This window comes from Ruegeria sp. CRTD044, from assembly GCF_059613485.1.
In genome coordinates this window covers 611,652-723,341 of the sequence record NZ_JBXWSP010000004.1, presented here as the reverse complement: position 1 = coordinate 723,341, position 111,690 = coordinate 611,652, and the positions used below count along the sequence as shown (strand labels likewise).

Annotated in this window: 113 protein-coding genes and 1 tRNA gene (2 of these 114 running past the window's edge); 53 read left to right on the top strand and 61 right to left on the bottom strand. The window is 62.6% G+C overall.

Annotated features, from left to right (window positions below):
• From AC2FNL_RS06570 to AC2FNL_RS06560, 3 genes are all read left to right on the top strand, one after another.
• Positions 1–580 carry the final stretch of a peptide chain release factor 3 gene (locus AC2FNL_RS06570; RefSeq protein WP_496832884.1) on the top strand. The gene continues 1,028 nt to the left of window position 1, outside the view, so the window shows 580 of its 1,608 coding nt (coding positions 1,029–1,608); its start codon lies off the left edge, out of view; its stop codon occupies positions 578–580.
• Between the two features lie 43 nt (positions 581–623).
• Positions 624–1,565, top strand: coding sequence for a glycosyltransferase family 2 protein (locus AC2FNL_RS06565; RefSeq protein WP_496832883.1), 942 nt, complete (start codon positions 624–626; stop codon positions 1,563–1,565).
• 185 nt (positions 1,566–1,750) lie between these two features.
• Complete coding sequence (locus AC2FNL_RS06560) at positions 1,751–3,169, top strand: DEAD/DEAH box helicase (RefSeq protein ID WP_496832944.1); 1,419 nt, start codon at positions 1,751–1,753, stop codon at positions 3,167–3,169.
• A gap of 59 nt (positions 3,170–3,228) precedes the next feature.
• Here the strand turns inward: AC2FNL_RS06560 and AC2FNL_RS06555 are convergent, their stop codons facing one another.
• The 3 genes from AC2FNL_RS06555 to AC2FNL_RS06545 are packed head-to-tail and all read right to left on the bottom strand — an operon-like array spanning position 3,229 to position 5,251.
• Positions 3,229–4,131 carry an EamA family transporter gene (locus tag AC2FNL_RS06555; protein WP_496832882.1) on the bottom strand — a complete coding sequence of 301 codons (903 nt, stop codon included), beginning with the start codon at positions 4,129–4,131 and terminating at the stop codon, positions 3,229–3,231.
• A 21-nt stretch (positions 4,132–4,152) separates the two neighbouring features.
• Entirely contained in the window at positions 4,153–5,055 is a 903-nt protein-coding gene (locus AC2FNL_RS06550) for a fatty acid desaturase (protein ID WP_496832881.1), read from the bottom strand.
• Entirely contained in the window at positions 5,048–5,251 is a 204-nt protein-coding gene (locus AC2FNL_RS06545) for a DUF2061 domain-containing protein (protein WP_496832880.1), read from the bottom strand. Before AC2FNL_RS06545 ends, AC2FNL_RS06550 begins: the two co-directional genes overlap by 8 nt.
• Before the next feature lie 109 nt (positions 5,252–5,360).
• Here AC2FNL_RS06545 and AC2FNL_RS06540 point away from each other — a divergent pair, with 109 nt between their 5' ends.
• The gene (locus AC2FNL_RS06540; protein ID WP_496832879.1) at positions 5,361–6,227 is read left to right on the top strand and encodes a helix-turn-helix domain-containing protein; all 867 of its coding nucleotides are present in this window, start codon (positions 5,361–5,363) and stop codon (positions 6,225–6,227) included.
• Between the two features lie 90 nt (positions 6,228–6,317).
• Positions 6,318–6,500, top strand: a complete 183-nt coding sequence (locus tag AC2FNL_RS06535) for a hypothetical protein (RefSeq protein WP_093962276.1) — start codon at positions 6,318–6,320, stop codon at positions 6,498–6,500.
• Here the strand turns inward: AC2FNL_RS06535 and AC2FNL_RS06530 are convergent.
• From AC2FNL_RS06530 to bcoG, 3 genes are all read right to left on the bottom strand, one after another.
• On the bottom strand, positions 6,497–7,258 hold the full coding sequence (locus AC2FNL_RS06530; protein ID WP_496832878.1) for an SDR family oxidoreductase: 762 nt from the start codon (positions 7,256–7,258) through the stop codon (positions 6,497–6,499). The genes AC2FNL_RS06535 and AC2FNL_RS06530 overlap by 4 nt on opposite strands.
• Complete coding sequence (locus tag AC2FNL_RS06525) at positions 7,255–8,718, bottom strand: carnitine 3-dehydrogenase (protein ID WP_496832877.1); 1,464 nt, start codon at positions 8,716–8,718, stop codon at positions 7,255–7,257. The genes AC2FNL_RS06530 and AC2FNL_RS06525 overlap by 4 nt, the downstream gene beginning before the upstream one ends.
• A gap of 81 nt (positions 8,719–8,799) precedes the next feature.
• Positions 8,800–9,714: a 3-dehydrocarnitine:acetyl-CoA trimethylamine transferase BcoG gene (gene bcoG, locus AC2FNL_RS06520; protein ID WP_170368570.1), complete on the bottom strand. Its 915-nt coding sequence runs from the start codon at positions 9,712–9,714 to the stop codon at positions 8,800–8,802.
• Between the two features lie 133 nt (positions 9,715–9,847).
• Here bcoG and AC2FNL_RS06515 point away from each other — a divergent pair, with 133 nt between their 5' ends.
• Positions 9,848–10,834, top strand: a complete 987-nt coding sequence (locus tag AC2FNL_RS06515) for a GlxA family transcriptional regulator (RefSeq protein ID WP_496832876.1) — start codon at positions 9,848–9,850, stop codon at positions 10,832–10,834.
• A 71-nt stretch (positions 10,835–10,905) separates the two neighbouring features.
• Here the strand turns inward: AC2FNL_RS06515 and AC2FNL_RS06510 are convergent, their stop codons facing one another.
• The 3 genes from AC2FNL_RS06510 to AC2FNL_RS06500 are packed head-to-tail and all read right to left on the bottom strand — an operon-like array spanning position 10,906 to position 13,941.
• Complete coding sequence (locus AC2FNL_RS06510) at positions 10,906–11,952, bottom strand: aldo/keto reductase (protein WP_496832875.1); 1,047 nt, start codon at positions 11,950–11,952, stop codon at positions 10,906–10,908.
• A 56-nt stretch (positions 11,953–12,008) separates the two neighbouring features.
• Entirely contained in the window at positions 12,009–12,470 is a 462-nt protein-coding gene (locus AC2FNL_RS06505; RefSeq protein WP_170458854.1) for a DNA polymerase III subunit chi, read from the bottom strand.
• A 4-nt stretch (positions 12,471–12,474) separates the two neighbouring features.
• A complete protein-coding gene (locus AC2FNL_RS06500; protein ID WP_496832874.1) occupies positions 12,475–13,941 on the bottom strand; it encodes a leucyl aminopeptidase in 1,467 nt (488 codons plus the stop codon).
• 228 nt (positions 13,942–14,169) lie between these two features.
• Here AC2FNL_RS06500 and lptG point away from each other — a divergent pair, with 228 nt between their 5' ends.
• The 5 genes from lptG (at position 14,170) to rsmA (ending at position 20,571) form a co-directional block, all read left to right on the top strand.
• On the top strand, positions 14,170–15,270 hold the full coding sequence (lptG, locus tag AC2FNL_RS06495; protein ID WP_496832873.1) for an LPS export ABC transporter permease LptG: 1,101 nt from the start codon (positions 14,170–14,172) through the stop codon (positions 15,268–15,270).
• Positions 15,270–17,438 carry an LPS-assembly protein LptD gene (locus AC2FNL_RS06490; protein WP_496832872.1) on the top strand — a complete coding sequence of 723 codons (2,169 nt, stop codon included), beginning with the start codon at positions 15,270–15,272 and terminating at the stop codon, positions 17,436–17,438. Before lptG ends, AC2FNL_RS06490 begins: the two co-directional genes overlap by 1 nt.
• Positions 17,429–18,682: a peptidylprolyl isomerase gene (locus tag AC2FNL_RS06485; protein WP_496832871.1), complete on the top strand. Its 1,254-nt coding sequence runs from the start codon at positions 17,429–17,431 to the stop codon at positions 18,680–18,682. Before AC2FNL_RS06490 ends, AC2FNL_RS06485 begins: the two co-directional genes overlap by 10 nt.
• Positions 18,679–19,644, top strand: coding sequence for a 4-hydroxythreonine-4-phosphate dehydrogenase PdxA (gene pdxA, locus AC2FNL_RS06480; protein WP_496832870.1), 966 nt, complete (start codon positions 18,679–18,681; stop codon positions 19,642–19,644). The genes AC2FNL_RS06485 and pdxA overlap by 4 nt, the downstream gene beginning before the upstream one ends.
• 84 nt (positions 19,645–19,728) lie before the next feature.
• A complete protein-coding gene (rsmA, locus tag AC2FNL_RS06475; RefSeq protein ID WP_496832869.1) occupies positions 19,729–20,571 on the top strand; it encodes a 16S rRNA (adenine(1518)-N(6)/adenine(1519)-N(6))-dimethyltransferase RsmA in 843 nt (280 codons plus the stop codon).
• Between the two features lie 68 nt (positions 20,572–20,639).
• Here rsmA and AC2FNL_RS06470 read toward each other — a convergent pair whose 3' ends face one another.
• The 3 genes from AC2FNL_RS06470 to prfA all read right to left on the bottom strand — a co-directional run bounded on the left by AC2FNL_RS06470 (position 20,640) and on the right by prfA (position 23,349).
• Complete coding sequence (locus AC2FNL_RS06470; protein ID WP_170586991.1) at positions 20,640–21,212, bottom strand: DUF4167 domain-containing protein; 573 nt, start codon at positions 21,210–21,212, stop codon at positions 20,640–20,642.
• 239 nt (positions 21,213–21,451) lie between these two features.
• The gene (gene prmC, locus AC2FNL_RS06465; RefSeq protein WP_496832868.1) at positions 21,452–22,297 is read right to left on the bottom strand and encodes a peptide chain release factor N(5)-glutamine methyltransferase; all 846 of its coding nucleotides are present in this window, start codon (positions 22,295–22,297) and stop codon (positions 21,452–21,454) included.
• Positions 22,294–23,349, bottom strand: a complete 1,056-nt coding sequence (prfA, locus tag AC2FNL_RS06460; RefSeq protein ID WP_480753910.1) for a peptide chain release factor 1 — start codon at positions 23,347–23,349, stop codon at positions 22,294–22,296. Before prfA ends, prmC begins: the two co-directional genes overlap by 4 nt.
• Before the next feature lie 62 nt (positions 23,350–23,411).
• Here prfA and AC2FNL_RS06455 point away from each other — a divergent pair, with 62 nt between their 5' ends.
• Entirely contained in the window at positions 23,412–23,714 is a 303-nt protein-coding gene (locus tag AC2FNL_RS06455; RefSeq protein ID WP_170370601.1) for a hypothetical protein, read from the top strand.
• Here the strand turns inward: AC2FNL_RS06455 and AC2FNL_RS06450 are convergent.
• The 4 genes from AC2FNL_RS06450 to AC2FNL_RS06435 all read right to left on the bottom strand — a co-directional run bounded on the left by AC2FNL_RS06450 (position 23,640) and on the right by AC2FNL_RS06435 (position 27,307).
• Positions 23,640–24,047, bottom strand: coding sequence for a DUF1499 domain-containing protein (locus AC2FNL_RS06450; RefSeq protein ID WP_496832867.1), 408 nt, complete (start codon positions 24,045–24,047; stop codon positions 23,640–23,642). The genes AC2FNL_RS06455 and AC2FNL_RS06450 overlap by 75 nt on opposite strands.
• 66 nt (positions 24,048–24,113) lie before the next feature.
• Complete coding sequence (gene speB, locus AC2FNL_RS06445) at positions 24,114–25,061, bottom strand: agmatinase (protein WP_496832866.1); 948 nt, start codon at positions 25,059–25,061, stop codon at positions 24,114–24,116.
• Positions 25,062–25,130: 69 nt separating this feature from the next.
• Positions 25,131–26,108, bottom strand: coding sequence for an agmatinase (gene speB, locus AC2FNL_RS06440; RefSeq protein ID WP_480726236.1), 978 nt, complete (start codon positions 26,106–26,108; stop codon positions 25,131–25,133).
• A 35-nt stretch (positions 26,109–26,143) separates the two neighbouring features.
• Positions 26,144–27,307 carry a M20 aminoacylase family protein gene (locus tag AC2FNL_RS06435; RefSeq protein WP_496832865.1) on the bottom strand — a complete coding sequence of 388 codons (1,164 nt, stop codon included), beginning with the start codon at positions 27,305–27,307 and terminating at the stop codon, positions 26,144–26,146.
• A 66-nt stretch (positions 27,308–27,373) separates the two neighbouring features.
• Here AC2FNL_RS06435 and mazG point away from each other — a divergent pair, with 66 nt between their 5' ends.
• The 3 genes from mazG (at position 27,374) to AC2FNL_RS06420 (ending at position 29,680) form a co-directional block, all read left to right on the top strand.
• Positions 27,374–28,231 (top strand): nucleoside triphosphate pyrophosphohydrolase, encoded by an 858-nt coding sequence (gene mazG, locus AC2FNL_RS06430; RefSeq protein ID WP_496832864.1) that lies wholly within the window; start codon positions 27,374–27,376, stop codon positions 28,229–28,231.
• Between the two features lie 61 nt (positions 28,232–28,292).
• Positions 28,293–29,234: a nucleoside hydrolase gene (locus AC2FNL_RS06425; RefSeq protein ID WP_496832863.1), complete on the top strand. Its 942-nt coding sequence runs from the start codon at positions 28,293–28,295 to the stop codon at positions 29,232–29,234.
• A complete protein-coding gene (locus tag AC2FNL_RS06420) occupies positions 29,231–29,680 on the top strand; it encodes a GNAT family N-acetyltransferase (RefSeq protein ID WP_480694529.1) in 450 nt (149 codons plus the stop codon). Before AC2FNL_RS06425 ends, AC2FNL_RS06420 begins: the two co-directional genes overlap by 4 nt.
• Here AC2FNL_RS06420 and AC2FNL_RS06415 read toward each other — a convergent pair.
• The 7 genes from AC2FNL_RS06415 to AC2FNL_RS06385 all read right to left on the bottom strand — a co-directional run bounded on the left by AC2FNL_RS06415 (position 29,677) and on the right by AC2FNL_RS06385 (position 35,721).
• A complete protein-coding gene (locus AC2FNL_RS06415; RefSeq protein ID WP_496832862.1) occupies positions 29,677–29,847 on the bottom strand; it encodes a hypothetical protein in 171 nt (56 codons plus the stop codon). The two genes, AC2FNL_RS06420 and AC2FNL_RS06415, sit on opposite strands and share 4 nt — an antisense overlap.
• Positions 29,848–29,981: 134 nt before the next feature.
• Complete coding sequence (locus AC2FNL_RS06410) at positions 29,982–30,524, bottom strand: GNAT family N-acetyltransferase (protein ID WP_496832861.1); 543 nt, start codon at positions 30,522–30,524, stop codon at positions 29,982–29,984.
• 46 nt (positions 30,525–30,570) lie between these two features.
• Positions 30,571–31,848 carry a phosphopyruvate hydratase gene (eno, locus tag AC2FNL_RS06405; RefSeq protein ID WP_170338256.1) on the bottom strand — a complete coding sequence of 426 codons (1,278 nt, stop codon included), beginning with the start codon at positions 31,846–31,848 and terminating at the stop codon, positions 30,571–30,573.
• 135 nt (positions 31,849–31,983) lie between these two features.
• Positions 31,984–32,868, bottom strand: a complete 885-nt coding sequence (locus AC2FNL_RS06400; RefSeq protein WP_093962301.1) for a DMT family transporter — start codon at positions 32,866–32,868, stop codon at positions 31,984–31,986.
• A gap of 148 nt (positions 32,869–33,016) precedes the next feature.
• Positions 33,017–33,430, bottom strand: coding sequence for a Fur family transcriptional regulator (locus AC2FNL_RS06395; protein WP_093962302.1), 414 nt, complete (start codon positions 33,428–33,430; stop codon positions 33,017–33,019).
• A gap of 81 nt (positions 33,431–33,511) precedes the next feature.
• Positions 33,512–34,216 carry an endonuclease/exonuclease/phosphatase family protein gene (locus AC2FNL_RS06390; protein WP_093962303.1) on the bottom strand — a complete coding sequence of 235 codons (705 nt, stop codon included), beginning with the start codon at positions 34,214–34,216 and terminating at the stop codon, positions 33,512–33,514.
• Between the two features lie 86 nt (positions 34,217–34,302).
• Positions 34,303–35,721: a protein adenylyltransferase SelO gene (locus tag AC2FNL_RS06385; protein ID WP_496832860.1), complete on the bottom strand. Its 1,419-nt coding sequence runs from the start codon at positions 35,719–35,721 to the stop codon at positions 34,303–34,305.
• A gap of 66 nt (positions 35,722–35,787) precedes the next feature.
• Here AC2FNL_RS06385 and AC2FNL_RS06380 point away from each other — a divergent pair, with 66 nt between their 5' ends.
• Both AC2FNL_RS06380 and AC2FNL_RS06375 read left to right on the top strand, forming a co-directional pair.
• Positions 35,788–36,207, top strand: coding sequence for a cupin domain-containing protein (locus AC2FNL_RS06380; RefSeq protein WP_496832859.1), 420 nt, complete (start codon positions 35,788–35,790; stop codon positions 36,205–36,207).
• Positions 36,208–36,297: 90 nt separating this feature from the next.
• Positions 36,298–37,839 carry a phospholipase D family protein gene (locus AC2FNL_RS06375; RefSeq protein WP_496832858.1) on the top strand — a complete coding sequence of 514 codons (1,542 nt, stop codon included), beginning with the start codon at positions 36,298–36,300 and terminating at the stop codon, positions 37,837–37,839.
• Between the two features lie 12 nt (positions 37,840–37,851).
• Here the strand turns inward: AC2FNL_RS06375 and AC2FNL_RS06370 are convergent, their stop codons facing one another.
• The 3 genes from AC2FNL_RS06370 to AC2FNL_RS06360 all read right to left on the bottom strand — a co-directional run bounded on the left by AC2FNL_RS06370 (position 37,852) and on the right by AC2FNL_RS06360 (position 40,044).
• On the bottom strand, positions 37,852–38,304 hold the full coding sequence (locus tag AC2FNL_RS06370) for a TspO/MBR family protein (protein ID WP_170338245.1): 453 nt from the start codon (positions 38,302–38,304) through the stop codon (positions 37,852–37,854).
• A gap of 29 nt (positions 38,305–38,333) precedes the next feature.
• Positions 38,334–38,798: an aggregation factor core gene (locus tag AC2FNL_RS06365; protein ID WP_496832857.1), complete on the bottom strand. Its 465-nt coding sequence runs from the start codon at positions 38,796–38,798 to the stop codon at positions 38,334–38,336.
• A gap of 124 nt (positions 38,799–38,922) precedes the next feature.
• On the bottom strand, positions 38,923–40,044 hold the full coding sequence (locus tag AC2FNL_RS06360; protein ID WP_496832856.1) for an anhydro-N-acetylmuramic acid kinase: 1,122 nt from the start codon (positions 40,042–40,044) through the stop codon (positions 38,923–38,925).
• Between the two features lie 63 nt (positions 40,045–40,107).
• Between AC2FNL_RS06360 and tyrS the strand changes: the two genes are divergently transcribed.
• Positions 40,108–41,358: a tyrosine--tRNA ligase gene (gene tyrS, locus AC2FNL_RS06355; protein ID WP_496832855.1), complete on the top strand. Its 1,251-nt coding sequence runs from the start codon at positions 40,108–40,110 to the stop codon at positions 41,356–41,358.
• A gap of 46 nt (positions 41,359–41,404) precedes the next feature.
• Here the strand turns inward: tyrS and AC2FNL_RS06350 are convergent, their stop codons facing one another.
• Positions 41,405–42,106 carry a GntR family transcriptional regulator gene (locus AC2FNL_RS06350; RefSeq protein WP_496832854.1) on the bottom strand — a complete coding sequence of 234 codons (702 nt, stop codon included), beginning with the start codon at positions 42,104–42,106 and terminating at the stop codon, positions 41,405–41,407.
• A 112-nt stretch (positions 42,107–42,218) separates the two neighbouring features.
• Here AC2FNL_RS06350 and AC2FNL_RS06345 point away from each other — a divergent pair, with 112 nt between their 5' ends.
• Together AC2FNL_RS06345 and AC2FNL_RS06340 are read left to right on the top strand one after the other, a co-directional pair.
• Positions 42,219–43,169 carry a GlxA family transcriptional regulator gene (locus tag AC2FNL_RS06345; RefSeq protein ID WP_496832853.1) on the top strand — a complete coding sequence of 317 codons (951 nt, stop codon included), beginning with the start codon at positions 42,219–42,221 and terminating at the stop codon, positions 43,167–43,169.
• A 76-nt stretch (positions 43,170–43,245) separates the two neighbouring features.
• Entirely contained in the window at positions 43,246–44,001 is a 756-nt protein-coding gene (locus AC2FNL_RS06340; protein ID WP_496832852.1) for a 3-hydroxyacyl-CoA dehydrogenase, read from the top strand.
• Between the two features lie 111 nt (positions 44,002–44,112).
• Here AC2FNL_RS06340 and AC2FNL_RS06335 read toward each other — a convergent pair whose 3' ends face one another.
• The 3 genes from AC2FNL_RS06335 to AC2FNL_RS06325 all read right to left on the bottom strand — a co-directional run bounded on the left by AC2FNL_RS06335 (position 44,113) and on the right by AC2FNL_RS06325 (position 47,303).
• The gene (locus tag AC2FNL_RS06335; RefSeq protein ID WP_496832851.1) at positions 44,113–45,921 is read right to left on the bottom strand and encodes an ABC-F family ATP-binding cassette domain-containing protein; all 1,809 of its coding nucleotides are present in this window, start codon (positions 45,919–45,921) and stop codon (positions 44,113–44,115) included.
• Positions 45,922–45,990: 69 nt separating this feature from the next.
• Positions 45,991–46,731, bottom strand: a complete 741-nt coding sequence (locus tag AC2FNL_RS06330) for a GNAT family N-acetyltransferase (RefSeq protein WP_170437787.1) — start codon at positions 46,729–46,731, stop codon at positions 45,991–45,993.
• Between the two features lie 98 nt (positions 46,732–46,829).
• Positions 46,830–47,303 (bottom strand): outer membrane protein assembly factor BamE, encoded by a 474-nt coding sequence (locus AC2FNL_RS06325; protein ID WP_093962985.1) that lies wholly within the window; start codon positions 47,301–47,303, stop codon positions 46,830–46,832.
• 83 nt (positions 47,304–47,386) lie between these two features.
• On the opposite strand from AC2FNL_RS06325, the gene AC2FNL_RS06320 reads away from it, so the two are divergent.
• The 8 genes from AC2FNL_RS06320 to AC2FNL_RS06285 all read left to right on the top strand — a co-directional run bounded on the left by AC2FNL_RS06320 (position 47,387) and on the right by AC2FNL_RS06285 (position 52,751).
• Positions 47,387–47,923 carry a YceD family protein gene (locus tag AC2FNL_RS06320; RefSeq protein WP_093962312.1) on the top strand — a complete coding sequence of 179 codons (537 nt, stop codon included), beginning with the start codon at positions 47,387–47,389 and terminating at the stop codon, positions 47,921–47,923.
• A gap of 205 nt (positions 47,924–48,128) precedes the next feature.
• Positions 48,129–48,335, top strand: a complete 207-nt coding sequence (rpmF, locus tag AC2FNL_RS06315) for a 50S ribosomal protein L32 (RefSeq protein ID WP_093962313.1) — start codon at positions 48,129–48,131, stop codon at positions 48,333–48,335.
• 24 nt (positions 48,336–48,359) lie between these two features.
• Entirely contained in the window at positions 48,360–49,445 is a 1,086-nt protein-coding gene (gene plsX, locus AC2FNL_RS06310) for a phosphate acyltransferase PlsX (RefSeq protein ID WP_093962314.1), read from the top strand.
• Between the two features lie 23 nt (positions 49,446–49,468).
• Positions 49,469–50,440, top strand: a complete 972-nt coding sequence (locus AC2FNL_RS06305) for a beta-ketoacyl-ACP synthase III (RefSeq protein ID WP_496832850.1) — start codon at positions 49,469–49,471, stop codon at positions 50,438–50,440.
• A gap of 96 nt (positions 50,441–50,536) precedes the next feature.
• Positions 50,537–50,839: an integration host factor subunit alpha gene (ihfA, locus tag AC2FNL_RS06300; protein ID WP_093962316.1), complete on the top strand. Its 303-nt coding sequence runs from the start codon at positions 50,537–50,539 to the stop codon at positions 50,837–50,839.
• Positions 50,840–50,857: 18 nt separating this feature from the next.
• A complete protein-coding gene (locus tag AC2FNL_RS06295; RefSeq protein ID WP_496832849.1) occupies positions 50,858–51,472 on the top strand; it encodes a MerR family transcriptional regulator in 615 nt (204 codons plus the stop codon).
• Between the two features lie 61 nt (positions 51,473–51,533).
• A tRNA-Pro gene (locus tag AC2FNL_RS06290) sits at positions 51,534–51,610 on the top strand.
• A 61-nt stretch (positions 51,611–51,671) separates the two neighbouring features.
• The gene (locus AC2FNL_RS06285; RefSeq protein ID WP_496832848.1) at positions 51,672–52,751 is read left to right on the top strand and encodes a 2'-deoxycytidine 5'-triphosphate deaminase; all 1,080 of its coding nucleotides are present in this window, start codon (positions 51,672–51,674) and stop codon (positions 52,749–52,751) included.
• Between the two features lie 3 nt (positions 52,752–52,754).
• Here the strand turns inward: AC2FNL_RS06285 and AC2FNL_RS06280 are convergent, their stop codons facing one another.
• The 7 genes from AC2FNL_RS06280 to AC2FNL_RS06250 form a co-directional block, all read right to left on the bottom strand.
• Positions 52,755–52,994, bottom strand: a complete 240-nt coding sequence (locus AC2FNL_RS06280) for a hypothetical protein (protein WP_093962319.1) — start codon at positions 52,992–52,994, stop codon at positions 52,755–52,757.
• 63 nt (positions 52,995–53,057) lie between these two features.
• Positions 53,058–53,717 carry an SMC-Scp complex subunit ScpB gene (gene scpB, locus AC2FNL_RS06275; RefSeq protein WP_170338220.1) on the bottom strand — a complete coding sequence of 220 codons (660 nt, stop codon included), beginning with the start codon at positions 53,715–53,717 and terminating at the stop codon, positions 53,058–53,060.
• Positions 53,710–54,504, bottom strand: coding sequence for a segregation and condensation protein A (locus tag AC2FNL_RS06270; RefSeq protein WP_170363290.1), 795 nt, complete (start codon positions 54,502–54,504; stop codon positions 53,710–53,712). Before AC2FNL_RS06270 ends, scpB begins: the two co-directional genes overlap by 8 nt.
• The gene (gene nagZ / locus AC2FNL_RS06265) at positions 54,494–55,501 is read right to left on the bottom strand and encodes a beta-N-acetylhexosaminidase (RefSeq protein WP_496832847.1); all 1,008 of its coding nucleotides are present in this window, start codon (positions 55,499–55,501) and stop codon (positions 54,494–54,496) included. The genes AC2FNL_RS06270 and nagZ overlap by 11 nt, the downstream gene beginning before the upstream one ends.
• Positions 55,498–56,559 carry an SPOR domain-containing protein gene (locus tag AC2FNL_RS06260; RefSeq protein ID WP_496832846.1) on the bottom strand — a complete coding sequence of 354 codons (1,062 nt, stop codon included), beginning with the start codon at positions 56,557–56,559 and terminating at the stop codon, positions 55,498–55,500. The genes nagZ and AC2FNL_RS06260 overlap by 4 nt, the downstream gene beginning before the upstream one ends.
• Before the next feature lie 88 nt (positions 56,560–56,647).
• Positions 56,648–58,393 (bottom strand): arginine--tRNA ligase, encoded by a 1,746-nt coding sequence (argS, locus tag AC2FNL_RS06255; RefSeq protein WP_496832845.1) that lies wholly within the window; start codon positions 58,391–58,393, stop codon positions 56,648–56,650.
• Positions 58,394–58,488: 95 nt separating this feature from the next.
• A complete protein-coding gene (locus AC2FNL_RS06250) occupies positions 58,489–59,646 on the bottom strand; it encodes a deoxyguanosinetriphosphate triphosphohydrolase (protein ID WP_496832844.1) in 1,158 nt (385 codons plus the stop codon).
• A gap of 76 nt (positions 59,647–59,722) precedes the next feature.
• Here AC2FNL_RS06250 and AC2FNL_RS06245 point away from each other — a divergent pair, with 76 nt between their 5' ends.
• A complete protein-coding gene (locus tag AC2FNL_RS06245) occupies positions 59,723–60,046 on the top strand; it encodes a HesB/IscA family protein (RefSeq protein WP_093962326.1) in 324 nt (107 codons plus the stop codon).
• 242 nt (positions 60,047–60,288) lie between these two features.
• On the top strand, positions 60,289–61,068 hold the full coding sequence (gene xth / locus AC2FNL_RS06240) for an exodeoxyribonuclease III (protein ID WP_170338208.1): 780 nt from the start codon (positions 60,289–60,291) through the stop codon (positions 61,066–61,068).
• A gap of 4 nt (positions 61,069–61,072) precedes the next feature.
• On the opposite strand, the gene AC2FNL_RS06235 is transcribed toward xth, so the two are convergent.
• A complete protein-coding gene (locus AC2FNL_RS06235; protein ID WP_496832843.1) occupies positions 61,073–62,224 on the bottom strand; it encodes an FAD-dependent monooxygenase in 1,152 nt (383 codons plus the stop codon).
• Between the two features lie 71 nt (positions 62,225–62,295).
• Complete coding sequence (gene dksA / locus AC2FNL_RS06230; protein ID WP_093962986.1) at positions 62,296–62,718, bottom strand: RNA polymerase-binding protein DksA; 423 nt, start codon at positions 62,716–62,718, stop codon at positions 62,296–62,298.
• A gap of 364 nt (positions 62,719–63,082) precedes the next feature.
• On the opposite strand from dksA, the gene AC2FNL_RS06225 reads away from it, so the two are divergent.
• From AC2FNL_RS06225 to AC2FNL_RS06205, 5 genes are all read left to right on the top strand, one after another.
• On the top strand, positions 63,083–63,928 hold the full coding sequence (locus tag AC2FNL_RS06225; RefSeq protein WP_093962329.1) for an AAA family ATPase: 846 nt from the start codon (positions 63,083–63,085) through the stop codon (positions 63,926–63,928).
• A gap of 124 nt (positions 63,929–64,052) precedes the next feature.
• Complete coding sequence (locus AC2FNL_RS06220; protein WP_093962330.1) at positions 64,053–64,502, top strand: GNAT family N-acetyltransferase; 450 nt, start codon at positions 64,053–64,055, stop codon at positions 64,500–64,502.
• Positions 64,499–65,848: a DUF2927 domain-containing protein gene (locus AC2FNL_RS06215; protein ID WP_496832842.1), complete on the top strand. Its 1,350-nt coding sequence runs from the start codon at positions 64,499–64,501 to the stop codon at positions 65,846–65,848. Before AC2FNL_RS06220 ends, AC2FNL_RS06215 begins: the two co-directional genes overlap by 4 nt.
• A 26-nt stretch (positions 65,849–65,874) precedes the next feature.
• Positions 65,875–66,045 (top strand): hypothetical protein, encoded by a 171-nt coding sequence (locus tag AC2FNL_RS06210; RefSeq protein ID WP_170338198.1) that lies wholly within the window; start codon positions 65,875–65,877, stop codon positions 66,043–66,045.
• Positions 66,046–66,049: 4 nt separating this feature from the next.
• Positions 66,050–67,234 carry a vWA domain-containing protein gene (locus AC2FNL_RS06205; RefSeq protein WP_496832841.1) on the top strand — a complete coding sequence of 395 codons (1,185 nt, stop codon included), beginning with the start codon at positions 66,050–66,052 and terminating at the stop codon, positions 67,232–67,234.
• A 19-nt stretch (positions 67,235–67,253) separates the two neighbouring features.
• Here the strand turns inward: AC2FNL_RS06205 and AC2FNL_RS06200 are convergent, their stop codons facing one another.
• On the bottom strand, positions 67,254–68,738 hold the full coding sequence (locus AC2FNL_RS06200; protein ID WP_170402557.1) for an inorganic phosphate transporter: 1,485 nt from the start codon (positions 68,736–68,738) through the stop codon (positions 67,254–67,256).
• 203 nt (positions 68,739–68,941) lie between these two features.
• Between AC2FNL_RS06200 and AC2FNL_RS06195 the strand changes: the two genes are divergently transcribed.
• A complete protein-coding gene (locus AC2FNL_RS06195) occupies positions 68,942–69,628 on the top strand; it encodes a M48 family metallopeptidase (RefSeq protein WP_496832840.1) in 687 nt (228 codons plus the stop codon).
• A gap of 54 nt (positions 69,629–69,682) precedes the next feature.
• Here the strand turns inward: AC2FNL_RS06195 and AC2FNL_RS06190 are convergent, their stop codons facing one another.
• From AC2FNL_RS06190 to AC2FNL_RS06170, 5 genes are read right to left on the bottom strand one after another with little or no spacing between them, the layout of a single operon-like run.
• A complete protein-coding gene (locus tag AC2FNL_RS06190; protein WP_093962335.1) occupies positions 69,683–70,225 on the bottom strand; it encodes an RSP_2648 family PIN domain-containing protein in 543 nt (180 codons plus the stop codon).
• The gene (locus AC2FNL_RS06185) at positions 70,222–71,430 is read right to left on the bottom strand and encodes an RSP_2647 family RNA methyltransferase (protein ID WP_496832839.1); all 1,209 of its coding nucleotides are present in this window, start codon (positions 71,428–71,430) and stop codon (positions 70,222–70,224) included. Before AC2FNL_RS06185 ends, AC2FNL_RS06190 begins: the two co-directional genes overlap by 4 nt.
• A gap of 52 nt (positions 71,431–71,482) precedes the next feature.
• Complete coding sequence (locus AC2FNL_RS06180) at positions 71,483–71,755, bottom strand: hypothetical protein (protein ID WP_496832838.1); 273 nt, start codon at positions 71,753–71,755, stop codon at positions 71,483–71,485.
• The gene (glnE, locus tag AC2FNL_RS06175) at positions 71,742–74,534 is read right to left on the bottom strand and encodes a bifunctional [glutamate--ammonia ligase]-adenylyl-L-tyrosine phosphorylase/[glutamate--ammonia-ligase] adenylyltransferase (RefSeq protein ID WP_496832837.1); all 2,793 of its coding nucleotides are present in this window, start codon (positions 74,532–74,534) and stop codon (positions 71,742–71,744) included. Before glnE ends, AC2FNL_RS06180 begins: the two co-directional genes overlap by 14 nt.
• 13 nt (positions 74,535–74,547) lie before the next feature.
• Complete coding sequence (locus AC2FNL_RS06170) at positions 74,548–74,937, bottom strand: DUF4440 domain-containing protein (protein WP_480726186.1); 390 nt, start codon at positions 74,935–74,937, stop codon at positions 74,548–74,550.
• A gap of 141 nt (positions 74,938–75,078) precedes the next feature.
• Here AC2FNL_RS06170 and AC2FNL_RS06165 point away from each other — a divergent pair, with 141 nt between their 5' ends.
• The 4 genes from AC2FNL_RS06165 to AC2FNL_RS06150 all read left to right on the top strand — a co-directional run bounded on the left by AC2FNL_RS06165 (position 75,079) and on the right by AC2FNL_RS06150 (position 77,292).
• On the top strand, positions 75,079–75,498 hold the full coding sequence (locus AC2FNL_RS06165) for a DUF2852 domain-containing protein (RefSeq protein ID WP_170338185.1): 420 nt from the start codon (positions 75,079–75,081) through the stop codon (positions 75,496–75,498).
• A 67-nt stretch (positions 75,499–75,565) separates the two neighbouring features.
• A complete protein-coding gene (locus AC2FNL_RS06160; RefSeq protein ID WP_093962341.1) occupies positions 75,566–75,997 on the top strand; it encodes an RDD family protein in 432 nt (143 codons plus the stop codon).
• A 74-nt stretch (positions 75,998–76,071) separates the two neighbouring features.
• Complete coding sequence (locus tag AC2FNL_RS06155) at positions 76,072–76,896, top strand: arginyltransferase (RefSeq protein ID WP_093962342.1); 825 nt, start codon at positions 76,072–76,074, stop codon at positions 76,894–76,896.
• A gap of 6 nt (positions 76,897–76,902) precedes the next feature.
• Positions 76,903–77,292 carry a VOC family protein gene (locus tag AC2FNL_RS06150; protein ID WP_496832836.1) on the top strand — a complete coding sequence of 130 codons (390 nt, stop codon included), beginning with the start codon at positions 76,903–76,905 and terminating at the stop codon, positions 77,290–77,292.
• A gap of 74 nt (positions 77,293–77,366) precedes the next feature.
• On the opposite strand, the gene AC2FNL_RS06145 is transcribed toward AC2FNL_RS06150, so the two are convergent.
• The 3 genes from AC2FNL_RS06145 to AC2FNL_RS06135 form a co-directional block, all read right to left on the bottom strand.
• A complete protein-coding gene (locus tag AC2FNL_RS06145) occupies positions 77,367–79,721 on the bottom strand; it encodes a TRAP transporter large permease subunit (RefSeq protein WP_170338179.1) in 2,355 nt (784 codons plus the stop codon).
• Between the two features lie 17 nt (positions 79,722–79,738).
• A complete protein-coding gene (locus AC2FNL_RS06140; protein WP_093962345.1) occupies positions 79,739–80,665 on the bottom strand; it encodes a TRAP transporter small permease subunit in 927 nt (308 codons plus the stop codon).
• A gap of 124 nt (positions 80,666–80,789) precedes the next feature.
• Positions 80,790–81,872, bottom strand: a complete 1,083-nt coding sequence (locus AC2FNL_RS06135) for a TRAP transporter substrate-binding protein (RefSeq protein ID WP_093962346.1) — start codon at positions 81,870–81,872, stop codon at positions 80,790–80,792.
• 247 nt (positions 81,873–82,119) lie between these two features.
• Between AC2FNL_RS06135 and AC2FNL_RS06130 the strand changes: the two genes are divergently transcribed.
• Positions 82,120–83,553, top strand: coding sequence for a cache domain-containing protein (locus AC2FNL_RS06130; RefSeq protein ID WP_480774927.1), 1,434 nt, complete (start codon positions 82,120–82,122; stop codon positions 83,551–83,553).
• Positions 83,553–84,197, top strand: coding sequence for a response regulator transcription factor (locus tag AC2FNL_RS06125; protein ID WP_170338171.1), 645 nt, complete (start codon positions 83,553–83,555; stop codon positions 84,195–84,197). Before AC2FNL_RS06130 ends, AC2FNL_RS06125 begins: the two co-directional genes overlap by 1 nt.
• Before the next feature lie 30 nt (positions 84,198–84,227).
• Here the strand turns inward: AC2FNL_RS06125 and AC2FNL_RS06120 are convergent, their stop codons facing one another.
• Together AC2FNL_RS06120 and AC2FNL_RS06115 are read right to left on the bottom strand one after the other, a co-directional pair.
• On the bottom strand, positions 84,228–84,602 hold the full coding sequence (locus tag AC2FNL_RS06120; RefSeq protein WP_170455588.1) for a bleomycin resistance protein: 375 nt from the start codon (positions 84,600–84,602) through the stop codon (positions 84,228–84,230).
• A gap of 44 nt (positions 84,603–84,646) precedes the next feature.
• Complete coding sequence (locus tag AC2FNL_RS06115; RefSeq protein WP_093962350.1) at positions 84,647–85,492, bottom strand: HalD/BesD family halogenase; 846 nt, start codon at positions 85,490–85,492, stop codon at positions 84,647–84,649.
• 418 nt (positions 85,493–85,910) lie between these two features.
• Here AC2FNL_RS06115 and AC2FNL_RS06110 point away from each other — a divergent pair, with 418 nt between their 5' ends.
• From AC2FNL_RS06110 to AC2FNL_RS06085, 6 genes are all read left to right on the top strand, one after another.
• Entirely contained in the window at positions 85,911–87,662 is a 1,752-nt protein-coding gene (locus AC2FNL_RS06110; protein ID WP_496832835.1) for an acetolactate synthase 3 large subunit, read from the top strand.
• 64 nt (positions 87,663–87,726) lie between these two features.
• Entirely contained in the window at positions 87,727–88,983 is a 1,257-nt protein-coding gene (locus AC2FNL_RS06105; RefSeq protein WP_170338164.1) for a glycosyltransferase family 87 protein, read from the top strand.
• Positions 88,980–89,540, top strand: a complete 561-nt coding sequence (gene ilvN / locus AC2FNL_RS06100) for an acetolactate synthase small subunit (RefSeq protein ID WP_093962354.1) — start codon at positions 88,980–88,982, stop codon at positions 89,538–89,540. Before AC2FNL_RS06105 ends, ilvN begins: the two co-directional genes overlap by 4 nt.
• 278 nt (positions 89,541–89,818) lie before the next feature.
• Complete coding sequence (locus tag AC2FNL_RS06095) at positions 89,819–90,535, top strand: helix-turn-helix domain-containing protein (RefSeq protein ID WP_496832834.1); 717 nt, start codon at positions 89,819–89,821, stop codon at positions 90,533–90,535.
• Between the two features lie 111 nt (positions 90,536–90,646).
• On the top strand, positions 90,647–91,804 hold the full coding sequence (locus AC2FNL_RS06090; RefSeq protein WP_496832833.1) for an aromatic ring-hydroxylating oxygenase subunit alpha: 1,158 nt from the start codon (positions 90,647–90,649) through the stop codon (positions 91,802–91,804).
• Positions 91,801–92,022, top strand: a complete 222-nt coding sequence (locus AC2FNL_RS06085; protein ID WP_496832832.1) for a hypothetical protein — start codon at positions 91,801–91,803, stop codon at positions 92,020–92,022. Before AC2FNL_RS06090 ends, AC2FNL_RS06085 begins: the two co-directional genes overlap by 4 nt.
• A gap of 10 nt (positions 92,023–92,032) precedes the next feature.
• Here the strand turns inward: AC2FNL_RS06085 and AC2FNL_RS06080 are convergent, their stop codons facing one another.
• From AC2FNL_RS06080 to prfB, 3 genes are all read right to left on the bottom strand, one after another.
• Positions 92,033–92,836 (bottom strand): DUF2189 domain-containing protein, encoded by an 804-nt coding sequence (locus tag AC2FNL_RS06080; protein ID WP_496832831.1) that lies wholly within the window; start codon positions 92,834–92,836, stop codon positions 92,033–92,035.
• Between the two features lie 24 nt (positions 92,837–92,860).
• On the bottom strand, positions 92,861–94,261 hold the full coding sequence (locus AC2FNL_RS06075) for an amidase (RefSeq protein WP_496832830.1): 1,401 nt from the start codon (positions 94,259–94,261) through the stop codon (positions 92,861–92,863).
• 105 nt (positions 94,262–94,366) lie between these two features.
• Complete coding sequence (gene prfB / locus AC2FNL_RS06070) at positions 94,367–95,494, bottom strand: peptide chain release factor 2 (RefSeq protein ID WP_093962359.1); 1,128 nt, start codon at positions 95,492–95,494, stop codon at positions 94,367–94,369.
• A 78-nt stretch (positions 95,495–95,572) separates the two neighbouring features.
• Between prfB and AC2FNL_RS06065 the strand changes: the two genes are divergently transcribed.
• Positions 95,573–96,406, top strand: coding sequence for an aminoglycoside phosphotransferase family protein (locus AC2FNL_RS06065; RefSeq protein WP_496832829.1), 834 nt, complete (start codon positions 95,573–95,575; stop codon positions 96,404–96,406).
• Here the strand turns inward: AC2FNL_RS06065 and AC2FNL_RS06060 are convergent.
• From AC2FNL_RS06060 to AC2FNL_RS06050, 3 genes are all read right to left on the bottom strand, one after another.
• Positions 96,400–98,889, bottom strand: coding sequence for a penicillin-binding protein 1A (locus tag AC2FNL_RS06060; RefSeq protein ID WP_496832828.1), 2,490 nt, complete (start codon positions 98,887–98,889; stop codon positions 96,400–96,402). The two genes, AC2FNL_RS06065 and AC2FNL_RS06060, sit on opposite strands and share 7 nt — an antisense overlap.
• Positions 98,890–98,984: 95 nt before the next feature.
• Positions 98,985–100,205, bottom strand: coding sequence for an N-acetylmuramoyl-L-alanine amidase (locus AC2FNL_RS06055; protein WP_496832827.1), 1,221 nt, complete (start codon positions 100,203–100,205; stop codon positions 98,985–98,987).
• Positions 100,206–100,270: 65 nt separating this feature from the next.
• Complete coding sequence (locus tag AC2FNL_RS06050; RefSeq protein ID WP_496832826.1) at positions 100,271–101,434, bottom strand: pyridoxal phosphate-dependent aminotransferase; 1,164 nt, start codon at positions 101,432–101,434, stop codon at positions 100,271–100,273.
• Between AC2FNL_RS06050 and AC2FNL_RS06045 the strand changes: the two genes are divergently transcribed.
• Together AC2FNL_RS06045 and AC2FNL_RS06040 are read left to right on the top strand one after the other, a co-directional pair.
• Positions 101,433–102,815 (top strand): M48 family metalloprotease, encoded by a 1,383-nt coding sequence (locus tag AC2FNL_RS06045; RefSeq protein ID WP_093962364.1) that lies wholly within the window; start codon positions 101,433–101,435, stop codon positions 102,813–102,815. The genes AC2FNL_RS06050 and AC2FNL_RS06045 overlap by 2 nt on opposite strands.
• Positions 102,812–103,570: a DsbA family protein gene (locus AC2FNL_RS06040; protein ID WP_496832825.1), complete on the top strand. Its 759-nt coding sequence runs from the start codon at positions 102,812–102,814 to the stop codon at positions 103,568–103,570. Before AC2FNL_RS06045 ends, AC2FNL_RS06040 begins: the two co-directional genes overlap by 4 nt.
• Positions 103,571–103,613: 43 nt before the next feature.
• Here the strand turns inward: AC2FNL_RS06040 and AC2FNL_RS06035 are convergent, their stop codons facing one another.
• From AC2FNL_RS06035 to hemA, 4 genes are all read right to left on the bottom strand, one after another.
• Positions 103,614–104,009 carry a hypothetical protein gene (locus tag AC2FNL_RS06035; RefSeq protein ID WP_496832824.1) on the bottom strand — a complete coding sequence of 132 codons (396 nt, stop codon included), beginning with the start codon at positions 104,007–104,009 and terminating at the stop codon, positions 103,614–103,616.
• Positions 104,010–104,288: 279 nt separating this feature from the next.
• On the bottom strand, positions 104,289–105,410 hold the full coding sequence (gene ispG / locus AC2FNL_RS06030; RefSeq protein WP_475144252.1) for a flavodoxin-dependent (E)-4-hydroxy-3-methylbut-2-enyl-diphosphate synthase: 1,122 nt from the start codon (positions 105,408–105,410) through the stop codon (positions 104,289–104,291).
• Positions 105,411–105,482: 72 nt separating this feature from the next.
• Positions 105,483–106,703 (bottom strand): helix-turn-helix domain-containing protein, encoded by a 1,221-nt coding sequence (locus AC2FNL_RS06025; protein ID WP_496832823.1) that lies wholly within the window; start codon positions 106,701–106,703, stop codon positions 105,483–105,485.
• Positions 106,704–106,832: 129 nt separating this feature from the next.
• Positions 106,833–108,056 (bottom strand): 5-aminolevulinate synthase, encoded by a 1,224-nt coding sequence (hemA, locus tag AC2FNL_RS06020; protein WP_496832822.1) that lies wholly within the window; start codon positions 108,054–108,056, stop codon positions 106,833–106,835.
• Between the two features lie 351 nt (positions 108,057–108,407).
• On the opposite strand from hemA, the gene AC2FNL_RS06015 reads away from it, so the two are divergent.
• Positions 108,408–109,793, top strand: coding sequence for a dipeptidase (locus tag AC2FNL_RS06015; protein WP_496832821.1), 1,386 nt, complete (start codon positions 108,408–108,410; stop codon positions 109,791–109,793).
• Positions 109,794–109,951: 158 nt separating this feature from the next.
• On the opposite strand, the gene lpdA is transcribed toward AC2FNL_RS06015, so the two are convergent.
• Positions 109,952–111,346: a dihydrolipoyl dehydrogenase gene (gene lpdA, locus AC2FNL_RS06010; protein ID WP_496832820.1), complete on the bottom strand. Its 1,395-nt coding sequence runs from the start codon at positions 111,344–111,346 to the stop codon at positions 109,952–109,954.
• Between the two features lie 211 nt (positions 111,347–111,557).
• Between lpdA and AC2FNL_RS06005 the strand changes: the two genes are divergently transcribed.
• On the top strand, positions 111,558–111,690 hold the 5' end (the start) of the coding sequence (locus tag AC2FNL_RS06005; protein ID WP_496832819.1) for a hypothetical protein. It continues 299 nt past the right edge of the window; only the first 133 of its 432 coding nucleotides appear in the window; its start codon is at positions 111,558–111,560; its stop codon lies beyond the right edge, outside the window.

The window sequence follows — 111,690 nt, the reverse complement described above, 5'->3', positions numbered from 1 at the left end:
GCCCATGGCGATCACGAACCCGGTGCTGTTCCTTGCGTCCGACCGGGAACTGGCCGACGAGGCCTGGGCCGGCGATATCATCGGCATCCCCAACCACGGGCAGCTGCGCATCGGCGACACCCTGACCGAGGGAGAGGCGATCCGCGTGACCGGCATCCCGTCCTTCGCGCCCGAACTGCTGCAGGGCGTGCGCGCGGGCGACCCGATGAAGGCCAAGCATCTGGAAAAGGCGCTGATGCAGTTTGCCGAGGAAGGTGCCGCCAAAGTGTTCAAACCCTCAATCGGCTCGGGTTTTATCGTCGGCGTGGTGGGTGCGCTGCAGTTCGAAGTGCTGGCCAGCCGGATCGAGTTGGAATACGGCCTGCCTGTGCGGTTCGAGGCCTCGCAATTCACCAGTGCGCGCTGGGTTTCGGGCGACAAGGCCGAGGTCGAGAAGTTCGTCAATGCGAACAAGCAGCACATTGCCCACGATCACGACGGCGACATCGTCTATCTGACCCGCCTGCAATGGGACATCGACCGCGTGGTGCGCGACTATCCCAAACTGACGCTTACCGCGACCAAGGAAATGATGACGTGATGCTGACCCTGCCCCCCGTCAAAGCATCAGAGGCCGTCATCGCATGACCGCAGCGGGGCCGAGCTGGGGCATCGTCTCGACGGTGCGTGGATCGGCCCGCGACATTCTGAGTTTTGCGGCCTACCACCTGGATCTGGGCGCGGATCACCTCTACCTCTACCTTGATGAGCCCAACCGGCGGGCTTTTCGCCCCCTGCGCCGCCACCCCAAGGTGACCGTCCGCATCTGCGACGATGCGTTCTGGGCGGCGCGCAAACGGGACAAGCCCGAGCGCCACCAGGTCCGCCAGACCGTTCATGCGACCTATACCTATCGCCACACCGATCTCGATTGGCTGGCGCATATAGATGTGGACGAGTTCCTGTGGCCCACGGCCCCTATCGCGGACTTGCTGGGCGAAGTGCCCGAAACGGTACACGCAGTTCGGATTCGTCCGATCGAGGCCCTGGCCTGCGGCGACGATCTCTACAAGGCGTTCATCCCCCAGGGCCCCGAACGAGAAGCGCTTGTCGAGACGATCTATCCAAACTACGGCGCCTTCGTTCTGGGCGGCTTTCTGAGCCACGTACAGGGCAAGCTGTTCGTGCGTACGGGGATGGAGAACCTCAATTATCGCATCCACAACCTGTTTCAGAACAAGGTCATCTTGCCCTGCAGGACCGAAATGCCGCAGATCGACCTGTGCCACCGCCATGCCCCGAATTGGGAGCATTGGTGGTCACACTATCGGTTTCGGCTGGAGCGCGGCTCGTACCAGCCCGGCATGGCTCCGAACGTACATCGCGATCGGGGTGGGCTGAACATGAACGAACTGCTCAGTTGGATCGAGGCCGAAGTAGGCGAGAAAGGTCTGCGCAAGTTCTTTGACGAACTCAGCGCCACCGACCCGCAGGTCCGCGCGCGCCTGCAGGAACGGGGTCTGATCAAGCACCGACCGCTTGATCTTGAGGAAAAGCTGCAGAAACACTTTCCCGGAAGCTTCTGAATTGTTGCACGAAATCGCCAGTGACGCGATGTAGCGGTACAGATGAAACTGTCTTCATTTGACCCTGCCACACCTTTTTGTTATGTCCGCATCCAAGCCGAAACGCGCATGGTGCGCATGGCCATCCGGGCCCGGCATTTTTCATACGCGCGGGCCAGGTCAGTGTCCGCATGAACCGGACATACATGACGAAATTCACCGATCTGAATCTGAACCCCAAGGTCCTCAAAGCTATTGAGGAAGCCGGCTACGAAACCCCGACCCCGATCCAGGAAGGCGCCATCCCGCCAGCCTTGGAGGGACGTGACGTTCTGGGCATCGCCCAGACCGGAACCGGCAAGACGGCCAGTTTCGTCTTGCCCATGATCACCCTGTTGGCGCGCGGTCGTGCGCGGGCGCGGATGCCGCGTTCGCTGGTGCTGTGCCCGACGCGGGAACTGGCGGCGCAGGTGGCCGAAAACTTCGACACCTATACCAAGCATCTAAAGCTGACCAAGGCGCTGCTGATCGGCGGCGTCAGCTTCAAGGAACAGGATGCCCTGATCGACCGCGGCGTGGACGTGCTGATCGCCACGCCTGGCCGGCTACTGGACCATTTCGAACGTGGCAAGCTGTTGCTGACCGGCGTGCAGATCATGGTCGTGGACGAGGCTGACCGGATGCTGGACATGGGGTTCATTCCCGATATCGAACGCATCTTCTCGCTGACGCCCTTTACCCGGCAGACGCTGTTTTTCTCGGCCACCATGGCGCCCGAAATCGAGCGGATCACCGACACGTTCCTGTCGGCCCCGGCCCGGATCGAAGTGGCCCGTCAGGCCACCGCGTCCGAGACCATCGAACAGGGTGTCGTAATGGTCAAAGGCGGCCGCCGTGACCGTGAGGGCAGCACCAAGCGCAAGGTCCTGCGCGCACTGATCGATGCCGAAGGTGACAAATGCACCAACGCCATCGTCTTCTGCAACCGCAAGACCGACGTGGATATCACCGCGAAATCGCTGAAGAAATACGGCTATGACGCGGCCGCGATCCACGGCGATCTGGACCAGTCCGTGCGCACCAGGACCCTTGAGGGCTTCCGCGAAGGAACGCTGCGTTTCCTGGTGGCGTCCGATGTCGCCGCGCGGGGACTGGACGTTCCGTCGGTCAGCCATGTGTTCAACTTCGATGTGCCCAGCCACCCCGAGGATTACGTGCACCGCATCGGCCGTACCGGCCGAGCCGGGCGCGAAGGCAAGGCCATCACTCTGTGCACGGCCCGCGATGAAAAGGCGCTGGACGCGATCCAGAAGCTGATCCAAAAGGAAATCCCACGTCTGGACAACCCGGTTCAGGCCGAACCGGCCGGGGACGAGGACAAGAAGCCCGAGAAGAGATCGCGCGCGTCGACCCGCAAGGGCGAGGGCAAATCCGAGGCCAAGGACAAGCCCGCCAAGGACGCTACGCCCAGGGAAACAGCCCCCAAGGACAAGCCGGCACGAGAAAAGGGCCAACGCGGCAAAAGCCGTGGACGCCGCGACGATGGCGGACCAGCCGTCGTCGGCATGGGCGATCACCTGCCCAGCTTTATCGCTCTCAGCTTTGACGAACGCCGCGCGGGCTGACCCGCCTGCATGGCAAAAAGATCAGAAGGCGCACGGACCTCCGCGCGCCTTTTTGCATCTCAGATCGCGGCGACCAGGATCAGGATCGAGAGACCCAGCAGGACCATCCCCATAACCTCGCGCCGCGTCACCGTCTCGCGGAAGACCAGGACCGAGGCCATGAGGCTGAAAATCAGCTCCACCTGCCCCAGCGCCTTGACGTAGGCCGCGTTCTGCAGGCTGAAGGCCCAGAACCAGCAGAACGACCCGCCCAGGCTGGTCAGCCCGACGAAGATGCCGGTGCGCCGCGTGTCCCATACCGCGCGCAGCTCGGCCCGGTCGCGCCAAACCAGCCACAGCGCCATCGACAGGAACTGGATCGAGACTACAACTGCCAGCGTCACCAGCGCCCGAAACCAGGCCTCGCCATCGCCCAGTTGCAGCGATGCGCCGCGATAACTGACCGCGGAAAAGGCAAACAAGACGCCCGATCCCAACCCCAGTTGCGACGCGCGGTTGGTCAGGTGACGCCACCACGCCCCACTGCCGCCCGGCGTTTTCGACAACAGCAGAACCGCCAGAAGCCCCAGCAGGATGGCCCCGAAGGCACCGGCCGAAACCCGGTCGCCCAGCACGACGAAACCGACGATTGCGGTTTGGATCACCTCGGTTTTCTTGAACGTGATGCCAACGGCAAAGTTGCGCTGTTTGAACAGCGCCACGACGCAGATCGTGGCGAGGATCTGGGACACCCCACCGATGGCGGCATAGAGCCAGTACAGAGGCGGCAGCGCAGGCAGCGGCAGACCGCTGAGACGCATCGCCACCACCAGACCCAGCAGAACCAGAGGCATCGAATAGGCAAAGCGCGCAAAGGTCGCGCCGGTCGCCGACAGCTTCACGCTGCTCAGCGATTTCTGCAGCATGAAGCGCACCGTCTGAAAGGTGGCGGCGGCCAAGGTTACGGGAATCCACAAACTCATGGCTTCCCTTCTGTCGTCAAATCAGGGTTTTGGCCAGAGCGGATGTTCTACAGGATCCTTGGCACGCCAGAAATGCTGCCGGAAAACATGCCCGTACGAGCGATAGACATAGGCCTCATTGCAGGCCAGATAGCGCCCTTTCCCACGGCGATAGAGCGCAGGCAGCCGATACCATGGCGCCGCCGGGTTCATGTGATGAACGACGTGCAGGTTGTTGTTCAGAAACAGAAAGGCAAGCGGTCCGCGGTCTTCGACGATCACCGTGCGGGCGCGCGATTTCTCGTGCGCGCGGTGTTCCAAAAAGGTGCGGATCTTGACCAGCGCCAGTCCCAGATAAGCCGAAAGGACAAAGGCCCAGACCGGCATCGCTGATTGCGCCACGATCCACAGAACCGTCGCCACGCCCGGCAGATGCAGGGCCCAGGCCAGCCAGATGTCGCGATCCCCGCGCACCGCGCCGCGCCAGTCGTCGCGCATAAAGGCCAACTGGCCGATGATCGGGCCCAGCACCATGCGCCCCAACAGCGTGTTGTTCGCCTGATAGACCCACCGCTGCCACTGCGGCAGCCTGACCCAGACCGCCGGGTCCAGATAGTTGGTTTCCGGATCGTCATAGGGGTCGGTCAGGTTGGCATCCTGATGGTGCGCCAGATGCAGATCGCGGAAACGGTTGTAGGGGATGAATAGGGTCAGCGGCAGCGCCATCAGCGCCTCGTTCAGCCACTTTGCGCGGAACGGGTGGCCGTGCAGCGCCTCATGCGTCAGCGAAGAATGCAGCGCCGCGACGACGCCCATCATCGGCACCGCCAGCCAGAGCGACCACGCCGCCACGCCGAAGATCGCGATCAGCCAAAGGGCATAGCAGGCAAAGATCAGGGCAAAGGTCGGCCATTCGGGGGACTTGGGAGTGGTCGCCTCAGCCATGCCGCCCCCAAGAAATACCGACCCAGATGCGCTCGTAAATCACGTAGAGCGTCAGGCCAATCGCCGTGTTCACCACCGCCAATGCGCCGCCAATAGCGGCCGAACCGGTAGCGAACAGCCCCACCACGGTCATGACCGCAAGGCCCATCGCATTCCAAATGATTGCCTTCACGACAGATCTTCGCCGCGTTTCCATTCCGGTCCCCAGTTTTTTTGCTTTTCACACAAGCGTTACCTGCCAGTGGCCCTGTCGAGAATTCCGAATATGATTAACAAATCTCAGCGACCGTGATATTTATCATCACATGCAGGAAAAATTCGACAAACGAGATCGCGCCGCGCAGTTCCGCCTGCGCCTGGCCCGCGCCATGGACCAGCGGAAGATGAGCCAAAGCGCGCTGGCGCGCACCATCGGGGTCGATCGCTCGACCGTTTCCCAATTGCTGACCGATACGGGCGCGCGCCTGCCCAACGCCCATGTGGTGGGCAGTTGCGCCTCGGCTCTGGGGGTGTCGGCGGATTGGCTGCTCAGCCTCTCGAACCGACCCGAGAGCGCGGCCGAGCTGCTGGCCAGTTCTCTGACCATGACCGAGGCACCCCGCGCGCTGGTCGACGAACGCATCTTTGAGTGGCATCAGGAGGCCGCGGGCTACAAAATCCGCTATGTTCCGGCCACCCTGCCCGACATGCTGAAAACCCGCGCCGTGCTGGAATGGGAATACGCGCCGCATCTGGGCCGAACCGCCGACCAGGCCATCGGTGCATCAGAAGACCGCCTGACCTGGATGCGCGGGGCCCAGTCCGACTATGAAATCGCCATGCCGCTGTATGAGATTCACAGCTTTGTTTATGGCACCGGCTATTATGATGGGCTGCCCCTGCAGGTGCGGCTGGACCAGATCGATCATATGCTGGAGCTGTGCGAACAGCTGTATCCGCGCATGCGCATCTATCTTTTCGATGCCAAGCGGCTCTATTCCGTGCCGGTCACCATCTTCGGTCCGCTGCTCTGCGTGTTCTATGCCGGCAGCCACTACATGGCCTTCCGCGACCGGGACCGGATCGAGATTTTTACGCGCCATTTCGATACCTTGGTCCGCGAAGCTGATCTGACTGCCCGGCATTTCCCGACCCACCTGCGCCAACTGCGCGCGGCCATAGCGGCAGGGTGACACAAGCCAACAGGTGCAATTTCCCACCCGATCCCCTATATTGAGGTGCGCGAAAATCCGAACGATCCGACCAAAAGGAGGATATCAGGAATGGACGCTCTCAAAACCGCTCAATACGCGCGCGCCCTCTACTCGGCGCATGGCGACAAGGCCGAGGCCGAAGCCGCCCAGAAAGCCCGCGAATTCGAAGCCGCCGGAAACGTGGAAGAGGCACAGAACTGGCAGGCCGTTCGCGCCTCGATCCGCCAGATGCGCGGCCCCAACCAGGGCTAGAGCTTGGGGTCGGGGTTCACGGTGTGCCCATCGACGGCGATGACCTGCCCCGACACCAGCCGTGCCGCATCCGAGGCCAAGAACACCGCCATGGCGGCAATGTCATGCGCTTCGACGAAGCGGCCCATCGAAGTACCCGCCGCATAGCCCCGATAGACCTGATCGCGGGTCATGCCCTTGGCGGTCGCTTCGCGCTGCAGTACGCCCTCCATCCGCGGGCCTTCCACCGCGCCGGGGCAGATGACGTTGCAGCGCACGCCGTGCGGCCCCAGCTCCATCGCCAAGGTCTTGCCCAGCCCGATCACCGCCCATTTCGCCGCCGCATAAGGCGCGCGGTTGGGATAGCCGTACTGCCCGGCGGTCGAGGATGTGATCAGCACCGCGCCGCGCCCCTGCCGTTTGAGCATCGGTGCTGCGTATTTCGCGCACAGAAACGCCCCATCCAGATTGACAGAAATACATTTTTGCCAATCGCTTAGCGCAACATCTTCGACCAATGCGGTCGGCCCCGCGATACCCGCATTCGCGCACAGAACGTCCAGACCGCCCCACTGCGCCGCGATCTTGCCGAACAGCGCTGCGACGGCGGCCTCATCCGACACATCGACCTGCGATCGCCCCCAGTGATCCGGGCAGGCCTGAAGCGCAGCCGCGTCCACATCGGCCACCCAAACCTGCGCGCCCGCGGCGTCGAACGCCTCGGCCATCGCGCGCCCCACGCCCGAGGCACCGGCGGTGATCAGAACCCGCCCTGTCATGCCGGTTTGCGGATCGCCGCCCCCGCGCCCTCGGGATAGGGCAACCCGGCTTGAGCTTCGGCGATGCGGGCCATCGCGGCCTCGATCCGCGGCGACGGCGCACAGGGTCGACGGGTTTCCAGGCTGACATGCAGCAGAAAGCTCTCGCCCGTGGCCAGCAATTTGTCGCCCTCGTACATGCTGTGGAACAGGTGCAGCTTCTTGCCCTGCCCCAACAGCATCTGCGTGCGCACCTCGATTTTCGCCCCGGCATGGGCCTCGTCCAGATACCGGATGTGGTTTTCAGCGGTGAAATAGCTTCCGCCTGAAGCGATGTAGTCGGCATCGCAGCCGATGATCTCCATGAAGCGGTCGGTCGCTGCGGCAAAGGCCTCGAGATACCGCGCCTCGTTCATGTGGCCGTTGTAGTCGGTCCAGTCCAGCGGCACCGCGCGGGCCAGTGTCAGGATCGGCTGGCTCAGATCCGCCTGATCCAGCGTCGGCAGGGCACCCGGCTTCAGCAGCGCGTCATGCTGGTTCAGCACTGCCCCCGCACCCCAGTCGCGCGCCTTCAAGGCCCGCATCATGCCCACCAGATTGTTGTCACGAATCCGCTCCAGCTCGCGGATCGAGTGCATCCCCGATTGCGCGTCCGACTGGTCGGCGATCATGTCGACCAGCGCGTCGGTGAACTCGGGCACATCCATCAACTTGGTCCAAGGCCATTTCAGCGCCGGGCCGAACTGGGCCATGAAATGCCGCATCCCGGCCTCGCCCCCGGCCACGCGATAGGTCTCGAACAGGCCCATCTGCGCCCAGCGGATGCCAAAGCCCATGCGGATTGCCTCGTCCACCTCCTCGGTCGTGGCCACGCCGTCTTTGACCAGCCACAGCGCCTCGCGCCAGACGGCCTCGAGGAACCGGTCGGCGATATGCGCGTCGATCTCCTTACGGACCTGCAGCGGGAAGAATCCGACCGAGCGCAACACGTTCTTGGCCTGCTCGAGCAGTTCGGGCGGGTTGGCGGCCGAGGGCACCAGTTCGACCAGCGGCAGCAGATAGACCGGGTTGAACGGGTGCGTCACCACGATCTGTTCGGGCCGCAGCGCGCCTTCCTGCAGCTCGGACGGTTTGAACCCGCTGGTCGAGGACCCGATGATCGCCCCGGGATCACAGGCCTCCTGCAGCCCCTGGTAAACCTTCAGCTTCAGATCCAGACGCTCGGGCACGCTCTCCTGTATCCACGTTGCCCCCTGCACCGCGTCGGCCATGTCGGCATGAAAGCTCAGCGCGCCTTCGGGCGGCAGCGGCACATCGCTCAGCCCGGGCAACGACCGCCGGGCGTTGTCCATGACCTCGCCGATCTTGCGCTCGGCCTCGGGGTCCGGATCAAACACCCGTACATCCCAGCCATTCAGCAGAAACCGCGCGGCCCATCCGCCGCCGATCACGCCACCACCGATGATCGCTGCCGTTTTCATCTTCTCTCCTTCGCCCCGAACGTCCAGGCCGCACCGGGGGCCATCGTTGTTCGACAGAAATTCCGAGGGTCGCCCCGCCCGTCAGGTCGCCACAGGCGCCCGTTTGACCAATCCCAACTTCTCGCGCACCTCAGCCGGGCCGATCACCCGCGCGCCCATGTTCTCGATGATAGTGCCTGCGCGCTCGACCAGTTGCCAGTTTTCGGCCAGCACCCCCTTGTCCAGCCACAGGTTGTCCTCGAGCCCCACGCGCACGTTGCCGCCGGCCAGAACCGAAGCCGCCACATAGGCCATCTGATGCCGCCCCAGCGAGAACGCGCTGAAGGTCCAGTCGTCGGGCACGTTGTTCACCATCGCCATGAAGGTGTTCAGATCATCCGGCGCGCCCCACGGCACGCCCATGCACAGCTGCACCAGCGCATTCGGGGCCAGAACGCCCTCTTTCACCAGTTGCTTGGCGAACCACAGATGACCGGTGTCAAAGGCCTCGATCTCGGGCTTCACGCCCAGATCCGTCATCATCTGCCCCATCGCCCGCAAGGCGCCGGGCGTGTTGGTCATGACATAGTCGGCCTCGGCAAAGTTCATGGTGCCGCAATCCAGCGTGCAGATCTCGGGCAGACACTCAGCCACATGGGCCACGCGTTCTGAAGCACCGATCATGTCGGTCCCCTCGGCCACGGGAAACGGGGCTTCAACCCCGCCGAACACGATGTCGCCACCCATGCCGGCGGTCAGGTTCAGAACCACGTCCACCTCGGCGTCGCGGATGCGGTCGGTCACCTCGCGATACAGGTCCAGACGGCGGCTGGGCGCGCCGGTTTCGGGGTCGCGCACATGGCAATGCACCACCGCCGCCCCGGCCTTGGCCGCAGCAATGGCGCTGTCGGCGATCTGCTTGGGAGAACGCGGTACATGTGGGCTGCGATCCTGCGTCCCGCCCGAGCCGGTCACAGCGCAGGTGATGAAGACTTCGCGGTTCATTTCCAAAGGCATGGTGTTATCCCCAGGTTATACCCGGCTTCGCCATGGGTTTTCCCCAGGCTTCTCCCCGGATTCCGATTTGCGTCTGGCCCCGACTCTGGCGCAGCCTTGGCCAGACAACTTGCCAGAATGCGAATCAGACTTGATGAAATCCGCAAAAAATATCCTCCAGCCCGAGCACCGCGCGCTGAAAACCGCCGTTCTGGTGCTGGACGAGTGCAACACGCTCAGCTTTGCCTCGGCGGTGGACCCGATGCGCGCCGCCAACCGGCTGGCCGACCGCCCGGCCTTCGACTGGGACTACGTGACCGCAACACCCGAGCCGGCGATGCTGACCAGCGCGTTGCAGGTGCCGGGCATCCCGCTGGCGCGTCTCGACCACTGTGACCTGATGATCGTGATCGCGGGGTTCAATCTGGTGCGCCACGCCACCCCGAGCCTGCTGGCCGGTCTGCGTCGCATCGCCAATAGCGGCGCCACGATGGCGGGCATCGACGGAGGGCCCTGGCTGCTGGCCGAAGCGGGGCTGCTTGACGGTCACGCCGCCACCACCCATTGGGAAGATCTCGAGACCTTCGCCACCCGTTTCCCCGAAGTCGACGTGCGCCCCGACCGGTTCACCGTGTCCGGCAACCGCCTGACCTCGGGCGGTGCGATCCCCGCGGTCGAGATGATGCTGCACATCATCGCGGCACGCCACGGCGCCGGGTTCGCGGCCCGTGTCTCAGGCCTGTTCCTCTACGAAGGCGCCCCCGAACCCGGCAGACCGCAGAGCCGCACTGGCGTGCCGCACCGCCACAGCGCTCTGACCGCCCGCGCCAACGCGATCATGCAGTCCGCGCTGGACGACCCGCTACCCCTGGCCGAGATCGCAAAGGCCCTGGGAACCAGCCCGCGCACCCTGCAGCAGCAATTCCGTCTGCGGCTGAACACCACGCCGCAGGACCACTACCTGCAACTGCGCCTGGCCGAGGCCCGCCGTCTGGTTACCGACACCGACATGCCGCTGATGGATGTGGCACTGGCCACGGGGTTCACGTCCCAATCCAGCTTTGCGCGCGCTTTCCGTACGGCGCATGGACTATCCGCCCGCGACCTCAGGCAGGACCGCACCCAGCCCACCCATCACTGACGGGCGAACTTCCTCTGGTCATAGATTTGGGGGGGAGTTGGCTACGGCGACGGGGGCAGCGCCCCCATCCCTCAATACGGCATCGGATGCGCGCGATGGGCCGCGTTGATCTCGGCCATAACCTCATCAGACAGCACGACATCCCGCCCCTCCAGGATCCGTTCCAGCTGCGCCTGCGTGGTCGCGCCGAAGATGACCGAGGTCATGAACGGCCGCGCCTGGCACCAGGCGAGCGCCATGTGCACCGGGTCCAGCCCGTGTTTCGCGGCAATCGCCAGATAGGCCGCGACCGCGCCGAACACCCGATCGCCCTTGCGCCCGCCCATCTGCGGCACGATCGACATGCGCGATCCCTCGGGCACCGCCCCGCCCTGATACTTGCCGGTCAGAAATCCGGCGGCCAGCGGCGAGAAAGCCAGAAGACCCACATCCTCATAGGCGCTCAGCTCGGCCATGTCGGTGTCATACAGGCGGCACAGCAGGGAATACTCGTTCTGGATCGACGCCACCCGTGGTGCCCCCATCTCGTCGGACAGGCGCAGCCACTGGGCGGTGCCCCAGGCGCTTTCGTTCGACAGGCCGAAGGCGCGAATATTGCCCTTGTCCACCTGCGCCTGCAGCGCCTCGAGGCATTCGCGCATGTTGTCCAGAACCGCCTGCCTGTCGCCGCCCGACGGGTCGTAGTCCCAATTCTGCCGGAACATGTAACTGCCGCGGTTGGGCCAGTGGAATTGGTACAGGTCGATGTAGTCGGTCTGCAGGCGCCGCAACGATCCCTCGATTGCCCCGGGGATCGTGCTGGCCGAGATCGGTGCTCCGTCCCGCGCATGGGTAAAGCCGGCGCCCGAATGCTTGGTCGCCAGAACATAGCTGCCGCGGCGGGCCGGATGTGCCGCATTCCAGTTGCCGATGATCTGCTCGGTCTTGCCCACGGTCTCCTTGGTGATCGGGTTGACCGGATACATCTCGGCGGCATCGAGGAAATTGATCCCGGCCGCCAGCGCCGTGTCGATCTGACGATGCGCATCCGCCTCAGGGGTCTGCGTGCCGAATGTCATGGTTCCGAGGCACAGGTCCGAGACTTGGATGCCCGTGCGGCCCAACGGTTTCATTTTCATCAATCAATCTCCTGTCGCGCGGATCGCCACGCCTGCAATCTGATTTCGGTCCCGAGTCAGCCGGATTCGGCCTTTTTCTCCCAACGGCCGGATTCCTCCGACCAATACTGCGCGGCGCAACCCGCCGCGGTGAGCGTCTTCCATTGACCACGCGCATGATCCACCGCGGTTGGGTCGTTGCCATCGAACAGGATGCAAACCCGCTCTGAGGCGGTCACCTCATCCGGCGTCACCTCGGCCCCGTCTACCGCCATCAGGCAAGACGGGTTGTTGGCAGCGTCCGGCTCGGTAGTCAGCAGGATCGGCTGAACCGCGTCATGCGGCCCACCTGCCTGCCCATGCGGCAGAAAGGCGTCCTCGGGGCCCAGCCAAAGCCTTTCGTCCAGCCAGTCCAGCCGCGCAGGGTCAGTGCCTCGCACCGCAATCCGCCACCCGGCCTGCCGTGCCTTGTCCAGCAACACCGGCAAGGTCTGCTCAAGTGGATGGCGGGTCAGGTGGTAGAAGTAGACGGCGCCCATCGACCTACTCGAAATTGTCCTGCACGAAACGGCTGAGCGCACGGACGCCCCAACCCGTGGCGCCCTTGGGCGCATAGGACGTCTCCGCCGCAACCGAGGCCACGCCCGCGATGTCCAGATGGATCCAGGGTGTTTCTTCCTTGACGAAACGCTGCAGAAACTGCGCTGCGGTGATCGAACCGGCCGGCCGGCCGCCCACGTTCTTCATGTCCGCGATGCGCGACTTCAGCAGATCGTCATAAGCTTGCCCCAGCGGCATACGCCACGCGCCTTCATCCTCGGCCCGGGCCGCCTTTAGGAACGCGTCGCAGAAGGTGTCGTTGTTGGAAAACACGCCTGCGTTTTCATGCCCCAGTCCGATGATGATCGCGCCGGTCAAGGTGGCCAGATCGATCATGCCGACCGGATTGAACCGCTCCTGCGCGTACCACATGACGTCACACAGCACCAAACGTCCCTCGGCATCGGTGTTGATGATCTCGACCGTATCGCCCTTCATCGACTTGACGACGTCGCCCGGCCGCGTGGCACTGCCCGAGGGCATGTTCTCGACGAGCCCGACCAGGCCCACGACATTGGCCTTGGCCTTACGCTTGGCCAATGCGCGCATGGTGCCCGCAACGACGCCTGCGCCGCCCATGTCCATGGTCATCTCTTCCATGCCCGCGGCCGGTTTGATCGAGATACCGCCAGTATCGAAAACGACCCCCTTGCCGACCAGAGCCAGCGGCGCGTCATCGGCATCGCCGCCATTCCACTGCATCACGACGACTTTCGAGGGGCTGTCCGAGCCTTGCCCGACGCTCAGCAGGGTCCGCATGCCCAACTCTGCCAGTTTGTCTTCGTCCAGCACCTCGACCTTCAGGCCCAACTCCTCCATCTCTTTCAAACGGTTGGCAAATTCGGTCGTCGTCAGGATGTTGGCCGGTTCGTTCGTCAGGTCGCGGGTCATGCGCACACCATCAGCAACCGCATAGAGCGGTGCGAAGGCGGCCTCGGCGTCTTCGGGCTTGGCGTGGCAGATGGTCACCGTGCCGTCTGCGTCATCGTCCTTGGTTTTGTGTGCGTCGAAATCATAGCTGCGCAAAGCAATGCCCAGGGCCAGTTCCTCGGTCCGGACCTGGTTGCCCGCCATGACCAGCAGGTCCTTGCCACCTGCCAGCTTGGCCAGCGCGGCACCGCCTTTGCGGGCTTCGTCCGGTTCCGGGCGGCGTGGCAGGACGAGAATGTCCAATGCCTCTGCCTCCATCCCGCCGGGCCAAGCCAACGAGATCACGTCGCCAGTCTTGACCTTGGCGAAACGGTCGCTTTCCACCAGCCGGGCCACGGCACCACGGGTCAGTCGGTTTGCGCGGCGCGCGGCGGGGTTCATCTTGCCATCGGTCGGTATGAGAATGGCCACCCGGCCTTGGGCCTGCGCCATCAGGTCCAGTTCGAAGGCTTGAAAACGGATCGGTACCAGACTGCTCATTTCTTGCTCCTGAAAAACTCTGCCCACAGACCTAGCCCGCGCCGCCGCCATTGACCAGATAGCAGTTTTCCCCGCCCGCCAATTGCATTAAGGTCGCGCCAAAATGACCGGCAGGCTCGGGGGAGAAAACTTGGCATCATTCGGCAGGCATAGGCCGTCGCGCATGTTTTTGTGCCTTGGCGATTCTGGCAACAGGCCTGCTGGGCGCCCCGTGCCGGGGATGCGGCCGTGATTCTGGACCGGTACTTCGCTCGCCGCTTTTTGCAGAGCTTTCTGGTGATTGGGGCAATCTTCCTGACACTGATGATCCTGATCGACCTGATCGAACAGGCCCGTCGGTTCAATGACGCCGACCTGTCCTTTGGCCAGGTTCTGCAGCTGACGCTGTTGAACACGCCCGCTGCGATCAGCGAGATGCTGCCGCTGTTGATGATCCTGTCGACCATTGCTTTGTTTGTCGGCCTCGCCCGAAGCTCGGAGTTGGTGGTGACCCGGGCGATCGGCCGCTCGGGTATCCGCGCGCTGGTGGCACCGGTCCTTCTGGCGCTGATAATCGGAACGCTGGCGGTGGCCCTGCTGAACCCGATTGCGGCGGCCACGTCCGAGCAGTACCGGCATTTCTCGGATCTATACAAAAACGGTGGCAGTTCCGCCCTCTCGATCAGCCGCGACGGGCTTTGGCTGCGTCAGGGCTCACCGCAGGGCCAATCGGTGATTCATGCCCGCGCATCGACCAACGACGCCGAGCTTGAATTGATCGACGTGACCATCATCACGTTTTCACCCGAAGGTCTTCCGACCCGTCAGATCATCGCCGACGGCGCTCGCCTCGACGACGGGGTCTGGATCCTGCGCAACACCAAGGAATGGACCCTGTCCAGCGACACCAACCCCGAGACCCACGCCGTCACGCATGAGACCCTGCGGTTGCCCACTTCGCTGACCCGTCAGCGCATCCTTGAAACCTTGGGCCAACAGGACAGCGTCTCGGTCTATGACCTGCCCCAGCTGATCCGCGACCTGCGCGAGGCGGGCTTTTCAACCAAGCAATACGAGGTTTGGCTGCAGGTGCAGCTGGCGCGCCCATTCTTCCTGATTTCGATGGTGTTGATCGGCGCGGCCTTCACCATGCGGCACGTGCGGTTCGGCGGCACCGGCGTCGCCGTGCTGACTGCTGTTTTGCTGGGGTTCGGCGTATACTTCGTGCGCAATTTCGCTCAGATTTTGGGAGAGAACGGCCAATTGCCGATTGTGATTGCGGCCTGGGCACCGCCGTTTGCGGCCATATTGCTGTCGCTCGGCCTTCTGCTGCACGCGGAGGATGGCTGATGCGGCGCCTTTTGCCCCTTCTTTTGTCCAGTGCCGTGTTCTTTTCCGGTCCAGGGCTGGCATTGGCCCAGACCACGGAGACCAGTGCGCCCGCGCCTGACACGGCACAACAACAGGATCAGCCTGCCCTGCTGGTGGCCGACAGGATCTTCATCACCCCGGATCGCAAACTGGTGGCCGAGGGCAACGTCGAAGCTTTTCAGGGCGACGTCAAACTGTCCGCACAGCGCGTGGTGTTCGACCGCGAGTCGGGCGAGCTGACGCTGGAAGGTCCGATCCGGATCGATCAGGGCGGACGCTCGACCGTCCTCGCGGACTCAGCGCAACTGGATGACGGCATCCAGAACGGGTTGCTGACCGGCGCACGGCTGGTGTTCGATCAGCAGGTACAGATCGCGTCGGTTCAGGCGACCCGCGCGGCAGGACGCTACACGCAGTTCAGCAAGGTCTCGGCCACGTCCTGCCATGTCTGCGCCGACGGTCGGCCGCCCCTCTGGCAGATCCGGGCGCGCAAGGTCACGCATGATCAGCTCGAACGGCAGTTGTATTTCGAGGGCGCCCAGTTCCGCATTCTGGATGTGCCGGTTTTCTACTTTCCAACCCTGCGACTGCCGGACCCGACACTGGATCGGGCAACCGGATTTCTTGTGCCGTCAATCCGCACGACCTCGCAGTTGGGTACTGGCGTCAAGACGCCATATTTCTTCAAACTGGGCGATCACAAGGATCTGACGCTGACCCCCTACCTGTCGTCCAAGACCACGACGCTTGGCTATCGCTACCGGCAGGCCTTCAAGAACGGCCGCATCCAGTTTGAAGGGGCCTATACCCGCGACGACGTCCAGCAGGAGCAGGATCGGGGCTATTTCTTCGCAAATGGCTGGTTCAATCTGCCGAACGATTTCCGGCTGACCTTTGACGTCCAGACCGCATCGGACGACTCATACCTGGCGGACTACGGGCTGCCTGACTATGACCGCCTGCGCAGCGAGATCGCGCTCGAGCGCATCAAACGCGACACGGCGTTCCGGACCAGCTTCATTCACTACAAGACCCTGCGCGACAGCGAGGAACAGGATGAGATCCCGTCGCAGGTCTTCGATCTGTTCTACCAGAAACGCTATTTTCCCGCCTCCGCTGTCGGCGGTGAGGTGCGGTTGGGCTTCGTCACCCACACCCACACCCGGACCAGCGACGAGGATATCATCGGGCGCGATGTGGCCCGCGCAACATTCGGCGCCCAGTGGCTGCGCAGCTGGACCTTTGCCTCCGGGCTTCGGGCGGATGCGGAACTGGGGGCTTCGGTCGACACGCTCGACATTCGCAACGACAGCGCCTACACCGACCAGATCACCCGGTCGACCCCGCGTGCGGCTTTGACACTGCGCTTTCCGATGACCCGGCGCGAAGCCTCTGGCGCGACCCAGTTTCTGGAGCCGATCGCGCAGTTTGGCTGGACCCATGTTTCGGACACCGATGTGCCCGATGACGAAAGCACCTTCCAGGAATTTGACCAGGGCAACCTGTTGTCCCTGTCACGCTTTCCGGCCGAGGACCGACGCGAAGACGGCACGACCGCGGTCGTGGGCGTGAACTGGGCTCGGTATGCCCCGGGCGGTTGGCGGGCATTGGCCACGGTCGGCCAGGTCTTCCGCTCGACCGCCGATCCGAACTTCACCGCTACGTCCGGCCTGCAGGGAACTTCGTCCGACCTGCTGCTGGCAGGGCAGATCAAGACGAACAATGGCCTTACACTGGCCGCACGCGGATTGATGGATGGAGATTTCAGCTTTACCAAGGCTGAATTGCGCGGAACCTGGGCCAACGAGGGGACCCAACTGGGCGGAAGCTATATCTGGCAGCAGCCGGACCCGGCCGAGAACCTTGACATGGAGACATCCGAGATACGGTTGACCGCACGTCAACGACTGGATGAAAACTGGAGAGCCAACGCCCTGGCCCGTTATGATCTGGCAGAATCCGAACCGCTGCGGCTGGGCTTGGGTGTGACGTATGAAAATGAATGTGTGCAGGTTAACATGTCCGTCAGCCGGCGATATACTTCGACATCAAGTATTGAGCCTTCGACGGAATTCGGCTTTACCGTTGCACTGACAGGATACGCCGTTGAAGGCGGGGGCAAGAAGTATAAAAGAAAATGCAGCTGATTTCAGGTTTTTCCAGGTTCTTTCGTTCCCGTTGGCTGACGGCATTTGCGCCCGGCCTCGCGGTCGCCATGCTGACAGTTGCACCTCAGCAAGCCCCCGCGCAAAGCTTGTTTTCACCGGCTATCCGCGTGAATCAGGATATCGTCACCTGGTACGAACTGGATCAGCGCCAGCGGTTCCTCGAAATTCTGGGTATCCCCGGAAGCTCTGAGGCCGAAGTCCGCAAGGCGCTGATCGACGAACGCCTGCGCAAACAGGCCATGCGCGAAGCCGGCATCCAGCCCACACCCGAAGACATTCAGGTTGCGATCGACGAATTCGCCTCGCGCGGTCAGCTGTCCCCGGATCAGTTCCTGAAGGCATTGGCCGACGCGGGCATCGACCGGGAAACCGTGAGGGACTACGTATCCAGCCAGCTGGCATGGCGCGACTATGTCAGCGCCCGCTTTATCTCTCAGGCCCGTCCGACGGACGACGAGATTGACCGTGCAATGGGTCAGACCGGCGGTGGCGGTCTTCAGGTTTTGCTGTCCGAAATCATCATTCCCGTGAATGCGCAGACCTTGGCACAGGCCGAGGCCCTGGCCGACGAGATCGCCCGTGTCGAAACCATCGATGCGTTTTCGGCCGCCGCCACGCAGTACTCGGCAGCTCCGACACGCGAGAACGGCGGGCGCCTTGACTGGTTGAACGTCACCAACCTGCCTCCGGCGCTGCAACCGGTTATCCTTGGCCTGAAGAATGGCGAGGTCACGGCGCCGCTGAGCCTGCCCAACGCCGTAGCCCTGTTCCAGATGCGCGGCCTGCGAGAAGTGGCCGCCAGCACGCCGCGGTTCTCCAAGATCGACTATGCGGCCTATTACCTGTCTGGCGGGCTCAGCCCCGATACGTTGCAAAGAGCCGCCGAACTGAAGGAAACGGTTGATACCTGCGACGACCTGTACGGCATAGCCAAGGGGCAACCGCCCGAGGTACTCGACCGGGTCTCGGCCAGTCCGTCCGAAATCCCGCGCGACATCGCGCTGGAACTCGCCAAGCTGGATCCCAACGAGGTGTCGACAACTCTGACCCGCAACAACGGCCAGACGCTGGTGTTCCTCATGCTGTGCAATCGGACGCGCGATCTGGGTGAGGACACGTCACGCGAGGACGTGGCCAACGCGTTGACGCAGCAACGCCTGCAGGCATTCGCCAACAGCCTCGTCGAACAGCTGCGCGCCGACGCCACCATCATCGAGCAATGACCGCGCCCATCGCGCTCAGCTGCGGCGAACCCTCGGGCATCGGTCCGGAAATCGCCGCCAAGGCCTGGGCTGCGATGCGCGGCAGCTGTCCGTTTTTCTACATCGGCGATCCCGGCCACCTGCCGGACGATATCCCCACGACCGAAATCGTAGACCCCGACCAGGTGGCTGACATCTGCGCAGAGGCGCTGCCCGTGCTGCCGCTGACCTTTCCGGCCCCCAACATGCCCGGCCACCCCGATCCGGCCAATGCACCTTCGGTGATCGACGCCATCGAAACCGGCGTGTCGCTGGTGCAATCGGGCGCGGCCTCCGCCCTCTGCACGGCACCGATCCACAAGAAGGCCCTGATCGACGGCGCCGATTTTGCCTATCCGGGCCATACCGAATTTCTGGCGGCGCTGGCAGGCCGCTCCCGCGTGGTGATGATGCTGGCCAGCGAGCAACTCCGCGTGGTGCCCGCCACGATCCACATCCCGCTGTCGCAAGTGCCCTCGCGGCTCACGCCCGACCTGCTGCGCGACACGATCGCGATCACCGCCGACGGCCTGCGCCGCCAATTCGGCATCCCGCGTCCTCGCATCGCGGTGGCCGGGCTCAACCCCCATGCCGGCGAAGGCGGCAAGATGGGCCGCGAGGAACTCGACTGGATCGCCCCCCTGCTGGCCGATCTCACCCCCGACGGTTACACCGTCACTGGCCCACACCCGGCCGACACGATGTTCCACGCCGCCGCACGCGCTCGCTACGATGCCGCCATCGCCATGTATCACGATCAGGCGCTGATCCCGATCAAGACGCTCGATTTCGACCATGGCGTGAACGTGACCCTGGGCCTGCCCTTCATCCGCACCTCGCCCGATCACGGCACCGCGCTCGACATCGCCGGGAAAGGCATCGCCAACCCCACCAGCCTGATCGAGGCGCTGAAACTCGCCCAACGCATGGCACAAAGCACTTGATCCTTCAACTGGCGCCAAATATCCCCGCCGAAGGCAAAAATTCTCTGGCGCGCCGCCTGCACCCTGCGCCACGGTAACCGGATCATGAGCGCAATCGACACCCTCCCCCCGCTGCGCGAGGTCATCGCCAAGCACCAGCTCTCGGCCCGCAAGTCGCTGGGCCAGAACTTCCTGCTCGATCTCAACCTGACGGCCAAGATCGCCCGGCAGGCCGGCGACCTGAGCCAATGCGACGTGCTGGAGATCGGTCCCGGCCCCGGAGGCCTGACCCGCGGTTTGCTGGCCGAAGGTGCGCGCAAGGTGGTGGCGGTGGAAAAAGACACCCGCTGCATCGCCGCACTTCAGGAAATCGCTACCGCCTATCCCGGGCGGCTCGAGGTCATCAATGGCGACGCTCTAGAAATCGATCCGCTTGAACATCTGACCCCGCCCATCCGCGTGGCGGCCAATCTTCCCTACAATGTCGGCACAGAACTGCTGGTGCGCTGGCTGACCCCGCCGGAATGGCCGCCCTTCTGGCAAAGCCTGACCCTGATGTTCCAGCGCGAGGTGGCCGAACGCATCGTGGCGCTGCCCGGCACCAAGGCTTATGGGCGGCTGGCGATCCTGGCCCAGTGGCGGGCCGAAGCGCGCATCGCCATGTCCCTGCCCCCCGGTGCATTTACGCCGCCGCCCAAGGTCAGCAGCGCCGTGGTCCACCTGACCGCCCTGCCCGAACCCCGCTTTCCGGCCGATGCCGGTATTCTGTCACGCGTCGTGGCCGCTGCGTTCAATCAGCGCCGCAAGATGCTGCGCGCCTCGCTCAAGGGGTTGGCCCCCGATATCGAGGACCGCCTGACGGCCGCCGGCATCAAGCCGACCGACCGTGCCGAGCAGATATCGCTCGAAGCGTTCTGCGCGCTGGCGCGCGAGATACAAAAAACCTGATCCCGGACGAAAACGGCCCCGGACATCTCTGACCGGGGCCTTTGAACTCTGTGTGCATCCGCTACGGCTTATTCGGCAGCCTCTGGTGCATCGCCGCCGCCTTGGGGGGCCTGCTCTTCTACGGCCTTGGGCTTGCGGGTGCGCGGTTTCCGGGCAGGTTTGTCCTTGCGCTCGGCCGCTTCGGCCTTGGCGCCCGTGCTTTCGGGCGTCTCGACAAGCCCCGATTCAGGAGTATCCGAATCGGCGTTCAGATCAACGATGTCCGGCTGCGGAGCCTCGGCCGGATCCGCCCGGCGTGCGGCTTCACGTTCCTGCCGTTCCGCCCGCTCTCGATCGCGCTCGGCCTGACGCTCGCGGTTCTGGCGTTCCTGCTCTTCCCGACGCGCTTCCATTTCGCGTTGCGCCTCGCTCAGTAGGCGCAGGTAATGCTCGGCATGTTGCTGAAAGTTTTCGGCAGCGACGCGGTCATTGGCCAGCTGTGCATCGCGCGCCAGCTGGTTGTACTTGTCAATGATCTGCTGCGGCGTGCCGCGCACCTTGCCCTCGGGCCCCGAGCTGTCGAAAACCCGGTTAACGACGTTTCCACCAGAGGGACGATTGCGGTTGTTCTTTGCCCGCGAGCGGGATTTGGAGGATCTCATCTTACTGTACGTCAGCCTTGTCTTGCACTGTCGATCCACCCGTATTCTGCGCTGCTCTGTGGCCTGTGCCGTCACGGGATGTCGACTTTTTTGGGCTTGGCGTCAGGGGTGCGCCGAAAGGGCGTCAACCGCGCTGACTACTCTGAGTAAGCATGTCCTGACGGCGCAGACAAGGGGTTAATACACCAAATGCCGGGTTTTTTACCCCGACCGGCGTAAATCGGCCTCAGAATCCGCGGCTAGCCCGGCATTCTAGCGCTCACCACCCGGTCCCGCCCGTCCAGATCAGGAACGACACGGATATCCGCCAGCCCCGCCGCGTCGAACAACGCGCTGACCGCCTGCGCCTGTGTCGGGCCGATTTCCACCAGAAGCCGTCCGCCGGGAACAAGGTGGTCCGGGGCGCCTGCCGCAATCCGACGATAGGCGTCCAGCCCGTCCGCTTCATCCGTCAAAGCCAGACGCGGCTCGTGCTCGCGTACTTCGGGCGACAGGCCATCCATCTCATCCAGCGCGATATAGGGCGGATTGGAAACGATCAGGTCGAAATACCCGCCAATGTTCTCAAACCAGTCCGAGCGCTGGATCTCTGCCCGATCCTGCACCCCATGGGCCACCGCATTGGCGCTGGCCTGCAGACAGGCGGCCTCGCTCAGATCGACGCCCAGCCCGGTTGCGCTGGCGCGTTCCGCCAGCAAGGTGATCAGGATGCAGCCCGAGCCGACGCCCAGGTCCAGCACGCGGTCAAACGGCTGGCTCAGGGCCGCTTCGATCAGCGCCTCGGTTTCGGGGCGCGGGTCCAGCACGTCGCGGCTGACGCGGAAGCGTCGGCCGTAAAACTCGCGCTCACCCAGCAGATGGGAAACCGGAACCCGGATCGCGCGCAGCGACACCAGTTGCTCATAGCGTTCGGCGATCTCGGGCGAGAGCTCTTCGGGAGCGATCAGGGTCACGCGGCTGGCCTCGATCCGGGCGGCATGGGCCAGCAGGACCCGAGCGTCCCGCGCCGGGTCGTCCACACCTGCGGCCCGCAGGCGCGCGGTGGCGGCCACCATGGCCTGTGCCGCTGTCAGCGCCGCGATCATTGCGCCATCTCCGCCAACAGGCGGGCCTGATCATCAGCGGTCAGCGCGTCGATCACCTCGTCCAGATCGCCCTGCATGATCTGATCGAGCTTGTAGAGCGTCAGGTTGATCCGGTGATCGGTCATCCGGCCCTGCGGGAAATTATAGGTACGGATGCGCTCGGAGCGGTCGCCCGACCCCACCTGGCTGGCCCGGTCGGCCGAGCGTTCGCTGTCGATCCGCTGACGTTCGAGGTCATAGAGACGCGTCTTGAGCACCTGCATCGCGATCTCGCGGTTGCGGTGCTGTGACTTCTCGGAACTGGTCACCACGATCCCTGTCGGCAGGTGCGTGATCCGCACGGCCGAGTCGGTGGTGTTCACGTGCTGCCCGCCTGCGCCCGAGCTTCGCATCGTGTCGATACGCAGGTCATTGGGGTCGATCTGGATGTCCACGTCCTCGGCCTCGGGCAGAACCGCCACGGTCGCCGCCGAGGTGTGGATGCGCCCACCGCTTTCGGTTTCGGGCACGCGTTGAACGCGGTGCACGCCGGATTCGTATTTCAGCCGGGCAAAAACGTTGTCGCCCTTGATATGGGCCACCACTTCCTTGATGCCACCCAGTTCGGTCTGCTGTTCTTCGATGATCTCTAGCTGCCAGCCGCGCGCCTCGGCATAGCGCTGATACATCCGCAACAGGTCGCCCGCGAACAAAGCCGCCTCGTCGCCGCCGGTGCCGGGGCGGATCTCCAGCATCGCCGGCCGCGCATCGGCCGCGTCCTTGGGCAGCAGCGCCAGTTGCAGCGCGTGTTCGGCCTCGGGGATGCGCGCCTTGAGCTGCGGGATCTCCTCCTCGGCCAGCTCTTTCATGTCGGGGTCGTCCAGCATCGCCTCGGCCTCGGCCAAATCGGCCCGCAGCTGGCGCCAGGCTGCGATCTGTTCGACCACCGGCTTGAGGTCGGAATATTCCTTGGCCAAAGCCGCGATATCCCCGCCCGAGGCGCCATCGGACATGGCCGCTTCGAGGTACTGGAATCGCTGGGTGATCTGTTCAAGACGTTCTTCGGGGATCATTGGGGCGGTGTCTATCATCCGACGGCTTTGGTCAAGGCCCCGGCTTGTGCTAAGCTATGCCCATGAAACGGATCATTGCCCTGCTGATCGTCTGCGCAACGCCCGGTCTGGCCGATGTCATCGGCCCCGGTGGCAAAGTGCAGGATTGCTATTGCACCGACACATCCGGCGCGCGGGTCGAACTGGGCGAGATGGTCTGCCTGCAGGTCGATGGCCGCATGTTCATGGCCCAGTGCCAGATGTCTCTGAACGTGCCGATGTGGCGCGAGGTGTCCGAGGGGTGCCTGTCTTCAGGACTGCAGAGCCGCCAGCCAACCGTCGACCCGGGTGCGGTTGACGTCGAAATCCCGTCGGCCAAATCGTAACCGCCCGAAGATGCGCAACTTGTCGCCGTCCTGCTGGGCGGTGGTGTAATCGGGAAAGCCAAACACCCGACTGCGGGTGACATAGGTGATCAGGCCCTCATCCACCGATCCGGCCAGCGCCGTCGTGCGCGGCGTCGCCCGCGCCACCTTGTCCAGACGCGCAAGGCCGTCCGGTCCGGTCTGAATCACGCGGATCACACCTCCGGGCAGGTCACGGTCGGCCTCGGCCACGACCGGGACATGCCAGCGCGAGGGATCGGACGGTGCCAGCCGCACATAGAGGCCAAGCCCGACAACCGCGGCGACAACCAACCAAAGAACCATGCGTTTCATTCCATTCAGACCTTCCGGCAGAACCCTAGCCGCCCGCCGGTACGGGGCAAGACCTGCCGGCCCTGCCTACCGTGACGTCACGCCGGGCAGGATGCACAGCAGCTCGAATAGCAGGTTTGCCGCCGTCAGCGCGGTATTGCCCGAGGGGTCATAGGGCGGAGAGACCTCGACCAGGTCGCAGCCCACCACGTTCATGCCCCCCAGCGCGTGGATCAGCTGCAGCGCCTGCGGCGTGGTCAGCCCGCCGATCTCGGGCGTGCCGGTGCCGGGGGCATAGGCCGGGTCCAGGCTGTCGATATCGTAGGTGACATAGACCGGATGTTCGCCGATTTCCTTGCGGATCAACGCCCCGATCTGGGTCAAGTTCTGTTGCCACAACTCCCACGCAGGAAACTGCCGGAACCCCCAACCCTTGGACTCGGTGAAATCGCTGGCCGCATAGCCCGAGCCGCGGATACCGATCTGAAAGGTCTTGGCGGGCACGATCAGCCCCTCTTCATACGCGCGGCGAAAGACGGTGCCGTGGGTTTCGCGCTCGCCGAACATTTCGTCATTGACGTCGGCATGGGCGTCCACATGCACCAGGGCAACGGGCCCGTGTTTCGCGGCAACGGCCCGCAGAATCGGCAGTGTGATCGAATGATCGCCCCCCATCGCCACCGGGATCACGCCCTGCGCAAGGATCGCGTCATAGCTTTCCTTGATGATCCGAAGGCTGTCGGCCAGCGAGAAGGTGTTGATCGCCAGATCTCCGATATCGGCGATCTGGAGGCTGTCGAAAGGCGCAGCGAAGGTGGCCATGTTGTAGGGCCGGATCATCGCGCTTTCGGCGCGGATCTGCTTGGGGCCGAACCGGGTGCCCGACCGCCACGAGGTTCCGATATCCATCGGCACGCCCAGCACCGCCACGTCCAGCCCCGCCAGCGTATCGGCCGCGGGCAACCGCATGAAGGTGTTCGGCCCCGAAAACCGCGCCAGATCATTGCCGCTGATGGGTTGGTTGAATTGGCTCATGGCGTCTGCGCCCCCTGTCCCGTTGGTTCACCTGATACCGGCCATAACAAAACCATGGCTAACCAATGGTTAAAGCCGCCCGTCTTTCGCCAGTTTGGTCCATCCCAGCAGGCAGATGATCTGGGTCGCCACATGCGCCCCTGCGATCGCCGTGGCCCCCGACGTGTCAAACGGCGGAGACACCTCGACCACGTCGCCGCCCTTGATGTTGATCCCGGCGATGTCGCGCAAGATGATTTGCGCCTGGATCGAGCTGAGCCCACCCCAGACCGGGGTTCCGGTGCCGGGGGCAAAGGCCGGGTCCAGCCCGTCGATGTCAAAGCTCAGATAGACCGGGCTGTCGCCCAGGATGCCCTTGATCTTCTGCGCCACGGCGGCGGGGCCGGATTCATAGACCTCGCGCGCGTCGATGATGTTGACGCCCAGCGTGTCCTCGTTGGTGGTGCGGATCCCGACCTGGACCGAGCGTTTCGGGTCCACGATTCCCGACTTCACCGCCTTGTAGAACATGGTGCCGTGGTCCACCCGGCTCATGTCGTCATCGGCCCAGGTGTCGGTATGGGCGTCGAACTGCAACAGCGACATCGGCCCGTATTTCTCGGCATAGGCCTTGAGGATCGGAAAGCTGATATAGTGGTCGCCCCCCAGCGTGACCGAGGCCACATCCGCCGCCAGAATGGTGCGGATATGGTTGGTCAGCGTGTCGGGAAAGGCGGGAATGTTGGCATAATCATAGGCCATGTCACCATAGTCGATGATCGCCAGCTCGCTGAGCGCATCGAAGGGCCAGCCATAGGGCGCATCGGGCGATTGCAGGGCGCTGGCCTCGCGGATCGCGCGCGGGCCCAGACGGGTGCCGGGGCGATTGGTCACCGCCTGATCAAACGGCACGCCGGTCACGGCGATATCCACGCCTTTCAGGTTCTTGGTGTAGAGCCGCCGTAGAAAGGATGTGGCCCCGCCAAAGGTGTTTTCATAACTCAACCCCTTCAGGTCGGGGTTGGTAAAGGCCTCATCGACCTGATTTTTTGCGTCTTCCAATGCCATTGTGGCCCGTTTCCTTCCTGATATTGACCGGACCGTCAGGTCAACGGCTGCGCCTTTTCGACGATGCGCGCAAAGAACGAGGCACCCACCGGTGCGATCTCGTCGTTGAAATTGTACTTGGGGTGATGCAGCCCCGGCCCGTCGCCCTGCCCCAGGAACAGATAGGCGCCCGGGCGTTCCTGCAGCATGTACGAGAAATCCTCGGCCCCCATCTCGCGGCCCGAATTTGCGATCACCCGATCGGCGCCTGCCACTTCGCGCGCCACCTCGGCGGCGAAACCGGTCTTGTCCGCATCGTTGACCGTGGCCGGATAGCCCACGACATAATCCAATGTCGCCGTGACCCCGTAGGATGCCGCCTGCCCCTGCACGATTTCCTCAAGTCGGGTCATCACCATCTTCTGAACCGCCGGATCGAAGGTGCGGACGGTGCCGTTCAGATAGGCGGTGTCGGGGATCACGTTGTTCACGGTCCCGGTGTGGATCTGGGTGACCGAGATCACCAGATCGTCCAGCGCATAGTGGTTGCGGCTGACGATGGTCTGGATCGCCTGCGCGATTCCGCAGGCAGCCATGACCGGGTCGCGCGTCTCGTGCGGCATGGCACCGTGGCCACCCACGCCCTGAATGTGGATGTCGAACGTGTCGACCGCCGCCATGATCGGCCCGGGCGTGGTATAGAACGCGCCCTCGGCAAAGCCCGGCGCATTGTGCAGCGCATAGACCTGAGCGATGTCGAACCGGTCCATCACACCCTCTTTGACCATGATATCGGCGCCGCCGCCCTCTTCCTCGGCGGGTTGGAACAGCAACGCCACGCGGCCCCGGAAATTCCGCGTCTCGGCCAGGTACCGCGCCGCGCCCAGCAGCATGGTGGTGTGCCCGTCATGCCCGCAGGCATGCATCTTGCCGGGATTCTTCGAGGCATATTCCACACCCGTTTCTTCAACGATCGGCAGCGCATCCATATCGGCGCGCAGCCCGATCGTGGGGCCATCGCCCTGCCCGTTGATGATCGCAACGATCCCGGTCTGGGCGATCCCTTCGTGCAGCTCGTCCACGCCGAATTCGCGCAGCCGTTCGGCTACGAAGGCGGCGGTCTGATGGCAGTCGAACTCCAGTTCCGGGATCGTGTGCAGGTGCTGGCGCCATTCGGCCATGTCGGCGGCGTAATCGGCAATTCGGTTGACGACGGGCATCGGGGGTGGACTCCTGATCCAAGCTGCGGGATGGATGCATCTGACACCGGAACAAGGGGCTTCGCAATGGCTGAAAATCCACTGATCCATGATACTGACGCCGGAATCGAGCGGCTGCTGGAAATCATGCGCCGCCTGCGTGACCCGGACACCGGCTGCCCGTGGGACATCGAACAGGATTTCGCCACCATCGCCCCCTACACGATCGAAGAGGCCTATGAGGTCGCCGACGCCATCGAACGGCAGGCCTGGGACGAGCTCAAGGGCGAGCTGGGCGACCTGCTGTTCCAGTCGGTCTTTCACGCGCAGATGGCCGAAGAGGCCGGGCATTTCACCTTTCAGGACGTGGTACGCACCATGTCCGACAAGATGGTGGTCCGCCATCCGCATGTCTTCGGCGACGAATCCCGCGACAAGTCCGCCGAACAGCAGACCCGCGACTGGGAGGCGATCAAGGCCGCCGAGCGCGCTGGCAAAAAGCAGAAAGGTGCGTTGGACGGCGTGGCCGCCAACCTGCCCGCCTTGCTGCGCGCCTACAAGCTGCAGAAACGCGCCGCGCGGGTGGGTTTCGACTGGCCCGATGTCAGCCATGTGCTGGCCAAAATCACAGAAGAGGCCGCCGAACTGGCAGAGGCGCGCGACCAGATGGACGCCGACGCGCTTGAGGATGAATTTGGCGACCTGCTGTTCGTGATCGTCAACCTCGGCCGCCATTTGGGCATCGAGCCCGAGGCCGCGCTGCGCCGCACCAACGCCAAGTTCACACGCCGGTTCGAACAGGTCGAATCCCGGTTGGCCACACGTGGCAAGTCACCGTCAGACAGCACGCTGGAAGAGATGGACGCCCTGTGGGACGCGGTAAAAACCGAAGAACACCGGGCAAATGGCAAACTCCCGCCGGTGGCCACCGGAACAGGGGCCTGAAACCGCTGGACAAGCGGCGCGCGGATTGACAGTCTCCGCCCTTCAAGACCCCGGAGGCCCCATGACCGCGCGCAAGATCATCATCGACACCGACCCCGGACAGGACGACGCCGTCGCCATCCTGCTGGCGCTGGCCAGCCCCGACGAAATCGAGGTGCTGGGCATCACCGCCGTCGCCGGCAACGTGCCGCTGGAGCTGACGGCCAAGAATGCGCGCATCGTTTGCGAACTGGCCGGGCGTACCGATACTCCGGTCCATGCGGGTTGCGATCGCCCGCTGAAACGCCCGCTGATCACCGCCGAGCACGTGCATGGCAAAACCGGGCTGGACGGCCCCGTACTGCCTGACCCGCAGATGCCGTTGGCCGAGGGGCATGGCGTCGATTTCATTATCGACACTCTGCGCGCGCAGGATCCCGGCACCGTAACACTCTGCCCGCTGGGGCCGCTGACAAACATCGCCACGGCCTTTCAGAAGGCGCCCGACATTGTTGAACGCATACAAGAAATCGTGCTGATGGGTGGCGCTTACTTCGAAGTCGGAAACATCACACCCACCGCTGAATTCAACATCCATGTCGACCCCGAGGCCGCTGATATCGTGTTCAAATCCGGCGTTCCGATCGTGGTGATGCCGCTGGACGTGACGCACAAGGCGCTGGTCACCAAACCGCGCAACGACGCGTTCCGGGCCCTTGGCACCAAGGTTGGCATCGCCGTCGCCGAAATGACCGATTTCTTTGAACGTTTCGACAAGGAAAAATACGGCAGCGAAGGCGCACCCCTGCACGATCCCTGCGTGACCGCTTATCTGATCCGGCCCGAGCTGTTCTCGGGCCGTCACGTCAACGTCGAGATCGAAACCCAGTCGGATCTCACCCTCGGCATGACCGTCGCTGATTGGTGGGGCGTCACCGACCGCACGCCCAACGCGCTGTTCATCGGCGACGTGGATGCCGACGGGTTCTTTGCCCTGCTGACCGAACGGCTGGCGCGGCTATGAGCGCCGCTCTGCGCCTTGCCCGCCCCGAGGACCTTGATCGCCTGATGGGCCTGGTCGCCGCCTTTCACGCTGAGGCCGGGATCCAGCAGGACCCCGACCAAAGGCGCGATGCGCTGATGCCTCTGCTGGAAGGCATCCCGCACGGCTGTATCTATCTGATCGGCCCGTCGCGCGCGCCGCTGGGCTATATCATACTGACCTTTGGTTGGTCGGTCGAGTTCGGGGGGATGGACGGGTTCGTGGACGAAATCTACATCCGGCCGGCCATTCGCGGCCGCGGAATTGCCACCGAGGTTCTATTGGACTTGCCCAAAGCACTGGCCGGGGCCGGCCTGACGGCCCTGCATCTGGAAGTGGATCGAACCAACGAGGCCGCGCAGAAACTCTACCTTCGGACCGGTTTCAAACCGCGCGACCGTTACATGTTGATGAGCAAAAAGCTCTAGCGTGCTTCACCGCGGAAGATCAGCCCGGGATTGTAGTACATTTCTTGCACCGGATCGTTCTGCGACACCGGCTCGCCGGTGATCGGGTAAGTGTCAGGACCTGCGCAGGCCGCCAGAACCCCGACGGAAAGCACGGAAATAATGAGAAGGATTCTTGAAGCGGACATCACGTTCTCCTTTTCTGCTGTACCGTCAAACTACGCCCGACAACGTCGCACTTGTAGGAACAAGTTCACACATAATTACATTTATGTTTGCATTTTTTCTCCCTGCCCGCCCCAAACTCCGGACTAAGGGAAGATTACCCTGCAATTCCATTGGGTTCAGCGGGGTCACCCGTCAGCGACATTTCGAAGAATAACAGCTGACCCTGGGCGACTTCGGGTATATCCGAATAGGCATCGCGCAGCTTGAACCCCAGAGACAGATACAGCCGAGTCGCCGCTTCCAGCGGTTTCCCGGTGTCCATCCGGATCAACTCAAACCCGTCCTTGCGGCACTGAGCGATCAGCGCCTGCATGATCGCACACCCCGCACCAGTGCCCCGAGCGTCATCGGTCACGAACACGCGCTTGATCTCGGCGATACCAGGACCGATCGTCTGGAACATCCCGCAGCCCACCGCCTGCCCGTCCAGCATCGCCAGCCGGGTCCCGCCCTTGGGCGGCATATGCTCGATCTCGATGGCGGACAGAACAGCCGCATATTTCTCGGGTGGATAGAACGTGTTCACGACCTGCCGCGACCGTTCATCCAGCGTCAGCAGATAGGCGTGATAATCCCAACACAAACGCCGGACAGCATCAAACTGGTCCGGCGTTTCTGGTTCAACGATACTCAGCATGACGGACCCCCGGCCAATGTCGGGGGGCAGCCTAGCAGCTTACGGCTTACTTGCGAAGGATCGAACGCCCCGCGTATTCCGCGACCTCGCCCAGCGATTCCTCGATGCGGATCAGCTGGTTGTACTTGGCCAACCGGTCCGACCGCGCCAGCGAACCGGTCTTGATCTGACCGCAGTTGGTCGCCACGGCCAGATCGGCGATGGTGGCGTCCTCGGTCTCGCCCGACCGGTGGGACATCACGTTGGTGTAGCCGGCCCGGTGCGCCATATCCACGGCGCGCAGCGTTTCGGTCAGCGAACCGATCTGGTTCACCTTGACCAGCATCGAGTTGGCGCAGCCTTTCTCGATCCCCTCGGCCAGGCGCGCCGGGTTGGTCACGAACAGGTCGTCACCCACCAGCTGCACCTTGCCGCCCAGCTCGTCGGTCAGCGCCTTCCAGCCGTCCCAGTCATCCTCGGACATGCCGTCCTCGATCGAAATGATCGGATAGTCGTTCACCAGGGCTGCCAGATAGGCCACGTTCTCGTCGCTGCTGAGCGTCTTGCCCTCGCCCGCCAGAACGTATTTGCCATCCTTGAAATATTCGGTCGCGGCGCAATCGAGCGCCAGATAAATCTCGTCACCCGGCTTGTAGCCCGCCTTCTCGATCGACTTGAGGATGAAATCCAGCGCCTCGCGGGTCGAGGCGATGTTGGGGGCAAACCCGCCCTCGTCGCCGACACCGGTGGCCAGCCCGGCGGCCGACAGTTCCTTTTTCAGGGTGTGGAACACTTCCGAACCCATGCGCACCGCCTCGCGGATGTTGCTGGCGGCCACGGGCATGATCATGAATTCCTGGATGTCGATCGGGTTGTCGGCATGTTCGCCGCCATTGATGATGTTCATCATCGGCACCGGCAGGACGCGCGCCGAGGTGCCACCCACGTAGCGATACAGCGGCTGGGTGGTGAAATCCGCCGCTGCCTTGGCCACGGCCAGCGAGACGCCCAGAATTGCGTTCGCACCCAGACGGGCCTTGTTGGGTGTGCCGTCCAGCTCGATCATCGCGGCGTCGATCGCCACCTGCTCGGTCGCATCAAATCCCACCAGCTCTTCGGCGATCTCACCATTTACGGCGGCCACGGCTTCGAGCACGCCCTTGCCCATGTAACGGGACTTGTCGCCATCGCGCTTTTCAACCGCCTCATAGGCGCCGGTCGATGCGCCCGAAGGCACGGCCGCCCGGCCCATGGTGCCGTCTTCCAGAACCACGTCCACCTCGACGGTGGGGTTGCCCCGGCTGTCCAGGATTTCGCGTGCGTGGATGTCGATGATGGTGCTCATGATACCGGTCCCTGAAAATGCGTTCGGTTGCATGCCTCATACCAGCACGCGGGGAAAAGTAAACCGGGTCCGTTATCGCTAACACGCATATTTTCCGGCCTTTAGCGCCAACAGCGGTGTGTTTGCGCCAACAGGTCAGCAGACCGCCGGGGCCATGGACCGCGCGATGCGCCGTTCGCGGATGAACGTGTACATGCCCGACCCGATGATCAGCGACGCGCCGATCATGGTCATCAGGTCCGGCCGTTCGCCGAACATCCACATCCCGGCCAGAATCGAGAACAGCAGCCGAGTATAGCGGAACGGCGTCAGGGCCGAGGCCTCGCCCACGCGCATTGCGGTCACGATCCCCAGATAGCCTAGAACACCGAAGCCAACGGCACCGACATAGGGTCCGATCTGCCCCATCTGTAGCGGCGCCAAAGGCTGCGCCGAGGTCAGCATCAGCACGCCGCCGGCAATCGCGACCGCCGCATAGGCCTGCAGCGCCACCACGGCCGAGGCCACCCGCGCGTCCAGCCGGCGGGTGATCAGATCCCGTGCGGCAATGGCGATGACGCTGGCCACCACAAACAGAGCCTCGGGCCGAAACCCGTCCAGACCGGGGCGGATGATCATCAGGACGCCGATGAATCCGACGCCGATTGCGCTCCAACGGCGCCAGCCGACTTGCTCGCGCAGGAAGAGTGCGGCCCCCATCGTGACCACCAGCGGCATCGCCTGAAACACGGCCGCAACGGTCGACAGGTCGACAAGGGACAATGCGGTGACAAAGCTCAGCGCCCCGACCGCCTCGGTGCACGCGCGGATCACGAACAGCGGTTGCCAGGCGGCCGAGTCAAAGATCGGTTTGCGCGTGACGATGGCCATGGCGGCAAATACAAGTGCGCAGAACAGCCCCAGCACGATCATGACCTGACCGGTCGGCACGGTGACCGACAGATGCTTGATGAACATGTCCTCAAGCGTGAAGGCGGCCATAGCGCCGATGACCAGCAGGATGCCGTTCGCGTTGTTCATGTCGTTGCCTATTGATTTCGGACGGCCTAATTGCCGCGTCGCAACGCAGAAGACCCGGATCGCGCCCCCGTGGCAAGCGCGAAGAGGGCTTCGAATCATGAATAGATTTTAGATGACCAATCGCTTTTGGTGATGTGTCCCGGCTGGGTCAGTCCTTGTCCAGCGGAACTCCGTACAATTCCAACCGATGACCTTTCAGACGATAGCCCAGCTTCGAGGCGATCTTTTCCTGCAGGGCTTCGATCTCGGGGTCCACGAATTCGATCACTTCGCCCGAGTTCATGTCGATCAGATGATCGTGGTGGTCGCGTTCGGCGTCCTCATAGCGCGCGCGCCCGTCGCCGAATTCCAGCCGTTCGAGGATGCCGGCCTCTTCGAAAAGCTTGACGGTGCGATAGACGGTTGCGATCGAAATGCCCGCATCCAGCGCCGAGGCGCGGGCGTACAATTCCTCGACATCGGGATGATCATCACTGTCCTGCAGCACCTGCGCGATGGTCCGACGCTGGCCGGTCATGCGCAGGCCTTTGGCTTCGCAACGCGCGATGATCGTGTCCGCCATGTCATCCCCCAGAATCCGTTCGGGTTTCTGTCTTAGTACGTCCGCGCGGATTTCGCCACTGCGATTTGCGCCCGCTGCGCTTCAGCCCGACAACCGCAGATCGGCCCAGACCGGCAGGTGGTCCGAGGCGATATGCGCGGGCCTTTCCCCGTGAACACCGTGGGCCAGCGCCTCGAGCCCGCCGCCCAGCGCGATCCGGTCCAGCGCCCCCAGCGGCTGCGCGGCAGGAAAGCTGGGCACCGGCGGCAGGAACCGCATACCGGGGGCCAGGTGGTCCAGCACGGGCTGGCGTGACCATTCGTTGAAATCCCCGGCCCAGACCGTAGGCATCTGCTCCAGAGCGCGCTCATCCTGCCGCAGATGGACGATCTGCTGCCGACGCCACGCCGAGAACAGTCCCAGATGCATCCCCATCACCCGCAAAGGCCCAATATGGGTGTCGAACTCGACCCGGACCGCCCCGCGCGGCTCGAGCCCCGGCAGGTCATGATGCGCAGCGCAGCGCACCTGAATGCGGTCGCCCCGCCAGATCACCGCGTTGCCATGCCAGCCCAGACTACCCGCACCGCCCAGATCGACGATCTTCCAACCAGCCTCGTCCAGCATGAAATGCGGCAGCGCCGCCGGGCGCGGCGGCAGGCGCTTGTCGGCCTCTTGCAGCACCACGATATCGGCGCCCAGCCGGTCCAGCACCTGCAGGATGCGCTGCGGCTGGCGGCGCAGGTCCAGCCCGACGCATTTCTGGATGTTGTAGCTGGCAAGGCGCAGCTTGGGCAAATTGGTCATCTGTTTTCTACGGTTGTACCCCGTCAGGATTCGCAGGATCGCGGCCGGACGCAAGCCGATAGTTCAGCACAGATGCCGAAACCCGCTCAGGTGCCGCAAAAGGTGGCATGCACCACCTCATCCTGCGTGGGCGGGCGCCTCAGGTCGGCGGCGTCGGGCTGGTCGTCATAGGGCCGGGCCAGCACCGCGTTCAGCCGGTTGAACGGGGCATAGTCGCCCTGAACGGCGGTCTGGATCATCTGCTCGACCCGGTGGTTGCGCGGGATGAAGGCCGGGTTGGCCGCGCGCATCACCGCGAGCGGATCAGCCTCGCGCGTCAGTCGCGCGCGCCACCCCTCGGCCCAGCTGTCAAAAGCCGTTGGATCGGTGAACTGGTCCCGCGCCGCATCGCTGCCCAGCGCGCGGAAGGTATTGCTGAAATCAGCCTGGTTCTGCGCCATCCGCGTCAGCAGGTCCGAGATCAGCGCAAGATCGTCATCCTCCTCGGTGGTCAGGCCGATCTTGGCCCGGAACCGGCGCAGCCAGTGCTTCTGCATCAAATCGGGCATGGCGTGCACGATCTCGGTCGCCTCTTCCACTGCGGCCTGCTTGTCCTCGATCTGCTGGATCAACGCCGTCGCCAGCTGTGCAAGGTTCCACACCGCGATCTCGGGCTGGTTGGAATAGGCATAGCGCCCCATCCGGTCGATCGAGCTGTAGACGGTATTCGGGTGATAGCTGTCCATGAAGGCGCAGGGGCCATAGTCGATGGTTTCGCCCGAAATGGCGCAGTTGTCGGTGTTCATCACCCCGTGGATGAAACCCACCGCCATCCATTGCGCGATCAACGCGGCCTGCGCGTCACGCACGGCGCGCAGCAGGCCCATCGGCCCGACGGCGTCCGGGTAATGGCGTTCAATGGCATAATCCGTCAGCCGCCGCAGATCGGCGATCTGGCCGCGTGCGGCGAATACCTGGAACGTACCCACCCGCAGATGGCTCTGCGCCACGCGGGTCAGCACCGCGCCGGGCATCGGGCCCTCGCGCAGCACGACCTCGCCGGTTTCCACCGCCGCCAGGGCGCGCGTAGTGGGAATGCCCAACGCATGCATCGCCTCGGACACGACATATTCGCGCAGAACCGGCCCCAGCCAGGCCCGCCCGTCGCCCTGCCGCGAGAACGGCGTGCGTCCCGAGCCCTTGAGCTGAATGTCGCGGCGGATCCCGTCCGTGCCCACCACCTCGCCCAGCAGCACCGCGCGCCCGTCGCCCAGCTGCGGGTTGTAGTTGCCGAACTGGTGGCCGGAATACAGCTGCGCCAGCGGCTCGGCCCCGTCAGGCAGGGTATTGCCTGCAAAAACCTCGGCCATGTCCTGCGCGTCGCCGGGCAAGATGCCCAGCACCCGCGCCAGATCATCATTGAAAGCCACCAGCCGTGGTGCGCGCACGGGTTCGGGCGACTGGCGCGCATAAAAGGCGCCGGGCAGCCGGGCATAGGAATTGTCGAAGGGGATCGTCAGGGTCATGGCGCAAACATATGATCTGTGCGCAGTATTGCCAGCACCAAATCCTATCGCCGTGAAAGGCCCATCATGACCGCCGACCAGATCATCGACCACCTGCAACTGCAGCCCCACCCCGAAGGCGGCTGGTATGCCGAGACCTTGCGCGCGGACAACAGCGGCCGCCCGACCGCGACCTGCATCTATTTCCTGCTGAAACGGGGCGAGGCCAGCCACTGGCACCGGGTCGATGCGACCGAGATCTGGCTGTTTCACGCCGGCGCGCCGCTGATCCTGTCGATCAGCGAAACCGATACCGGGCCTGCAAGCGATCACATGCTGTCCCCTGACCTGAGCGAAGGTACGCCGCAGGTCATCGTACCCGCCGGACATTGGCAGGCCGCCCGCAGCACCGGGGACTACACGCTGGTCAGCTGTACCGTCTCGCCGGGGTTCCAGTTCGACGGGTTCGAACTGGCACCGCCGGAGTTCGACATTCCCAGAGGCTAAACCTTCAGTCCTTGCTGAACCATGCTTGAACTTGCCCTGCCCGATGCGGCAAGGTTCGCTTGTGTATGATTGGGCAAGGACGAGGGCGCGATGCGGCTGATCAAGACTTTGGTGACCGTGGCCGTAATCCTCGGCTTGGTCGTGCTTGGGCTGCGGTTGGCCTTTCCGCTGCCCGAGACCAATTTTTCGGAGCAGACATACCGGCAGCCGACGGATTGGACTGGTCCGCTGGGCCAAGCCATCGAGCCGGCGATGCAGCGCAACCCCGGACTGGACGGCGTCCGCCCCCTTGGTCAGGGGCATACCGCATTTGCCGCCCGCGCCATTCTCGCGCGTGAGGCGGTCTCGTCCATCGATGCCCAATACTACATTTGGCAGGATGACGTGACCGGCCTGATGCTGCTGGACGAATTGCGAGCGGCGGCGGAACGGGGCGTGCGCGTGCGCCTTCTGGTCGATGACAACGGCATCTCGGGGCTGGACCCGCTTCTGGCTGAACTGGATGCCATGCCAACGGCCCATGTCCGCATCTTCAACCCGTTCACGCTGCGCAATCCCAAGCTGCTGTCCTATCTGTTCGATTTCGGACGGTTGAACCGTCGCATGCACAACAAGTCCATGACGGTGGACGGCGTGGCCACGATTGTCGGGGGCCGAAACATCGGCGACATCTACTTCGACTATGGGGCCGGGACGCACTATCTGGATGTCGATACCATCGCGATCGGTCCGATCGTGGACGAGGTAGCCGAGTCGTTCGATGCCTTTTGGAACAGCGGCTCGGCCTATGATGCCGCGTTGTTCCTGCCCGATGCAACCGACCCAAGCCTGAAAGCGCTGGCCGAGGCCGCGCGTCAGACCGCGGCCGGGGCCGGATACCAAAAGGCGATCCGCGACAATGAACTGGCCGACCGCATCGCCGCCCGCGATCTGCCGTTCGAATGGAGCGCGGTCGAACTCTTTGTCGATGACCCGGCCAAGGGGCTTGGCCAGGTGGAGGACGAGAACCTCATGGTCGAGCGTCTCATCGCCTTTGCCGAAAGCTCGGAGATATCGCTCGATCTGGTCTCGGCCTATTTCATTCCCGGTCCCCGCGGGGCCGAGTTGCTCGAACGGTTGGCGTCATCCGGGGTCAAAGTCCGGGTCCTGACCAATTCACTGGATGCGACCGATGTGATGCCGGTTCATGCCGCTTACATGGCCTATCGCTACGACCTGCTGGCAAGCGGGGTTCAGTTGCTGGAGCTGCGCGCGTTGCGCGACGAGCACAAGGAACGCAGCCTGCCCGAAATTCTTGCAGGTTCCGCGTCGGGCCTGCATGCAAAGGTGTTTGGCTCGGATGGCAAAAGGATCTTCATCGGCTCATACAATCTGGACCCGCGTTCGGCCCGGCTGAACACCGAGATGGGCCTGCTGATCGAGAGCCCCACGATCGCGACAGATCTTGCCCGGCAACTGGACAAGCCGGAATTTGCCTATCGCGTCGAGATGGACGATGACGGTGGGCTGGTCTGGGTTCAGCAGACCAAGGACGGGACGACCACGACCTTTGAGACCGACCCGAACACCTCTCGGTTCCAGCGCGGCCTTGCCGCCGTCGTCAGGTGGCTGCCGGTCGAGTGGATGCTCTGACCACCGCTGGCGTCAGTTCAGGACCGCGATCGACAGGTTCAGAACAGTCGCAAACGCCACCCATGCCAAATAGGGCACGAACGCCCATGCCGAAACGCGATCCACCGGGCGGACGTGTTTGATGAACAGAACAATCACCACCAGCAGCGCCAGGATCACTACCAATGCCAGCCAAGGCTGGTGCAGCACGAAGAATGCGGGCGACCACAAGAAGTTCAGGCCCAGCTGCGCCCACCACAGGCGCATCGCGGGCGATCCCCGGTCGCGTTCGAACTGCCGCCATCCCGCCATCGCGATCAGCACGTACAGAACCGTCCAGACCGGGCCGAACACCCAGCCCGGCGGGTTGAAGACCGGTTTGTTCAGGTTTGCATACCACTCCCCCGGCCCCGTCAGAGTGCCGATCAGTATGCCGCCTCCCATTACCAGAACCAGAAATGCGATACGTGTCAGGGTCTTGGTCATGCCGGTTCCATCCGCAGGTGCACTGCCGCTCAGCAGGTCCCGACCGGTATAGCCGCGCGGGCCGCCGAGGAAAAGACGCCACGCGGCGGGCTCTGCGCGCCTTCCAGAGAGACCGTCGCGCCCTGAATCTCGGCCCCCGACACGGTGATCTCTCGTCCGCCGCCCGTGTCATCCACGTCGATCGTAAAGGCGATTTCCGCACCGGGCGGCATGGCCCGGATGTCCAGATCGACCATCGACTGCCCGTCCTGAACCTGAGGCAGCCCGTTCAGATACTCGGACCCCGAAACCATTTCAAAGGGCTGAAACACTTCAACCCCTGCCCCCGCGCCGGTGACATCAAAGATCAGCCCGCCCTGCGACGAGGACAAATCCAGACGCACCGTTGCCGCAGACAGGCTGCAATCGCTGGCGTTGCGAAGAACGAAGCGGTCCTTTGGCGCTCCCTCGACGAACTCAACCTGCACGTCGGCCATGGCAGGCACTGCGAGCATGAACGCGGCGGCACAACCGGCCGCATTTTTTACAAGGGAACCGATCATCTTCATCTCCGGCGTTGTTGTGGCTACTGCTACAATTACGCGCGAGCGCCTTGGCAGGATCATTTTTCGCCGCGTTTCAGCGCGGTGCGCCCTGCGACACCCGGCTGACCGTCCCCCCGCCAACCAACGCCTTTACCCCGGTGGTGCCGGGGCAAGAGGTCGGCATCCCCCGCGCCACGCGCACCGCCAGATAGGCAAAGGCCTGCGCCTCAAGCATGTCGCCATCCAGACCTACGGCCTCGACCGGATCGACCGGGCAGTCCATCGCCACGCGCAGCATCTCCATCAAGACCGGGTTCCTGCGCCCGCCGCCGGTGACCAGCACCCGCGCGGGCGGTTTGGGGCAATGCTCCATCCCCTGCACCACCCCGGCGGCGCTCATGCCAGTCAGGGTGGCGACGGCGTCGGCGTCACTCAATTCCTTCACCAGGCCGATCATTTCGGCGAAATCGTTGCGGTCCAGCGATTTGGGCGGCAGACGGTTGAAATACGGCTCGGCCAGAAACAGCTCCAGCGCTCCGGTCTCGACCGTTCCCTGCCGGGCCAGCGCGCCGTCGCGGTCCATCGGCAGGCCCAGACGCGCCTGCACCAGGTCGTCGATCGGCGCATTGGCCGGGCCGGTGTCAAAGGCCAACAGCGCACCTGGCGCCTCGGGTCCGTCAAAGGACGGGTCCACATAGGTCAGGTTGCCGACACCGCCCAGGTTCAGAAAGCACAAGGGCGCCGTGGCCCCGACATACTTGGCGCAGGCAAAGTGGAAAAACGGCGCCAGCGGCGCGCCCTCGCCGCCCATGGCCACGTCATCACTGCGGAAATCCCAGACCACGGGCACACCCAGCGCAACCGCCAGCCCCTCGCCATCGCCTACCTGCAACGTGCCCTTGCCGCGCGGCTCATGCGCAAGGGTCTGGCCGTGAAACCCGATCAGCTCCACGTCCTCGAATTCCGACAGCAGCTCGGCATGGGCGCGGGTCACCAGATCTTCGGCGGCGTGCACCTCGGGTCCGCTCCATTTGCCAAGCGCGGCGCGCAGCAGCTTGCGCTCGCCCTCAGTATAGGGCCGGTACGCACTGTCGCCGAACCGCAGGATCTGCCGCCCGTCGGTTTCCACCACCGCCGCGTCGACCCCATCGAGCGAGGTGCCCGACATGGCCCCCAGTGCCCGCACTGCCCCAACTTTGCCTCGGGCCTTATTCATGGCCTTTTCCTTCCCTCGTTCGCCGCCTATAACGTGCCCCGCAATTCAACCCCGAGGCAAGACATGACGTATCACCCCAAATCGGATTTCATCGCCACGATGATCGAGCGCGGCTTTCTGGCCGATTGCACCGATTATCGGGGCCTTGACGATGCTCTGACAAGCGGGGTGCAGACAGCCTATATCGGGTATGACGCCACCGCCCAGTCCCTGCATGTCGGGCACCTGATGAACATCATGGTTCTGCGCTGGTTCCAGAAGCTGGGGCACAAGCCGATCACCCTGATGGGGGGCGGCACCACCAAGGTGGGCGATCCGTCTTTCCGCTCGGACGAACGCCCCCTGCTGGGCCCCGAGCAGATCGACGCCAACATCGCCGGCATGCAGAAGGTGTTCGACAAGTACCTGTCCTATGACGACAGCGACGCCGGCGCGCTGATGTTGAACAATGCCGAATGGCTGGACGACCTGAACTATCTCGATTTCCTGCGCGACATCGGGCGGCATTTCTCGGTCAACCGGATGCTGTCCTTTGAATCGGTGAAATCGCGGCTGGACCGGGAACAATCCCTGTCGTTTCTCGAGTTCAACTACATGATCCTGCAGGCCTATGACTTTTTGGAGCTGAACCGTCGTTACAGCTGCATCCTGCAGATGGGTGGATCGGACCAGTGGGGCAACATCGTCAACGGCATCGACCTGACCCGCCGCGTGCTGGATCACGAGATCTATGGCCTGACCACGCCCCTGCTGACCACCAGCGACGGGCGCAAGATGGGCAAAAGCCAGGGCGGCGCCATCTGGCTGAACGGCGACATGCTGTCGCCTTACGAGTTCTGGCAGTTCTGGCGCAATACCACCGATGCCGACGTGGGCCGCTTCCTGAAGATCTTCACCGAGCTTCCCGTGGACGAATGCGACCGGATGGGCGCGCTGCAGGGGTCCGAGATCAACGAGGCCAAGATCCGTCTGGCCAACGAAGTCACGACCCTTCTGCACGGGGCCGAGGCCGCGGCCAAGGCCGAGGCCACCGCGCGCGAGGTGTTCGAAAAGGGCGGCGTGGGCGGCGACCTGCCCACCCTGACCCTGACCGCCGAGGATCTGGGCGACGGCATCTCGGTCGTGCAGCTGATCGTGAAGTCGGGCTTGGCGAAATCGGGCAAGGAGGCCAAGCGCCTGATTTCGGAAAACGGCGCCCGTCTGGACGACGCTCCGCTGACCGATGCGGGGCTGATGATCGACGCGGCGGCCTTGTCCTCGCCCATCAAGCTGAGCGCGGGCAAGAAGCGGCACGCGCTGGTGCAGTTGGGCTAACCCGTCTGACCCCAAACACGACGGCCGCCTCAGGGCGGCCGTTTTTTTATTCGCGCTCGACCGAGCCCAGCGGCAGGTCCAGACCGGCGGGCGTCACGAACAGCTCGATCTGGTCGCGCGACAGCGCCCAGTGATCGGCCGCCAGCTGCCCCGCCGCCGCCTCGTCGCGCGCCTCGATCGCGGCGATGATGGCGTCATGCTGGTCGCAGGCCAGATCGAGGCTTTCACCCATCCCGGCCTGATCCGGGCGGTAGAAGGTCATGCCGATGCGCGCATGGTCGATCAGCAGCCGCTGAAACGACGGCAGCAGATAGACATTCGCCGCCATCTCACCGGTGATTTCGTGGAACTGGTTGTTGGCCAGCGCGCGGTCTTCGGCCGAGCCCGCCCGCAGGGTTTCCCGAAACGCCGCCTGCGCCGCCTTCAACCGGTCGATCTGGTCGCCCGTGGCGTTCTGCGCCGCCAGCCGCAGCACCGCGCCATAGATCATCGGCGCCACCAGGAAGAAGTCGCGCAGCGTGGCGTAGGACATCTGCGACACCCGCGCGCCCCGGTTTTCTCGCAGTTCAAGATAGCCCAGCCCGGCCAGATGCCGGAACACTTCGCGCAGGGGCGTGCGCGACAGGCCGAACGCCTCGGACAGCTGCGCCTCGTCCAGGTCATCGCCGGGGCGCAGTTTCAGCGTCATCACCGCCGCTTTCAGATGCGCGGCCAGCGCCGCCTTGCGGCTTTTCGTGTCGTCTTTCATCCCCAACCTTCGCTTTGGTCGAATCGCGACACCCAGGATGTCGCCCCTGCTCTTGCCCGATAAAATGCACCTTGTACACAATCAGCCTGACCGCCCGTGATAGACTGAGCGCATGACCCGCCCGCAACACTTCTGTTTCATCCTCGTTCCAGAGTTCTCGCACCTGGCCTTCTCCTGCGCGGTCGAGCCGCTGCGGATCGCCAACTGGGTCAGCGGCGAGGAGCTGTACCGCTGGTCCTTCGCCTCGGAGGACGGCGCGCAGGCGGTGTGTTCGAACGGGTCCGTGACGCTGGTGCATGGCGGGCTGGCGGACCTGCCGAAATGCGACCAGATCTTCGTTTTGTCGGGCATCCACATGCGCGATCACGTCAGCCGCCCGCTGCTGGCCGCGCTGCGCCGCGAACGGGCGCGCGGTACGGCCATCGGGGCGCTGTGTTCGGGCGCGTGGCTGCTGGCCGAGGCCGGTTTCCTGAACGGGATGCAGGCGGCGATCCATTGGGAATATCACGACGCCTTCATGGAGGCCTTCCCGGACGTGAACCTGGTACGCAGCGTCTTCGTGGCCGATGAAAAGCACATGACCGCCTCGGGCGGTACCGCGACGGCCGACCTGATGCTGCACCTGATCGAGCGCGACCACGGGCAGGACCTGTCGATCGCGGTCGCCGACCAGATGGTTTATAACGCCGTGCGCAACGCGACCGCCGATCAGCGTGTGTCGCTGCAATCGCGCAACGGCATGCGCAACGCGCATCTCGCCAAGGCGATCCAGATCATGGCCGACCGCATCAACGACCCGATCTCGCCAGCGGTGATCGCCGAACAGATCGGCATCTCGACCCGCCAGCTGGAACGGCTCTTCGGCAAATACCTCAACGCCTCGCCCAAGAAATACTTCATGGAACTGCGGCTGGACCGCGCGCGCAACCTGTTGTTGCAGACCGAATCCTCGGTCACCGACGTAGCCTTTGCCTGCGGCTTTGAAAGCCCGGGCCATTTCTCACGCGTGTACCGCGCCACCTTCGGCGTCACCCCGATGCAGCAGCGCAGCCGGCTGGACTGAGTCACTGCCAACTGGACAGGACGTGCCATCTCGGACTATTTGAACGAACGTTCAGATCACTGGGGAGGAGCCCGCCATGCAATTGTCCACCACCGCTGCCGTCATCACCGGCGGCGCCTCGGGCCTCGGAGAGGCCACCGCACGTTACTTTGCCGAGAACGGCGCGCAGGTCACCATCCTCGACCGCGATGCCGAGCGTGGCGCGCAGGTCGCGGCCGAGATCGGCGGACATTTCGCCCAGACCGACGTGACGGACGAGAACTCGGTGGCTGCGGCCATTGCGCTGGCGATGGAAAAGATGGGCAAGATCACTGCCTGCGTGAACTGTGCCGGCATCGCCTATGGCATCAAGACCGTCGGCAAGGACGGCCCCCACCCGCTCGACGCCTTCCAGCGCACCATCGACATCAACCTCGTGGGCACCTTCAACGTGTCGCGTCTGGCCGCCGTCGAGATGGCCAAGAACGAGCCCGAGCCGGATGGCGCGCGCGGCGTAATCATCAACACCGCCTCGATCGCGGCCTTCGACGGCCAAAAGGGTCAGGCCGCCTATTCCGCCTCCAAGGGAGGAGTCGTCGGCATGACGCTGCCGATGGCGCGCGACCTCGCCTCGACCGGTATCCGGGTCATGACCATTGCGCCCGGCATCTTCATGACCCCGATGCTGGCCGGCCTGCCCGAAGAGGTGCAGCAGCAGCTTGCCGCCGACGTTCCGAACCCCGCCCGCCTGGGCGACCCGCGCGAATACGGCCGGCTGGCCGGGTTCATCGTCGAGATGGGCTATCTGAACGGCGAGGTCATCCGCATCGACGGCGCCCTGCGCATGCGCTGACCCTCACTGACGATTTCCGGCCCGGTCGATCTTCGTCCGGGCCGGCCATTTTCGTTTCGTACAAAACGGAAGACCTCCGTCCCGGGGCCGGTACAAAACAGACGAATTGGCTCAGCCCGCCTCGGCCTTCTCTTCCAGTTCCAGCCATTCCTCCTCGGCAGCGGCCAGCTTCTGCTGCCGCTCGACAAGGGCCTCGGTTGCCTTCTGGAACTTCACCGGCTCGCGGGTGAACAGTTCGGGGTCCGACATCAGCTCCTCCAGCTTGGCGATCTCGGCTTCCAGCCGCGCGATCTCGGCGGGCAGCTTCTCCAGCCGGTGTTTTTCGGAAAAGGACAGGCCGGTTTTCGACTTGGTTTCCTGCTTGACCTTCGGCTTGTTCTCTTTTGATTTATCCGGCTTTTTCTCGACCAGATCGACGCGCTGCGCGACATAATCCGACCAGCCGCCCGCATAGACGGTCGCGCGGCCGTTGCCCTCCATCGCTATGGTGGTGGTCGCCACACGATCCAGGAAATCCCGGTCGTGACTGACCAGCAGCACGGTGCCGTCATAGTCGTCCAGCAACTCCTGCAACAGGTCCAGCGTCTCGACATCCAGATCGTTGGTCGGTTCGTCCAGCACCAGCAGGTTCGACGGTTTCGCCATCAGCTTGGCCAGCAGCAACCGCGCTTTTTCGCCGCCCGACAAGGACTTGACGGCCGCTCTTGCCTGCCGTTCGTCGAACAGGAATTCCTTGAGATAGCCGACCACATGCTTGGGCTGGCCGCGCACCATCACCTGATCGGCCTTGCCCGAGACGCGCATCTCGGGGTCGCCGGTCAGGCTGTCCCACAGGGTCATCTCGGGGTCCAGCTGCGCGCGGGTCTGGTCGAAAACCGCGATTTCGAGGTTGGTGCCCAGTGTCACCGACCCCTCGTCCGGCTCCACTTCGCCCAGCAGCATCTTCAGAACCGTTGTCTTGCCCACGCCGTTCGGGCCGACAAAGGCCACCCGGTCGCCGCGCTGTACCAGTAGGTCCAGGTTGCGCACGATGGGCGTGCCGTCGAACGCCTTGCTGACACCGCGTGCCTCGATCACCTTGCGCCCGGACTTCGGACCGGACTCCAAGGACATGGCCGCCGAGCCCTGACGCTTGATCTGCGCCGCGCGTTCGGCCCGCAGGGCCTGCAACGCCCGCACCCGGCCCTGGTTGCGCTTGCGGCGGGCGCTGATCCCCTCGACCGCCCAACGCGCCTCGGACTTGATCAGCCGGTCCAGCTTGTGGCGTTGCTGGTCTTCCTCCTCCCAGATCTTGTCACGCCACGCCTCGAAGGCCTCGAACCCCTGCTCCTGCCGGCGCACCAAACCGCGGTCAATCCACAGTGTTGCCCGGGTCAGCGCCCGCAGGAATGCGCGGTCATGCGAGATCAGGACAAAGGCCGCCCGCGTCGCACCCAGTTCACGTTCGAGCCAGCCGATGGCCTCGATGTCAAGGTGGTTGGTCGGCTCATCAAGCAGCATCAGGTCGGGGGCCTCGGCCATCAACTTGGCCAGCGCCGCTCGCCGCCGTTCGCCGCCCGAGGCAGTCTGAACCGCGCGCGAGGGGTCGAATTTCAGCCCCTCGCCGGCCCGTTCCACCTTGTACAGCTCGCCGGGTTCCAGCCCGCTGGCCGCATAATCGCCCAGCGTGGCAAAGCCCTCCATCGTCGGGTCCTGCTCCATGTAACCCACGGATTTGCCGGGCGGCACGACAATGTCGCCCCGGTCCGGCTCGACCAGACCGGCCATGACCTTCATCAGGGTGGATTTGCCCGAGCCGTTCCGCCCGACCAGCGCAACGCGGTCGCCGGGCTGAACCACCAGGTCTAGGTCGGAAAACACCGGCTCGCCCCCGAAGGTCAGCGAGATACCGGACATCTGCAACAAAGGAATACGTGCCATAAGCGCCAGCTAAACCGGCAGGCATTGGGCGTCAACGCCCTAACCTCACCTTTTGCCAGCAGCGCGGCTTCAGCCCGCGATCATCCGCAAGAGGCGTTTCCGCGCCGCGGGAATCGCGCCGATCTCGACACCGGTGAAGACATGCAGCGTGTTCAGCTGGCGATCCACCACCGCATGATCGCTGACCCAGCCACCCATCATAAGATAAGTACGCAGCAACGGCGGCATTCGCAGCATGGCCTTTCTGGCATCCGGGCGCCGCCGCAGCCGCGCGGCAAAGCGGAACACGTCCGGCGCCTTGACCCGCGGCAACCAGCGTTTGGGCGCAAGGTGGCGATGTTTGAGCATCGCGAAGGCATCCAGGTATTCCGCAGTCTCAGTCCCTGCAAAGGACGAGCATCCAAACAGCAACTGAACCCCGTTGCGGTCGACGAAGGCCGTCATCGCGCCCCAGGCCACCCTCAGGATATCGGGGTCCGTCCAATCCGGATGGATGCAGAACCGCCCCATTTCCACCATGCGCCCATCAAAGCTCTGCAAAGCGGAAAGGTCATAGAACTGGGCCGAATAACTCCGGCTGATGTCGCTGCCGCTGTCCATGACCAGCATCCGGAAACAGCAGACCAACTGGCCACCTGCCTGCGAATCCTCGACCAGAACATGGGCGCAGGTAACGTCGAATTTGTCCTGATCCGTCTCGGCTGTTCGGAATGCAAGAGTACGAAGATTCTGGGCCGCCCGCACGTCCTCGGGACACCGCGCCAGGCGCGCGCGGAAGCGGCCTTTGTCCAACAAAATATCATCGGCCATGGTCGCATCCTCCACGGTTTCTCACCGATTGCGATCTGCCTGATCCCATGCACCAATAGTGTGACCGCCGTGTGAAGCTTTCAACCGGCGGCCGGAAATTAGCTGGCCCCCGGGATGTTCGACGGGCTGAATTGGCCGATGTTGCCCAGCAGCTGCCGCAGGAAGCCTTTGTCCTGAACACTGGAGTCCGTCACACGGCGATCCAGCACGATGACATAGCCGTCTTCGAGACCGAATTTCTCGATATTGCGGACGACGCCACGCTGGTCAAAGCTGATCGCCACCAATTCGCGCGAGACGACCTCGGGGCGTTTGGGGCCATAGTGGCGAACGCGCGACGCCACATAGTAGAAACCCGAATCCTTCAACACACCTGACGAGCTGGGCGCGCCAGCCTTTTCCAGAACCGTGTCGCGGGTATCGACGCCAACCTTGATCTCGGCCAGCTCTTCCGGGGTGGGGATATAGCCGTGCTTCTTGTAGACCGGGGTACAGGCAACAGCGGTGGCCAGAACAAGCGTGCAGGCAACCGCCCTGGACGCCGGTTTCAGCCTGTTCAGTACTTTCAACATGTTCACCCTCTTGCCTTGGTCCCTTGCGGCTTCTATCCGATTACAGAAACCCATGCCCCGGTTCAACACAGGAAAGGGTCACAATGTCCGACCTCTCAACATTGCGCGTCGCCGATCTGCCTCAAAACAGCCCGACCGCGTTCGAATTGCGCCCCCCTTCTCGGCAACTCGAGGAAATTCGTGATGCGTTGGGCCTGCTCGGGCTACGCAAGCTGAGTTTTGTCGGCGAGCTGCGCGCGCAGGGCAAGCGTGATTGGGTGTTGACCGCCAAGCTGGGCGCGACCGTCATTCAGCCCTGCGTGGTGACGCTGGACCCGGTCACGACCCGGATCGAGGCCCCGGTGCGGCGCGTTTTCATGGCCAATTTGACCGAACCGGACGAACCCGAGTTCGAAATGCCCGAAGATGACGAGACCGAAGCCTTGGGCCCGGAAATCGATCTGGACCAGGTGATGCGCGAGGCACTGTCCCTTGCGTTGCCCCAATACCCCCGGAAAGACGGCGCACATCTGGGCGACGCGAACTATACCGAACCGGGCAAACAGGCGATGACCGACGAGGATGCCAAACCCTTTGCCGGGCTGGCGTCCCTGCGTGACGCACTTAAAAAAGACGAGTGACAGGGGATCGATTTCCTGTCATAGCAGGCGCTCAGAAAAATCGCTTGAACATGTCGAGAATCGCAGTATTTTCGCGCGCTCATCGGAATTTGGGTTGGACATCGCGGGGCTTGTTCCCTAAACGCACGTCACACCACGAGAAAACGAAGAATGAAACCCGGCCTGCAGCGAATCTGCTGGCCCTTAGTAGACAAAGGTTGAGACCATGGCCGTCCAACAGAACAAAGTTTCCAAGTCGCGTCGCAACAACCGCCGCGCACACGACGCTCTGGTTGCTGCAAACCCGAACGAATGCGCGAACTGCGGCGAGCTGAAGCGCCCGCACCACGTTTGCGCAGCATGCGGCCACTATGACGATCGTGAAGTCGTCGCTCAGGCCGACGACATCGACCTGGACGAAGACGCGGCCTAAGCCTGATTGAACGCAGGTTCTGGCATGACAGCGCAGCCCACGCAGACCGGAAAGATCATCATCTCGGTTGACGCAATGGGCGGGGATTCAGGTCCCGGCGTGGTCGTGGCTGGAATCGCGAAGTCAGCAAAGAAGAACCCCGAGGTCGGATTTCTTCTGCACGGCCCGAAAGATGTGCTGAGCAAGCTTGTATCGAAACGGCGTGTCCTCGACGGACGCGTCGTTTTTCGTGATTGCCCGGACGTGGTCACGATGCAGGACAAGCCCAGCCAGGTGGTGCGCAGCGGCAAGAACACCTCGATGTGGTCGGCGCTGGAATCGGTGCGTCAGGGCGAGGCCCATGGTGCCGTCTCCTGCGGCAATACCGGCGCGCTGATGGCGCTGTCGATGATGCGGCTGCGCAAACTGCCCGGGGTGAACCGCCCCGCCATCGCGATTCTGTGGCCATCCCGCAACCCTCAGGGCTTCAACGTCATGCTGGACGTGGGCGCGGATGTGCGGGCCGACGCCAAGGATCTGCTGCAGTTCGCGTTGATGGGCGCTTCTTATGCGCGCAACGGCATGGAACTGACCCGCCCGCGTATCGGGCTGCTGAACGTTGGCACCGAAGAGCACAAGGGCCGCGCCGAACTCAAGGAAGCCCATGCCCTGATCACCGACTTCGCGGATCAGGCAAACTTTGATTTCGTGGGCTTCGTGGAAGGCAGCGACATTCCCGGCGACAAGGCGGATGTCATTGTAACGGATGGGTTTACCGGAAACGTCGCCATCAAGACCGGCGAAGGCACGGCCAGCCTGATCGGTGACCTGCTGCGCGAGGCCTTCAAGTATTCGCCCCTATCGCGCCTGGCCTCGGTTCTGGCCATCACCTCGCTGCAGCGATTGAAGAAACGCATCGACCCGCGCCGCGTCAACGGCGGGGTCTTTCTTGGCCTGAACGGCACTGTCATAAAATCCCACGGAGGCGCCGACGCCACCGGCGTGTCGGCCGCGATCAAGCTGGCTTTCACCTTGGCCAAGTCCGGCTTTGCGGAAAAATTGGCAGCACGGGTTGCATCCACGGCTGAGCTTGAACAAGATGCGGCGCAATCTGCGCTGCAGACCAAATAAGAACAAAGAAGGCAGTACCCCAGATGGCAGGCCGTTCAGTCGTTGTAGGTGTCGGGCATTACCTGCCCAAGCGGGTGGTTCCGAACTCCGAATTCGAAAAGACGCTTGATACGACCGATGAATGGATTCGCACCCGTTCCGGTATCGAGCGTCGGCACTTTGCGGCCGAAGATGAAACCACGTCCGATCTGGCAACCTATGCGGCCAAAGCCGCGTTGCAGGACGCCGGTCTGACAGCCGATGACATTGACGCAATCGTTCTGGCGACCTCGACCGCGGATCTGACGTTCCCGTCGGCCGCCACCATGGTTCAAGCCAATCTGGGCATGACCCGGGGGTTTGCCTTTGATGTTCAGGCCGTCTGCGCCGGTTTCGTGTTTGCGCTGAGCAACGCCAACGCCTTGATCCTTTCGGGTCAGGCCAAGCGCGTGCTGGTGATCGGCGCTGAAACTTTTTCGCGGATCATGGACTGGACCGACAGATCGACTTGCGTGTTGTTCGGGGATGGGGCCGGTGCCCTCGTGCTCGAGACGCAGGACGGTGCCGGAACAAGCGATGATCGGGGTATCTTGTCCACGGATCTGCATTCTGACGGACGCTACAAGGACCTTTTGTACGTGGACGGCGGGGTGTCGACGCAATCGACAGGCCATCTCCGGATGCAGGGCAACCAGGTGTTCCGCCATGCGGTCGAAAAGCTCACCGCCACTGCGGAAACCGCCCTGGAACGCGCCGGGCTGAACAGTCAGGACGTCGACTGGATCGTGCCGCATCAGGCCAATATCCGCATCATTCAGGGCACCGCAAAGAAGATGGGCCTGCCCATGGATCACGTCGTGGTGACCGTTCAGGACCACGGCAACACATCGGCCGCCTCGATTCCCCTGGCCTTGTCGGTCGGCAAGGAACGGGGCCAGATCAAGCAAGGTGATTTGATCGTGACCGAGGCGATTGGCGGCGGTTTGGCGTGGGGCTCGGTTGTCCTGCGGTGGTAACCGGCGCATTCCGGCTTACGCAGCCGCCCGCAATTCATTGATATTGACAGCGAATTTGCGCTACCCCTATGCTCGAAAATCAATAGGGGAAATGTCATGGGCGATAATACACTGACGCGAATGGATCTGAGCGAAGCCGTGTTTCGCGAAGTTGGGCTGTCACGCAACGAAAGCGCACAGCTTGTCGAGAGCATTCTGAACCACATGTCGGACGCGCTGGTGCGTGGCGAACAGGTCAAGATTTCGTCCTTCGGCACTTTCAGCGTTCGTGACAAATCAGCCCGTATTGGACGCAACCCGAAAACCGGTGAAGAAGTTCCAATCCAGCCGCGCCGCGTGCTGACTTTCCGCCCGTCGCATCTGATGAAGGATCGCGTCGCCGCCGGGAATCGCAAGTAAACCCGGGGCCAGGAGGATATGAGCAAGTCACCCGACGCGTTTCGCACCATCAGTGAAGTTGCGGATTGGCTCGGTGTTCAGGCCCATGTCCTGCGCTTCTGGGAAAGCCGGTTTGCACAGGTCAAGCCAGTGAAACGTGCAGGCGGTCGCCGTTACTACCGCCCCAACGACATGCGCCTTCTGGGTGGCATCAAGAAACTGCTGCACGAGGACGGCATCACGATAAAAGGCGTTCAACGCATCCTGAGGGAACAGGGCGTGGCCCATGTGGCGGCGCTGTCACCCGACATCGATGTCAGCGCAGAATCACCACAGACGCCACAGGACGTGGTGGTGTCTTTTCCGCCCAAATCGACCGGCCAGCAAATCGACCTCGATCTACGGGCCGACACTGATGGTCCCGGATCGCCCGAGCTTCAGGTAACACCCAGTTCGCCACACCCCGAGCCGACACCCGCGCCCGCTGCGGTCAACGGGGACGACGGCATCAGCCCTGCCCCGCTGTTTGGCGGCATCGCCTCCAAAGCTTGGCAGACTACAAATTTTGACGCTGAGGCACTGCGCCAGATCGCCCCGATCGCGAGGGACCTCAGGGCATGGCTCAGCCGGGTCGAAGGTCAAAAGGCGGGATAAGAAGAAAGGCAATGTTTTCCTCTTGCCCCTGCCGGGAAAATCATTATGAACAGCCCAACGTCGGGCTATGGCGCAGCCTGGTAGCGCGTCCGTCTGGGGGACGGAAGGTCGCAGGTTCGAGTCCTGCTAGCCCGACCAAATCACACCGACGTTTATGGCAGACAGGCCAGATCCCGCTCTGGCACCAGGGGGGATCGGAATGACAGGTGTATGCCCGAACCAGCAAATCGAGGCGATGATCGCGCGCGGTGAGATCACCGCCGAGCCGGCGATTCTGCCCGCCCAGATCCAGCCCGCCAGCCTTGATCTTCGTTTAGGAACAGTCGCTTACCGCGTTCGCGCGTCATTTCTGGCGGGCGAAGGGCGTTCGGTGTCCGAACGGCTGGCCGAGTTCGAGATGCACCGGATCGACATCACCGACGGCGCCGTTCTCGAAAAAGGTTGTGTCTACCTTGTGCCCCTGATGGAAGCGTTGTCCCTGCCCGGTGACGTGACCGCTGTCGCCAACGCCAAAAGCTCGACCGGGCGTCTGGACCTTCTGACCCGTACCATCACCGACGGCGGAACCGAGTTCGACCGGGTGCCCGCAGGCTATTCTGGGCCCCTCTACGCCGAAATCTGCCCGCGGTCCTTTTCTGTCTTGGTGCGTCCGGGGATGCGGCTGAACCAGATCCGGTTCCGGCAAGGCCAGGCAGTTTTGTCCGATGCGGATCTGACTGCTCTGCATGCGGAATCCCCATTGGTCGATGGTCCGGCCGTTATTCAGGACGGTCTGGGGTTTTCGGTCGATCTGCGCCTTCCCAACACTGACCTTGTTGGCTATCGCGCGAAACCGCATACCGGCGTGATCGACCTTGACAGGATCGGCGAATACGACCCGCAGGAATACTGGGAAGAGGTGCGCACCAAGGACGGGCGGATCATTCTGGATCCGGGCGCATTCTATATCCTGGTCAGCCGAGAGGCGGTTCACATCCCACCGATGTACGCGGCCGAAATGGCGCCCTATCTGGCGATGGTGGGCGAGTTCCGGGTGCACTACGCGGGCTTTTTCGATCCGGGCTTCGGTCATGCCGAAGCCGGAGGCGCCGGGTCACGTGGAGTTCTGGAAGTTCGCTGTCACGAAGCGCCATTCGTGCTGGAGCATGGACAGGTCGTCGGGCGGCTGGTCTATGAGCGTATGGCCGAGATGCCGACACAGCTGTACGGGGCAGGAATTGCTTCGAACTATCAGGGCCAGGGCCTGAAATTGTCCAAACATTTCAAATCCGTAAAGTGAACTTCAGAAGCGCATGAACCGCCGCATCTGGCGGGTCAGCTGCTTGGCCTGTTTCATGCTCGGGCTCTGTCCGCCTGCACTTTGCGCCATGCGCCGGTCGGTCTGAGGATCGCGCGCCTGGCTCTGTTGGCCCGGCTTGCGGGTCGCACGATCGGCAAGGTCAAAACCTTTGTCGACACCGCGCGTGACCAGCCTGCGCATGACTTGCCGAACGATCATGTCGATGATGCGGTTTGCGTTCATTTCGGTCTCCGTTCCTCTGCGCCGTACCTAACGGCGATATGCGCCGACAAATGGGCGACGCAATCAATCTTCCTCGAACAGTTCGGACTGATCTTCGTCACCCGTTTCATCTTCGTTGGCCTCGCCGATCGGCATCGCCCCCGGCGGCGGCCGGTTTTCCAGCAAGCCAGCAGCGCGCAGTTCCTTAAGGCCCGGCAAGTCACGCGCGCTTTCCAGACCGAAATGGTCCAGGAATTGAGGCGTTACGACAAAGGTCACCGGACGGCCCGGCGTCATGCGGCGACGGCCCAGCCGGATCCACTCCATCTCCAGCAGCTGGTCGATGGTTCCCCGCGACACGGACACGCCGCGGATTTCTTCGATCTCGGCGCGGGTGCAGGGCTGATGATAGGCCACGATCGCCAGGGTCTCGATGGCGGCACGGCTCAGCTTGCGGGTCTCGACCGTTTCCTTCTGCATCAGGAAGCCCAGATCGGGGGCCGTGCGGATGGCCCACGCCTCGCCCACTTTGACCACGCGGACCCCGCGCCCTTCATAACGTTTCTGCAGCAGTTCCAGCGCTTGCGCGGCGTCGCAGCCATGCGGCATCCGCGCCTCGAGATCGGCCACCGTCACCGGTTCGGCGCTGGCAAACAGTACCGCCTCGACCATACGCTCCTGCTCAGCCAGCGGAGGCGCTTCGAACAGGGTGCCGGTGCCGTCGTCTTCGGGGGCGTCAGTCACGTTTGTCAGTCCTTCTGCGCAGTTGGATCGGGGCAAAGGTCTCGCTTTGCTTGATCTCCATATGTCCTTCCTTGACCAGTTCCAGCGAGGCCGCAAACGTCGCCGCCGTGGCCGAGCGCCGCCGCACCGGGTCAACGTCCCAGCCTTCGGGCAGGTAGGTTTCCATGTCGGTCCAGGTTCCGGCAAATCCGATCAGCGGGCGCATCCGTTCCAGCGCCTGTTCCATCGTGAAAACGGCGTCGCGGTCCATCACGAAAGGCCGGAACTCATCTCGGGTGCGGATGCGGGCATAGCCTTGCATCAGGTCCAGCAAGGTCGCGGAATAGGTGACCGTTCGGATGCGGGTCACGTCCTCGCCCTGCCCGCGCCTGAAGAAATCGCGCCCCAACTGGTCGCGCGCCATCAAGCGGGCGGCCGCATCGCGCATCGCCTGCAGGCGTTCCAGCTGAAAGGCCAAGTGCGCGGCCAGTTCTTCGCCCGTCGGCCCCTCTTCATCGGGGTCAGGCGGCAGCAGCAGGCGCGATTTCAGAAAGGCCAGCCACGCCGCCATCACCAGGTAATCGGCGGCCAGTTCGATCCGCAGGGCGCGGGCCCGTTCGACAAAGGCCAGATATTGCTGCGCCAGCGCCAGAACCGAGATCTTACGCAGATCGACCTTTTGCGTCCGCGACAGGGTCAGCAGCACGTCCAGCGGGCCTTCAAACCCGTCGACGTCCACGATCAGCGCCTCGGCGGCCAGCCGATCGGCGACCGAAACCGGGTCTTCGCTGAAAAGGTTATCCGTCATATACCTGCCCGCCCATCAGACGGGATAGTTCCGTCTCGGCGGCACGGATGTCAAGTTCCTCGGGCGATTGCCGCTGTGCCAGCGCCTTGTCTGCGCGGGCTTGTGCCGCCTCCGACATCTCGCCTGCAGCTTCTATGACCGCCGCCCTGTCGGCAAGCGAGCCGTTGCAGTGCAGCACAACATCGCATCCTGCGGCCAGCGCCTGACGTGACAGGTCGGCCAAAGACCCGCTGAGCGCCTTCATCGAGATGTCGTCGGTCATGATCAGGCCGTCAAACCCGATCTGATCTCGGATCACAGCCATCATCTGCGGAGAGATCGTTGTCGGTCGTTCATCCAGCTGCTCAAAGACCAAATGGGCCGTCATGCCCATCGGCAGATCGTTCAAGGCGCGAAACGGGGCAAAATCGGTCTGCAACAGATCGTCCAACGGCGCATCGACATGCGGCAGATCGAAATGGCTGTCCAAAGTCGCCCGCCCGTGGCCGGGAATATGCTTGACGATGGGCAACACGCCACCGTCCAGATGACCCTGCGCAACAGCCCGGCCGATTTTCGCGACCGTAGCAGCGTCGCCGCCGTAGCACCGGTTGCGCAAAAAGGCGTGGGTGTCTGGACGCGCCAGATCCACCATCGGTGCGCAGTTGCTGTCGATCCCCATGGAATACAGTTCATGCGCGATCAGGCGGTACCGCAGGTACATGGCCCGCTCGGCATGTTCGCCGGCACGCTCCGCATGATCCAATGGGGGCATCCATTGCCGCGCAAGTGGCGCGCGCAAACGTTGGACCCGTCCGCCCTCTTGGTCGATGGTGATCGGACAGTTTCGACCGACGGCCTCGCGAAAGTCGTCACACAAGGCGCGGACCTGATCTGCGGTTTCGATATTGCGGGCGAACAGAATGAACCCGAACGGGTTCATCTGTCGAAACAACGCCTTCTCTTCGGGTGTCAATCGCAGCCCGGCCGCATCGGTGATCGTGGCGCCAAACCTCACCGCACGGCAACCGGGATACAGTCAGCGTCCTGTGCGACCAGGGCGGCGCAGAACTGGCGCGAGTCGCTCAGGTCATCGAACCCCAGGACCCGCAGACGGTAAAACGTGCGGCCTCCGCTTGAGGTTTTCTGGATAACCCTCTGCTTCCCATCCATATATTCACCAAACCGACGATACAGCCTGTCCCATTCGGCCTGCGCGACCTCGGGGCTTTCAAACGCACCCAGCTGCGCCAGCCGGGTACCCTTGGTCAATTTGTTCGGGTCGACATCCAACCCTACAGCAGCTTTGACCGCGGCGTTGATCGCGTCTTCACTGACTGCAGGCTGTACAGCCGAAGCTGCGCGCGCCGGACGGCGCAGCGGACGCAGAGACCGGCGCACGCCCGGCAGGGCCGCGATTTCGGGATCCGGCAGCTGAGCGGCGAGATCGGCCGGATCAATGGCTGGCTCGTCATCGTCCAAGTTCAGGGATGCAAGCTGCACGCCCTCTTCGGTCTGCGGTGCCTCAACGGCAGGCGCGCCGGACAGTTCGGCCACCACGGCGTCAACCGCGCCTTGGCGCAGTTCGGCCGCTTCCTGGTTCGAGATTTCTTGTTCGACAACATGCACGGCAGGGGTCGGCTTCAGCTTGCCCATCGCCACGTCTTCATCCGTCAGGGAAACGGGGCGCGGCGCAAGGATCAGCCGGTCGGCCGGAGGCGCGGCGGTTCCAACCGCCGCAACGGCATTGACCGCAAGACCCTGGTGATCAGCAGGGGTGCCGCCCGGAGTTTCCGGCTGCACCCGCATCGGCCCCTCGGCCGCGCGTACGACCGGTACGCCGCTCACATCGCGCATGACCAGCTTGTACCCCCAGATCGCGACGCCAGCGACAAGCGCCAGAGACGCGACAGCACCCAGCAGGTTGACGACCCGCCCAAGGCCCGCGCCCGCCGGCGCACCCTCTGCCTGATCCATCATATCGTCGGGATATTCATACCCATCTTCGGGGTGGAACTGATTCGAGTAATGCGCGTGCTCGGGGCCGGTCTGCCCCGAGAAATCGTAACTGGTCATATCCGCCTCACTGCCCGTTTCGCGCCTGAAATTGGGGCGCGCGGGTCATTTCTTGCCTACCTCGGGCCGGCGTTTCGGGCAGTGTTGGTTACCGCATCTCCTGCGCCGGCGTGACACCAAGAATACCCAAGCCTGCTGAAATCACAACAGAAACGGCCCGGGCCAGTGCGATTTTTGCCTGGCTTGTTGCCGCGTCACCATCTTGCAGGAAGCGTAGCGACATTTCTTCGTTGCCCTTGTTCCACAATGCGTGGAAATCCCCTGCAAGTTCATACAGATAGAAGGCAACCCGATGCGGTTCGTTGGTACGCGCAGCGATCTCGACCAGCCGTGGCCATTCCGCCAGCTTTTTGGCAACACCCAGCTCGGCCGCGTGGTCGATCTTGCTCAGATCGGCAGCCTTGAGGGTCGCGTCGTCCGCGGCGATGCCCGCTTCGGCGGCCCGGCGCAGCACGCTCATGACCCGGGCATGGGCGTATTGCACGTAGAACACGGGGTTCTCGCGGCTTTGCTCAAGCACCTTGTCGAAGTCGAAGTCCAGCGGCGCATCGTTCTTGCGGGTCAGCATCACGAACCGGGTCACGTCCGGGCCGACCTGGTCGACCACATCGCGCAGTGTGACGAAATTGCCGGCCCGCTTGGACATCTTGAACGGCTCGCCGTTTTTCCACAGCTTCACCAACTGGGTCAGCTTGATGTCCAGCGGCACCTTGCCGTCTGACAGAGCCGAAACAGCGGCCTTCATCCGCTTGACGTAGCCGCCGTGATCTGCGCCGAACACGTCGATCAGCGCGTCGAACCCGCGGCTCACCTTGTCGTAGTGATAAGCGATGTCCGGAGCAAAATAGGTCCAGCTGCCGTCGGATTTCTTGACAGGGCGATCCACATCGTCGCCATGCGCGGTGGACTTGAACAGGGTCTGCTCGCGCGGCTCCCAGTCTTCGGGGGTTTTGCCCTTGGGCGGCTCAAGAACGCCTTCATAGATAAGACCCTTGTCGCTGAGCGACTTCAGAGCGGCCTCGATCTTGCCGGTTCCGTACAGCGACTTCTCCGAGAAGAACACGTCCATCTCGACGCCCAGCGCCTTCAGATCGGCGCGGATCAGATCCATCATCGCGTTGGTCGCAAAAACGCGGACCTCGGCCAGCCATTCGCTTTCAGGCTTGTCCAGCAAGCTGTCGCCGTATTTTTCCTTCAGCGCCTCACCGATCGGGATCAGGTAGTCGCCCGGGTAAAGGCCTTCGGCGATCTCCGGGCTCAGGCCGTTGGCCTCGCGGTACCGCTCGAACGCGGACCGGGCCAGCACATCTACCTGCGCGCCGCCGTCGTTGATGTAGTATTCACGGGTCACGTCGTGGCCGGAATATGCCAACAGGCTGGCCAGCGCGTCGCCGAACACCGCGCCACGCGTGTGGCCCACATGCAGCGGTCCCGTGGGGTTGGCCGAGACGTATTCCACGTTTACCTTCAGCCCCTGCCCCATGGTCGAGCGACCATAATCCGAGCCCTGTTCCAGCACCGCACCCAATACGCTCTGCCAAACCGACGCAGCGAGCCGCAGGTTGAGAAAGCCCGGACCTGCAACCTCGGCACTCGTGATCCGCTCATCGGCGGCCAGTTTCGCGGCCAGCGCATCGGCAATGTCACGCGGCTTCATCTTGGCAGGCTTGGCCAACACCATCGCGGCATTGGTCGCCATGTCTCCATGGGCGGCGTCGCGCGGGGGTTCGACCGCAACGTTGTCAAAGCTCAGCCCCTCGGGCAGCGCGCCTTCGGACTGCATCTGCGTCAGCGCGTCCAGAACAAGGCCGCGTATCTCGGAGAACAGGTTCATTTCGGATGTCCTTTTGCTTGCGCAGCGGTTTACCACGCAAGGCGGCAAGGTCAATGCGGGCGAGCGGTCCAAACCAGCTTTCGCAGCATGCAGCCCTAAACCTGCGGTGGCTGCGTGCCGGTCAGGCGGGCATGATCCTGCAAGGCAAACCGATCGGTCATGCCCGCAATATAGTCTGATACGATCTGGGCCAACGCAGTCTCGTCCGTCGCCGCTTCGATATCCGAATGCCAATGCCGAGGCATCTGGCGCGGGTCGCTCAGATAGATCGGGAACAGCTCCTCGACTACGCGACTGACCTTGGCGCGCACCTCCATGACGCTGGGCGCCCGGTACATGCGGGTGAACAGAAACGCCCGGATATCGTTGAGCTGCGCCCAAAGATCATCCGAGAAGCGGATGACAGGAGCCCCGAGGTGACGAACATCTTCGACTGTTTGCGCACCCGATCTCTCCAGAACCTCGCGCGAGGTGTCGATTACATCCGAAACCATCACGCCGAACACCCGCCTCAGCGCCTCGTGACGACGCCGGTAGAAATCCAACCCGGGATACTTGCGATCTACCTCGGCATAACACTCCCGGACAATCGGCAATTGGGCAATCTCGTCGTCGGTAAAAAGTCCGGCCCGCAGGCCGTCGAACAGGTCATGATTGTTGTAGGCGATGTCGTCGGACAGTGCCGCAACCTGCGCTTCTGCGCTGGCATGGGTGTGCAGTTCAAGGTCAAAATCAGCATTGCACTCGGCCAGCGCCCAGGGCAGATCGCCCGTAACCGGGCCGTTGTGCTTGGCGATGCCCTCAAGGCATTCCCATGTCAGGTTGCACCCGTCGAAATCCGCGTAATGCCGTTCCAGCTTGGTGACGATGCGGATCGCCTGAGCGTTGTGGTCGAAGCCCCCATAAGGCGCCATCAGCGCGTGAAGAGCATCCTCGCCGGTATGGCCAAACGGCGTGTGGCCCAGATCATGCGCCAGGGCCACGGCCTCGGTCAGTTCCGGGTTCAGCCCCAATGCCCCCGAGATCGTGCGCGCAACCTGCGCCACCTCGATCGAATGGGTCAGGCGCGTGCGATAGCTGTCGCCCTCATGCTCGACAAAAACCTGCGTCTTGTGCTTCAGACGTCGGAACGCGCTGGCGTGTATGATCCTGTCCCGATCCCGCTGAAAGCACGACCGGAAACTGCTTTCTTCCTCTGGCACCAGCCGCCCGCGCGCCCGGCCCGGATCGGCAGCAAATCCTGCTCGCTCCAATGGTCTTGTCCTTGTCGCCTGTCTCCCGGGTTTCTATATTGTAGACCAACGAGGAAATAAACCTTTGGAGCATGGCATGAATCTGCCTCCGAGAGTCACAGAACGCGCCTTCGAGAGGCTTGCCGAGATCGGCGCCGCCGACAACGGCAAGGCCCTGCGCATCGCCGTAGAAGGCGGAGGGTGTTCAGGCTTTCAGTACGAAATCGCATTGGACGAGCCCAAGGACGATGATCTGGTGCTGGAAGGCAAAGGCCAGAAGGTTGTCGTCGACGAAATATCTCTGCCGTTCCTGGAAAATGCGACGATTGATTTCACGCAGGAACTGATCGGCGCCCGGTTCGTGATCGACAACCCCAACGCAACCTCTTCCTGTGGGTGCGGCACGTCTTTTTCGATGTGATCAATCGTGGGCGCGTTGCGCCCACATCCTCTGGATGTCTTCATGATCTGCAGGAGCGCCCGCTGCCCCGCGATCAGGCCTTAGGGCGCGGTTGACCGTGTTTGGCCCCGCGCCAACTGTGCCAGCTCGTCATGGCGTCATCCGTCCCCAAACGCCCCGGTGCCCGCGCCAGACCTGACTGACACCTTGTGATGGCCTCCGTTCTGGGCGATAGGTTTCGGCAGAGCTTCGGAGGGACCGGGATGAAAATCGCAACATTCAACATCAACGGCATCAAGGCGCGGGCCGAGGCTCTGCCCCGCTGGTTGGACGAAGCCCAACCCGATGTGGTCCTGCTGCAGGAAATCAAGTCAGTCGACGAAAACTTTCCGCGCGAGATCTTTGAGGAACGCGGGTACAACGTCGAAACCCATGGTCAGAAAAGCTTCAACGGCGTGGCGATACTTTCGAAGTATCCGCTCGAAGACGTCTCGCGCGGGTTGCCCGGGGATGAAGAGGACGAGCAGGCGCGATGGATCGAAGCAACCGTCATCGGCAAGCGGGCGCTGCGGATTTGCGGGCTTTATCTTCCCAACGGGAACCCTGCTCCGGGGCCGAAATTCGACTACAAGCTTGCTTGGATGGAACGGCTGTACGAGCGCGCCCGCGATCTTCTGGCCACGGAAGAGCCGGCCCTCATGGCCGGGGACTACAACATCATTCCGCAAGCCGAGGACGCGAAACGCCCGGAGGCCTGGCGCGAAGACGCCCTGTTTCGGCCGGAAAGCCGCGCGGCGTTTCGCAAGGTTCTGAACCTTGGCTTCACCGAAGCATTCCGTGCGCGGACGCAAGGCCCGGGCCACTATTCGTTCTGGGATTATCAGGCCGGCGCGTGGAACCGGAATGACGGCATTCGCATTGACCACTTCCTTCTGACACCACAAGCGGCGGACCTGATGCGCGATTGCCAGATCGACGCCGCAGTGCGCGGACATGAAAAACCGTCCGATCACGTCCCTGTTTGGGTGGACCTCGACATCTGACTCGTCAGGCCGTCGGGTCGTAATCGTAGATCCAGTCATATCGACGCGTCAGGCGCGGACCGATCAGGGCCAAGGCCGCCTGCGCCGCCAGTCGTGCGGGACCGCGCAAATGAAAGTTCCGCGCGTTGGCACCGGCAGCTGCGACCACCTTGCGCGCGCGGGTTTTTCTCGTGATTTCATAGGCTTTGAGTGCGCGGCGGACACCCGACTGTTCGTCAAAAGATCGGGCCAGGATCCAAGCATCCTCAAGGGCGAGGCACGCCCCTTGAGCCATAAACGGCAATGTGGGATGCGCGGCGTCCCCCAAAAGGGCAACGCGACCATTCTGCCATTTCTGTGCCACCGGGCGCAGAAACAAAGCCCACAGGTGAACATCTTGCAGCTGCGCAAGCGCGGCGCCGGCCGGACCGCCGAAATCGGCAAAACGCGCCCGCAGGTCCTCGGGGTCACCGCGCAGGCGCCAGCCCTCCTCCCGCCAATCGGACCGCTCTTCGACCGCCACGATGTTCAACATGGACTGCTTTCGCAGCGGATAGGTCACGACATGACGCCCGGGGCCCATCGTCAGCGATGCCATGGGCTCGGCTTCGTGGTTGACCCAGGGCACCGTTGCGCGCCAGGCCACCTGATGCGTGAACGCGGGCGCTTCGGTTCCGTTCAGGATGGGCCGGATACCACTGCGCCCGCCATCCGCTGCAACGGCGAACTCCGCGCGCAGCCGGGTGCCATCCTGCAGCGCAACCTCGGCTTCGGCCGGATGCTTCCGAACATTGGTGACGCGGGCATTCAGCCTGATCGACACCCCTGCGCGCTCGGCCGCCATTTGCAACGTTTCCAGAAGGTCAGCACGGTGGAAATACCACGTGGGTCCGGCCGCGGGTGCCGGAAGACGGCTGACGACGCGGCCCCGCCGGAAATCGCGCAGGACAGTGCCGTGAGAGAGTTGTGCGACCCGGCCGGGATCATCCAAGACACCCAGCGCGCGCAGGACGGCCATGCCGTTGGCGCTGATTTGCAGACCGGCCCCGACCTCGGTCAAGGCCTCGGCCTGCTCGAGAACGGTCACCCGTGCACCGCGTTGCTGCAAGGCCAGCGCAGCGGCCATTCCGCCGATCCCGCCGCCGATGACACCGATTTGCATACCGTCGATCTTCATGGCACGGGCTTAACGCAAAAAAGCCGGAGCCACAGGCCCCGGCGCTTGTCTTTTTTGAAAGACCCCAGCGATCAATCGTCGCGGTGAACTTTTTCGCGACGCTCGTGACGCTCTTGCGCTTCCAGCGTCATGGTCGCGATCGGACGCGCATCCAGACGCTTGAGCGAGATCGGGTCACCGGTTTTTTCGCAGTAACCGTATTCGCCCTCGTCGATCCGGCGCAGAGCGGCGTCGATCTTGGCAACCAGTTTGCGCTGTCGGTCCCGGGTGCGCAGTTCCAGCGCACGGTCGGTTTCCTCGCTGGCGCGGTCTGCAACGTCGGGAATGTTACGGGTGCTGTCCTGCAGCCCCTCGATCGTGTCCCGGCTGCCTGCCAAAAGTTCGTTTTTCCAGTTCAGCAGCTTGCGGCGGAAATACTCAAGCTGGCGTTCATTCATGAAAGGTTCATCTTCGGCCGGACGATAGTCCTCCGGCAGAAAAACTTCCTGCTTCATATTGGCTCCCTCGGTATGGCCAGAAACGTCTTTTGCGGTCGTGTCGCCTGACATTTGGCACCCCCTTCTGCGCAGCGTTTAACTGACGGGACGGGGAATGTCACTATCCAAACGCAACCCCGACGCGCCGTTATGAGAACCGGTATAAACATGCGACTTTGGGCACCAAATCGTTGCCATTCTGTGAAAGCGAAAGGACTATTTTGCGGCAGAACACCCGCGAGCGGATGATGGAATCGGTGCGATTCGTCCCTCGCGCCCGTCGTTGGCAGCCTGCGACGCTGCGGCCCGGCTTGTCATTCGGCCCCGCCCTAGGTAACTCGGTTCCCGTCTCCTGTTGCTGCGACCATCATACGAGGGCCCCATGACCGCACGTTTCAAAGGCACAGCCGAATACGTTGCCACCGACGACCTGACCATTGCCGTAAACGCAGCCGTCACGCTGGAACGACCGCTGCTGGTCAAGGGTGAACCCGGCACGGGCAAAACCGAACTGGCCAAACAGGTCGCCGGCGCTCTGGGTCTCAGGATGATCGAGTGGAACGTCAAGTCGACCACCCGCGCGCAGCAGGGTCTCTACGAATATGACGCCGTCAGCCGTCTGCGCGACAGCCAGCTGGGCGACGAACGTGTGCACGACGTGTCGAACTATATCCGCAAAGGCAAGCTGTGGCAGGCCTTCGACGCCGATGAAAAGGTCGTGCTGCTGATCGACGAGATCGACAAGGCCGATATCGAGTTCCCCAACGACCTGCTGCAGGAACTCGACAAGATGGAGTTCCATGTCTACGAGACCGGTGAAACGATCCGGGCCAAACACCGCCCCATCGTGATCATCACCTCGAACAATGAAAAGGAACTGCCAGACGCCTTCCTGCGCCGCTGTTTCTTCCACTATATCCGCTTCCCCGATGAAGCCACGATGCGTCGCATCGTCGAAGTGCATCACCCAGGCATCAAAGAGGCGCTGCTGACCACCGCCCTGACCCAGTTCTACGAAATCCGCGAAACGCAGGGGCTAAAGAAAAAACCCTCGACCTCCGAGGTGCTGGACTGGCTCAAGCTGCTCCTGGCCGAGGATCTGGACGCCGAAGACCTGAAGCGCGATGGCGTCAATGCCCTGCCCAAGCTGCACGGCGCCCTGCTGAAGAACGAGCAGGACGTGCATCTGTTCGAACGGCTGGCCTTCATGGCGCGCGCCAAGCGCTGAAGCCCGCCCATTCATGAATACTTGGTGATCACGGCTTGCCTTGCGGCAAGCCTGATGCCAGCATTGCTGCAACAAAGATCAAAGAACACGACACCGAGCACGCTGTAGAGCAGGACCACCCGAATTGACCCAAGCGCCGCGCATTCGCCCCCTCACGCCCGAAGACCGGCCGAGCTGGGACTTGTTGTGGCGGGCGTATCTTGAATTCTACGAGACGGTATTGCCGGACGAGGTTTACGACAGCACGTTTGCGCGCCTGCTGGGGGATGATCCGCAGGACTTTTCATGCCTAGTGGCCGAGTTGGACGGCGAATTGATCGGGCTGACCCACTTCCTGTTTCATCGCCATGCCTGGAAGATCGAAAACGTCTGCTATCTGCAGGATCTCTATGCCAGCCCGCATGTGCGCGGCACCGGTGTCGGTCGGGCGTTGATCGAGGCCGTCTATGCCGAAGCCGATCGAAAAGGCGCGCCCGATGTCTACTGGCTGACGCAGGAGTTCAACCACACGGCGCGCCAGCTTTATGACCGCGTCGGCCAACTGACGCCTTTCCTCAAGTATCGGCGTCCATGAAACGTCTGGCCGGCATATTTCTTGGCTTTGTCCTTGCCGGATGCAGTTCGGTCGACCGGATTGAGTTGCCCGATGAAATCAAGGTGACCGAGGCCGCGGCACCGGTGACTCAGGCTTTCGGTACGCCACGTCCTTTCCCGCCGGCTCGGTCAAATACGAACATCGCGGCAGATTTTGTGGACCTGCATTTCTCGCTGGAAAGCGGCACTGCCCTGCCCGTGTTTACGCGGTTCGAGGGTCCGATCACAGTTCGGCTGACGGGGGCCCCTGCCCCCACGATGCAATCCGACCTGACGCGTCTGCTGACCAGACTGCAGCGCGAAGCCCGGATCGACATCCGCCAGGTCAACGATGGGCAGGCCAACATCACGATCGAAGCAGTGACCCAGCGCCAGATCCAGCGGCTTCTGCCGCAGGCCGCGTGTTTCGTTGTACCCAACGCGTCCAGCCTCGAGGAATACAACCGCGACAAGCGCAAGACCAAAAGCAGTTGGCGCGCGCTGCGCAGCCGCGAGCGGCTGGCCATCTTCATTCCCAACGATGTCAGCCCCCAGGAAATGCGGGATTGCCTTCACGAAGAACTTGCACAGGCGATCGGGCCTCTGAACGACATGTACCGCCTGCCGGATTCGGTCTTCAACGACGATAATTTCCACACTGTCCTGACCGGGTTCGACATGCTGATCCTGCGCGCGACCTATGCGCCGGAACTACAGACCGGAATGACTCGGGAACAGGTGGCGCAGGTCATACCCGGGGTCATCGCCCGCCTGAACCCTCGCGGCGCCAATCTGCCCGTCCAGCCAATCTCGGAAACCCCGCGCGAATGGATCGACGCCGTGCAACTGGCGGTCGGCAAGGGCCGGGCTTCGCCGCGGCAAATGCGGGCCATCGACCGCGCGATGCGGATCGGCCGAGAGCAAGGTTGGACCGATCACCGCCGGGCGTACCCTCATTATCTGAAGGCCCGTTTGGGTGAATTCGACGCCCCCGAGGAAGCGCAGCGCGAATACGCCATCGCCCTGCAATATCTGCGCGCGACCCCCGGAACCGAGCTTCAGCGCGCGCATATCACTGTTCAGACGGCGGCCTATGCCCTGACCCAGGGGCGCGGCCCCGAAGCCCTGCCGGACCTCGACCGTGCCATCGCGACGATGACGCGGGCCGAAAACGCCTCGATGTTGGCGACGCTGCTGCTGCTGAAGGCCGAGGCCCTGAAGCAGGCCGGCAAACCCGAACAGGCACGCTCCGTCAGGCTGGACAGTCTGGGGTGGGCGCGCTACGGGTTTGGCTCGGAATTGGTGGTCGGCTCGTTGATGCAGGACGTCGCGCTGGGGGCCCCGTAACATCGCAAAAGGCGGATGACGAACACATGCTAGTGGTTGTGGGAATGGCGGTCCTGGGAGCGGCTCTGGGCGCACTGACGGCACGAAAACGCAAAGGCAGCGGCGCGGATATCGCCCAATATGCGGCCGGCTACGGCATTGCATTTGCATTGGCGGGACTGGCCATTTCGCTTGTTCTGGTGCGGGTGATAGGCTGAGCCGATGTTCATCCCCTTTTTTGAAAACCTCAGAAAAGCAGGCATCCCCGTCTCGTTGCGGGAATACCTGACCTTTCTGGAGGGGATGAAGAAGGGGCTGGCCACCTACGACATCGAGGCGTTCTACTACCTCGCCCGTGTCTCGATGGTGAAGGACGAGCGCAACATCGACAAGTTCGACCTCGCCTTTGCCGCCAGCTTCGAGGGGCTGTCCGAGATCACCATGGATCAGGTGCTCGAAGCCGTGGACATTCCGGCCGACTGGCTGGCCAAGATGGCCGAGAAGCACCTCTCGGACGAGGAAAAGGCCGAAATCGAAGCGCTTGGCGGGTTCGACGAGCTGATGGAGACGCTGCGCGAGCGGCTGAAGGATCAGCAAGGCCGCCACCAGGGCGGCAACAAGTGGATCGGAACGGCAGGCACCTCGCCCTTCGGCGCCTATGGCTACAACCCCGAGGGCGTGCGTATCGGCCAGAACGAAAGCCGCCACCAGCGCGCAGTCAAGGTCTGGGACAAGCGCGAGTTCCGCAATCTGGACGACACGGTCGAACTGGGCACCCGCAACATCAAGGTCGCCTTGAAACGCCTGCGCCGCTGGGCCCGCGAGGGCGCCGCCGAAGAGCTGGATTTGGACGGCACCATCCGCGCCACGGCCGAGCATGGCTATCTCGACGTCAAGACCCGGCCCGAACGGCACAATGCTGTGAAAGTGCTGCTGTTTCTCGATGTGGGCGGCTCGATGGATCCGCATATCAAGGTGGTCGAGGAATTGTTCTCGGCCGCGCGGTCCGAGTTCAAGCACCTGGAGTATTTCTATTTCCACAACTGCCTGTACGAAGGCGTCTGGCGCGACAATCGCCGCCGGTGGGATGCGCAGACCCCCACGCATGAGGTGCTGCGGACCTACGGCCCCGACTACAAGTGCATCTTTGTGGGTGACGCGTCGATGTCGCCCTACGAAATCGCCTATCCCGGCGGGGCCAACGAGCACTGGAACGCCGAGGCCGGTCAGGTCTGGCTGCAGCGCGCGCGCGAACAGTGGACGTCGAACCTGTGGATCAACCCGGTGCCCGAGAAATACTGGGAATACACCCATTCCATCGGCATGATCCGCGAGATCTTCGAAGACCGGATGGTGCCGATGACGCTGGCCGGGCTGGAACGCGGCATGCGCGAGCTGACGCGATAGCGCCAGCCCGGCTTTGGTTTTATCCCGCGATTGCCTGAATTCCCAGGAACAGCAGCCCCGACAACAAGGCCGCCGCGGGCACGGTGATCACCCAGGCCGCGATGATCGTCAGGAAATGCGACCGGCGTACCAGCTTGCGGCGGCGGCGCTCTTCGGGGGCAAGCACCGGGCGTTCCGGCACGGCACCGCGCGCCTTTATCAGGCGTCGCTCGGCGTCCCATTCCCGGAAGAACCCGACACCGAACACCGCGCCAACGGCGATGTGGGTCGAACTGACCGGCAGGCCAAGCCAGCTGGCCACAATCACCGTGATCGCCGCCGACAGCGCCACGCAATAGGCCCGCATCGGGTTCAGCTTGGTGATCTGGCTGCCGACCACCCGGATCAGCTTGGGCCCGAACAGGAACAGGCCGAAAGAGATGCCGAAAGCGCCGATGATCATGACCCAGGGCGGAATGCTCACCGCATGGGTGAAATCACCCACCGCCGAAGCCTGAACGATCGCGGCCAGAGGCCCGACGGCATTGGCCACGTCATTGGCCCCATGCGCAAAGCTGAGCAGCGCCGCTGAAATGATCAGCGGGATGCCGAACAGGATCTTCAGCGACTTGTTGCGGTTCTCCAGCCCCTCGGCCTGACGGCGAATGACAGGAATCGTCACCATCCAGATCAGCACTCCGCTGACCAGACCGATCACAAGAGCCGTCTGCAGGTTGATCTTGAACAGATGTTTCAGGCCTTTCAGCGCAAGGTACGAGGCAAACGCCCCGGCCATGATGCCGACCAGAACCGGAACCCATTTGCGCGCCGCGGCGATCTTGTCGTCCTGGTAGATGATCCGCGCCTTGATGAACCACAGGAACCCGGCGGCGATGATGCCGCCCAGAAGCGGCGAGATGACCCAGCTTGCTGCGATCTGGCTCATCTTGACCCAGCTGACCGCGCCGAACCCCGCCGCCGCGATCCCTGCCCCCATGACGCCCCCCACGACCGAATGCGTGGTCGAGACCGGGGCACCAACCCAAGTGGCCAGGTTGATCCAAAGCGCAGCAGACAACAGCGCGGCCATCATGGCCCAGATGAAGACGGTTGCCGTTCCCATGCTTTCGGTGTTGATGATGCCCTTTGCGATGGTCGAGACCACATCTCCACCCGCGATCAGGGCGCCGGCGCTTTCGAAAACTGCGGCAATCGCGATGGCGCCGCCCATGGTCAGGGTGTTCGCGCCCACCGCCGGGGCCATGTTGTTGGCCACATCGTTCGCCCCGATGTTCAGCGCCATATAGGCTCCGAACATGGCCGCAATCACGACGATCATCGTGTTGCTGGCCTGTCCGAACAACAAAGCAGCCGTGATCCCGGCGATCACGATGAACACGAAGGCGATGCCCGATCCGACGAACGGCCGCCCGACCTGCGCCGTTGCAACCTCGAGGCGGGAAAACCGCCGCAGGTCACGATCCAGTGTTTCAAGGTGCCGGGCTTCTAAATCATTGTTGGCCATTTGTCCCTCTTGCATAGCGCGCGCTCGCACAGCGTGCGCCGTGCCCTAGAAGGCTTTTGCCTTCATTTCAACCTTTGAAATATGGAAACTGCGATCTGACGCCGCGCGATTTCCGTCTCACGAACTGCCCCAAGTCGCCCATGTTGCCCGAAAGTGATGAGGAACGACTTGCCCCCGCATCCCGATCCGCCCATATCTGAGATATGTTGCGTCTGACCCCAATTCTGCTGGCGATCGCCTATGCCATTGTGATGTATCGGATTTCCGTCTGGCGCACCCATCGCGAGCTGGATGCGAAGTCGACCGAGCTGGCCGATCCCGAGTTGAAGCGCATGACCGACCGCCTGGCCGCCGCCTTGGAAGTGGCGCGCGTGCCGGTCTATATCTACGAAATCGACCCGGTGAACGGGCTGGCCGCGCCGGACGGGCGCATCTTCATCACCCGTGGATTCTATCGCAAGTTCCGCAACGGCGAGGTTTCGGCCGAGGAGATGGCCAGCGTCATCGCGCACGAGCTGGGGCATGTGGCGCTGGGCCACGCCCGGCGGCGGATGATCGACTTTTCCGGTCAGAACGCGATGCGGGCGGCGCTGATGATGCTGCTCAACCGGTTCATCCCCTTCATCGGCGCGTGGATCGCCAATGCGCTGACCGCGCTGCTGGCTTCGCGCCTGTCGCGGGCGGACGAGTATGAGGCCGACGAATACGCAGCCGCCCTGCTGACCAAAGCCGGGATCGGGATCGGACCGCAGAAATCCCTGTTTCACAAGCTTGAGGATCTGACCCAGCAGCGGGCGGGCGTGGTTCCGGCCTGGCTGATGAGGCATCCCAAGACGGACGAGCGGATTGCCGCGCTGGAGGCCCTTGAGCAACGTTGGGAGCGTGGCTGAGGGTCAGGGTGCGAGAGGCCACCCTCTCGCGGTATTTGGAGCCAGGGGAAGAGGTCAGGCCGCAAGAGCCTTGCCGAGACGTGGCAGGCGGGCCTTTTTCATCAATGCGCGCAGGGTCCACCTGTCGCCCGACAGGCGGTTGGCTTCGGTCAGGACCGATTGGGCCACCTGTTCGACACTGATCGGGTCACTCTGCCAGATGCCGTGAAGGAAGCTGTCGGGGTCGATGCGGGCAAGGCCCTCTTCGGCCAGGATATTCCTTGGGAAATCCTTGGCATTGACGGTGATGATCGTGTCGGCCGATGCGGCGACGGCGGTGGCCAGCACATGCGTATCGGCCGGATCGGGAAGCCAGAGGCGCTGTTCGAGACCGGGCGCCTCGGGGCGTTCCGCCTGCGGCCAGTGTGCCTGCACCAACGCGATTTCGGCCCGGGCCTGCGCCTCGCCCTCGGGGCCAAGTTTGCGGGCGGCGCGGGCCCATTCCTCGAGGATGCGAGCCGACCAGAGCGGGGTGAAATGGCCCCGCGCCGCCACGCCCAGCAGCATCTCGCGCATCACCGTCGGGTAGATGACGCAGGTGTCAAGAACCGCCTTCACAGCCGGTAGAACACGGATTTCAGATAACCGCTCTCGGCCAGCTGCGGCAGTTGCGGATGGTCGGGGCCGGCAAAGCCGGTGTGGATCATCTGCGCCTGACGCCCGGCCCGGCCGATGCCGCGGGCGCAGGCCTCGCGGAAACGGGTCAGGTCGGCGGCGTGCGAGCACGAACACAGGCCCAGATAACCGCCCGGTTTGACAAGCGGCGCGGCCAGGCGGGCGATCCGCTCATAGGCCCGCAGCCCGGCATCCAGCGCCTGTTTCGACGGCGCAAAGGCCGGCGGATCGCAGATGACCACGTCGAACTGCGCACCTTCCTCACCCAGTTGGGTCAGCACGTCGAAGGCTTCGCCCTGTCGGGTTTCAAAGCGGTCGCCGAAATCCGAGGCGACGGCGCCTTGCTCGGCCAGAGTCAGCGCGGCGGCTGAGCCATCGACCGACAGCGCGTGGTCGGCGCCACCGGCCAGCATGGCCAGGCCAAAGCCACCCACATGGCTGAACACGTCCAGCACATGCGCGCCGGGGCCCGCCAGCCGGGCGGCAAACGCGTGGTTGGGACGCTGGTCGAAAAACAGACCGGTTTTCTGGCCCCCGGTCAGGTCGGCCATGTAGGTTGCGCCATTCATCGGAACCGGCAACGGGGCATCGGGCGCAGTGCCGCGCAGGGTCTGGCTCACGTCATCCAGACCTTCCAGCCCGCGGGTGCGGCCCGAGGCATTCTTTAGAACGGTCGTCACACCCGTCACTGAGACCAGCGCGTCGGTCAGAAGATCCAGATGCGCCTCGGCCCAGGCGGCATTGGGCTGGATCACGCAGGCATCGCCGAACCGGTCGATGATGACACCGGGAAAACCGTCGGCCTCGGCATGGACCAGCCGGTAGAAGGGCGCATCGAACAGCCGTTCGCGCAGGTCGAGCGCGCGCCGCAGGCGGGTTTCGAACCACCCGGCATCCAGCTGCGCCGACAGGTCGCGATCCAGCACCCGGCACATGATCTTGGAGTTCGGATTCACTGCCACCAAGGCGATAGGGGCGCGTTTGTCATCCTCGAGCACGGCCAGCGCACCGGGCGCGATCTTGCGGGTGCGCCGGTCGGTGACGATGTCATTGGCATAGACCCAAGGAAAACCGTGGCGCAGACCGCGCGCGTTGGCTTTGGGTTTCAAACGGATTCTGGGGCGGTCGGGCATGTCGGCTTGGGTCATGGCGCCCTCATAGTCGCGATTGCGCGGGCAGGAAAGCCCCTCTCGCGATCCGTCAGCGTTGGCGCGCCCGCCAGCCGCCGCGCCGGCGCGGAGCCTGCGCGGTGTCCAGCCCTTCGCGCAGAACCTGTGCCATGGGATGGTCGGCATCCTGTGCGGTATAGACAGCATGCAACTCGGTCAGTGCCTGCTTCTGGTCGCGCCCCTCCGGCAGGCTGAGCGCCCAATCCAGAAAGATGCTGCGGCACTCGGGCAGCGTGATTCCGTCGATGCGATAGGCCTCGCGGATCAGGCCCTTGGGGTCGTTCGGGTCGTCACTGCGCGCCATCCGCACTCTCCTCGATCACCGCGCCGATCACTTCGGCTGCGGCGGCATAGCTGTCCTGCAAGGCGGACTGTAACTGCTCGACCTGCTCGAAGCCGGTCGACCGGCACAGGAAGGCCGTGCCCCCCTGCCCGATTTTGTCGGCCTCGATCACCTTGCCCGACAGTAGCCGCGCCGCACATTGCACCGACCAGCATAGGTCATATGCGTCCTTCAACACCTGCGCCTGAGCGACATCCAAAAGACCCGCAGCGACCGCTCCGTCCAAGCCCGAGTCGACGTCGCGCTGTGACGCGCCGGACAACAGCGCGCCGGTTTCGGCCATCAGTTCGATATCCAGCAGACGGCCGGGGCCGTTCTTGACATCCCAGACACCGGCGGGAGATTTCGCCGCCGCCAGGCGTGCGCGCATATCCGACACTTCGCGCAGGACCTGATCCTTGTCGCGCGGGCGAGACAGGAACTGCGTACGGAAAGTTTCGAAATCGTTTTCCAGATCCGCGTTGCCTGCAACTGCACGCGCGCGGGTCAAGGCCAGATGCTCCCAAACCCAAGCTTCCTCTTGTTGGTAATGAGTGAAGCTGGCCCAGCTTGTGGCGACTGGCCCTTGATTGCCGGACGGACGTAGTCGCATGTCGACCTCGTACAACCGTCCTTGCGCCATCGGTGCCGACAGGGCGGTAATCAGCGCCTGCGTAAAGCGCGCATAGTAGGTGCGCGTGGCCAGTGGCTTGGGGCCGTCGGACATGTCCACCGCTTGCGGGTCGTAGATCACGATCATGTCCAGATCGGATTGCGAGTTCAGCCGAGCGGCCCCCAACGACCCCATGCCCAGCACCACAGCGCCACGCCCTGGGGGAGAGCCGTGTTTCTGCGCAAACTGTCGCTCTACGCAGGGTAAGATCGCGGCGATGACAACCTGCGCGAGGTCCGCGTATTGCCGCCCGGCCTGCAACCCGTCGATCAGACCGCGCAGGTGGTGCACACCGATACGGAAATGCCATTCCTTGCACCAGCGCCGCGCCAGATCCAGTTGGGTTTCATAGTCCGATTCAGCCGCCAACGCGTTGGAAAGTTCAGCCTGCAAGGCGGACTGACCGGGCCAATCGGCAAAGAAGCTGCCACCGATCACCGCGTCGAACACCTGGGCATTGCGCGACAGATGCGCGGCCAGTGCATGCGAGGTGCCGACGATATCGACCAGAAGATCGATCAGATGCGGGTTGGCTTCGAACAGGGAAAACAGCTGCACCCCAGCGGGCAAGCCGGCCAGAAACCCATCCAGCGCCAGCAGCGCCTCGTCGGGCCGGGCGGTCTTGGCCAGCCGGGCCAGCAACTCGGGCTTGAGCCGCTCGAAGATGCGCGCGCCCCGTTGCGAGCGCAGCGCGGGATAGGTTGTCCACCGGGCCAGAACGCCGGCGTCGAACTCGACCTCAGGCGTTGCGGTCGGCGCGGGGCCGGCGCCGGGCGTGAAAAAGCCCTCGGTCAGCTCGTGCACCTCGGTCAGGCGGCGGGTCAGATCGGCTGTCAGGTCGGCGCTGGTGATACCCATCAGGCAGGCGATGCGCTCGATCCCGTCGGGCGATTGCGGCACCTTGTGGGTCTGCGCGTCATGCACCATCTGGATGCGGTGTTCGATCTCGCGATGGGCGCGGTAATGGTCGGTCAGCTTGTCGGCCACGTCTTGCGGCACCCAGCCCTTGGCCGCCAGCGCCGCCAGCCCCGGCACCGTGCCACGCACCCGCAGATCGGGGTCACGGCCGCCGGCGATCAACTGCCGGGTCTGGGTAAAGAACTCGATTTCGCGAATGCCACCCTGCCCCAGCTTCATGTCATGGCCGGGGATCGTCAGAGCCCCCCAGGTGCGCTTGTTCTCGCGTATGCGCAGGCGCATGTCGTGAGCGTCCTGGATGGCGGCGAAATCCAGATGGCGGCGCCAGACGAAAGGCCGCAGGGTTTCCAGAAACCGCTGTCCGGCGGCGATGTCACCGGCGCAGGGGCGGGCCTTGATATAGGCGGCACGCTCCCAAGTGCGGCCCAGGCTTTCGTAATAGCGCTCGGCCGCCTCGGTCGCCATGCAGACGGGCGTAACCGCAGGATCGGGGCGCAGACGCAGATCGGTGCGGAAAACATAGCCATCGGCCGTCTTGTCGCTGAGCGTAGCGCAGAAATTGCGCGTCGCCCGCACCATGCCTTGCCGCGCCTCATAGAAATCGTCGGGATCGTACCGGGTTTCGTCGAACAGCACGATCAGGTCGATATCCGAGCTGTAGTTCAGTTCGTGCGCACCCATCTTGCCCATCGCCAGGATCACCATACCGGCGGCGGTTTCCACGTCGTCTTCGGTCATGCCGGGCAGCTTCTTGCGCCGGATCAGCGCCGCGATCTCGGCCTTGGCCGCGATGTCCACGGCAAGCGCCGCAAAGTCGGTCAGTGCCGTCGTGACTTGCTCGAGGTTCCAGGCTCCGGACAGGTCGGCCAGAGCCGTCAGCAAGGCAAGCCGATGCTTGGCCTGCCTCAGGCCCGGTTTCAACTGGTCAGGAGCCAACGCGCGCGCGTCCTCCATGATCTGCGCAAGGGCGTGCTGTGGCCGATCCAGCGCCGGGGCCAGCCAATTGCGCTCACGATCGATCAAGCTCTTGAGGTACGGGCTGCTGCCTGCGGCACCGGTCACCAGTTCGGACTGATCAGCGGTCAGATCCGGCACTGCGGCGCAGGCCTCTCGCCCCAGTTCGGGATCGTAGGGACGCGGGGCGCGGCGGATGGTGAAATTGTCGGTCATGGGCGAATTCCGGTCAGTTAACGTCGACCGGAGTGTCCTGGCTGAAGGTATTGATCCAGCCATCATCCCGGCGTTCCCACAACGAAGAGATCAGCATCGCCTCGCGCGCGGACGCACCGGGCCGCCGATAGTCCGCCCGGTAGGACAACAGGACAATATCCGCGGTCAGAACGCGCAGTTGCGCCGCGCTCAACCCATATGACTCCATGGTCGGGCTGTCTGCGAACTGACCCACATGATCCTCGCGATTGGCGAAACCGGATGGGTAGACGCCCAGAAAATCGGTGCTCAGCAACGCCCGGTCCGCCTGCGCATCACCCTCGACCAAAGCCGTCCAGACCTGCTGCTCCAGGTTCAGGATTTCTTCAAGCGTCGGGGCGGGCTTGTCGTTGTGCGTGTTCATGCTCGCACGTTGCGCAGGATCAGAACCGTCGTCAACCGGGCCCCTAAATGTAAATCTTTTTCACATCGCCCCTTGCATCCGGGCCGGGCCACCCCATCTAGATCAATGTGAACACAGTTTACATCAACCTGGAGAGCCCAAATGACTGCATTGTCCGAACACGCCGTCCCCCGCAACCCGGGATGGTTGCACCGTGCCGAGGCCTGGCTTGACGACAAGGGCAAAGGCGCCTGGATCGCTGCCATGGTCCTTGGTTTCATCTTCTTCTGGCCCGTCGGCCTGGCCCTTCTGGCCTATATGATCTGGAGCAAACGCATGTTCAGCAAATCCTGCAGCCGCCGCCATTCCTGGCACAGTCACATGAGCGCGATGAAGCCCTCGGGCAACAGTGCGTTCGACGCCTACAAGGCCGACACGCTTGCTCGCCTGGAACGGGAACAACAGGATTTCGAAGCCTTCCTGCACCGCCTGCGCGAAGCCAAGGACAAGGCCGAGTTCGACCAGTTCATGAACGAACGCGCTCAGGAGAATACGGCGGACGACAAGGACGAAACCGCCTGATACCCTACCGCCCTGCCCCCTCTCTGCGGGACAGGGCAAACCTCAACAACCGACCGGAAATTCCTTCATGTCTCATCTGCCCGACCCGGATCGTCAGCCGGACTTCTACAAATCCGTAGCGATCAAACGCTTCTTCGCGTGGCTGTTCGATATCGCCTTTATTTCGCTGCTGTGCACGGTTGCCATTCTGCTGACCTTCGGCATGGGCCTGTTCGTCATCGCGCTGATCTATGCGGTCGTCAGTTTCATCTACCGTGTCGTCACCATCGCAAACGGGTCTGCCACGCTGGGCATGCGCTTTATGGGGATCGAGCTGCGCGACGCGTTTGGCGAACGCATGGATACCGGCAAGGCAGTCGCACATACAGCCGGATACTTTGTCAGCATGGCGTTTCCGATCCTGCAGATCATCTCGGTCATCATGATGCTGACCAGTGCCCGCAACCAGGGCCTGACCGATGCATTCCTCGGCACCGTGATGCTGAACCAGCGCGCCTGACACGGCCCGTTTCTGGGACTTGGCGACCCCAGAAACGGTTGCTATCATCGGCCCCGAGGAAACACGGGGCCTTCATGCGACACACGCTGCCGATTGCGCCGCAGTTCTATGTGACTGCACCACAGCCCTGCCCTTATCTTGAGGGCAGGATCGAGCGTAAGCTGTTCACCGCCCTGCAGGGCGAAGGCGCGGATCAGCTGAACAACTCTCTGTCGCAGCAGGGTTTTCGCCGGTCTCAAAACGTCCTGTACAGGCCCTCCTGCACCGATTGTGCGGCCTGCCTGTCGGCCCGGATCGACGTCTCGGCGTTTTCTCCGACCAAAAGCCAGAAACGCGCGGCGCGGCGCAATGCGCATCTTCAGCGACGCGCGACCTCACCTTGGGCCACCGACGACCAGTACGAGCTGTTTCGGCGTTACCTGGACACACGACACGCCGATGGCGGCATGGCGGATATGGACGTGTTCGAATTCGCCGCGATGATCGAAGAGACCCCGATCCGTAGCCGCGTCGTTGAATATGCCGACCCCAAAACCGGAAACCTGATCGCCGTCAGCCTGACCGATGTTCTGGATGACGGGCTGAGCATGGTCTATTCGTTCTATGACCCAAATCAGCCGCAAAGCTCGCTGGGAACCTATATGATCCTCGATCATATTGACATCGCGCGCGAGGCCGGACTGCCCTATGTGTATCTGGGTTATTGGGTCCCCGGCAGCCCAAAGATGGGCTACAAGGTGAAATTCGCAGGGCTCGAGGTCTATGTGAAAGGCGGGTGGCAGCGTGTGGACGACCCGGAGGCGTTCACCGATTCAACGCATCACCCGCTTTCGACCGCTCCGATTGCCGAGCAGGTCGCGAATATCCAACTTCCCGATCGCCACCCCACCAAAGGTTGAATTCTGATGCAGCAAGGCTTGCACGCCGTCACCCTGGTGGTGCCGGACTATGATGACGCGATCGCGTTCTACACCAAGACGCTCCGGTTCCGGCTGACCCAGGACATCGATCTTGGCGAAGGCAAACGATGGGTGTTGGTTACTCCCCCAGGCAGCGATGGGGCTGCTCTGCTGTTGGCCAAGGCTGACGGAGACAGCCAACGGGTCGCAATCGGTAATCAGACCGGTGGTCGTGTCGGTTTTTTTCTCAGAACCGATGATTTCGCCCGCGATCACGCAGACATGCTGACCAACGGGGTCCGGTTCGAGGAAGAGCCGCGCTACGAACCGTATGGCATCGTTGCCGTCTGGCAGGATCCGTTCGGTAACCGTTGGGACCTGATCCAGTTCACCTGACAACCGGCGTCAGCCGGGACCAAAGCAAAGGGGGCCTCGCGGCCCCCTTTTCAATTTGATAACGCCATCACCGATCAGTTCGGGATCAGGTCCGGCACGATGGTGACGATCGACGGGAAGAACCACAGGATTCCGATGCCCACCACCTGGATCAGCACGAAGGGGATGATTCCGCGATAGATATGGCCCGTCGTCACCTCTTTGGGCGCCACGCCGCGCAGATAGAACAGCGCGAAGCCAAATGGCGGCGTCAAGAACGAGGTCTGCAGGTTCACCGCCACCATGATCGTCACCCATTTCGGATCGAACGACCCGCCATAGATCACCGGACCCACGATCGGGATCACGATGTAGATGATCTCGAGGAAATCCAGCACAAAGCCCAGGATGAACAACACCAACATCACGATCAGGAAGACCGTGAACTCGTTGTCAAAGCTCTTGAGGAACTGCTGGATATAGTGTTCCCCGCCGAACGAGATCACCACCAGGTTCAGCAGCTGCGAGCCGATCAGGATGGTAAAGACCATCGAGGTCACCTTGGCGGTTTCCCGCACCACCGGAGTCAGAACACCGCTGGTGAACAGCACCCAGCACGCGAACAGCAGCCCGAACAGCGCGTACAGATACGCGGCGTAGGCCAGGATGAACGCGATCCAGCTTTCCACGGTCACGCCACCCTGGTTGACGCGCAGATCGAAGTTTACGCCCATCAACAGGCAGATGACGACCGCGAAGGTCGACCAGATGATCACCTTGCCGGATCGCCCCTGATCCTGCAGCTTGCGATAGGCCGCCAGCATGATAGCGCCGCCTGCCCCCAGCGCCGCAGCCGGCGTCGGGTTGGTCACACCACCCAGGATCGAGCCTAGAACCGCGATGATCAGAACCAGCGGCGGGAAAACCACGCGGATCAGATCATTGGTGGCACAGCGCGCCGCCGCGGCTTTGCAGCCATACATGGCCAGCGCGAACGGCACCGCCAACAGCAGGAACGTGGCCCCCGACGAGGTGGTCGGCGCGATCAGCAGCACATCGACCAGCAGCATCAAGACAAGCCCGATCCCCCCCACGATCAACGGCTGCGGCGATTGCGACGGCGCAATGCCCCGGCCCATCACCAGCGTCAGACCCAGCAGCACGACAATCACCGCAACACCGGTGCCGATCGGAGCCGCGGCGGCGATCTTGGCTTCACGCGCTGCGGCCAGTTCTTCCTCGCTCAGTCGCTGCGACTCGGACACTCCGCCGGCAGCGTCGATGGCTTCCTGCTCGGCCACGGCCATGTCCCAGGCCTCCTGACCATGCAGTTCGATCATCGAGGCCTTGCACTCTTCGGACACGTTGGTGCGCAGCGTGGCTGCCTCACCGATATCCGAGAAGCCCGAAACCGTGATATTTTGGCTGCCGATGGCGCCCAGGTTGCCCAGCAGCACCGCGCCCACGATCAGAGCGACAGGGGCACCCAGAAGCCAGGTCAGGCCTTCCGAGCGGGTGATCGGCTCGCCGCTGCCGCCTGACAGTTCGACCGCAGGTGCCTTGTGCGGGTTGAGTAGCGCGTAGCCAAAGGCATAAAGCGCATAGAGCAGCGCCAGCATGATCCCCGGCAGCAGCGCCGCCTGGAACAGCGTACCAACCGAAACCACGGCCGGCTCGCCCAGATAGGTCAGCGCGTCGGTACAGCCCGCTTCGACCGCGCGAGTCTCCTGCGCCGTCGAATACAGGTCACCCGCCAGCGTGCCCAGCAGTACGATCACGATCGACGGCGGAATGATCTGCCCCAGCGTGCCCGAGGCCGCAATCACGCCCGTCGCCAGTTCCGGCGAATAGTTGTTGCGCAGCATGGTCGGCAGGGCCAGCAGGCCCATCGTCACCACGGTCGCGCCCACAATCCCGGTCGAGGCCGCAAGGAATGCCCCCACAACCACGATCGACACCGCCAGACCGCCCGGCAGCGGGCCAAAGACGCGCGCCATTGTGGTCAGCAGATCGTTGGCGATTTTCGAGCGTTCCAGCGTGATGCCCATCAGCACGAACATCAGCACCGCCAGCAGAGTCTCGATCGACTGACCGGCCAGAACCCGTTCGTTGATGCGGTTCACGATGAAGGACACGTTGCGGTCCAACGCAGTTTCCCAACCCTGAACAAAGACCGGCTCGGCGATCCTTGGCAGGTCCGGGTATCGGAACACGGATATCACATCGGGTTTCACGCCCGAATTCACGATGTCCCGATAGGCTTGCGAACTTGTGTCGATCGCCTGGTGGATCAGCAATCCGGCGCTGTCCAGCGCGGCGATGATCCCGAAAGAGATGATGCCGGCTCCGCCAATGGCAAACGCCACCGGAAAGCCGCTGAGAATTCCGCCAAACAGGCAGAGGAATACGATAATGAGGCCTATCTCGACGCCATCAAGTCCGAATAGCATTGTCTTGGTCTCCGTCCTTAATGTGTGCCTTCGTAGGCTTCTTCACCCTCGCCAAGGCTGTCCTTGTCGAGGTATTTTCCAGTGCTTTCCGGGCCTTCGACATATTCGAGATAGGACCGGTAGAAGAACGCGATCGCGTGCAGGAACACCATCGCGGCAAAGGCCACAAGCAGGATCTTGAACAGGAAGTAGGCATTGAAGCCGTTGGGGCTGAAGCCGATGGTTTCGACGTTCCAGCGCAGCGCGCGGGATTTCATCACCAGCCGGTCCAGCGTGTCGCTGGCCGAGGGCTTCGGCACGATCAGGTGACGCCACATGAAGTACCAGCCATACATCCAGGTCAGCACGGCGATTGGCATCATGAACAGGATCGAGCCCAGCATGTCGACCACGCGCTTGGCCCGGTGCGAGATGCCGGCATAAACGAGGTCCACGCGGACGTGGCCGCCCTGCACGAAGGTGTAGGTGCAGCACAGACAGACGACGAGCGCGTTGTACAGCTTCAGCTCTTCGGCGTACCAGCTGATATCCATCTGAAACGGGATACCCAGACCAAACGCCATGTCAGGCCGCGCGAAAACGCGCTGCATGAATACGATGACGATTTGCTGGATCACCATCAGCAGGCCCGCCCAGGCAAAGAAACGCCCGGTCGTGTTGGCGAACCCTTCCAGAACGCGCACCATGCCCCACATGAAGCCGCGGAAGTAAAGCCCGATCGCGGTCAGCACGAGGAAGATCGTGAAAACCACAAAAAAGAACTCGACCGACCCGCCGTAATAGACAAAGCGCATGATCGCTTCTTTGTCCGACCAGTTCAGCCACAGCTGCGGATGCGTGATGGCGTATCCGAAATTATAGAAGGCTTCGGCGATGCTTTGAACGAACCAGACCAGTCCGTTCCACAGGGCGCCGAAGAACGAGATACCGTTTTCGTCCTGCATAATGTCCCCAGGTCCCGTTGGTTGCGACGCTGATTATAGCGGAAAACCGTGCGATCCGCGCATCTGCAACAGGAAAGGCTTCCCCGCACGTGGCGGGGAAACCGTTTGATTGCCAGACGGCCAGTTAGCCCAGAACGCGGTCGCGCTGCGCGGTGTAGACGCCCGACGACATGTTCAGCCACGACGACGAGGCTTTCATCGATGCCATCGCGCTGTCGTGGATCTTCTTGAACAGCTCGTCGCTCATGTTCTCGGCCAGAACTTCCTGGCTGGCTTGTCCGAAGGCATCCCAGACACTGTCGGGGAATTCCATGACCTTCACGCCACCGGCCTGCAGACGCTGCAGCGCCGCGCCGTTGTTGGCCAGGAACTGTGCCAGGTTCCACTGGTGCGCTTCGGCGGCAGCGATCTCGATGATCTTTTGATGCGCCGGCGAGAGGCTTTCGAACACGTCGCGGTTGGTGGCCAGCGACAGGCCTGCGCCCGGCTCGTGGAAACCGGCGGTGTAGTAGATCTTGGTGATCTCCTGGAAACCGGCCTTTTCGTCCGCCCAGGGACCGATCCACTCGGTGCCGTCGATGGCACCCGAGGACAGTGCCTGATACACTTCCGAACCCGGAATGTTCTGAACCGATGCGCCCAGTTTACCCAGAGCCTTGCCGCCCAGACCCGGCATACGGAATTTCAGGCCGTTGAAGTCTTCGGGGCTGTTGATCTCTTTCGAGTACCAGCCGCCGGCCTGCGCACCGGTGTTGCCTGCCAGGAACGATTTCAGGCCGAAGATCTGGCCCAGTTCGTCATGCAGCTCCATGCCGCCATCGAAATAGTACCAGTTCACCAGTTCCTGCGCGGTCATTCCGAACGGAACGGCGGTGAAGAACGCATAGCCCGGGTGCTGACCGACAAAGTAATAGTCAGCGGCGTGATACATGTCAGCCTGACCCGACGAGACCGCGTCGAACACTTCGAACGCGCCCACCAGTTCGCCCGCGGCCTTGATGTCAACGGTCAGGTTGCCGTCGGACATTGCGGTGATGCTGTCGGCGCAACGCTGCGCGCTGTCGAACACGCCAGCCAGACCGCGGCCCCACGAGGTAACCATGGTCAGCGTGCGCTTGCCCTGCGCATAGGCAGGTGCCGCCAGTGCGGTTGCCGCTGCGGCCGAGCCGCCCAGTGCCGATGTCTTTAGAAACTTACGACGATCCATAAGAGTATTCCTCCCCTTCATAGTCACGACTCGGGCAGCGCCCGAGCCAGTCGTTTACGGTAGCGTCACCCTAATGATGGCCGGTTGAAAAGGAATACCTATTACTACGTAGATCAGATGGTTTTTTCTGCAGAACGCGCAATTCCCGGGCTCATTTCGACCCGCAAACCGCGAGTTCCGGGCGTTCCGAGCGCCGGAATGCCCAATCTCTTTGCAATTTCACCCCCGCTTGCGTATCGATTCGACCATGGGGAAACTCCGCGCTCTGCTTTCACTGACCTATGCTCAGAAGCTGTCGCTGGTGGCGGCCATTCCGCTGGTCGTGGCCGTGGCCGCAATCGCGGTCATGGTCGCCTATGAGTCCCGCGCGACGGCTGAACGCGAGATCAAGGCGTTGGAGCGCCGGCTGATCGAGGCCAAGAAGGAAGAGTTGCGCAATTACGTGACACAGGCCCGGAACGGGTTCGCATATATCTACGGACGCGCGTCTCCGGATGACAAGGTCGCCCAGAATCTGGTGACCCAGATCCTGTCGGCCATGATCTACGGAAAGGACGGGTTCTTCTTCGTATACGATTATGACGGCAACAACCTTGTCAGCCCGCGACAGACCGAGTTCATCAATCAGAACTGGGAGGGCCTGACGGACAGCAAGGGCGTTCCGGTCGTCGACGAGTTCATCCGCTTGGCACGACAGGGTGCCGGATGGCACAGTTTCATGTGGCAGAAGCCCTCGACCGGCGAAGAGGCGATGATGATCGCCTATGTCGTCGGCCTGCAGGATTGGCGTTGGGCCGTGGGAACCGGTGTATTCATCGACGACATCGTGGCCACCGTTGCAAATGCCCGCGCCGAGGTCGAAGCGCGGGTGCAACGCACGTTCCTGTATATCGGCGGTATCGTTCTGGCGGCGGTTCTGATCGTCTTCGCCTCGGGGATGCTGTTGAACATCCGCGAACGCCGGCTCGCGGATGCCAAGCTGAAGGAACTGACCAAGCGGGTCATCGACGCGCAGGAGGAAGAGCGCGGCCGGGTGGCGCGTGAGCTGCATGACGGGATCAGCCAGATCTTGGTCGGGGTGCGCTATGCGCTGGACAATGCCCGGCGGCGCCTGTCCAAGGGCGATCATGACGGCGCACGTGCACCGCTGGACAAGGGCATCGACAACCTGGGAACCGCGATTACCGAAGTGCGTCGCATCAGTCGCGATCTGCGGCCCGGCGTATTGGATGACTTGGGCCTTGGCCCTGCCCTGAAAGCGCTGACCGACGATTTCCGCGAACGGACCGGGATCGAGACCGAATTCTCGACCGTCGTGTTCCGCAATCGTCTGGACCAGGACAGCAAGATCGCCCTCTACCGTATCGCGCAAGAGGCGCTGACGAATATCGAACGCCATTCTGGCGCAACCCGCGTCACGATCGACCTGCGCGGCCACAAGAAGGGCGCGACCATGCGCATCACCGACAACGGACGTGGCCTTCGGTCACGACCGGGCCGGGTCAGCACCGGGATCGGGCTGCGCAACATGCAAGAGCGCATAGAACAGCTTGACGGATCCCTGCGTATCCTGTCATCACGCGGCGCACAAAGTGGTACGGTGATCGAAGTCAGCCTGCCGCTGAGCCACCTGTTGCCGCCGCAGGAAGACGCGACACCCAAAGGAAAGGCCGGTTCCTGATGACCGAAACGATCCGAGTCCTTATCGTCGACGATCACCCCATGGTCGCCGAGGGCATCCAGTCGATCCTCGAGAGCTTTGACGACATCAAGGTGGTCGGCACGTTGGGCAATGGCCGTGACGCGGTTGATCAGGCCGCGCGCCTGCAGCCCGATGTCATCCTGATGGATCTGAACATGCCGGGGCTCGGGGGGCTCAGCGCCACTGAACTGATCCTCGAACGGTTGCCCGACACCCGCATTCTCATTCTGTCGATGCATGACAGCCCGGAATACATCTCGACCGCATTGAGCCATGGGGCCAAGGGCTACGTTCTCAAGGATGTGCCGACTGACGAAATCAAGCAGGCCATAGACGCGGTCATGCGTGGAGAGCGCTATTTGTGCACCGGGGCGATCGGATCGCTGGAACCGAAAGAGGATGCGGCGCGCGAAGCGCTCACCGGGCGTGAACAGACGATCCTTCTGGAATTGGCGCAGGGCAAGTCGAACAAGGAAGTCGCGCTGGCGCTGGATATCTCGGTTCGCACGGTCGAAACCCATCGCAAAAACATCAAGCGCAAGCTGGGCATCTCATCGACTGCCGGCCTGACCCGATACGCGCTGGAACATGGCGTTTTGCAAGGAACCGGCGTGGCCTTCTGACGGCCGCGCCATCAGCGCAGCTTCCGCGCTTTAGCGGATTCCCTCGCCGAAAAAGACCAGCGTGCCGTCCTCATCCAGAACGTGAAACTCTCGCTGTTGATATGGCTGATCGAATGGCGCACGGACCCGCCCTTCGGGGAGATCTTCGAGTTTGGGACGCAGGCTTTCGTACAAATTGTCTATATCCTCGACATCTATATAGAAGGATTGCTCGTGGCCCAGCGGCAAGCCGTCCGCGCGCGGCGGGCATTCCAGCAGGCGAATTGCAACCGGGCCAAGCCTGAGAAAAGCATAGTTGTCTTGCGTGAACCCACACGCGAAACCCAGACGATCGCAGTAGAATGCAATTTGCCTGCTCAGCGAGGAACACAGTACAAAGGGGGTCAGCTGAAGAATACGTGGCACCTTGCACTCCCTGGCAGGATCTGACTGCTCCACCCTAGCACGGGTCAGTCCAGAAGCTCATCGTTTCGCAACCCCTCCCTGTCGTGATGACACGGCAGCACACGACCATAGAGCTGCCGGGTACGCTCGACCCCGCCACACATGCCTTCGGCCTCGACAAAGGAGAATATCCCCACGTAGCGCGGCCGTGCACCCGACACCGGCGCCACGCGATGCAAGGAATAGCGCCCCCGAAAGATCTGCAGATCACCGGGATTGAGCTCCAACTGGCGTACCATTCCCATATTGCCGTCTAAAACCATCGCCACCTTGTCAAAGTTCTCCTCCTCGGCGGTGCGCAGGTTCGGCGCGTATTCAAAGGCGCCGCCTTGCTCGCCATTCTGGATCGCCAGAGTAACCGTGTAGTTGTTCGTATCGAAGTGCCACGGAAAGCCCTGCCCCTCTTCGACCACGTTGATGATCACATCCGCCAATGGATCATCGTAGCGAAAGAACCGATCCTCGGGTTCATTCAGCGCTTCGCGGATGAAGGGAAGAAAACCTTCGAACTCGTAGATTCTGCGCAGGGGACCGGTTGACGGGAAATTGTCGGCCGGAACAAAGGCGTTCGACCGGTCATAGAACCGACGGATCGGGTGGGCGATACCAAAGCGGTGATCGTCCTTGGTGAAATAGGCGTTGGTCCGGTTGAAACTGCGATGCGCGCTCGGCGCGACGGCTTCGGCTTCGGTCAGCAACTGGCTCAACCCGTCTTCGTGGACAAATCCGGGCAAAACTGCGCAACCATCTTTGTCGAGGTCACGACGAATGTCATCGATCAACCGATCATAGGCCGCCGAATTCGGACGATCGATCGGATAGCGCCCTAGGTCCACCAGATCAACCAGCATGCCGTCCTCCCTGACTTGTTCGCAGCTCCAGCCTGACCCAGCCCGGACCCCGCATCATGCCCGTTTCAGACATCGCTCTGACGCATTCTGACCTCGACCACCGTTGGGAACTCGGTAAAACTCGGCCAGTATTTCCGGAAATTTCTCCACATGCGGCAATCTGCGCAACAAAATGTCGCAAAATTCGACATCAGAGTCAGGAAATTGGCCAGATTGCCTGTTGACGCCCCTTCGCGCCGCCCATAATGTCTGCCCCACGCAAAAAGGAGCCTCTGGCGATGAGAACGCTAGTCGTAATCGTAGGAACCACGCGCATGGGCCGGTAACGGTAAGCCATAATCGAACCCATGCGCCTCCGAAACTTCGGGGGCTTTTTTTTGTCAAACGCAAGACACATGTCGCGAACGGAGCAAAGCAGATGACACGTGAGATGACCGGCGCAAAGATGGTGGTCCAGGCCCTCAAGGATCAGGGCGTGGACACGGTATTCGGATACCCCGGCGGCGCCGTGCTACCGATCTATGACGAGATCTTTCTGCAAAATGACATCCGTCACATCCTGGTGCGGCATGAACAGGGCGCGATACATGCGGCCGAGGGCTACGCCCGTTCAACCGGCAAACCCGGTGTTGCACTGGTGACCTCGGGGCCCGGCGCGACCAACGCGGTGACCGGCCTGACCGACGCGCTTCTGGATTCGATCCCGATCGTGGTTCTGACCGGTCAGGTGCCGACGTTCATGATCGGCTCGGATGCGTTCCAAGAGGCGGACACGGTGGGCATCACCCGACCCTGCACCAAGCACAATTGGCTGGTCAAGGACACCAACTCGCTGGCGGGAACCATGCACGAGGCGTTTCACGTCGCCACCGCAGGTCGTCCCGGTCCTGTGCTGATCGACATCCCCAAGGACGTCCAGTTTGCCACCGGCAAATACACCGCGCCGAAACCCTCGACCTCGCATTATCAACCGGTGGTCAAGGGCGATCTGGACGCGATCACTGAACTGGTCGCCGCCATCGAAACCGCCAAGAAGCCCGTGTTCTATACCGGCGGCGGCGTAATCAATTCGGGTCCTGCCGCCAGCCAACTGCTGCGCGAGCTGGTGGAAGCGACCGGTTTCCCCATCACCTCTACCCTGATGGGTCTGGGCGCCTACCCCGCATCGGGCAAGAACTGGATCGGAATGCTGGGCATGCACGGCCTCTACGAGGCGAACATGGCCATGCATGACTGTGATCTTATGATCAATGTCGGCGCCCGGTTCGACGATCGGATCACGGGGCGTATCGACGCGTTCTCGCCCAAGTCGAAAAAGGCGCATATCGACATCGACCCATCCTCGATCAACAAGGTGATCCGGGTGGACATCCCCATCGTGGGGGACGTGGCGCATGTTCTGGAAGACGTGCTGAAGGTCTGGAAGGCGCGTGGCCGCAAAACCAACACCGAAGCGATTGCCAAGTGGCAGTCCCAGATCTCGGACTGGCGCAAGGTCAACTGCCTTGCCTACACCAACAGCGAAAAGTCGATCAAACCCCAATACGCGCTGGAACGTCTCGAAGCGCTGACCAAGGACCACGATCGCTATGTCTGTACCGAGGTGGGCCAGCATCAGATGTGGGCCGCGCAATTCCTTGGGTTCGAAGAACCCAACCGCTGGATGACCTCAGGCGGGCTGGGCACCATGGGCTATGGCTTCCCGGCTTCGATCGGTGTGCAGATGGCACACCCGGACGCGCTGGTGATCAACGTCGCAGGTGAGGCCAGCTGGCTGATGAACATGCAGGAGATGGGCACCGCAGTCCAATACCGCCTGCCGGTGAAGCAATTCATCCTGAACAACGAACGCCTGGGCATGGTGCGCCAATGGCAGGAACTGCTGCATGGCGAACGCTATTCGCATTCCTGGTCCGAGGCCCTGCCCGATTTCGTCAAGCTGGCAGAGGCCTTCGGGGCCAAGGGGATCATCTGCAAAGACCGCGCCGATCTGGATGACGCGATCATGGAGATGATCAATTACGACGGTCCGGTGATCTTTGACTGCCTCGTCGAAAAGCACGAGAACTGCTTCCCCATGATCCCGTCGGGCAAAGCCCATAACGAGATGCTGCTGGGCGAGGCCGAAACGAAGGGTGTCATTCAGGCTGGCGGCGCGGTGCTGGTTTGATATTGCTTGCGGACACAGGGCCAAACTGTTGGCCCTGATGGACGCGCACAGGACAGGACGGAACATGCCCGGCATACCCACCCAGACAACTCCACGCGAGAACCTGCAGATTTTTGCGGGGCGTCGCGGCTGGCAGTTGGGCATTCTTGTCCCAGCGCTGGTGCTTGGGGTCTTTGTCATCTGGCTCGGCCTCAGCTGGAGCGAGATCGCGGCCAATGGCAGCGCCGGCTTTCCAATCGACTTTCGGGTCTTTTGGGCCGCTGGGCGTCTGGCCCATCTGGGCGAACCATTGTCGGCCTTCAGTGTCGACAGCCTGACCGCCATGCACAACGTCATCAAGGAAGATGACTGGATGCCCTGGTCTTACCCGCCGGCGTTTCTTGCAACGCTGCAACCCTTGGGCGCCCTTCCCTTCCCCATTGCCTGGCTGGTCTTCTCGATCGCGTCGATCGTTGCGATGATATTCGCAGCCCGGCCGTTCGCGGAAGGCATCACACCGGTCTGGTTTGCGTTTGCGCTGCCGCCCGCGATACTGCCGACCCTGTTCATGGGGCAGACCGCTGCCCTGTGGATGGCCGGTTTGCTGGCGGCGCTTGCGGCGCTCAAGAACCAACGTTTGGTCCTTGCCGGCTTTTTCATCGGCCTTCTGACCCTCAAACCTCAGCTGGGCATCCTGATCCCCTTTGCTTTGCTGGCGTGCCGGGCGTGGCCGACCATCATTTCGGCCGGCGTCACGACCCTGGTTATCTCGGGATTGGCGACCGCGCTCTACGGTCCGGAATACTGGCTGGAAATGCGCAACATGATGGCGGTCCACTTTTCGGTGGTGCGTGAAACCATCGTCGAAAACAATCTAATGCTCAGCCCCTATTCGACGCTCGCCAGTTTTGGGCTACCCGAGCCTGTCGCCTTGGCTGTTCAGTGGACGATCACAGCCTGCGCGGCCATCATGGTCACGATCACCTGGCGCAGCCCCCGCATCGGTTTTGACCTGCGTGCCGCGGTGCTGGCGCTGGCGGTCATGCTGTCCACCCCATATCTGTGGTTCTACGAATCTGCCCTGATCGCCGCTGCGGGACTATTCCTCTTGCGCGCAGGTGTATTGACGAACAGCCCATGGGGCCTGGCGCTGGCCGGAGCGATGTGGTTGGGTGCCGCCCCCGCTTTCTTCGCCTTTCTGTTCCGCGGCGAAGCCGACATCTCGATCCGCCTGCTTTTTGCACCGCTTTTGTATCTTTCCTGTCTGGTCTGCATCGGCGCCGTTGTTCAACGGCTGCGGGCGCCAGACTATTCCTCTGCCAACGATGAGGTCTTCCAATGACTGCACTCAAGATCCGAAAAGGTTCCACCCGCCACTCGGCCTACAACCTGCGCCCGACCTTCTCGGACGTGCAGGAACGCCACACGATCGCTGTTCTGGTCGAAAACGAACCGGGGGTTCTAGCCCGGGTCATCGGGCTGTTCTCGGGGCGCGGCTACAACATTGAAAGCCTGACCGTGGCCGAGGTCGATCACACCGGACACCTCAGCCGAATCACGATCGTCACCACCGGTACACCGCAGGTGATCGAGCAGATCAAGGCTCAGCTGGGCCGCATTGTCCCGGTGCATGACGTGCATGACCTGACTGTCGAAGGCCCCTCAGTCGAGCGAGAACTGGCGATCATCAAGGTCGTTGGCGAAGGCGACAAGCGGGTCGAGGCGTTGCGTCTTGCAGACATTTTCCGGGCCAATGTCGTGGACAGCACGTTGAATTCGTTCATCTTCGAAATTACCGGCGCGCCGGACAAGATCGATGCATTTGCCGATCTGATGCGCCCGCTGGGCTCTGTCGAGGTTGCACGGACAGGCGTCGCGGCCCTGCTGCGCGGCAACTGATTTTCCGCGAACCCATCAAAACGCCCCGTCGCCTTTGTCGACGGGGCGTTTTGCGTTTTCGGATCGATTTCCGCAGGTACATAACTGAGCAATCACAAGAAAAAGACCATACAAATGGGCTTAATGCCTATTGCGTTCGCGCCTGAGCGCGTTACGCTTGGCCAAGAACATGCTACCTGCGTGTTCAATGGGGTCAATTTTACGATTTCTTGACTGGCGACCGGCCTTTCTGGCCGTTCCGGTCGTGTTTCCCAAACCGTTGCAAACCAGAGTGAGACATGGCCGTAGACACTCGCACGCCCGCCGAGCTGCGCAGCATGCTGGGGGCGAATCTCAGGCAACTTGCCGACCGCTATCCTTCGGTCGCCGAGCTGTGCAGACAGCTGGGCGTCAACCGCACGCAGTTCAACCGGTATCTTTCTGGCGAGAGCTTTCCACGCCCGGACGTTCTGGACCGGATCTGCCGGTTCTTTGACGTGGATGCCCGCATACTGCTGAAACCGCTTGAGGAAATCCCCGCGCCCCGGCGCTGTGACCTGCCTGAAAGCGTGGTCCAGTTCCTTCGGCCCGGACTGGCAGCCTTGACCGAGGACGCGTTTCCAAGCGGCGTCTATCTTGTGACGCAACATGGCAGCGAAGACGATCCACGCGCCCATCATTGGCTGGTTCAAACCCGGCACCTGCATCAATGTGCTGTCCTGCGCGGCTTCCTGCCGCCGGCAATGGCAGGCACGCGTTCCGCCACGGGCCGTGAGCTTCGTGGCTTCGCCGCCTGCGCCGGGCCCAATATCTACGCAGTGTTGTCGTGCGAGGCTGGTCGTGACAGCAAGACGATCGTGATCCGCAAGGACATGACCGATGGCAACGGCGTATGGATCGGTTCGTGCATGGAGCACTCTGCGGCTACTCCGCACATCTACAGATTGGAAATCCGCCATCTGGGCCACGACTTCCGGGCAACGCTGGAGGCAGCAAGACTGGCGCGCCGGACATAGGAAACCGCCTAAAATCCCGTGCATGTCGTTGTGAGAAAAGCCGGAGTCGCAGAAGTGTAAGCGAGGGCTGGTCCCGGATGCCTAGGCTGGTGGTGAAGCGAGGAGAACCAGATGGCCAGCACCCCAACCGATCTGTCGGCTGTTCGTCAGAGCATTGAAACCGCTCTGGGCCTGCCCAATGCACATTATACGGACCCTGCCCTGCACGCCGAAGAAACTCGGGCCCTGCTGCTGGATGGCTGGGCCGGTCTCGCGGTAACCGCCGATGTCCCCGAGCCCGGGGACGCGGTTCCGCTGGAGTTCATGGGTATTCCGCTCCTGTTGCTGCGTGACCGTTCCGGTACGGTCCGTGTGTTCCAGAACATCTGCCGTCACCGCGGCATGATCCTGGTCGAAGAGCCCCGCAAGATCGAAGGCGCCATTCGCTGCCCCTATCACAGCTGGTGCTATTCCACCGAAGGCCGGCTGGTCGCCACGCCGCATGTGGGCGGCCCGGGCCAGAACGCACATGACGCGGTCAGCAAATCGGAACTCGGCCTGATCGAGGTGCGCAGCCATATCTGGCGCGACGTGGTTTGGATCAACGTCTCGGGTGACGCGCCGGCGTTCGACGATGCCAACGCCAGGCTGATTGAGCGGTGGTCCGAGTTCGACAAACCGCTGTACCACGGCGGCCCTGAAAGTTCCTTTCGGTTGGACGTCAATTGCAACTGGAAGCTGGCGGTCGAGAACTATTGCGAAAGCTATCACCTGCCGTGGGTGCATCCCGGGTTGAACAGTTACTCGCGGCTTGAGGATCACTATCACATCCAGGAGCCCGGCCTTTATTCAGGTCAGGGAACCTTGGTCTATCGGCAACTGAAAACTGAGGACGGTCGGGTTTTTCCCGATTTCGAAGGTCTCAGCGAGAAATGGGACACCGCGGCCGAATACATCGCCGCCTTCCCCAACGTACTGTTGGGCGTGCACCGGGACCACGCTTTCGCCATCATTCTGCGGCCCGAGGCCCAGAACCGGACCTCGGAGCACATCCACCTGTTCTATTCGGCCCCGGATACCGATGCGGATTTGCGCGCCCGCAACGCCAAACAGTGGAAAGTGGTCTTTGAAGAGGATGTGTTCGTCGTCGAAGGGATGCAGCGTGGTCGCGCGGCGCCGGGGTTTGACGGCGGGCATTTCTCGCCGGCGATGGACGGGCCGACCCATCTGTTCCACGACTGGGTGGCGCAGCGTCTGATGGCGCATCGCACCGAATTGGCCGCTGAATGACTGACCTGCACACCCGCCTTCTGCAGGCGCATGCGGCGGGTGACATGGCGGCTTTGGCTGAATTGTACGAACTGGCCGCTGCCAGCCAGCAAGACGACAACGCCCGGAGCTTTTTTCTGACCCACGCCTATGTTCATGCGCTTGAAGCCAACCTGCCCGGCGCGGGCCGGCTGCGTCAGATTCTGGTCGACATAGGCCGCGAAGTGCCCGATTCCTGACCCCGAGAACCTAGGCTTGGGCCGGCTCGGCGACCGGCTCCGTCGCTGCGTCGTCTTCGGTGATCTGCCGATACAGGTGCCAGCTGGCATGGCCGAACAGAGGCAACACGATCGGCAATCCCAGAAACCAGGGCACCATGGCGACAAAGGTCGTGACCGCAATGAAAGCACCCCAGCCCAGCATGACCCGCTTGTTCACGCTGACATAGGCATAGCTCGAGATCATGGCAGTGACGAAGTCGAGCTCCCGATCCAGCAGCATCGGGATCGACAACACCGTGATCATGTAAAGCAGTATGGCAAAGATCGCGCCTACAGCAGTGCCGACGGCCAGCATGGCCAGACCGTTGGGTGTCAGAAAAACCTCAAGCGATGACGACACGTTTGTCATTGTCGACAGCCCCATGAACAGCGCAAAGATCATGTGGCCGAGAAAGAACCAGAACAGAAACATAACGACGATGATGGCGCAGATCGACGGCAACTGGCGGCGGCTCTGCTGGATCACGACACCGAAGATGGCGCCATAGTCCAACGGCTCATTTCGCTCGAGCCGGTGCGATACCTCGTACAAACCCACGGCGGCGAACGGCCCGATCAGCGGAAAGCCGATGGCAGCCAGCACCAGCCAGAACGAGGTGCCGGTTTGCACGGTTACCCAGGCCATCAACCACCCGACCAGAACGTAGAAGCCGCCGAACAGAAGGCCAAAGACCGGTGCGCGGCGATAATCCTGCCAGGCGCGATGCAGCGCCGTGCGCAACATGCCGATATCCGCCGGTTTCAGCGTTGGCACTCCGAATGGCTTTTCCATGTTCCGTTTCTCCTCCCCTTGCCCTCAGGCCATGGCCGGGCGTTTTTGCGGCCAATGCGTCACGGCGTGATAGGCGGCCCCCAAAGCGAGCAGTTGCGCGTCGCTGCCGCGCGACCCGAACAGTTGCATTCCCATCGGCAGGCCTCCGGGGCCGAACCCCGCCGGTATCGACAGGCAGGGCAGACCAATCAGGCTGACCGGCGTCACCACCTGCATCCAGCGATGATAGGTGTCCATCGCGACCCCACCAATGCTGCGCGGATACGGCTGATCCACAGGGAACGGCCACACCTGAGCCGCGGGCAACACCAGCGCATCATACTCGGCAAACAGTTCGACCGCCCGACGGTGCCAATCCGAACGGGTGACGCTGGCTGCATGGACCTCCATCGCTGTCAGGGCCAGACCCCGCTCCAGCTCCCATTGCGCGGTGTCCTTCAGGACGTCTTTCCGGTCGGCCAAAGGCAGCAGACTTGCTGCTACGTTCCACGACCGCAGGGTGATCCAGCTGTCCCACAGGCGCTCGGCATCGAAGGGCGGCGGTACGTCCTCGACGGTTGCGCCGAGTCCCTCAAAAATCGCCAACTCGTTGCTGCATTGGTTCAGAATCCCCTCCTCGGTCGGGAATGCGCCGCCCCAATCGCCCAGCCATCCGATCCGCATCCCATCCAGGCTTTCGACAGACAATGGGGTGACGGGTTCGCAAGGAACGCTCAAAGGCTGCCTCGGATCGGGGCCAGAGATCACATCCAGCAATAGCCCGATATCCTGCGGGCTGCGGGCCATCGGTCCCAAGGTGGAGAGCTGGTGCAGGAACAAATCACCCTGCGGTTCCGAAGGAACCCAGCCCCAACTGGGCCGGAAACCGTACACGTTGTTCCACGCGGCCGGATTGCGCAGGCTGCCCATCATGTCCGACCCATCCGCCAGCGCAACCATCCCAGTGGCCAAGGCCACCGCTGCGCCACCCGAAGACCCACCACAGGACCGGGCCGGATCATAGGGGTTCCGGGTTGCGCCATAGACCGGATTGAAGGTGTGCGAGCCCAACCCGAACTCCGGTGTGTTCGTCTTGCCGATCAGAATAGCCCCGGCAGCCCGCAACCGTGCTGCGATCAGATCGTCGACGGCTGGGACGTGATTGCGAAAAACCGGCGACCCTTGGGTCGACGCGATGCCTGCAACATTAACGAGGTCTTTGACGGCAATCGGAAGCCCGTGAAGCGGCCCGCGGCCCGACTTGCCGTCGGCGGCCCGGGCTTGGGCCATAAGCACATCCTCGTCCTGCAGCGCGACGATTGCATTGACCTGCCCGTTCACCTGGGCAATCCGGTCGAGCGTCGCGCGCATCAACTCGGTGGCCGACAAATGCCCTGTCGCAAGTTTCTCGAGAAGATCAGCGGCTGAAGTATCGCTTAGGTTCATGGGGTTACGTCCGAGCTTTGCTTGCGCTCAGCCTAGCGACCCCATGTGTGCATTTAAACCCGGTGTTTTGGATTTATCTTTTCCACGCAGATCAACTGCGCGGCATCAGTCGTCCGACTGCGCCTCGGCCCGGCTTTTGCCCGAGACCTTGAGAGCCAGAGTGGCCGCCATGAATGCATCCAGATCGCCGTCCAGAACCCCTTTGGTGTCCGACGTCTCGTAGCTGGTGCGCAGGTCTTTGACCATCTGATAGGGCTGCAGAACATAGGACCGGATCTGGTTGCCCCAGCCGGCATCGCCTTTGGCTTCATGCGCGGCGTTGATCTCGGCGTTTCTGCGGTCCAGTTCCATCTGGTACAGGCGCGATTTCAACGCTTTCATGGCGATGTCGCGGTTCTGGTGCTGCGATTTTTCCGAGCTGGTCACCACGATGCCGGTCGGGATGTGGGTGATCCGCACCGCCGAGTCGGTGGTGTTGACGTGCTGACCGCCCGCCCCCGAGGACCGGTAGGTATCGACACGGATATCGGCCGGGTTCACTTCGATCTCGATATTGTCGTCCACCACCGGATAGACCCAGACCGAGCTGAACGACGTGTGCCGTTTGGCTGCCGAGTCATAGGGCGAGATACGCACCAGCCGGTGCACGCCGCTTTCGGATTTCAGCCAGCCATAGGCGTTGTGGCCCGAGATCTTGTAGGCCGCCGACTTGATCCCCGCCTCTTCGCCCGGGGTTTCCGACTGCAGCTCGACCTTGTAGCCCTTCTTCTCGGCCCAGCGGACATACATCCGCGCCAGCATCGAGGCCCAGTCGCAGCTTTCGGTGCCCCCGGCGCCGGCGTTGATTTCAAGGAAGGTGTCATTGGCGTCGGCCTCGCCGTCCAGCAGCGCCTCGAGCTCTTTTTCGGCCGCCTTGTCGCGCAGCTTCTTCAGGGCCTCTTCGGCATCCTTGACGACCTCTTCATCGTCCTCCATCTCGCCCAGTTCGATCAGTTCGATGTTGTCGCTCAGATCGGTCTTGATCGACTCGTAGGTTTCGATGGCATCGACCAGAACCTGCCGTTCGCGCATCAGCTTCTGCGCGTTTTCGGGGTTGTCCCACAGGTTGGGGTCCTCGACACGGGCGTTGAATTCCTCCAGCCGGTGCGGCGCGGTTTCATAGTCCATACGCTGGGCCAACAGCTCCAGCGATTTTTGGATCTCGGCCACGATGTTCTGGATTTCGGCGCGCATGGTCAGGTCCCAACTTGCTCAATCAGGCCTGCGTGATAGCAAGAGGTTCAGGCCACCACAAGATGACCCGAAAGGCAAATGCAGCACGGACCGGAGCAGTTCCTGAAGAAATGGCATCTGGCCGACCCGCGGCTGGTGGCTGATACCGGCGCGGCACGTGTCTGGCGGGCCAAACGTGATGACGGGTCTGAAGTCGCGCTCAAACTCTATCGCCGCGCCGATCGCGGCAACGAGGCGCCGGGATGCCGCCCGCTGGCCGCCTGGCGCAACCGGGGCGCCGTCGCGATCCTGGCCCAAGACCGTCAAGCGGTCATGATGGAGTGGCTCGAGGGTCCGACCCTGGGCGATCATGCACGGACGGGCAACGTAGCCGACGCCTTGACACTACTGGCTGAAACGGCGCGGAACCTGCACGCTGCACCGGTGGTTAAAGTGAGCGGACTGAGGCCTTTGGAGCAAGTGTTTGCACCGCTTTTCGACGTCGGATTTGCCGATCAATGTACGCGGCCCCTGCAAACCGATATGCGGCGCGCCATAGCTTTGGCTCAGGATTTGCTGCAGACGCAGCCCGTGCATCTCCCCCTGCATGGAGACCTGCACCCCGACAATGTCATCCTGACCTCATCCGGCCCGCGCGTGATCGATGCCAAGGGTTATGTCGGGGATCCGGCGTTCGAACTGGCAAATGCGCTGCGGCACCCAAAAGGCATGCCGGACCTTGTGCGCGAAGTCGGGCAGATTTCCGCGTGCCTGGATCTGTACGCCGCCGCGATGAATGTATCGCGGGCGCGTCTGGCCCGGTGGGCGGCGGCCAAATGCGCCCTGTCCATATTCTGGCGGTCCGGCGGATCGGTCCAGAGTGACCCGGAAGCCGATCTGCTACGCCTGTTTCTAAGCGCTGCAGATCAGTAAAGTCCGCCGCCCTGAAGGTCGCCCTGGCTGGCCTTGGGCCCCACGATTATGGTCTGCCCGGTCGAGGTCTGGACCTGGCGCCCACCATTGGTCACCTCTTCGAACAACGGCAAATCGGACCCCATCGCAAAACCACCGTCATAGACACGGTCGATGAACCCGTCGACGCCATCACGGAAGTACTCGGCCACCACATAATCACCCGATGCGTCATCCGGCAGACGGGCACCGCTGAACCGGTCGATCTTGATGAACTGCCCACCCGGCGGCACTTCGAACGGACCGCCACCGTATTTCTCGACGGCCTTTTCCATAAAGCTCTGGAATACCGGACCGCACAGCGTACCGCCGTAAGCACCCCGCCCCATCGGGCGCGGGCGGTCGTACCCGATGTAGCAACCGGCGACGATGTTCGAGGTGAACCCGATAAACCAGGCGTCCTTGGATTCGTTGGTCGTACCGGTCTTTCCAGCCGTCGGAACCGGCAGATTGACCACGCGAGACGCGGTGCCGCGATCGACCACGCCCTTCATCATCGACGTCAGCTGATAGGCCGTGATTGCATCCATCACCTGCTCTCGGTCGGTCACGATCGTGGGTGAGGCATCGGGCTCCAGCCAGCTGGAGTTGCAATCCAGGCACTGCCGGTCATCATGCCGATAGATCGTTTTGCCGAACCGGTCCTGGATCCGGTCGACCAAAGTCGGTTCGACGCGCTCGCCGCCGTTGGCGAACATCGCATATGCCGCCACCATCTTGTAGAGCGTCGTCTCCTCGGCCCCCAGCGCATTGGCCAGGTAGGGACCCATGTTGTCATACACACCGAACCGCTCCGCGTATCCCGCAACCACCGGCATCGAAACCTCTTGCGCCAGTCGGATGGTCATCAGGTTTCGCGACTGCTCGATCCCGGTGCGCAGGGGCGTCGGCCCGTAGAATTTGTTGGTCGAGTTCTTGGGCGTCCAAAGGCCCTGCGGTGTGTTCACTTCGATCGGGGCGTCCACGACGATGGTCGCGGGGCTGTAGCCACTGTCCAGTGCCGCCGCATAGACGAAAGGCTTGAAGGCCGATCCCGGTTGGCGCTGCGCCTGCGTGGCCCGATTGAACACCGAGTCCTGGTACGAGAACCCACCCTGCATCGCCAGAACGCGGCCCGAGTTCACATCCATCGCCACGAAGCCGCCTTGGACCTCGGGAATCTGACGGGCGGACCACTGGCCCTCTTCCCCGGCAACGACCAGGATCACGTCGCCGCGTTTGAAGTTTGCCCTGAAGTCGCCCTGCATCCATTTGATGTCGCTGCGCGGGATGATGCCGTCGGCCGGACCGTTCTCGATCCCCACCGTCAGCTGTTGTTCAGCCACATCCAGCACGACCGCGGGGTACCATTGCGTGGGCAGCACCACGTCGCGCGGGATTTCCATGATCGCCAGAGCTTCGCGCCACTGCGCTTCGTCTGCCAGTTTTTCCTCGGGGATGGTTTCACCCGTGCCGCGCCACTTGCCGCGCGATCGGTCATATTTCTGAAGCGCCTCGCGCAGGGCGCGCGCGGCTTCGACCTGCATCTCCTCGTCAACCGAGGCCCGGACGGTGAAACCACCGGTAAAGAACTCGCCCTCGCCGAAATCCTCGCTCAGCTGGCGGCGGATTTCGTCGGTGAAATAGTCGCGCGGTGGCAGTGCGGTGCGGAAGCTTTCGAAATCACCGTTCTGAACCGAACGCAGAGGTTGCGCCACTTCGGTCTCGTAGGTTGCCTGATCGATGTATCCGTTCTGGTACATCTCGCGCAGCACGTAGTTGCGGCGATCCAACAGACGCTGTTTCTGGCGCACCGGGTGATAGTCCGAAGGCGCCTTGGGCATCGCAGCCAGCGTCGCGGCCTCATGCGGGGCCAGTTCCTGCAAAGTCTTGTTGAAATAGGTCTGGGCAGCGGCGGTCACGCCGTAGGAGTTTTGGCCAAGAAAGATCTCGTTGAGATACAGCTCAAGGATCTGTTCCTTGTTCAGCGTTTTTTCCAACCTGGTCGCGAGGATGATTTCCTGAATCTTGCGTTCGACCCGCCGGTCGCCTGACAGCAGGAAGTTCTTCATCACCTGCTGGGTGATGGTCGACGCGCCGCGCAGGGTCTCGCCCTTGGATTGGATCGCCTCGATCCCGGCGGCGATGATCCCGCGCGGGTCGTACCCCTGATGCGAATAAAAGTTCTTGTCTTCCGCCGAGATAAACGCGTGCTTCACGAGGTCAGGGATTTCCTCGGATGGCGTGAACAGGCGGCGCTCCTGCGCGAATTCGTCGATCAGTTGGCCCTTGCCCGAATAGATACGACTGATGGTGGGCGGCTTGTACTGGGCCAGCGAATCGTGGCTGGGCAGGTCGCGGCCATACATCCAGAAAACCGCGCCAATCACCAGCGCGACCATGAAAATACCCAAGGTGACGAGGCTGAAAACCGCCCCGAAAATCGAAAGAATGAACCGGATCACGTTGCTGCCTTTTGTTCGCGGTGACGCCTATATAGTGTCGCTGCACCCAAGGGTCAAAACACACGGGCGCATTCTAGCCACTTTGCGCCGCAGGGTCACTGCCCAATCAAGCCGCGGCGGATCAGATCCTGCTGGCGCCAGGCTTCAAGACCTTGGTGAATTCCTTGCGCCATTCCGATGCGCCACTCGGGATTTACGAGATTTTTCAGGTCTCTGGGGCTGGAGATGAATCCGATCTCGACCAGAACCGAGGGAATGTCGGCAGCCTTGAGGACGGAAAACGACGCACTGCGGATCGGGCGCCGATTCATGGGGCCGCCCTGCTGCCCCATGCCGTGCGCCAGTGCATGGGCCAAAGCTTCTGAGCGCGGCTGGGTCTCCTGCCGTGCCATGTCCAGCAAAACGTCGGCGATCTGGTCGTCCGAGCCGCTCAGGTCGATACCCGCGATCAGGTCACTGCGATCGTGCCGTTCGGCCAGTTTCTGGCTGGCCACGTCCGAGGCCTCATCGGAGAGGAAATAGACTGTGGCCCCATGAGCCTGCCCCTCGGACAATGCATCCGCGTGCAACGAAATGAACACATCGGCGCTGGCCCGATGGGCCAGAGAAATGCGGCGTTCGAGCGACACGAAGTGATCGTCCACCCGGGTCATCACGACCTCGTATCCGCCGGCGCGCAGCAAGTGTTCCCGCAGTTCGCGCGCAAACGTGAGCATCAGGTTTTTTTCGTTAACACCACCCGATTCCGCGCCGGGGTCGATGCCACCATGTCCCGGGTCCAGCATCACGCGCAGTGGTCGTTCGCCATCTCGCGGCACAACCGGGGGCATGACAGCAGGTGCAGGCAAATCCCAGCCCGGATTGCGCGGCGCACCCGCGCTGGCGGCAAAACTGTCGAAATCCGTACCTTTTAGATTCAGCGTCAGAACCGCGGCCCCGCTGTCGGGGTCCACGCGCATGGCCGCCGTATCGACAGCTAGGGGCGCCCCCAGATCCAGCACCATCCGAGACCAACCGGGCACATAGGCGCCGAACTGGACCCCGCTGATCCGACGGGTCTGCAACAGCTTGGCCCGGTCAAGCCCGCTCCAGTCGACCTCCTGGAAATCGATGACCATACGGTACGGGTCTCGAAGCGTGAAAACGCGATACGGGACGCCCTGGCTGAGCCCCAGCTCAAGCGTCACCCCCGCCCCCTTGCCGTCTGTGATCCGGCTCTGCTCGGGCAGGACCCGCGCCAAGGCGTTGAAGTCCTGCGCCAAAACGGCTCCGGCCAGCGCCCAAATCAGCGCACATACAAAGAAGATCCTGCTCATGGCCTCAAGTTTTTCCGAGATCGTTTGGCAGGAGCCTATCGCAGCGTGGCCGGTTTGTGAACGCCTCAGGCCGACTTCTGCGGGGTCTGGCGATCCGCCATGAAGCTGCGCAGCCGTTCAAGGCCCTGCTCGATGTCCTCGGTCGACCGGGCGTATGAAAAGCGCAGGGTCGCGTGGCCGCGCACCGGGTCGAAATCCAGCCCCGGCGTCACGGCGACGCCGGCTTTGTCCAAGATCTCGGCGGCAAAGGCGCGGCTGTCCTGGGTCAGGTCCGAGACATCGGCATAGACATAGAACGCCCCGTCCGGGGGCGCGATGTTGGTGAACCCGGCCTCGGGCAGGCCCTTCAGCATCAGGTCGCGGTTGCGGCGATAGACGGCCAGGTTGCCCTGCAGTTCCTCATCGCAATCCATCGCGGCCAGCGCGGCGACCTGGCTGGCATGGGGCGCACAGATGAACATGTTCTGGGCGATACGCTCGACCACCCGCACCTGATCCTCGGGCACCACCATCCAGCCGACGCGCCAGCCGGTCATCGAGAAATACTTGGAAAACGAGTTGATGACATAGCACTCGTTGGTCAGCTCCAGCGCGGTCACGGCCTTGGCCTCGTATTCCAGCCCGTGATAGATCTCGTCGCTGATGAACGAGGCCCCCTGCCCTTGCGCAGCCTCGATCAGCGCGCCCATGGCGGCGTGATCCAGCATGGTTCCGGTCGGGTTTGCGGGCGAGGCCACCATCAGCCCCTGCAGGTCGAGCCCGGCAAAGTCCTGTGGCACGGGTTGCAGGCGGTTTTCCGGCGCAGTCGGCAGATCGACCGGCACCAGACCCAGCGCCCGGAGGATCTGACGATAGGACGGATAGCCCGGCGCGCCGATCCCCACACGGTCACCGCTGTCGAACAGCGCGGTGAAGGCCAGCAGGAATCCGCCCGAAGATCCGGGAGTGATGACCACCCGTTCGGGGTTCAGATCAACGTCGTACCACTCGCCGTACATCCGTGCGATGCGTTGCCGCAGCGCCGGCAGACCCAGCGCGACGGTATAGCCCAGCGGGCCGTGCCGCATCGCGCGGGCCAGCGCCTCCAACGCGCCTTGAGGCGCGCCGGTTCCGGGCTGGCCGACTTCCATGTGGATGATGTGGCGCCCGGCCTCTTCAGCGCGGCGCGCGGCCTCCATCACGTCCATCACGATGAAGGGATCAACGCCCGACCGGGTTGAGTTTCGCATGCCCATCTCCCATGTTGCGACCATGGCTTTTGAACGCGGATCCCGGCTGGCGTCAATCCCGGCAATTCTGCTGGCGGTGACGCTGTGGATGGCGTCGACCGCGCAAAGCCACGCGCAAAGCCTGATCCGCGACCCCGATATCGAACACGGGCTGCGCGAACTGGCCTTTCCGATCTTGCGCGCCGCCGGCCTGAACACCAACCGCGTGCGGGTGATGGTCGTCAAGGACGGCACGTTCAACGCGTTCGTCATCGACTACAACACGATTTACCTGAACCACGGACTGATCCTGACGGTCGACAGCCCCGAGATGCTGCAGGCCGTGATCGCGCATGAGGCGGCGCATATCGCCAACGGGCACCTCGCCCGTCGGGCCGAGAACCTTCGGGCCGCTCAACGCGCGGCCGGTTTCGGTACCGCGCTGGCTCTGATTGCCGCCGCTGCGGGCGGCGGAGAGGCCGCCGCGGGCATTGCCGCTGGCACCCAAGGGGCCGCAATCCGCAGTTTTCTGGGCCATACGCGGGCCGAAGAATCCTCAGCGGATCGCAGCGCCGCCAGCTACCTGCGTTGGGCCGAGATTTCGCCCATTGGCATGGTCGAACTGCACCGCAAATTCGCAGGCCAGGAATTGCTGAGCGAGATCAATCAAGATCCCTATATGCGCTCGCACCCGACCAGCCGTGAACGCCTGCGCGCTGCCGAGGAATTTCTGTACCAATTCGGGGATCGGGCGAAATCTAACCCCAATGCCGACTACTGGTTTGCGCGGGTCAAGGGCAAGCTGTCCGCGTTTCTGCGCTCTCCCGGCTGGACCCTGCGGCGGGCCAAGGAAGAAACAGCGCAGGATATTCGCCTGATGCGCGAGGCCGCCGCCCATCATCAGAACCGAAACCTTTCGGCTGCCCGGGCAGCCATCGATGGTGCGCTGGCCATCCGCCCTGACGATCCGTTCTATCACGAACTGAAGGGGCAGATCCTTTTGGAGAACCTTCGGGTCTCGGAGGCGGTCACGGCCTATGCCAAGGCGTCCGAGCTGGCTCCGACCGACGCATTGATCATGGCAGGCTACGGGCGCGCCCTGCTTGCCGACGGACAGACGACAAAGGCCCTGCAGGTGCTGGAAAGCGCACGCGCCCGGGACTACCGGAACGGCCGCCTGATGCAGGATCTGGGAATGGCCTATTCCAAGGTCGGCAACAACGGTATGGCATCCGCCGTAACTGCCGAGCGTTTCGCCCTTGAGGGGCGCCTGCTGGATGCCGGAATTCACGCAAGACGAGCCATCGGTCAGTTGCCCGAGGGCTCGACGGGTTGGCAACGGGCACAGGATGTGCTGATTGCCGCAGAACAAGCTGAGAAATCGAAAAGGAACCGGAAATGATCCTCAGACACGCAGCACCTGCCCTTCTGGGGCTTTCCCTGATTGCCGGTCCGGCCAATGCGCTGGATCTGTCCTCGATGACCGAATCCGAAAGAGCAGAGTTCGGAGCGCAAGTGCGGGAATACCTCTTGGAAAATCCCGAAGTCATTCTCGAGGCGATCAACATCCTGGAGCAGCGCAACGCTGCCGCTGAAGCACAGGCCGACCAGCAATTGATCGCAGAAAACGCCGACGAGCTGTTCAATGACGGCTATAGCTGGGTCGGTGGCAACCCGGATGGCGACATCACCCTGGTCGAGTTCATGGACTACCGCTGCGGATACTGCCGCCGCGCGGTCCCCGAAGTGGACGCGCTACTGGCCGAGGATGGCAACATCCGCCTGATCATTAAGGAATTCCCAATTCTGGGCGATGCGTCTGTTCTTTCGTCGCGCTTTGCCATCGCCACCAAGCAGGTCGCCGGGGATGACGCGTACAAGCAAGTCCATGACGCCCTGCTGGAATTCACGGGCGAGCCTTCCGAGGTGACGCTGCGCCGTATCTCGGATGGGCTGGGACTGGACAGTGACGCCATCCTTGCGGCGATGGACAGCGACGAAGTGACCGAAGAAATTGCCAAGACGCGGGCACTGGCGCAGCGCATGCGGATTTCGGGCACCCCATCCTTTGTTCTGGGCACCGAGATGCTGCGGGGCTTCCTGCCCGCAGATCAGATAAAACAGATCGCTGACGGTGTGCGGGCTGAACGCGGCTGAAGCAGCTGGGGCGGCCTGATCGCCGCCCCGTTGAAACGACGCCCTAGTCGTATGGATACGGGGCGTCGCATTTCATCGACACAACCCATGTCGGAGTTCCAGTTTTTCTGAATTGGGTCGCAGGCACGGATTTGCCACGAATTCCCGATGGAATGACGCCACGCCCCTGCCGTTTGCTTTCAGCCAGAATTGCCTGCAGGTCCTGTGGATTGTCGTACTTGCGAATACCGGTGTTTTCAGAAATTGGGCCGGTTGAACAATAGGTCGCCCGGGCGATTTGTTTCGCCAAAGCATAGGCCGCCTGGGCATCCTGACCGGTTTTGAACGATACCGCGACCCGAGACGCCAGCTGCGGGTCGACATTCATGATCGGGGTCAAGCGGCCCCGCGGTTTGCCGGTCCCGCCCGGGCTAAGCCGGACGTCTGCGCGCGTCGTCATTCCGTCATTTCTGAACCCGGACACATGCACCGACATATACCCAATTTGCGCCCCCGGTGCAGACTGCGGAACTGGAACACTAAAAAACCGGGGCGTTTGTCCGGCCCGGTAGAGGGGCTGCTGCACGCAGAAAGAAGGACAACGGCAAACGCCGTCACGAAAGGCATTCGTTTCAAAGAATCGAACTCCGGTCCATGTCAGTAGATATCGCGATTGATACTGCGAATATGGGCCAAAAAATATCTTATGACGAATTAGTTCCGGATCGAAGTTAAAGTACTATTCAGCCGCCTCTGCAGCAGCGTCCAGCTCGGCCGCCTTCTTTTCCACCTGCTCGACGATGTGGTCGATCATCTGTTCGTTCGACATCTTGTGGCTGGCCTTGCCCGCCAGATACACCATGCCCGATCCTGCGCCGCCGCCGGTAAAACCGACATCGGTCATCAGCGCCTCACCGGGGCCGTTCACGACGCAGCCGATGATCGACAGGCTCATCGGTGTTTTGATGTGCTCCAAGCGCCGCTCCAGCGTCTCGACCGTCTTGATCACGTCGAACCCCTGACGTGCGCAGGACGGGCACGAGATGATGTTCACGCCGCGGTGGCGCAGGCCAAGAGACTTGAGGATCTCGAACCCGACCTTCACCTCTTCGACCGGATCGGCGGACAGGCTGACGCGGATCGTGTCGCCGATGCCCATCCACAAAAGGTTGCCCAGCCCGATGGCCGATTTGATCGTGCCGCTGACCAGCCCTCCGGCCTCGGTGATGCCAAGATGGATCGGGGCGTCGGTGGCCTCGGCGATGCCCTGATAGGCCGCAGCCGACAGGAACACGTCGCTGGCCTTCACGCTGATCTTGAATTCGTGGAAATCGTTGTCCTGCAGGATACGGATATGTTCCAGCCCGCTTTCCACCATCGCTTCGGGGCACGGCTCACCGTATTTCTCCAGCAGGTGCTTTTCCAGACTTCCCGCGTTCACGCCGATGCGGATCGAGCAATTGTGGTCGCGTGCGGCCTTGATGACCTCTTTCACCCGCGCCTCGTCACCGATATTGCCGGGATTGATGCGCAGGCAGGCGGCACCAGCCTCGGCGGCCTCGATGCCGCGGCGGTAGTGGAAATGAATGTCGGCCACGATCGGCACCGGGCTTTCGCGCACGATCTCCTTCAACGCCTTCGACGACGCCTCATCAGGAACAGAGACGCGCACGATATCAGCCCCCGCCTCTGCCGCAGCTTGTACCTGCGCCACGGTTGCGGCAACATCGGTCGTCAGCGTGTTGGTCATGGTCTGAACGGCAATCGGCGCGTCGCCGCCCACCGGAACGTTGCCGACCATGATCTGGCGGGATTTGCGGCGATAGATGTCGCGCCAAGGGCGCACGTGGTTCAAAGACATGAAAACGGATCCGCGTCAGCCTGGGGTCTGGCCTTTAGATAGTCCGGGGGCAAGCCCGCCGCAATGGCAAGATCACTCTGCCGGCACCTCGGCGGATTGTGTCTGAAGCTCGGCCACCAGCTGTTTGAGCGCAATGTTTTGCTCAGCCTCAAGATCCGCCACGGCATAGGTCTCGGCCACAGCGTCCTTGGACAGAACCACACCCTTGGCGACGGTTCCCGGTGCACCGGCCGGCCCATAGAGCTCGCCGTTCATCGAGAAATACACGTTGCCCGACGCTCCAGCCCGCAATTGCGGCGGCTCTTCCGTCAGGGGAACCTCAAAGCTCTTGCCGTTTTCTACGGTTCCCAACGTACCTTCGAAGATCACGCTGCCATCCGCTGCGGTGACCCGCATCCAGGCCGGTTCGACCGCGACGATTTTCAGCGACGTGTCGACCTTCTCGACCACCTGCGGAAGGGTCGCGGCAGTTCTTTCGACGGTATGAATCTCAGCCAGCGCGATTTCCGGAACTTCCGGCGGACGGAACGTTCCAACGGTCCGCGGATCGAGGGTGGAAATCGGGGCATCCCGCGCAACCATCACCGGTACATCCAGTGCTTGGGGGCGGTAAAGACGGTCCAGCGCTTCGGGGCTGGGAATTTCAGCGGCTGCAACCTCGGTCGTTCCGGTTTCGGTCCGGATGGCCGACAGCGGGTCAAGATCGGACAGCACGACCGGGGCCTGTTCCACGGGAGAGACCTGAACCTGCTGGATCTTGTTCAGAACGGACCAGCCGCCGTACCCGATCCCGGCAATCAGCGCGAGGAGGACAAGCGACGAGCCTACGGCGCGCGGCTCGATCTGGCTGAACACGGACTCGCGGCCGGGAACGTAGGGCGTGTTCGGCGAAATGAACGGATCGCGCCCCATCGGGCCACGGTTCGGAAGGTCCCCGACCGATTTTTTGACCACGGATGCCTGTGCGGACATTCCATGTGCCACTTCGAACCCGCTTTCCTTGCAGAACGCGGCGAAAGTGTCGTCAGGGTTCATCCCCAGATAGCGGGCGTAAGAACGCACATACCCGGCAATGAAGCCGGGTGTGTCGAATGCGTCGGGATCGGCATTCTCGATGGCAGCGATGTAGTTGGCCTTGATCCGCAGTTCGCGCTGTACGTCAAGAAGAGACTTGCCCATCGTCGCGCGCTCACCGCGCATGACGTCGCCAAGCCGTACTTCGTAGTCGTCGAACCCCTTGGGCCTGACGTCCACGTCTTCTTCGGAATTGCGCTGTGTCCTGCGCCCAATCATTCCAGCTGCCCCATTCTGCCCATCGCGTGTTTCACGCTAACGGCGAATCGTCCCCATAACGATTCGTCCGCTACTTTTGTTAGCGTAAGCTTAACACGCGGCAAACAAGTTGCACATGTCGGCGTTAGGTTAACCAGCAAGTTCGGCGCGATTTAGCGCACAATGTGACCAAAGTTCGTCCATGGCCTGGACCAGACGGTTCATTTCGTTGGGTCCATGGACCGGCGAAGGCGTAAAGCGCAGACGCTCCGTCCCCCGCGGAACGGTCGGGAAATTGATCGGCTGCACGTAGATCCCGTAGTCGTCCAGCAGCATGTCGCTGAGCTTTTTGGTGTGCACCGGGTTGCCAACGATCACCGGAACGATGTGGCTGCCGTGATCGATCAGCGGCAAGCCCAGGCCCTTCAGTCGCAGCTTGAGGATCTTGGCTTGGGTCTGATGCTGCTCACGCAGTTCGGGCGCTGTCTTGAGATACGCCACCGAGGCCGCAGCACCGGCCGCGACCGATGGTGGCAGCGAGGTGGTGAAGATGAAGCCCGGCGCATACGAGCGGACAGCATCGCACATCTTCGCGCTTGCTGCGATATACCCCCCCATCACGCCGTAGGCTTTGGCCAAAGTGCCATTGATGATGTCGATCCGGTGCGCCAGGCGGTCCCGCTCGGTCACACCGCCACCGCGCGGGCCGTACATCCCAACCGCGTGCACTTCGTCGATATAGGTCAGCGCGCCGAATTCGTCGGCCAGGTCGCAGATCTGTTCGATCGGACCGAAGTCGCCATCCATCGAGTAGACCGACTCGAACGCGATCAGCTTCGGCGCCGCCGGATCGTCGGCTTGCAGCAGCTCGCGCAGGTGCTCAACGTCATTGTGACTGAAGATCCGCTTGGCCCCGCCATTGCGGCGGACCCCTTCGATCATCGACGCGTGGTTCAGTTCGTCGGAATAGATGATCAGCCCGGGAAACAACTTGGGCAGCGTGCTGAGCGTGGCGTCATTTGCAATATAAGCGCTTGTGAACAGCAGGGCCGCTTCCTTGCCGTGCAGGTCGGCCAGCTCGGCCTCGAGCCGCTTGTGGTAGACGGTCGTACCCGAGATGTTGCGCGTCCCGCCAGAGCCCGCTCCGGCTGCGTCGATCGCCTCGTGCATCGCCTCCAGCACGACGGGGTGCTGCCCCATGCCAAGGTAGTCGTTGCCGCACCAGACGGTGATGTTCTGCTGTGACCCGTCCGGACGCGTACGCACGGCATGGGGGAAATGTCCGTTGCGGCGTTCGATGTCGATGAAGGTCCGGTAACGGCCTTCGTCGTGCAGCCTGGCAATCGCTGAGTCGAGCTGAGCAGTGTAGTCCAAAGGACCCTCCTTCGTGACCCCGCCGCAGGGTGATTGCACGGCAAGGCTGTGTTCCGATGCGTATCATAACCGAATTTTCGGCCGCATCCGCGCCTATTTTCAGGTTTCCTGCCTAACGCCCAGACAGGGGTCGCAACTTTGATTTGCATCAATTATCGCCTTGAACCCGCAGCGACAAGTAAAGTTGAGACCATAAGGCGCGAGGAAACGACGCAGGTTACGTGCCGTTACGTGCCGTTTCGCGCAGATTGTTTCCGATCAGACGCGCGTTTTCCCGCCGCTACGGGCTGGACGGCGCTGCCAGCGCTGTTAGGGTCCGCCGCAATATCTCATCCATTCAGGAGCACACCCATGTCGCTTGACGCCACTCTGAGCAAAATCGACTCTGACCTCTCAGCCTCCATCGAACGGCTGATGGAGTTTCTGCGAATCCCGTCGATTTCCACCGATCCGGCCTTCAAGAAAGACGTGGACAAGGCGGCCGACTGGTTGGTCGACGACCTTAAAAGCATAGGGATTGATGCGAAAAAGCACCCGACCCCGGGCCACCCGATGGTCGTGGGCCATGTCGGCGACGATGCGGACGCCCCGCATGTGTTGTTCTACGGCCATTACGATGTGCAGCCCGTTGATCCCTTGGACCTGTGGAACCGTGACCCGTTCGACCCGGCGCTGGAAGAGACAGAACACGGTCAGGTCATCCGCGGACGGGGCTCGTCGGATGACAAGGGCCAGTTGATGACATTTGTCGAAGCCTGCCGCGCTTGGAAGGCGGTCAACGGCAAGCTGCCTTGCCGCATCACGTTTTTCTTCGAAGGCGAAGAGGAATCCGGTTCACCTTCGCTGGTCCCATTTCTCGAGGCCAACAAGGAAGAGTTGAAGGCCGATCTGGCGCTGGTCTGCGACACCTCGATGGTCTCGCGCGGTGTGCCCTCGATCGCATCGCAACTGCGCGGCATGCTAAAGGACGAATTCACCATCATCGGTCCGCGCATCGACCTGCATTCCGGCCATTACGGCGGCCCCGGCTTGAACCCGCTGCGGGAAATCTCGCGGATCGTTGCATCGTTCTACGATGAGGAAACCGGACGAGTCGCGGTGGAAGGTTTTTACGAGGGAGTTCACGAAGTCCCCGCCGAGCAGCTGCGCCAGTGGGAGAACTGTGGTTTCGACGAGGCCGAGTACCTCAACTCGGTGGGCTACACGCAACCTCATGGTGAGAATGGGTACTCGACCCTTGAACAGCAGTGGGCGCGACCGACGCTGGAGATCAACGGGTTGTGGGGCGGCTACAACGGCGCCGGTTCGAAAACGGTGATCCCCAGCCAGGCCCATTGCAAGATCACATGTCGCCTGGTCGGTGAAATGGACCCGGACAAACTGCGCGACAAGATCCGTAAGCATGTTGAAGACCGGCTCTCTTATGACGCCAAAGTCGTCTGGGACAATGATCTCGAGGGCTCCCCTGCGTCGGTCATGAACCTGGATCGCCCGGAATTCGAAGCGGCACGCGCCGCACTGTCCGACGAATGGGGGCGCGAAGCCGTTTTCACCGGCATGGGAGGATCGATCCCGGTGGTGGGATACTTCAATACGGTCCTGGGCTTGGATTCAATGTTGGTCGGCTATGCCAACGACGATGACGCAATCCATTCGCCCAATGAAAAATACGACGTGAAAAGCTTTCATAAAGGGATCCGCTCGTGGGCCCGAATTCTGGACGCTCTGAGCCGATAGCCGCGTTTTATCGCAAGGCGCAGCCTTGCGCTCCGGGATATTCCGAGCCAGGTGAAGTGCGGATGCGAACTTCATCCGGCCGGCGGTATCCCGGTGTGTCGCGGGCAACGCGGCCGGGGGCAGCGCCCCCTTAAGCCGCGGCCCACAGACAGACCGTCTTACATGTGGATCACGCGTCCGTAGGCGTCCAAAACCGATTCATGCATCATTTCCGACAAGGTCGGGTGCGGGAAGACTGTATTCATCAGGTCTTCTTCGGTGGTCTCCAACTGGCGACCTACGACATAGCCCTGAATCAGTTCGGTCACTTCCGCGCCAACCATATGAGCGCCCAGCAACTCGCCGGTTTTCGCGTCGAATACGGTTTTGATCATGCCTTCCGGCTCGCCCAATGCAATTGCCTTGCCATTGCCGATGAACGGGAAGCGGCCAACTTTCACATCAAAGCCAAGCTCCTTGGCCTTGGCCTCGGTATAGCCAACCGACGCGACCTGGGGATGACAATAGGTACATCCCGCGATGCTTTCCGGTTTCACGGGATGGGCATGTTTGCCAGCGATGAGTTCCGCGACCATCACGCCTTCGTGGCTGGCCTTGTGCGCAAGCCAAGGCGCTCCGGCGATGTCGCCGATGGCATAGAGGCCATCGACCCCGGTCCGGCAGTATGCATCCGTCACCACATGGGTGCGGTCGATTTTGACGCCCAGCGCCTCGAGCCCGAGGTTCTCGACATTTCCGACGATCCCAACGGCGGAGATGACGGTATCGAAGTCGTGCTTTTCGACCTTGCCGCCGGTTTCGATATGAGCCGTCACCTTACCTTTGCCGCGATCCAACTGCTTGACCATAGATTTCTCCATGATCTTCATGCCCTGTTTGACAAAGGATTTCTTGGCGAACGCGCTGATCTCGGCATCTTCGACCGGCAAGACCCGATCCATCACTTCAACCACGGTCGTGTCTGCGCCCAACGTATTGTAGAAGCTGGCAAACTCGATCCCGATCGCTCCGGAACCGATAACAAGCAGCTTTTTCGGCATCCGGGCCGGTTGCAGCGCATGTTTGTAGGTCCAGACCAGATCGCCATCTGCCTCCAGGCCCGGCAACTCGCGCGCACGGGCACCGGTGGCCAAGACGATGTTCTTCGCCGTCAGTTCCTCGGTGCCCTTGTCGGTCTTGACCGTCACTTTGCCTTTCGACGGGATTGTCGCCTCGCCCATCACGACAGTGACTTTGTTCTTTTTCAGCAAATGACCGACACCGCTGGTCAGCTGCTTGGCAACCCCGCGCGAGCGTTTGACAACCGCGTCCAGATCGTAACCGATCTTGTCCGCACTAAGACCAAAATCCTTGGCGCGCTCCATCAGGTGGAACACTTCGGCCGACCGCAGCAAGGCCTTGGTCGGGATGCAACCCCAGTTCAGGCAGATGCCGCCCAAATGCTCGCGCTCGACCACGGCGGTCTTGAGGCCCAGTTGGGCCGCACGAATGGCAGCCACATAGCCGCCGGGGCCCGCACCGATTACGATCAGATCAAAGGATTGTGCAGCCATGTTTACCTCTCGGCGCAGGTCGATTGAAAACTAGTTTACCGTTAAACTATTTTTTTGAACGCATCAATATGCTGCCCCGCGACATATGTGACGCAGGGTCATCAAAACAAGAGTGCGCGCTATTCAGCCTATACCCCGTGTCCCTCGAAGGCTAGAAAAGACCTGCAACCATGTTCGAATTTCGGATCTACAGATTTTGGGGAAACCAGCCATGGCCAAGACACTCAAAGATTTGTTGCTTGCCCTTTTGAACGCCACACTGATCCTTGTAGCTCTGTGTCTGTTCCTTGGTTGGAAGCTGGCGCGAAGCGTCGAGAATATTCAGGACAACTTCAGAGAAAGCC

Bases quoted from the DNA above. Each gene is read 5' to 3' on its own strand.
- AC2FNL_RS06565 (WP_496832883.1), top strand. From the start codon at position 624: ATGACCGCAGCGGGGCCGAGCTGGGGCATCGTCTCGACGGTGCGTGGA.
- AC2FNL_RS06560 (WP_496832944.1), top strand. From the start codon at position 1,751: ATGACGAAATTCACCGATCTGAATCTGAACCCCAAGGTCCTCAAAGCT.
- AC2FNL_RS06555 (WP_496832882.1), bottom strand. From the start codon at position 4,131: ATGAGTTTGTGGATTCCCGTAACCTTGGCCGCCGCCACCTTTCAGACG.
- AC2FNL_RS06550 (WP_496832881.1), bottom strand. From the start codon at position 5,055: ATGGCTGAGGCGACCACTCCCAAGTCCCCCGAATGGCCGACCTTTGCC.
- AC2FNL_RS06545 (WP_496832880.1), bottom strand. From the start codon at position 5,251: ATGGAAACGCGGCGAAGATCTGTCGTGAAGGCAATCATTTGGAATGCG.
- AC2FNL_RS06540 (WP_496832879.1), top strand. From the start codon at position 5,361: ATGCAGGAAAAATTCGACAAACGAGATCGCGCCGCGCAGTTCCGCCTG.
- AC2FNL_RS06535 (WP_093962276.1), top strand. From the start codon at position 6,318: ATGGACGCTCTCAAAACCGCTCAATACGCGCGCGCCCTCTACTCGGCG.
- AC2FNL_RS06530 (WP_496832878.1), bottom strand. From the start codon at position 7,258: ATGACAGGGCGGGTTCTGATCACCGCCGGTGCCTCGGGCGTGGGGCGC.
- AC2FNL_RS06525 (WP_496832877.1), bottom strand. From the start codon at position 8,718: ATGAAAACGGCAGCGATCATCGGTGGTGGCGTGATCGGCGGCGGATGG.
- bcoG (WP_170368570.1), bottom strand. From the start codon at position 9,714: ATGCCTTTGGAAATGAACCGCGAAGTCTTCATCACCTGCGCTGTGACC.
- AC2FNL_RS06515 (WP_496832876.1), top strand. From the start codon at position 9,848: ATGAAATCCGCAAAAAATATCCTCCAGCCCGAGCACCGCGCGCTGAAA.
- AC2FNL_RS06510 (WP_496832875.1), bottom strand. From the start codon at position 11,952: ATGAAAATGAAACCGTTGGGCCGCACGGGCATCCAAGTCTCGGACCTG.
- AC2FNL_RS06505 (WP_170458854.1), bottom strand. From the start codon at position 12,470: ATGGGCGCCGTCTACTTCTACCACCTGACCCGCCATCCACTTGAGCAG.
- AC2FNL_RS06500 (WP_496832874.1), bottom strand. From the start codon at position 13,941: ATGAGCAGTCTGGTACCGATCCGTTTTCAAGCCTTCGAACTGGACCTG.
- AC2FNL_RS06490 (WP_496832872.1), top strand. From the start codon at position 15,270: ATGCGGCGCCTTTTGCCCCTTCTTTTGTCCAGTGCCGTGTTCTTTTCC.
- AC2FNL_RS06485 (WP_496832871.1), top strand. From the start codon at position 17,429: ATGCAGCTGATTTCAGGTTTTTCCAGGTTCTTTCGTTCCCGTTGGCTG.
- pdxA (WP_496832870.1), top strand. From the start codon at position 18,679: ATGACCGCGCCCATCGCGCTCAGCTGCGGCGAACCCTCGGGCATCGGT.
- rsmA (WP_496832869.1), top strand. From the start codon at position 19,729: ATGAGCGCAATCGACACCCTCCCCCCGCTGCGCGAGGTCATCGCCAAG.
- AC2FNL_RS06470 (WP_170586991.1), bottom strand. From the start codon at position 21,212: ATGAGATCCTCCAAATCCCGCTCGCGGGCAAAGAACAACCGCAATCGT.
- prmC (WP_496832868.1), bottom strand. From the start codon at position 22,297: ATGATCGCGGCGCTGACAGCGGCACAGGCCATGGTGGCCGCCACCGCG.
- prfA (WP_480753910.1), bottom strand. From the start codon at position 23,349: ATGATCCCCGAAGAACGTCTTGAACAGATCACCCAGCGATTCCAGTAC.
- AC2FNL_RS06455 (WP_170370601.1), top strand. From the start codon at position 23,412: ATGAAACGGATCATTGCCCTGCTGATCGTCTGCGCAACGCCCGGTCTG.
- AC2FNL_RS06450 (WP_496832867.1), bottom strand. From the start codon at position 24,047: ATGAAACGCATGGTTCTTTGGTTGGTTGTCGCCGCGGTTGTCGGGCTT.
- speB (WP_496832866.1), bottom strand. From the start codon at position 25,061: ATGAGCCAATTCAACCAACCCATCAGCGGCAATGATCTGGCGCGGTTT.
- speB (WP_480726236.1), bottom strand. From the start codon at position 26,108: ATGGCATTGGAAGACGCAAAAAATCAGGTCGATGAGGCCTTTACCAAC.
- AC2FNL_RS06435 (WP_496832865.1), bottom strand. From the start codon at position 27,307: ATGCCCGTCGTCAACCGAATTGCCGATTACGCCGCCGACATGGCCGAA.
- mazG (WP_496832864.1), top strand. From the start codon at position 27,374: ATGGCTGAAAATCCACTGATCCATGATACTGACGCCGGAATCGAGCGG.
- AC2FNL_RS06425 (WP_496832863.1), top strand. From the start codon at position 28,293: ATGACCGCGCGCAAGATCATCATCGACACCGACCCCGGACAGGACGAC.
- AC2FNL_RS06420 (WP_480694529.1), top strand. From the start codon at position 29,231: ATGAGCGCCGCTCTGCGCCTTGCCCGCCCCGAGGACCTTGATCGCCTG.
- AC2FNL_RS06415 (WP_496832862.1), bottom strand. From the start codon at position 29,847: ATGTCCGCTTCAAGAATCCTTCTCATTATTTCCGTGCTTTCCGTCGGG.
- AC2FNL_RS06410 (WP_496832861.1), bottom strand. From the start codon at position 30,524: ATGCTGAGTATCGTTGAACCAGAAACGCCGGACCAGTTTGATGCTGTC.
- eno (WP_170338256.1), bottom strand. From the start codon at position 31,848: ATGAGCACCATCATCGACATCCACGCACGCGAAATCCTGGACAGCCGG.
- AC2FNL_RS06400 (WP_093962301.1), bottom strand. From the start codon at position 32,868: ATGAACAACGCGAACGGCATCCTGCTGGTCATCGGCGCTATGGCCGCC.
- AC2FNL_RS06395 (WP_093962302.1), bottom strand. From the start codon at position 33,430: ATGGCGGACACGATCATCGCGCGTTGCGAAGCCAAAGGCCTGCGCATG.
- AC2FNL_RS06390 (WP_093962303.1), bottom strand. From the start codon at position 34,216: ATGACCAATTTGCCCAAGCTGCGCCTTGCCAGCTACAACATCCAGAAA.
- AC2FNL_RS06385 (WP_496832860.1), bottom strand. From the start codon at position 35,721: ATGACCCTGACGATCCCCTTCGACAATTCCTATGCCCGGCTGCCCGGC.
- AC2FNL_RS06380 (WP_496832859.1), top strand. From the start codon at position 35,788: ATGACCGCCGACCAGATCATCGACCACCTGCAACTGCAGCCCCACCCC.
- AC2FNL_RS06375 (WP_496832858.1), top strand. From the start codon at position 36,298: ATGCGGCTGATCAAGACTTTGGTGACCGTGGCCGTAATCCTCGGCTTG.
- AC2FNL_RS06370 (WP_170338245.1), bottom strand. From the start codon at position 38,304: ATGACCAAGACCCTGACACGTATCGCATTTCTGGTTCTGGTAATGGGA.
- AC2FNL_RS06365 (WP_496832857.1), bottom strand. From the start codon at position 38,798: ATGCTCGCAGTGCCTGCCATGGCCGACGTGCAGGTTGAGTTCGTCGAG.
- AC2FNL_RS06360 (WP_496832856.1), bottom strand. From the start codon at position 40,044: ATGAATAAGGCCCGAGGCAAAGTTGGGGCAGTGCGGGCACTGGGGGCC.
- tyrS (WP_496832855.1), top strand. From the start codon at position 40,108: ATGACGTATCACCCCAAATCGGATTTCATCGCCACGATGATCGAGCGC.
- AC2FNL_RS06350 (WP_496832854.1), bottom strand. From the start codon at position 42,106: ATGAAAGACGACACGAAAAGCCGCAAGGCGGCGCTGGCCGCGCATCTG.
- AC2FNL_RS06345 (WP_496832853.1), top strand. From the start codon at position 42,219: ATGACCCGCCCGCAACACTTCTGTTTCATCCTCGTTCCAGAGTTCTCG.
- AC2FNL_RS06340 (WP_496832852.1), top strand. From the start codon at position 43,246: ATGCAATTGTCCACCACCGCTGCCGTCATCACCGGCGGCGCCTCGGGC.
- AC2FNL_RS06335 (WP_496832851.1), bottom strand. From the start codon at position 45,921: ATGGCACGTATTCCTTTGTTGCAGATGTCCGGTATCTCGCTGACCTTC.
- AC2FNL_RS06330 (WP_170437787.1), bottom strand. From the start codon at position 46,731: ATGGCCGATGATATTTTGTTGGACAAAGGCCGCTTCCGCGCGCGCCTG.
- AC2FNL_RS06325 (WP_093962985.1), bottom strand. From the start codon at position 47,303: ATGTTGAAAGTACTGAACAGGCTGAAACCGGCGTCCAGGGCGGTTGCC.
- AC2FNL_RS06320 (WP_093962312.1), top strand. From the start codon at position 47,387: ATGTCCGACCTCTCAACATTGCGCGTCGCCGATCTGCCTCAAAACAGC.
- rpmF (WP_093962313.1), top strand. From the start codon at position 48,129: ATGGCCGTCCAACAGAACAAAGTTTCCAAGTCGCGTCGCAACAACCGC.
- plsX (WP_093962314.1), top strand. From the start codon at position 48,360: ATGACAGCGCAGCCCACGCAGACCGGAAAGATCATCATCTCGGTTGAC.
- AC2FNL_RS06305 (WP_496832850.1), top strand. From the start codon at position 49,469: ATGGCAGGCCGTTCAGTCGTTGTAGGTGTCGGGCATTACCTGCCCAAG.
- ihfA (WP_093962316.1), top strand. From the start codon at position 50,537: ATGGGCGATAATACACTGACGCGAATGGATCTGAGCGAAGCCGTGTTT.
- AC2FNL_RS06295 (WP_496832849.1), top strand. From the start codon at position 50,858: ATGAGCAAGTCACCCGACGCGTTTCGCACCATCAGTGAAGTTGCGGAT.
- AC2FNL_RS06285 (WP_496832848.1), top strand. From the start codon at position 51,672: ATGACAGGTGTATGCCCGAACCAGCAAATCGAGGCGATGATCGCGCGC.
- AC2FNL_RS06280 (WP_093962319.1), bottom strand. From the start codon at position 52,994: ATGAACGCAAACCGCATCATCGACATGATCGTTCGGCAAGTCATGCGC.
- AC2FNL_RS06270 (WP_170363290.1), bottom strand. From the start codon at position 54,504: ATGACGGATAACCTTTTCAGCGAAGACCCGGTTTCGGTCGCCGATCGG.
- AC2FNL_RS06260 (WP_496832846.1), bottom strand. From the start codon at position 56,559: ATGACCAGTTACGATTTCTCGGGGCAGACCGGCCCCGAGCACGCGCAT.
- argS (WP_496832845.1), bottom strand. From the start codon at position 58,393: ATGAACCTGTTCTCCGAGATACGCGGCCTTGTTCTGGACGCGCTGACG.
- AC2FNL_RS06245 (WP_093962326.1), top strand. From the start codon at position 59,723: ATGAATCTGCCTCCGAGAGTCACAGAACGCGCCTTCGAGAGGCTTGCC.
- xth (WP_170338208.1), top strand. From the start codon at position 60,289: ATGAAAATCGCAACATTCAACATCAACGGCATCAAGGCGCGGGCCGAG.
- AC2FNL_RS06235 (WP_496832843.1), bottom strand. From the start codon at position 62,224: ATGAAGATCGACGGTATGCAAATCGGTGTCATCGGCGGCGGGATCGGC.
- dksA (WP_093962986.1), bottom strand. From the start codon at position 62,718: ATGAAGCAGGAAGTTTTTCTGCCGGAGGACTATCGTCCGGCCGAAGAT.
- AC2FNL_RS06225 (WP_093962329.1), top strand. From the start codon at position 63,083: ATGACCGCACGTTTCAAAGGCACAGCCGAATACGTTGCCACCGACGAC.
- AC2FNL_RS06215 (WP_496832842.1), top strand. From the start codon at position 64,499: ATGAAACGTCTGGCCGGCATATTTCTTGGCTTTGTCCTTGCCGGATGC.
- AC2FNL_RS06210 (WP_170338198.1), top strand. From the start codon at position 65,875: ATGCTAGTGGTTGTGGGAATGGCGGTCCTGGGAGCGGCTCTGGGCGCA.
- AC2FNL_RS06205 (WP_496832841.1), top strand. From the start codon at position 66,050: ATGTTCATCCCCTTTTTTGAAAACCTCAGAAAAGCAGGCATCCCCGTC.
- AC2FNL_RS06200 (WP_170402557.1), bottom strand. From the start codon at position 68,738: ATGGCCAACAATGATTTAGAAGCCCGGCACCTTGAAACACTGGATCGT.
- AC2FNL_RS06195 (WP_496832840.1), top strand. From the start codon at position 68,942: ATGTTGCGTCTGACCCCAATTCTGCTGGCGATCGCCTATGCCATTGTG.
- AC2FNL_RS06185 (WP_496832839.1), bottom strand. From the start codon at position 71,430: ATGACCCAAGCCGACATGCCCGACCGCCCCAGAATCCGTTTGAAACCC.
- AC2FNL_RS06180 (WP_496832838.1), bottom strand. From the start codon at position 71,755: ATGGCGCGCAGTGACGACCCGAACGACCCCAAGGGCCTGATCCGCGAG.
- glnE (WP_496832837.1), bottom strand. From the start codon at position 74,534: ATGACCGACAATTTCACCATCCGCCGCGCCCCGCGTCCCTACGATCCC.
- AC2FNL_RS06170 (WP_480726186.1), bottom strand. From the start codon at position 74,937: ATGAACACGCACAACGACAAGCCCGCCCCGACGCTTGAAGAAATCCTG.
- AC2FNL_RS06165 (WP_170338185.1), top strand. From the start codon at position 75,079: ATGACTGCATTGTCCGAACACGCCGTCCCCCGCAACCCGGGATGGTTG.
- AC2FNL_RS06160 (WP_093962341.1), top strand. From the start codon at position 75,566: ATGTCTCATCTGCCCGACCCGGATCGTCAGCCGGACTTCTACAAATCC.
- AC2FNL_RS06155 (WP_093962342.1), top strand. From the start codon at position 76,072: ATGCGACACACGCTGCCGATTGCGCCGCAGTTCTATGTGACTGCACCA.
- AC2FNL_RS06150 (WP_496832836.1), top strand. From the start codon at position 76,903: ATGCAGCAAGGCTTGCACGCCGTCACCCTGGTGGTGCCGGACTATGAT.
- AC2FNL_RS06145 (WP_170338179.1), bottom strand. From the start codon at position 79,721: ATGCTATTCGGACTTGATGGCGTCGAGATAGGCCTCATTATCGTATTC.
- AC2FNL_RS06140 (WP_093962345.1), bottom strand. From the start codon at position 80,665: ATGCAGGACGAAAACGGTATCTCGTTCTTCGGCGCCCTGTGGAACGGA.
- AC2FNL_RS06135 (WP_093962346.1), bottom strand. From the start codon at position 81,872: ATGGATCGTCGTAAGTTTCTAAAGACATCGGCACTGGGCGGCTCGGCC.
- AC2FNL_RS06130 (WP_480774927.1), top strand. From the start codon at position 82,120: ATGGGGAAACTCCGCGCTCTGCTTTCACTGACCTATGCTCAGAAGCTG.
- AC2FNL_RS06125 (WP_170338171.1), top strand. From the start codon at position 83,553: ATGACCGAAACGATCCGAGTCCTTATCGTCGACGATCACCCCATGGTC.
- AC2FNL_RS06115 (WP_093962350.1), bottom strand. From the start codon at position 85,492: ATGCTGGTTGATCTGGTGGACCTAGGGCGCTATCCGATCGATCGTCCG.
- AC2FNL_RS06110 (WP_496832835.1), top strand. From the start codon at position 85,911: ATGACACGTGAGATGACCGGCGCAAAGATGGTGGTCCAGGCCCTCAAG.
- AC2FNL_RS06105 (WP_170338164.1), top strand. From the start codon at position 87,727: ATGCCCGGCATACCCACCCAGACAACTCCACGCGAGAACCTGCAGATT.
- ilvN (WP_093962354.1), top strand. From the start codon at position 88,980: ATGACTGCACTCAAGATCCGAAAAGGTTCCACCCGCCACTCGGCCTAC.
- AC2FNL_RS06095 (WP_496832834.1), top strand. From the start codon at position 89,819: ATGGCCGTAGACACTCGCACGCCCGCCGAGCTGCGCAGCATGCTGGGG.
- AC2FNL_RS06090 (WP_496832833.1), top strand. From the start codon at position 90,647: ATGGCCAGCACCCCAACCGATCTGTCGGCTGTTCGTCAGAGCATTGAA.
- AC2FNL_RS06085 (WP_496832832.1), top strand. From the start codon at position 91,801: ATGACTGACCTGCACACCCGCCTTCTGCAGGCGCATGCGGCGGGTGAC.
- AC2FNL_RS06080 (WP_496832831.1), bottom strand. From the start codon at position 92,836: ATGGAAAAGCCATTCGGAGTGCCAACGCTGAAACCGGCGGATATCGGC.
- AC2FNL_RS06075 (WP_496832830.1), bottom strand. From the start codon at position 94,261: ATGAACCTAAGCGATACTTCAGCCGCTGATCTTCTCGAGAAACTTGCG.
- prfB (WP_093962359.1), bottom strand. From the start codon at position 95,494: ATGCGCGCCGAAATCCAGAACATCGTGGCCGAGATCCAAAAATCGCTG.
- AC2FNL_RS06065 (WP_496832829.1), top strand. From the start codon at position 95,573: ATGCAGCACGGACCGGAGCAGTTCCTGAAGAAATGGCATCTGGCCGAC.
- AC2FNL_RS06055 (WP_496832827.1), bottom strand. From the start codon at position 100,205: ATGAGCAGGATCTTCTTTGTATGTGCGCTGATTTGGGCGCTGGCCGGA.
- AC2FNL_RS06045 (WP_093962364.1), top strand. From the start codon at position 101,433: ATGCCCATCTCCCATGTTGCGACCATGGCTTTTGAACGCGGATCCCGG.
- AC2FNL_RS06050 (WP_496832826.1), bottom strand. From the start codon at position 101,434: ATGCGAAACTCAACCCGGTCGGGCGTTGATCCCTTCATCGTGATGGAC.
- AC2FNL_RS06040 (WP_496832825.1), top strand. From the start codon at position 102,812: ATGATCCTCAGACACGCAGCACCTGCCCTTCTGGGGCTTTCCCTGATT.
- AC2FNL_RS06035 (WP_496832824.1), bottom strand. From the start codon at position 104,009: ATGACGACGCGCGCAGACGTCCGGCTTAGCCCGGGCGGGACCGGCAAA.
- ispG (WP_475144252.1), bottom strand. From the start codon at position 105,410: ATGTCTTTGAACCACGTGCGCCCTTGGCGCGACATCTATCGCCGCAAA.
- AC2FNL_RS06025 (WP_496832823.1), bottom strand. From the start codon at position 106,703: ATGATTGGGCGCAGGACACAGCGCAATTCCGAAGAAGACGTGGACGTC.
- AC2FNL_RS06015 (WP_496832821.1), top strand. From the start codon at position 108,408: ATGTCGCTTGACGCCACTCTGAGCAAAATCGACTCTGACCTCTCAGCC.
- lpdA (WP_496832820.1), bottom strand. From the start codon at position 111,346: ATGGCTGCACAATCCTTTGATCTGATCGTAATCGGTGCGGGCCCCGGC.